A 114,244-nucleotide genomic window follows, 5' to 3' on the forward strand; every position below is an offset into this window, starting at 1 on the left:
GAAACCACGAGCGGAACCGCCCCAGGTGTCGGCACAGACCTTGGTCAGCGCTGCGGTCAGCGTGGTCTTGCCATGGTCGACGTGACCGATGGTGCCCACGTTCAGGTGCGGCTTGTTACGTTCAAACTTTTCTTTAGCCATCGACACTCTCTCCCTTCACGAATTGAGCAAAGCAATGCCGCCATTAAAACAAAGGCAGATATTTTCATATCTGCCTTTTAAGATGGAGCTCATGAGCGGATTTGAACCGCTGACCTCACCCTTACCAAGGGTGTGCTCTACCAACTGAGCTACATGAGCGAAACATTTGCCAGTCAAACTGGAGCGGGTAGCGGGAATCGAACCCGCATCATCAGCTTGGAAGGCTGAGGTTCTACCACTGAACTATACCCGCAGAGCCTAAGCGCTCTAGCAATCTGGTGGAGGGGGAAGGATTCGAACCTTCGAAGTCTGCGACGTCAGATTTACAGTCTGATCCCTTTGGCCACTCGGGAACCCCTCCAAAGTGAGGCGGCATTTTCTTCATCTGCCCCCCTCTTGTCAAGGATCTTTTTAAAATCTCCTTAACAATCAATGCTTTCGCCTCGCTCGCTAGCGTTATCAGCGAAAGCGGGCGCAGTTTATGCAATCGCAGTGGACCATGCAACCCCAAGACGCAAAAAAAGCTTAAAAAACAAAGGCCACCCTAGCGGCGGCCTTTGTTTGCAGACAATCGCCCCTGCTTACAGCTGGGGACCGGCGGCCAGAATGCCTTCGGATACGCCGGAGAACTTCTTGAAGTTCTCGACGAACTTGCCAGCCAGCTCGCGCGCCGCCGCATCATAGGCAGCGCCATCCTGCCAGGTGTCGCGGGGATTGAGCAGGACGCTGTCCACGCCGGGAACGGCGACCGGGACGTCGAGATTGATGACCGGCACGTGGCGGGTCTCGGTACCGATGAGGGCACCACTCTGGATCGCCGCGATGACCGCACGGGTAGTCGGGATGTTGAAGCGCTTGCCGACGCCGTAACCGCCACCGGTCCAGCCGGTGTTGACCAGGTACACCTTGGAGCCGAAGCCCTGGATGCGCTTGATCAGCAGATCGGCGTACTCGGCCGCCGGACGCGGGAAGAAGGGTGCGCCGAAGCAGGTGGAGAAAGTCGACTTGATACCGGGACCGGAACCCATCTCGGTCGAGCCGACCAGGGCGGTGTAGCCGGACAGGAAGTGGTAGGCCGCCTGCTCGTTATTGAGGATGGATACCGGGGGCAGGACGCCGGTGAGGTCGCAGGTCAGGAAGATGACCGCGTTGGGCTCGCCACCCAGATTGTGCTCGGCGCGCTTGTCGATCAGTTCGCGCGGATAGGCCGCCCGGCTGTTCTGGGTCAGGCTGTCGTTGGCATAGTCGGGGTGACGGGTCTGGGGATCCAGGACCACGTTCTCCAGGACGGCGCCGAACTGGATGGCCTTCCAGATGACCGGCTCGTTCTTCTCGGACAGGTCGATGCACTTGGCGTAGCAACCACCTTCCATGTTGAAGACGGTGCCCACGCCCCAGCCATGCTCGTCATCACCGATAAGGTAGCGGCTCTGGTCGGCGGAAAGGGTGGTCTTGCCGGTACCGGACAGACCGAAGAACAGGGTGACGTCACCCTCCTCGCCCACGTTGGCCGCGCAGTGCATCGGCAGCACGTCCTTTTCCGGCAGCAGGAAGTTCTGCACCGAGAACATGGCCTTCTTCATCTCGCCGGCGTAGCGCATACCGGCGATCAGCACCTTGCGGGCCGCGAAGTTGATGATGACGGTACCGTCGGAATTGGTGCCGTCACGCGCGGGCTCGCAGACAAACTCGGGCGCGTTGATGATCTCCCAGGCCGGCTTGGACTGGGGATTGTATTCGGCCGGATTGATGAACAGGCAGCGGCCGAACAGGTTGTGCCAGGCGGTCTCGGTACGCATGACGACGGGCAGGTAGTGCTCTACATCAGCGCCTACATGCACGTGGGAGACGAATTGATCACGCTCGTCCAGGTAAGCGCTGACGCGCTCCCACAGCGGCGCGAACTTCTCCTCCGGGAAGGCACGATTGATCGGCCCCCAGTGGATGGCATCGCGCGTGGAGGCTTCCTCGACGATAAAGCGATCTACCGGCGAACGCCCCGTGCGATGCCCCGTCTTGACGACCAGCGAGCCATTGGCGGCCAGCTCTCCTTCGCCACGTCGCAGGGACTCTTCCACTAACTGCGCGACGCTGATATCGGTATACACGTTGGCTTTCGTCATTTCGTTCCCCATGGCCCTGGGCCGTTCCTCATGCTTGTAGCTCTTACACGGCAGAACTACACGTTGCGGGATTATGCCAGAAAGCCTTCGGGCTTTTGCAACGGCTAGTGCCGGGTATTTCCCGGGGTTTGCGTGCCGCCGCCCGCAAAAATCTGCGCGATATCGGCAGCGTCGAACACCTGCTGTTCATTGCAAAACTGACAATCGACCCGAATTTGTCCGTCCTGTTCGTCGAGCAGGCTCTCGACGTCCGGCTGGCCCATGCTGACCAGGGCATTGGCCGCGCGGTCACGGGAGCAGCTGCAGCTGAAGGCCACTGGCTGCTCGTCGAACAGGCGTACCTTTTCCTCGTGGAACAGGCGGTGCAGGATCACTTCGTTGTCGAGACCCAGCAGCTCTTCGGCCGTGAGGGTATCGGCCAGGGTGACCACGTGCTCCCAGCTGTCCTGGCGGGCCTGGGCGTCCTTGATCCGCGACGGCGGCAATTGCTGGAGCAGCAGGCCGCGGGCGCGGCGGCCATCGGCGTTCAGCCAGAAACGGGTGGGCAACTGCTCGGAGGTGGCGAAATAGCCGGACAGGCACTCAGCCAGATTCGCACCCTCCAGCGAGACGATACCCTGGTAGCGCTGGCCATGGCGCGGGTCGATGGTGAGGGCCAGGACGCCATCGGGCATGAGCTCGCTCAAGGAGGCGGACGCCGTGATCTCGGCCTCTTCGTAGCGCGCGATACCGCGCACCTCGCGCTCACTGGAGCACTCGACCATGAGCAGCGGGATGGGACCGCTGGAGCGCGCCTGCAGCACCAGCAGCCCTTCGAACTTGAGGGTTCCACACAGCAGCGCGGCCGCCGCGAGCAGCTCGCCCAGCAGCTGGGCCACGGGCTCCGGATAGGCATGCTTGGCGAGGACCTCGACGTAGCTGCGATCCAGGGTGGCCAGTTCGCCGCGGACGTCGGTTTCGTCGAACAGGAAACGTTGGGTGAAATCGTGGGAAGTCATGAACTACCTATATAAGGAAGGAGGCCGCGAAGCGTGGCGTTCACGGCGCACGCCAGGACCGGCGAGCGGACCTGGCCATTGAGAGGCTCCGGCGAGCCGCGACGAACTCAGTCGTCGAACGGATGGACGTACTCGCGGAACTGATGGATCTGGCGCCGCTGCTTCTTGGTGGGACGGCCATCGGTCTGCACGCCGAGGTTGCCGGCCTTGCGGGCGGCCGCGGCCTGTTCGCGCGCCTTGAGGCTTTCCGGCGTCTCGGTATAGAGCTGCTGAGCTTCGGGCGCACCCCGGCGGTTCTGCGACAGGGCGACGATCACTATCGTCTTTTCGTCATAGCCCTGCCGGATGGTGAGGACGTCACCGATGCGCGGCTCCTTGCTCGGCTTGCAGCGTTCGCCACGGCACTGGATCTTGCCGCCTTCCAGAGCCGCCTTGGCCAACGCGCGGGTCTTGAAAAAACGCGCGGCCCATAGCCATTTATCGAGGCGCATCCGTTCTTCAGTGTGATCTACTGCATACATCGAATAAAAGGTCCCCTGTTAGGTCTTAGACTCTTCTCAAGAACTCTAAACCATCGGACCGACGCTGCAAGCGCGCCTCTGGAGAGCCATGACCACATTCTTCCCTTCCGACCTGACCGGCCAGACCCGCTGCACAGGGTGCCAGCAGTCGGAACCCCTGGGCTTCGACTTCGACTTCGCCTATCAGCCCATCGTGGACCTGGGCCAAGGCGCAGTCTTCGCCCGGGAGGCGCTGGTGCGCGGACCAGGCGGCGAAGGCGCGCTGTCCGTACTCAACCAGGTGACCGACAGCAACCGCTATCGCTTCGACCAGCTTTGCCGCACCAAGGCCATTGCCACCGCGGCGGCCCTGGGCATGCGGGAGAGCCTGTCGATCAACTTCCTGCCCAACGCCGTCTACCGCCCGGAGTTGTGCATTCGCAGTACGCTGGCCGCCGCACGCGAGCATGGCTTTCCGCTGGAACGGCTGATCTTCGAGACCGTGGAAACCGAACACGTCGCGAGTGACCATCTGACGAACATCCTGCGCGAGTATCAGCAATTCGGCTTCAAGACCGCCATCGACGACTTCGGCGCCGGTCATTCCGGCCTGACGCTGCTGGCCGAATTCCAGCCGGACCTGGTCAAGCTCGACATGGCGCTCATTCGCCACATCGACCGGGACCAGGTGCGGCGGACCATCGTGCGCAACCTGATCGTCATGTGCCGCGAACTGGGTACCCAGGTGATCGCCGAAGGGGTGGAGACCGTGGCCGAACGCGATTGCCTGCGTGACCTCGGCATCGAGCTGATGCAGGGGTATCTGTTCGCCAAACCAGCCTTCAAACAGCTCATTGACCCGCAACATTTAGGCGGAGGCCACTGATTTCAAGGAGCAGCGATGAGCAATTCCGCCGAACCGGTCATTATCGGCCTGAGTGAGTGGGTGGCCCTGCCCGACCTGGGCGTGGTGGGCTTGAGAGCCAAGATCGATACCGGTGCCAGCACTTCGGCGTTGCATGCGACGGAAGTCCAGCCGTTCATGCGCGGCAAGGAACGCTGGGTGAGGTTCACCGTGCACCTGGGGACACTGGTCCAGTCCCGTCATCGCCATTGCGAAGCACCCCTGGTGGCGAAAAAGACCATCCGCAGCTCCAATGGCATCGCCCAGACCCGTTATGTCATCCGCACCCTGCTCGCCCTGGGCGAGTGCCAGTGGCCGGTGGAATTCACCCTGGCCTGCCGCAAGAGCATGCGCTATCGCATGCTGCTCGGTTCCAAGGCATTGATCGATGGTGGCCTGCTGGTGAATCCGGCCGTCTCCTATGCGCAAGACAAACCCCAGTTGTCCCTTTCTCCGGCCTCCGGTGCCCCATGAAAATCGCCGTTCTCTCGCGTAACCCCAATCTGTATTCCACCCGGCGCCTGGTCGAAGCCGGCGTCAGCCGCGGCCATGAGGTGGTCGTGGTCGACACCCTGCGCGCGTACATGAACATCGCCAGCCACAAGCCGCAGATCCATTACCGCGGCAAACCGCTGGAGGGCTTCGATGCGGTCATTCCGCGCATCGGCGCCTCGGTGACCTTCTATGGCTGCGCGGTGCTGCGCCAATTCGAGATGCAGGGCGTCTTTCCGCTCAACGAGAGCGTGGCCATCAGCCGTTCGCGCGACAAGCTGCGCTCCCTGCAGCTGCTCTCGCGCAAGGGCATCGGCCTGCCGGTGACCGGCTTCGCCCATTCGCCGGACGACGTGCCGGACCTTATCCAGATGGTCAACGGCGCCCCCCTGGTGATCAAGGTGCTGGAGGGCACCCAGGGCATCGGCGTGGTGCTCTGCGAGACCGAGAAGGCGGCCGAATCGGTGATCGAGGCCTTCATGGGTCTCAAGCAGAACATCATGGTGCAGGAATACATCCGCGAGGCGGGCGGCGCGGACATCCGCTGCTTCGTGGTCGGCGACAAGGTGATCGCGGCGATGAAGCGGCAGGCGGCGCCGGGGGAGTTCCGTTCGAACCTGCATCGTGGTGGCACCGCCAGCCTGATCAAGATCACCCCCGAGGAGCGCATGACCGCCTTGCGCGCGGCCCGGGCCATGGGCTTGAGCGTCGCGGGGGTGGACATCCTCAGATCCAATCACGGTCCCCTGGTGATGGAGGTCAATTCCTCGCCCGGCCTGGAAGGCATCGAGCAGACCACCGGCAAGGACGTGGCCGGGATCATCATCGAGTACCTGGAAAAGAACGCCGAGCCGGGGCTGACCCGGACCAAGGGCAAGGGCTGAGGCTTCCGTTTTAGGAGTTGTTGGGCTTCGCTAGCGCCTAGCCCAACCTACACGAGCTTCAGCTGGCGCTACGGGGTAGCAGCAGGCCCAAGGGCAACAGTACTCGGGCTTCCACCCCGCCGCCGTCGCGATTGCGCAGCTCGGCGCTGCCGCCGTGCTGCGCGGCGATGCGCTTGACGATCGCCAGGCCCAGCCCCGAGCCGCTGACGGTACGGGCACGATTGCCACGAGTGAAGGGATTGAAGATGTCCTGCAGGTCCTTGGGATCGATGCCGGGACCGCGATCCATAACGCTCAGGGCGACATAGGGCGCGGTGGCGGAGCCTGCGACCTGCCCGACCACTTCGATACCACCACCGCCACCATGGCGCAGGGCGTTTTCCACCAGGTTGGTCAGCAGCCGCTTGAAGGAGATGCGCCGTACCGGCAGCGGCGGCAGGACATCCAGCATCAGCCGTACCCGCTCCGTCTCCTGGTTGTAGGGCGCCACCACCTGGCGGGCCAGTTCGTTGAGATTGGTGAGCTCCTGGGGTTCGTCGCGACCGTCGCGGACGAAGGCGAGGAACTGGTCGAGGATGGCGTTCATGTCCTCGATGTCGCGGATCATGTCCTCGGCTTCTTCGCGCTCGGCCGGCGGCATCAGTTCCACCGCCAGACGCAGGCGGGTCAGGGGCGTGCGCAAGTCATGGGAGACCCCAGCCAGCATCAGTTCGCGTTCGCGGCCCGCCTGCTCGACGTCCTCGGCCATCTGGTTGAAGGCATGGTAGACATCCTGGATCTCGCTCGGGGCATCGGTCTCCGGCAGCCGTACGCTGCGGCCCTTGCCCAGCTCGCGGGCGGCATTCACCAGGCGCCTGAGGGGCTGGTTGAGCTGCCGGACGAAGACCCAGGCGGCGCCGGTGGACAGTAGGCCGATGGCGAAAAACCAGCCCAGCACGCTCCAGATGTGCTGCCCGCGCAGGGGATGGGCCATGAGCGGGATCTTGATCCAGTCCGGCCCCAGGGAGGGCGCCAGGACCCACATGGCCGGACCATGCTGGACCCGCACCCGCACCTCGGTTTCCTCGCCCAGCTCCTGTTTCATCTGGCGCTCGAAGATCTCGCTGTAGGGCCAATGGTATTCCCCGGCCGGCACGGTCTCGGGTGATTCGTAGCGCAGGCCGGCAGCCTGGGCGATGCGCGGGCGCTCGGACTCCGGAGTGGCCCAGTAGGCCTTGAGCGTCAGGGCCGCGCCATGGCTGTACTGGCGATCGACCAGGACGTCCTCGTTGAGCAGCAGATAGACCAGGGTCAGCGCCTTGGAAAACAGCACCGCGAGCAGGACCATCCACAGCGAGCGGGCGAAGAAACTCTGGGGAAACCAGCTGGGCGCCTTCATCGATCAGGATTTCCGCGCGAAACGGCGCGAAAGCCATCACAACCTCTGGGGTTGCAGGGTCCAGATAGGCCACCCGACGCGGACACATTCGGATACATTTGCTCGTCCATTTCTTCCCTTCAACTTGGAGTTCTCTCGTGTCCGACATCTGCCAGACCGGCCTGGACATCGGCTTCGCCTCGCTCAGCTACGCGCAGATCGCCTTTCTAGGCGTGGTGCAGGGTATCACCGAGCTGCTTCCCATTTCGTCCACCGCGCACATGCGGGTGGTTCCCGCCCTGCTCGGCTGGCGCGATCCCGGCTCGGCCTTTTCCGCCGCCATGCAGATGGCGGCCCTGGCCGCGGTGATCAGCTACTTCTGGCGCGACGTCAGCGGCGTGACCCGCGGCAGCCTCGCCGCGGTGCGCCAGCGTGACTTCGACAGCCCGGACTTCCTGCTGGCGATGATGATCGTGCTGGCGACCATTCCCATCTGCATCGCCGGCCTCCTGCTGGCGCCCCTGCTCAATGCCTGCGACTCGCCGCTGCGGGGCCTCGGTGTCATCGGCTACGCCTGCCTGGCCATGGCCGCCCTGCTGGCGCTGGCGGAGCGGATCTGCCGGCACAACAGAGACATCTCGCAGATGCGTCTGCGCGATGCGCTGATCGTGGGGATCGCCCAGGTCGGGGCGTTGATTCCGGGCGTGTCCCGTTCCGGCTCGACCCTGACCGCCGCCATGTTCCTCAATCTGCGGCGCGAGGAAGCCGCGCGCTTCTCCTTCCTGCTCGGCCTGCCGGCCATCGCCCTGGCCGGACTCAAGGAGCTGGTGGTGCTCTGGCACGCGCACATCCCGGCCGAAGCCTGGTCGCTGCTGCTGGTGGGATTGCTGGTGGCGAGCCTGTCGGCATTCGCGGCGATCTGGGGCCTGATGCGCTTTCTGGAGCGTTTCTCGACCTGGCCCTTCATCATCTATCGCGCGCTACTGGGGATCTTCCTGCTGGTGGGCGTGCACCAGGGGCTATTCGCCTGAGAGCCTATTCAAAGTCAGCTGCGCGTCGGCCAAACAGGGTTGAAAAGACCCTGGGTCGCCAGCCCGGTCGGAATGCTCATTTACGCTTTGTAAACTCGTACGCGAGCCCGGTCCGCTTCCTCAGGTCTTTTCGCCTCGTTTGGCTCTAGCTCGCAAGACTTTGAACACGCTCTGCATACGCCTGGTACTGAGAACTTACTTGCCGGCGCCGTCCGGCACGAAGACGTAGCCCACGCCCCAGACGGTCTGGATGTAGCGCGGCTTGGACGGATCGGGCTCGATCATCCGGCGCAGGCGCGAGATCTGGACGTCGATGGAGCGCTCCAGGGCATCCCATTCGCGACCACGGGCCAGATTCATCAGCTTGTCGCGGGTCAGCGGCTCACGGGCGTGGTCGACCAGTGCCTTGAGCACGGCGAATTCGCCGGTGGTGAGCATGTGGGTCTCTTCGCCACGCTTGAGTTCGCGGGTGGCCAGGTGCAGGGCGTAGTCGCCAAAGGTCACCACCTCGTCGGTACCGGCAGGAGCGCCAGGTACCACCGGGGCCTGACGGCGCAGCACGGCCTTGATGCGGGCTACCAGCTCCAGCGGATTGAAGGGCTTGGCCAGGTAGTCGTCGGCGCCCTGGTCGAGCCCCTGGATGCGGCTGCCTTCGTCGCCCTTGGCGGTCAGCATGATGATGGGGATGCGATTGCCGCTCTCGCGCAGTCGGCCGCAGGCGGACAGACCGTCTTCGCCGGGCATCATCAGGTCCAGCACGACCAGGTTGAAGACCTCGCGGGCCAGCAGGCGGTCCATCTGCTCGGCACTTTCGACCGTGCGTACGCGATAGCCCTGTTCGGCCAGAAAACGCTCCAAGAGGCGGCGCAGCCGGGCGTCGTCGTCGACGACCAGGATCTTTTCACCTTCCGGGGCAACGGGGGTGCTCATAATATCTCCTTGTGATCTAGCACTGGATTATGCCGTAGGCCATCCGACCGCGGCATTGGGCCATTGTTAGCAGATTTTGCCCGCGCTGGGGCGGCGGCGCTGGCACGGGAGGCAGGGCTCCGGCGGGCTCGGGTATACTGCGGCCCGCTTTTTCTCGTGCAAGCCAGGTAGCCCGATGGATATCAATAGTCGCATCGCCGAAGAGCTCGGCGCCCGCCCGCAACAGGTCGCCGCCGCCGTGGCCCTGCTCGACGAAGGGTCGACCGTGCCCTTCATCGCCCGTTATCGCAAGGAAGTCACCGGCAGCCTGGACGACACCCAGCTGCGTCATCTCGAAGAGCGGCTGCGCTATCTGCGCGAGCTGGAAGAGCGCCGCGGCGCGGTGCTGGCCTCCATCGAGGAGCAGGGCAAGCTGACCCCCGAACTGGCCCGCGAGATCAATCTGGCCGACACCAAGACGCGCCTGGAAGACCTCTACCTGCCCTACAAGCAGAAGCGCCGCACCAAGGGCCAGATCGCCCTGGAAGCCGGCCTCGGCCCGCTGGCCGACGCCCTGCTGCAGGATCCGACCCTGACCCCGGAGACCGAGGCGGCCGCCTATGTCGATGCGGACAAGGGTGTGGCGGACACCAAGGCCGCCCTGGAAGGCGCCAAGTACATCCTCATGGAACGCTTCGCCGAGGACGCCGACCTGCTGGCTCGGCTGCGCGGCGTCCTGCAGCAGGACGCCATTCTCAGCGCGCGCCTGGTGCCGGGCAAGGAGACCGAAGGCGCCAAGTTCAGCGACTACTTCGAGCATGACGAGCCCTTCAAGGCGGTGCCGTCGCACCGTGCCCTGGCGATCTTCCGTGGCCGCAACGAAGGCATCCTCAGCGCCGCGCTCAAGCTCGGCGAAGAAGGCCCGGGCATCGCCCATCCCTGCGAGGGACTGATCGCTACGCATTTCGGCCTGAAGAACCAAGGTCGTGCCGCGGACAAGTGGCTTTCCGAGGTGGTGCGCTGGACCTGGAAGGTCAAGCTCTATACCTCCCTGGAAACCGACCTGCTCGGCGAGTTGCGCGAAAAGGCCGAGGAAGAGGCCATCGCGGTCTTCGCCCGGAACCTGCACGACCTGCTGCTGGCCGCGCCGGCCGGTCCGCGCACTACCCTGGCGCTGGACCCGGGTCTGCGTACCGGCTGCAAGGTCGCGGTGGTGGATGCCACCGGCAAGCTGCTGGCCACCGACACGGTCTATCCCCATGCGCCGCGCAATCAGTGGGACCAGACCCTGGCTACCCTCGGCGTGCTCTGCACCAAGCATGGCGTGGACCTGATCGCCATCGGCAACGGCACCGCCAGCCGCGAGAGCGACAAGCTGGCCGGCGAACTGATCAGCAAGTACCCGGGCCTGGGCCTGACCAAGGTGATGGTCAGCGAAGCCGGCGCCTCGGTGTACTCCGCGTCGGAGCTGGCCGCCCGGGAATTCCCCGATCTGGACGTCTCCCTGCGTGGCGCCGTGTCCATCGCCCGCCGCCTGCAGGATCCGCTGGCGGAGCTGGTGAAGATCGAGCCCAAGTCCATCGGCGTCGGCCAATACCAGCACGACGTCTCCCAGCTCAAGCTGGCGCGCAGCCTGGACGCCGTGGTGGAAGACTGCGTGAACGCCGTGGGCGTGGACGTGAATACCGCCTCCGCCGCCCTGCTGGCGCGGATCTCCGGTCTCAACGCCACCCTGGCGCAGAACATCGTGCAGTTCCGCGACGCCAACGGTGCCTTCGCCACCCGCGAGGCCCTGAAGAAGGTACCGCGCCTGGGCGAGAAGACCTTCGAGCAGGCCGCCGGCTTCCTGCGCGTGATGAGTGGCGCCAATCCGCTGGACGCCTCGGCGGTGCACCCGGAGACCTATCCCCTAGTGCAGCGCATCGCCGCCGATACCGGCCGCGACATCCGCTCGCTGATCGGCGATTCGGCCTTCCTCAAGCGTCTGGATCCGAAGAAATTCACCGACGAGAGCTTCGGCCTGCCGACGGTGACCGACATCCTCCAGGAACTGGACAAGCCCGGTCGCGACCCGCGTCCGGAATTCAAGACCGCGGTGTTCCAGGACGGCGTGGAGAAACTCTCCGACCTCAAGCCCGGCATGGTGCTGGAGGGCGTCATCACCAACGTCACCAACTTCGGCGCCTTCGTCGACATCGGCGTGCACCAGGACGGCCTGGTGCATATCAGCGCCCTGTCGGAGAAATTCGTCAAGGATCCCTACGAGGTGGTCAAGGCGGGTGACATCGTCAAGGTCAAGGTGATGGAGGTGGACGTGCCGCGCAATCGCGTGGGCCTGTCCATGCGCATGGGCGACACCCCCGGCGAGAAGGTCGACGGCAAGCCCGGCGCTCAGGCCCGCGGCAACGGCGGCAAGCCCCGCGCCGACAAGGGCGCCCCGCGCCAGAATCAACCGGCTCCGGCCAACCAGGCCATGGCGTCGCTGTTCGCCAATGCCAAGCAATTGAGGAAATAGGTATGAGCGGATCTCTCGCAGGCAAGGACAGCGCCTTCAGCACCCTGCTGGGCATGACCATCCACAAGGCCGAGGGTGGCGAGTCCGAGGTGCGCATGAGCGTGCAGGACAGGCTCATCAACCTGCACGGCAAGCTGCACGGCGGTGCCATCTTCTCGCTGATCGACACCGCCCTGAGCCAGGCCAGCCACAGTCTGTTCGACGGCCAGGCCGGCAGCGTGACCCTGGAGTGCAAGGTCAACTACGTGCGTGGCGTCAGGGACGGCGAACTGGTCTGCCGCGCCCGGGTGATCCACCCGGGCCGCAAGACCCATGTGCTGGAAGCCCAGGTGCATCAGGGCGACAAGCTGATCGCCCTGGCCCAGGCGACCTTCGCCTGCCTGTGACCGGCCCGGCCGGGTGGCGGCGAAGCGGCGCATATCGCCCTTTGCCGTCGCCTGAGCTACGCTGGGAGCCAACCGAGCGGGTTGCGGTCTGAGGCTTGAACCCGGACCGCGGCAGTGACTGCTGCCCCCGCGTCGGTCCTGGCCGGCAACCCTCATTTCAGTCGGTTTCTTCTACCCTGCCCGGGGCGAGTACCGCCAAAGGAAGTCAACTTGAGCGATATCCTGTCCCGCCGCCTGGCCCTGCTCGGCGCTGATCCCACCCTTCTGGCCGAATGCCTACACGGCATCGAGCGCGAGACCCTGCGGGTGGACGCCCGTGGCCAGCTGTCCCGTCGCCCCCATCCCCGGGCACTGGGCTCGGCCCTGACCCATCCGCAGATCACCACGGACTACTCCGAGGCCCTGCTCGAATTCATCACCCCCACCGGCACCCGCACGCCCGAGGTGCTGGACGCGCTGGACCGGGTACACCGCGCCGCGGTCGCAGAACTCGAGGGCGAGCGCCTCTGGAGCGGCTCCATGCCCTGCGCGCTGCCGGCGGAGGACGAGATCCCCATCGCCGACTACGGCAGCTCCAACATCGGCCGGCTCAAGCATGTCTATCGCCGCGGCCTGGCCCTGCGCTACAGCCGCACCATGCAGTGCATCGCCGGCATCCACTACAACTTCTCGCTACCGGAAGCGGCCTGGGAGCGCCTGCGCCAGCAGGAAGGTGACGCCCGCGATGCCCGCGACTACCAGTCGGCACGCTACATCGCCCTGATCCGCAACTTCCGCCGCTACAGCTGGCTGCTGATGTACCTGTTCGGCGCCTCGCCGGCGCTGGACGTGGGCTTCCTGCGCGGCCGGCCGCACCAGTTGCAGACCCTCGATGAGCGGACCCTCTATCTGCCCCATGCCACCAGCCTGCGCATGAGCGACCTGGGCTACCAGAGCAACGCCCAGGCCAGCCTGACGCCGGACTACAACGACCTGACCACCTACACCGAGAGCCTGAGACGTGCGGTGGGCACGCCCTACCCGCCCTATGCGGAGATCGGCACGCACCAGAACGGCGAGTGGGTGCAGCTCAACACCAACATCCTGCAGATCGAGAACGAGTACTACGCCACCATCCGCCCGAAGCGCGTCACGCGCAGCGGCGAGCGGCCGGTGCAGGCGCTGATGGCGCGCGGCGTGCAGTACATCGAGGTGCGCTGCCTGGACATCGATCCCTTCCTGCCGCTGGGCATCGATACCACCGCCGCCCTGTTCCTCGACGCCTTCCTGCTCTATTGCGCCCTGGAAGGCAGCCCGCCGCTCAACGGCGAGTGCAGCGAATGCACCGACAACTTCGCCAGCGTGGTGCGTGAAGGCCGCAAGCCCGGTCTGCGTCTGCAGCGGCACGGCGCCTCGGTGACCATGATCGACTGGGCGGCGGAGATGTTCGACCAGATCGAGCGTTGCGCCGAGACCCTGGACGCCAGCCTGGGCGGTGACGCCCATCGCCGGGCGGTGGCAGTGCAGCGGCAGAAGGTCGCCGATGTCCGCCTTACCCCCTCGGCGCGGGTGCTGCAGGAGTTGCGCGAACGCAACGAGAGCTTCGCCGAATTCGGCCTGCGCCAGAGCGAGGCCCATGCGGCCTATTTCGCCAGCCACCCGCTAAACGATGGCGAGCGTGAGGGTTATGCGCAGATGGCGCGTCAGTCGCTGGACGAGCAGGCGGAGATCGAGGCGGCGCCCCAGGGGGATTTCGATACCTTCGTAGCGGCCTATCAGGCGAGCATTCTGGCGACGATCGGGGTGTAGATACGTAGGTTGGGTTGAGACGGCTCCATCGTCGAAACCCAACGTTGTGGTGCCAAAGAGCTTGTTGGTGCCCTAGCTGTTCATTGAGCTTTGCTGGTGTTTCTTGTTTCGCCCACCCGGGCGACTCACTTTTTTCAGTCACGAAAAAAGTAAGCAAAAACGCTTGCCCCGACCATCCGGCCCTCCGCTACGCTACGGATGACTCGCGTTGCTCGCCCTTCGGGCCAGCCTGCGGCTGTTACTCCGCTACGCTACGTTTCGTTCACGCCAGCGCCGTTCCGGGGTCGGCCTACACGGGCCGTCCATGGCCCGTTAGGCCTCTCGCCGCAGCCCTGCGGCTCGACCCACTCCACGACACTGGCGTTCGCCCTCCTGCACGGAGCGTTTCGCCAGACTGAAAGTTCTGGTTGCAGAGCCGTGAACAGCCCGTAGCCCGTAGCCCGTAGCGTGGACAACGGCGCAGCCTTGTCCACGGAGCATGGACATGCGTACCAGTGGAAAACGCTGTGCGGTTTTCCACGCTACAAAGGTGTAAGCACCAGGCATCAGGCTGACGCCCCGTCCCCGTCAGTGAGGTCGAGTGCAGGTGTCGCGCAAGGGGATGCGAGGCAGGACGCCGAGCAAGGCGTGAGGGGCAGGAGGCCCCTTCGTGCCGTGCCCCTGGAGCGGCGCCGGAGCGAGGGGACCCGGAGCGCAGCGGAGGGCCGAACTGTCGGGGCGTGCTTTCTTTTGCTTACTTTTCTTTGCACGAGCAAAGAAAAGTGAGTCGCCGGCCAGGCGAAACAAGAGCCACCAGCAAACTTCAATAACTAGCTGATGCGCCCGTAGGCCAAACCCACAGTACCGTTGGGCTTCGACGATGCAGCCGTCTCAGCCCAACCTACGAGCGCGCCCTTACAGGCCCTTCTCGAAGATCTTCGAATTGCGCTGGAAGTTGTACAGCGACGCCCGCGCGGCAGGCAGGCGTTCCACGCCGCTCGGCTCGAAGCCGCGCTCGCGGAACCAGTGGGCGGTCTTGGTGGTGAGCACGAACAGGGTGCCGAGGCCGCGCTCGCGGGCGCGCTGTTCGATGCGCGCCAGCAGGGCGTCGCCACGGCCGCCGTGGCGGTAGTCGGGATTGACCGCCAGGCAGGCCAGCTCGCCCGCCGCCGAGTCGGCGATGGGATAGAGCGCCGCGCAGGCGATGATCAGGCCTTCGCGTTCGACGATGCTGAATTGTTCGATCTCGCGCTCCAGTACCTCGCGGGAACGGCGCACCAGGATGCCCTGCTCTTCCAGCGGGCGGATCAGCTCCATCAGGCCACCGACATCGGCGATGGTCGCCTCGCGCAGGGTCTCGAAGGGTTCCTGGGCCACCAGGGTGCCGCTGCCGGCGCGGGTGAAGAGTTCGGTGAGCAGGGCGCCGTCCTCGGCGTAGCCGACGATGTGGCAGCGGCGCACCCCGCCGCGGGTGGCCTGGGCGGCGGCGTCGAGCAGTTCGGCCTGGTAGGAGCTGCCCAGGCGCGCCAGATGGGTGGGGATCTGCTGCGGGCCGATCTCGCGGATCAGCGCGCCCTGTTCGTCCAGCAGACCCGGTTCGGCACCGTAGAGCACCAGCTTGTCGGCGCCCAGGTCGATGGCGGCGCGCATGGCGACGTCTTCGCAGGCCAGGTTGAAGGTCTCGCCGGTGGGGGAATAACCCAGTGGCGAGAGCAGCACGATGGTGCGCTCGTCGAGCAGGCGACCGATGCCGCGGCGGTCGATGCGGCGGACTTCGCCGGTGTGGTGGAAGTCGACGCCGTCCTGCACCCCCACCGGGCGCGCGGTGACCAGGTTGCCGCTGGCGACCCGCAGGCGCGAGCCCTGCATGGGCGAGGCGGCCATGTCCATGGACAGCCGCGCCTCGATGGCGCTGCGCAAACTGCCGACAGCGTCGATCACCGCCTCCAGAGTCGGGCCGTCGGTGATGCGCAGGTCGTTGTAGAAGCGCGGTTCGATGCCACGGGCGGCCAGGCGCGATTCGATCTGCGGGCGCGAACCGTGCACCAGCACCAGGCGCACGCCCAGGCTGTGCAGCAGCACCAGGTCGTGGACGATGTTGCCGAAGTTGGGATGGGCGACGCCGTCACCGGGCAGCATGACGACGAAGGTGGCGTCGCGATGGGCGTTGATATAGGGCGAGGCGTGGCGGAGCCAGTTGACGTAATCGTGCATCGAGACGAAGACCCTTGGAGGATAGGCGGGAGGGTGAACGAGGGCAGGCAGGGCGTTCAGCGTCGTCGCAGCACGGAGGTTCCTCGACAGGGAGCGGATGGGCAGGCAGCGTCAGTAGACCGCCTGGAGTTTACAAAAAGTCACGCCGGGCGCGCGGGTCTGTTCATCGGGCGACGGCGGCCTCGCCCAGGCAGTAGTGGCCGATCAGTTGCTGCAGCAGCCTGACGGTAGGCGCGATCCGCGCCAGCGCCAGGTGTTCCTCGGGCTGGTGCGCGCAGCCGATGTCGCCGGGGCCGAGGACCAGCACCTCCTGGGTGATCGCCTGCAGATAGGGCGCCTCGGTGGCGAAGGCCACGGCGTCGGCGCGGTGCCCGGTCAGGCGTTCGGCCAGGCGCACCAGCTCGGCCTCGGCCGGCTGCTCGAAGGGCGGCACGGCGGGAAACAGCGGCTGGTAGTCGATCCGCACCCCGAAGCGCTCGGCGACCGGCTGCAGCCGCCCGCGGATGGCCTGGCGCAAGGCCTCGGGCTGCATGCCCGGCAACGGGCGCAGGTCGAATTCCAGGGCGCACTGGCCGCAGATGCGGTTGGGGTTGTCGCCGCCATGGATGCAGCCCAGGTTGAGGGTCGGCTGGGGCACCAGGAACAGCGGATTGCGGTATTCGCGCTGCCACTGGGCGCGCAGGTCGAGCAGCTCGCCCATCACCGCCTGCATGGCGTCCAGGGCGCTGTGGCCCAGGCTCGGATCGGAGGAATGGCCGCTCTGGCCGAGGATGTCGATGCGCTCCATGAGGATGCCCTTGTGCAGGCGAATCGGCCGCAGCCCGGTCGGCTCGCCGATCACCGCGGCGCGGCCCAGGGGGCGGCCAGCCTCGGCCAGCACCCGGGCGCCGTCCATGGAGGATTCCTCGTCGCAGGTGGCGAGCACGATCAGCGGCTGGCGCAACTGGCGCGGATCCAGTTCGCGCATCGCCTCGAGGATCAGCGCGAAGAAGCCCTTCATGTCGCAGCTGCCCAGGCCGTACCAGCGATCGTCGGCTTCACGCAGACGCAGGGGGTCGGCCTGCCAGAGCGCGGCGTCGTAGGGCACGGTATCGGTATGGCCGGCCAGCACCAGGCCGCCCGGCCCGCTGCCCAGGGTGGCGATCAGGTTGAACTTGCCCGGCGTCACCTCCTGGGTCTCGCAGGCGAAGCCCAAGGCGCCGAACCAGTCGCTCAGGCGGGCGATGACGCCGGCATTGGACTGGTCCAGCGCCGCCTGGGTGCAGCTCACCGAGCTTTCGGCGATGAGGGTCGAGAACAGAGCTTTCAGCGCGGGCAGGGTCATGCGGGGTCTCCTGGTCACGGCTCCATCATGGCGCCATCCGCCGTGCGATGAAACCTTCATGGGCCTTGGCGACGCGGACCGGCTAAACTAGCGGCCACGTTCTCGCCGTCCGTCGTCATGACGCGCTCGGCACGGAGCCGGACCGTTCTCTTCCGGCGCCAGGATCCTCCGATGGCCAAAGAAACCGAAATCAAGCTGCGCGCCAGTGCGGCCACCCTCGACGCCCTGCGCGCTCATCCGCTGCTGAAGAAGCGCTGCAAGGAGGGCTGGCAACGCCACGAACTCTCCAACTGCTATTACGACACCGACACCCGCGACCTGGCCCATGCCAAGGTGGCCCTGCGCGTGCGGCGTGATGGCGAGCGCTATATCCAGACGCTCAAGAGCCGCGGCCAGAGCCTGGCCGGGCTGTCCGAGCGCAACGAATGGGAATGGCCACTGGCCGATGCCACCCTGGACACCGCGCTGTTCGACGACAGCTGCTGGCCGGCGGAGCTGGCCGACCTGGACCTGCGCCGCCTGCAGCCGGTGTTCGATACCGATTTCGTCCGCGACGCCGCGGAAATCGCCTGGGGCCGGGGCAAGGCCCGGACCATCATCGAAGTCGCCCTCGACCAGGGCGAGGTGCGTGCCGGCGACCAGCGCGAGGCCATCGCCGAGGTCGAGCTGGAATTGCGCCAGGGCGAACCGGCGACGCTGCTGGAGCTGGCCGAGCAACTGGCCGCCGAGCTGCCGCTGATGCCCTGCGACATCAGCAAGGCCGAGCGCGGCTATCGCCTGCACGATGCATCGAGCTACACCCTCTATCTGTCCGCCCCGGAACTGGACGCCGAGACGCCGCTGGACGAGGCCGTCGCCCGCCTCGGCTGGCACCTGCTGGCCGGCAGCCAACGCCTGGCCGAACAGTATCGCTGGAACGGCCACTGGCGCCTGCTGGTGGACTGGGTGCACCAGCTGATCGACCTGCGCGCCCTGCTCGGCAGCCTCGGCCAGGCCGCCCCGCGGGCCACCAGCCGCGACCTGCGCCAGGCCCTCGATGAGTTGCTCGCCGACTGGCGACCGCTGGCCGCCATCGGCCAGGACGACGAGGAAGCCCGCCGCCAAGCGCCGCAGCGCTTCGCCGCCGAACTGGAGCAGCCGCGCTGGGGCCTGTTCTCCCTGCGCGCCGCGCGCTGGCTGCATGAGCGCACCTGGATCCAGGGGCGTACCGGCCGCGGCGAGCGCCAGGGCGTGACGCCGCTGGGCCAATGGCTGCCGCGCCTCCTGGCCCAGGAGGCGGCCGAACTGCCGCTGCTGCGCGCCATCACCGAACCCGAGCTGATCCAGCAGCAGCTGCCGCGCCTGGAGCGGATGCAGGTCTGGCTGCACCTGGCGCGTGGCGCCCTGGAGCTGCCTGAGGCCGACCGCCTGTATGGCGAGCTGGGCAAGCTGGCGCCGCTGAGCGCCCGTGGCGATCTCGCCGGGGTAGCCGAACAGGCGCGCCTGGTCTACGGCCTGGCGCCGTGGAAAGCCCTGGCCTGAGCCGCCGGATGGCAGGAACGCCTGGCGCGTCCAGCCGTCCATCCTGATGGCACAAGGCCGCGAGCGATTCCTTAAAACAAAATCGCTATGCTGGAGGAGGCGACCATCCTGACGGGTACGGCAGGCGGGTCGTCCCCGGTCAGGCGCCGGGTGTCACCCCGGTGCGACCACCTTTCCAAGGAGTCCAGATGTCCGCCATAGCTTCCCCTTCCGCTGATCGTTGGCTCGACCTGGGCGACATCCTGCGCGAGCTGGTCAGCCAGCAGCGGATCGATCAGCAGACCGCCGAGCAGTGCCTGCTCTTGCGCCGCGGCTCGGCCAATCCGCAGCAGCATCCGCTGGAATTCCTCGCGGCGCAGAGCGTGGACGACCTCAGTCGCCCGGGGCGCAAGCTGGACCTGGACAGCCTCACCCGCTGGCTCGCCGAGTATTCGGGCCAGCCCTTCTACCGCATCGATCCGCTCAAGGTGGACGTGGCCTCGGTCACCCCGCTGATGTCCTACGCCTTCGCCCAGCGCAACAAGATCCTCGCCGTGGCGGTGAGCCCGGACGAGGTGACGGTGGCCAGCGCTCAGCCCTTCGTGCACAGCTGGGAGAGTAACCTCACCCATGTGCTGCAGCGGCCGATCAAGCGCGTGGTGGCCAGCCCCGCGGACATCACCCGCTACACCCAGGAATTCTTTCGCCTGGCCCGCTCGGTCACCGGCGCCTCGGCGGTGGAGCAGAAGACCAGCGGCGTCGGTAACTTCGAGCAACTGGTCAATCTCGGCGCCGCCGATGGCGAGCCGGATGCCAACGACGCCCACATCGTCAACATCGTCGACTGGCTGTTCCAGTACGCCTTCCAGCAGCGCGCCAGCGATATCCATGTCGAGCCGCGCCGCGAGCAGGGCGCGGTGCGCTTTCGCATCGACGGGGTGCTGCACACCGTCTACCAGTTCCCGGCCCAGGTCACCCTGGCGGTGGTCAGCCGGATCAAGAACCTCGGCCGCATGAACGTCGCCGAGAAGCGCAAGCCCCAGGACGGCCGGATCAAGACACGCATGGCCGGCGAGAAGGAAGTCGAACTGCGCCTGTCGACCATGCCCACCGCCTTTGGCGAAAAGCTGGTGATGCGGATCTTCGACCCGGACGTGCTGCTCAAGAGCTTCGACCAGCTCGGCTTTTCCGCCGACGACCTGCGCCGCTGGGCCGGCATGACCGGGCAACCCAACGGCATCATCCTGGTCACCGGTCCCACCGGTTCGGGCAAGACCACCACGCTGTACACCACCCTCAAGCAGCTGGCCACGCCCGAGGTGAACGTCTGCACCATCGAAGACCCCATCGAGATGGTGGAAGACGCCTTCAACCAGATGCAGGTGCAGCCCAACATCGAGGTGACCTTCGCCAGCGGCGTCAGGGCGCTGATGCGGCAGGACCCGGACATCATCATGATCGGCGAGATCCGCGACCTGGAGACCGCCGAGATGGCCATCCAGGCGGCCCTGACCGGGCACCTGGTGCTTTCCACCCTGCACACCAACGACGCCCCCAGCTCGGTGAGCCGGCTGATCGAACTGGGCGTGCCCTACTACCTGATCCGCGCCACGGTGCTGGGCGTCATGGCCCAGCGCCTGGTGCGCACCCTCTGCCCGGCCTGCAAGACGCCCATCGAACTGGACCCGGCCACCTGGCAGGAACTGACCAAGCCCTGGAACGCGCCGCTGCCCACTGGCGCCATGCAGCCGGTGGGTTGTCCGGAGTGTCGCGACACCGGCTATCGCGGTCGTGCCGGGGTATACGAAATCCTCACTCTCTCCGATAGTCTGCGCGAACTGGTGACGGTGGATACCGACATCACCGCGCTGCGGCGGCAGGCGTTCAAGGAAGGCATGCGCAGCCTGCGGCTGTCCGGTGCGCAAAAGATCGCCGCCGGCTTCACCACCGTGGAAGAAGTCCTGCGTGTCACGCCCCAGAGCGAACGTTAAGGCCCAGCAGCCCGCGAGCGGAACAAGGATAGCCAGCCGTGCAGACAACCTTCGTGAACCCTGCCGTGGGTGTCGAGGACGCCGAGCAGCGCCGCCGCCGGCAGGAGGCCCTGGCCGCCTATGGCCTGCTCGACAGCCAGCCGGAGCCGGCCCTCGACGATCTGGTGGAGCTGGCGGCCACCCTCTGCGAAACCCCTATCGCCGCGGTCAACCTGCTTGGTGAAGAGCAGCAGCTGTTCATTGCCGAACGCGGCCTGGGCGTAGCGGAAATCCCCCTGGCCCTGTCCTTTTGCCAGCACCTGCACGCGGCCCGGGAGGCGCGGCAGATCGAAGACCTGAGCCAGGACCCGCGCTTCACCGGCAATCCCCTGGTGACCGATCCGGCGGGCCTGAGATTCTACGCCGGGGCTCCATTGCGCACGACCGAAGGCGTCTTTCTCGGCACCCTCTGCGTGCTCGACTGGCAACCGCGCGAGCTGAGCGCCGCGCGCCTGAGCGGACTCGAGCGGCTCGCACGCCAGGTGCTACGCCTGTTCGAGACGCGGCTGGAGGCGGCGTCGCCGGCGCGGCACAGCACCCTCGACGAAACCCACTACCGCGCCCTGATGGACGTCAATCCGCAGATCATCTGGTTCGCGCGTCCCGATGGCAGCTTCGAATACGCCAATCGCTACTGGTACGAATACAGCGGCCTGAGTCCGGCCAACGTCGTCGCCGACCCCGATCTCTGGACCGATGCCATCCATCCCCAGCAGCGTCCGCAACTGTTGCGGCGCTGGCGCGAGGTGCGCGAGCAGAGAGTCGCCGGCCGCCTGGAATTGCAGCTGCGCGATGCCGAGGGCCACTATCGCTGGTTCGAAACCCGCACCATGCCCTTCACCAACGCCAGCGGCGAGATCGAGCACTGGGTCGGCGTGGCTCAGGACATCGACAGCCGCAAGCGGGCGGAAACGGCGCTGCGGGAGAGCGAGGCCTTCGCTCATCTGCTGCTCGAATCGACCCATGAAGGCTTCTGCGCCCTGGATCGCGAGGGTCGCGCCACCCTCTGCAACCGCGCCTTCCGGCAGATGCTCGGCCTGTCCGAGGAGCGCGACCTCCTCGGCGAGCGCCTGGACACCCGGCTCAGCTCCGCACGCAGCGAGGAGGGTGCGCGAGCCCTGCAGCGCGCCGCCAGCGAAGGCGCCACCCTGCACCTGTCCGCCGACGCCCTGCTGCGCGAGGACGGCAGTCTGCTGCCGGTGGAATGGCGCGCCCAGCCGCTCTGGCGCGATGGCGAGCTCCAGGGCGCCATCTGCACCTTCGTCGACCTCAGCGAGCGCATCCGCAGCCATGATCGCCAGCGCTTCCTGCTCGAACTGGGCGACCTGCTGCACGGCGTGACCCACACCGGCGAAGTCGCCTCGGTGCTGGGCGACAGCCTCGGCCACCTGCTGGCCGTGCAGCGCATCGGCTATGCCCGGGTCGGCCGCGACGGCAGCCTGACCATCGACAGCGACTGGCTCGAACAGGGCCGAACCCACCGTCTCAATCTGCCCAGCCTGGCGCACTGGCACACCTCGGCGGTGGAGGAACTGCGCCGCGGCATCATCGTCAGCGTGGAAGACAGCACCCAGGACAGCCGCCTGGGCGAGATGCGTGCCAAGCTGGTGGACCATGGCGTACGCGCCGGCCTGGTGGTACCCCTGCTCGCCGAGGAACAGCTGGTCGGCCTGCTGTTCCTCTATGCCGATACGCCGCGTCACTGGACCATTGGCGACGTGGCCTTGGTGCGCGAGGTGGCGGAGCGCATCCGCATCGTCATCGAGCGCACCGCCGCGGCCGACGCCCTGCGCCTGGCCGAGCAGCGCATCGCCCTGGCCATGGACGTCGCCGACCTCGGTGTCTGGGACTATGACATCGACCGCGACCTGATCAGCTGGGATACCCGCCTCGCCCATCTGGTCGGCGCCACGGAGCGCCGCTGCACCCTGCGCGGCGCGGCGCTGCTGCGCGCCCTGCACCCCGCCGATGCGCCGCGGGTGCGGGCCTATGTCAGCGCGGCCATCCAGGGCGGCGGCAATGCCTATGACCTGCGGCTGACCTTTCGCGTCCGTAGTCCGCGCCAGGGCGAACCGGTGTGGCTGAGCATCCGCGGCCGCGAACGCCTGGAGCCCGGTGGACGCCGTCGACTGGTGGGTATCGCGCGCGACATCACCCGCGAACGCCACGACGCCGATCGCATCAGCGAGACCAATCGCCAGCTGCGCCGGCAGATCGAGGAGCGCCGCGAAGCCGAGGCCCGCCAGCATGCCTTGATCGAGCTGGGCGATCGCCTGCGCGAAGGCGATCCGGAAAGCGTCGGGGTCGCCGCCGCCCTGGAACTGGTCGGCACGCGGCTGGGCCTGCGCCGGGTCGGCTATGCCCGCCTGGACGAGAGCAGCGGCACCTTCGTCCCGCACCAGATGTGGACGTCCAACGGCCACTTCGACCAGGCCCTGGCCTATCCGCTGCTCGCCCCCGACAGCCTGGGCAACCAGGAGGGCGAAGCGCCCCTGGTGATCGACGACGTCAGCCAGGATCCGCGCGCCCAGGCCAATGCCCAGCGCCTGCTCGATCTGGAGATCGCGGCGCTGATCGACATTCCGCTCTACGAGGATGGCCGTGCGCGCGCGCTCTTCGTCGCCCATGACCAGCGCGCCCGGTTATGGACGGAAGGTGAGGTGCAATTCCTGCGCGACGTCACCGACCGGCTCTGGTCGGCCATCTGCCGGCAACGCTCCCAGGAGGCCCAGCGCGAGAGCGAGGGCCGGTTCCGCCTCATGGCCGACAGCGCTCCGGTGCTGATCTGGGCCTGCGATGCCGACGGCCAGCTGCAATTCGTCAACCAGCGCTTCGCCAGCGAATTCGATCTGCACGACGCCGATCTGCATGACCAGGGCTGGAGCGCCCTGCTCCCGGACAGCGAATGCCCAGCCTTCGAGGGCGCCTTCAAGCAGGCCGTCGCCACCCGCAGCGCACTGCGCGCCGAGGTGCGGGTGCGCAATGCCCAGGGCGAATGGCGTTGGCTACGCCTGGAGGGCACCCCGCGCCTGGAGCTCGACGGCGAATTCCATGGCCTGGTGGGCTGTGGCGTGGACGTCACCGAGGCGCGCCAGACCACCGACCAGCTGGAACAGCGCATCGCCGAACGTACCCAGGAGCTGGGGCGCAGCCATGCGCGGCTGATCGCCGAGATCTACGAACGCGAGCGCACCGAGGAAGCCCTGCGCCAGTCGCAGAAGATGGAAGCCATCGGCCAGCTCACCGGCGGCATCGCCCATGACTTCAACAACATGCTCACCGGCATCGTCGGCGCCCTCGACCTGATCCGCCTGCGCATCGCCAACGGCCGCACCCAGGATCTGGATCGCTACATCAACGCCGCGGTCAATTCGGCCGACCGCGCCGCCGCCCTTACCCATCGGCTGCTGGCCTTCGCCCGCCGTCAGACCCTGGACCCGCAGCCGGTGGACGTGCACCAGCTGGTCGGCTCGCTGCAGGATCTGCTGGTGCGCACCGTGGGCGAAAACGTCGCCCTGCGCCTGGATCTGGCACCGGTGGCCTGGCTCGCCCACAGCGATACCCACCAGCTGGAAAACGCCCTGCTCAACCTGGTCATCAATGGCCGCGATGCCATGCCCGCCGGCGGCGAGCTGTGCATCGCCACCGCCAACCTCAGCCTGGACGCCGAGGCCGCCGCGCGCGAATCCCTGACCCCGGGCGACTATGTTCGGGTGAGCGTGGCCGACACCGGCACCGGCATGCCACCGGAGGTCAAGGCCAAGGCCTTCGAGCCCTTCTTCACCACCAAGCCGGCCGGCCAGGGCACGGGGCTCGGCCTGTCGATGATCTACGGCTTCGTCAAGCAGTCCGGGGGCACCGCGCGCATCGACACCGAACAGGGCCAGGGCACCACCATCAGTCTCTATCTGCCGCGCCACCCCGAGGTCGCGGCGGCCAGCACCGATCAGCCGACGGTCAAGGTCGCGCCCCGTGCCGAGGCCGGCCAGACCGTGCTGGTGGTGGAGGACGAATACGCCGTGCGCATGATCGTGCTGGAGGTGCTCGCGGAACTGGGCTACACCGCCCTGGAGGCGAGCGATGCCGATGGCGCCCTGCCGATCATCGAAAGCGATCAGCGGCTGGACCTGCTCATCAGCGATGTCGGCCTGCCCGGCATGAACGGCCGCCAGCTCGCCGAGATCGCCCGTGGCCGGCGGCCCGAGCTCAAGGTGCTGTTCATCACCGGCTATGCCAAGAACGCCAAGGTACGCGGTGAATTCCTCGGCGAGAACATGGACATGCTGATCAAGCCCTTCGACATCGATGCCCTGGCGGAACGCATCCACAGCATGATCCAGCGCTAGCGCTGTGGAAAAGGTGCCTGCACGGCGCTCTGGAACTCAAAGGACGTCTGAGCTCTCTATAGGAAACCTCAAGAAGGAGATTTCATCCATGCGCCTGAAGAAGCTTGCCCTGGTTTCCCTGATCGGCCTGCCACTGCTGGCCGCGACCACCGCCGCCCATGCGGATGCGCGGTTCTGGCGGCATGCCGCGACCCTGGGGGCGACCTCCGGCTCGTTCTATACCACCAGCCGGGACGACCACAAGATCGTCGCTGCCACCCAGGACGATGCCAGTTCCTACCTGGCCAGCAACGGCCAGATCCGTGGTCCCTACCTGGAAGCTGCGCTGCGCGACATGCGCGCCGCCGAGCCGGGCCTGCAGGCCAGCGACAGCGATCTCGCCATGCGTATCCTGACCCAATAAGGGCCAGGCAAAAAAGAACCCCGCCGGCCATGCCGAGCGGGGTTCTTTTTTATCCGGGCTCAGGACGGCGAGCGGCGCCTCAGCTTTCGCTGGCCGCGCGATAGCCGTCGGCGTCGAGCAGCCTGTCCAGCTCGGCCGCATCCTGCGGCTTGAGCTTGAAGAACCAGGCGCCGTAGGGTTCGCCATTGACCTGCTCGGGCGCGTCCGCCAGCGCCTCGTTGACGGCGATCACCTCGCCGCCCACCGGGGCATAGATGTCCGAGGCCGCCTTGACCGACTCCACCACTCCGGCCTGGTCACCGGCGGCGAAGGTCTTGCCGACTTCCGGCAGCTCGATGAAGACCACATCGCCCAGGGCCTCCTGGGCATGGTCGGAAATGCCGACGGTCACGCTACCATCGGCTTCCAGGCGCGCCCATTCGTGGCTGGCGGCATAACGCAGGTCGGCGGGAATCTGGCTCATGAGAGGTCCTCGGGGCTGGCACGGTTAAAAGGCAAGGGTAGCCTGCCGACCCCGGGGACCGCCATCGCCGGCCGGGCTTAATTGGGCCCGATACTCGCGCAGCTGCTGTTGTCGACGTACTTCTTCAGGGTCGCCCACTGGGGTCGATCCACGCCGTTAATGGGTTCCACCGCCAGGTTGTAGGTGCCCCAGCCCGGACCGGCGGCCCAGTAGGAGGCCGGGATGCAGTGCTGCTTGAGATAGGCCAGCATGTTGTCCATGGCCACCAGCCAGCGCGGATCGTCGTCCGGCACGCCGAATTCGCCGATGTAGCCCTGCTTGCCGTTCTTCTTCAGCCAGTCGACGAAGGGCTTGACGCGATTCACCCCGACCATGGGATCGAAGCCGCTCATGTCCTTGCTGGCGTACTGGCCGCCGCCATCGTTATCGAAATAGACGTGGGCGGAAAAGATCAGCTTGTTGGCCGGGTCCTTGAGCGCCAGCAACGGATCGTTCCACTGCGGCCAACGGGTGGCGCTGGACCAGCCATTGCCCTCGACGATGATCGGATGGACGCTGTCCACGGTACGGATGCCGTTGATGCCGTGCTGGGCGGCGGTCGGCCAGAAGGCCACGGCGTCGTGGGGCTCGTTCATGATGTCGTAGCCATAGAGCGCCGGATGCTTGCCGAAGCGGAAAGCCAGGCGATAGGTCACGTCCCAGTAGTTGAAATAGGTGACCTTGCCGGCGCCGATGACCTCGCCGCGATAGCGCGCATAGTTGTGCAGGTCAAGGATCACCTTGACGCCGTACTTCTGGGCGTAGTTGAGCGTCTGGGTGACCAGGGCGCCATAGTCCGGGTCCAGCATCGAATTCAGCGTCGGCTGAATGCGCTCCCAGATGATTGGAAAGCGCACCAGCTTGATGCCCTTGGCGCTCCAGTCCTTGAAGTGCTGTTCGCTGGGGAAGATGTAGTTGCGGTTGTTGAGACCAGGCAGCACCTGGCTGGCGAAGCCGGCACCGGAAAAGTTGAGACCGACCAGTTCGACCGCCTGGGCCGAACCGAAGAGGGCGCTGCTCAGGGCCAGGGTACCGGCCAGACGCAGGGAAAACTGGCGCAAGCGCCGGGTGAGGGATTGCATGACTGCACCTGTGGAAAAGAATACTCCCCGCCCCCGCAAGCTAACGGGTTCTGGCGTGGGCGAGCTCAGGCAGCCGCGTCCCGTTGCGGCGCCGCTGGGTGCGACTTCGTCGTCATTGTTGGGGCTGCTATCGGCATCACCGCCCCCGGCTTTAGCGAATTTTTCCCTGAAAAAACAGTCGGTTACCTTTTAATTCGCGCCAGATAGCCGCCACTTTTCCGCACCCGGCGGCACAGCCGAGCTAACGCCTTGAATCGGCAAGACATTCTGTATCCATAAAAGACCGAGCGAGACGTGGTGACACGCAAAAGGACCAGTCTTCTACAAAGAGTCATTTTCAAGACCGACCGGAACGGACCTGGAGGATGACCCCAGGACCGGGCTCGGAACGTTCATCGCAAGCCGGGCTCTATCCTGCGAGACCTTCGCGAGAGCCCCGCCATGCCCCTGCGCGCACCCTATCCCTTGCGTACCCTGGCCCTGGCCCTGGCCCTGGCCGCCGTGACCCTGCTCGGCTGCGGCGAGACCGCGCGACTGCAACGCGAAGCCGGGTATGGCCCGACCCCCACCTTGCCGGAGCCCCACAAGACCCTGTTGCCGACCATCAACGTGGCGCCGGCGATCGGCTGGTCCGAGGGCGGCAAGCCCACTGCCGCGCCCGGCACCCAGGTCCAGGCCTTCGCCCGCGGCCTGGACCATCCGCGCTGGCTCTATGTGCTGCCCAATGGCGATGTGCTGGTGGCGGAAAGCAATGCGCCCAGGCGCGATGATTTTCCCGGCCTCAAGAACTGGATCGCCGGCCTATTCATGAAGAAGGCTGGCGCCGGGGTGCCCAGCGCCGACCGCATCACCCTGCTGCGCGATGCCGACGGCGATGGCGTCGCCGAGACCCGCAGCGTCTTCGCCGAGCAGCTGCATTCGCCCTTCGGCATGGCGCTGGTGGGCGAGGACTTCTATGTCGCCAACGCCGATGCCCTGGTGCGCTTCACCTATCGTTCCGGTGCCACCCACCTGGAAGGCCCGGGCACCCGGGTCACCGACCTGCCGGCCGGCATCAATCACCACTGGACCAAGAACGTCATCGCCAGTCGCGACGGCAAGAAGCTCTATCTCACCGTGGGCTCCAACAGCAATGTCGGCGAAAACGGCCTGGATATCGAGGAAGGTCGCGCCGCCATCTGGGAGCTGGACCGCGCCAATGGCCAGAAGCGCCTGTTCGCCACCGGCCTGCGCAATCCCAACGGGCTGGATTGGGAGCCCACCACCGGCACGCTGTGGACGGTGGTCAACGAGCGCGACGAGATCGGCAGCGACCTGGTGCCTGACTACGCCACCTCGGTTCAGGACGGCGGCTTCTATGGCTGGCCCTACAGCTACTGGGGCAAGACCGTGGACAGCCGGGTGCAGCCGCCCCATCTGGATCTGGTGGCCAAGGCCCTGACGCCCGACTACGCCCTGGGCGCCCATACCGCCTCTCTGGGCCTCGCCTTCGCGAGCGCCGACAGCCAGTTGCCGACGGCTTTCCGCCAGGGGCTGTTCGTCGGCCAGCACGGCTCCTGGAATCGCGATCCCAAGAGCGGCTACAAGGTCATCTTCGTGCCCTTCCAGGACGGCAAGCCCAGCGGCCCGCCGCGGGATCTGCTGACCGGTTTCCTCAATGGCAAGGAGGAGGCCCAGGGGCGCCCGGTCGGGGTGGTCAACGATGGCCGCGGCGGCCTGCTGGTGGCCGACGATGTCGGCAATACCCTCTGGCGGGTCAGCGCCCAGCGCCCCTGAGATTTCGTTAATCCGGCCTTAAGCGCCCTGACCTAGGCTAGAAGCCGACCATCCTGGGGGATGGTCACCGCTCTTGCCGAGGCCGGCCCGGAGCGGTACAACCGCTCCACCGCCTGGGAAAATCCGATGAGAATACTGCTGGCCGAAGACGACATGCTGCTGGGCGACGGCATCCGCGCCGGCCTGGCCCTGGAAGGCGACACCGTCGACTGGGTGACCGATGGCCAGGCTGCCCAGGCTGCGCTGGAAACCGATCCCTTCGATCTGGTGGTGCTCGACATCGGCCTGCCCCGCCGCTCGGGACTCGAGGTCCTGGCCGCCCTGCGCAAGCGCGGCGATGCCACCCCGGTGCTGATCCTCACCGCCCGCGACAAGGTCACCGACCGGGTCACCGGCCTGGACACCGGTGCCGACGACTACCTGACCAAGCCCTTCGATCTGGACGAACTGCTCGCCCGGGTGCGTGCCCTCACCCGGCGCAGCGCCGGCCGGGCGCTGCCGCAACTGGAGCACAACGACCTGCGGGTCGATCCGGCCACCCACCGGGTGACCCTGGCCGGTCAGCCGGTCGAACTGGCACCGCGCGAATACGCCCTGCTGCGCCTGCTGCTGGAAAACATGGGCAAGGTGCTCTCGCGCAATCGCCTGGAACAGGCGCTCTATGGCTGGGACGGCGACGTCGAGAGCAACGCCATCGAGGTCCATATCCATCACCTCAGGCGTAAGCTCGGCAGCAGCCTGATCCGCACCGTGCGCGGCATCGGCTACGGCATCGACCAGCCCGAGCGGCCGGCCCCATGACCGACGGCCCGGCCGTCTCGCTGCGGCGGCGTCTGCTCACCCTCCTGCTGTGTGGCATCTTCGCCTGCTGGTTGATCGCCGCGCTGGTGACCTACCAGCTGGTGCTGCGCCAGGTGAATCGCCTGGCGGACGAGGACATGCTCGACTTCGGCTCGGCCGCCCTGCACCTGGCCACCCTGAGCGAGGGTGGCGACCACAGCCTGCCGCCCGCGGCGCGCGCCCTGGAGCGCAGCCGTACGGCCATCGCCGACCTGCCGCTGTTCAAGCGCCGCAACGCCCTGGGCTATCTGCTGCAGGCCGGTGACCAGCGCCTCGGCACCCCCGCACCGCCCGCCGGCCTGGCCGACCAGCCGCCCGGCTTCAGCAGTCTGCTGGCCGAGGGGCAGCACTGGCGCGTGCTGCGCCTGAGCAGCGGCGACGGGCGCATCTGGATCTACGAGAACCTGGCCGATCGCCGCGGTGCCACCAACCTGCTGCTGCTCGGCTCGCTGTTTCCCCTGGCGCTGGCCCTGCCGGTGCTGGCCGCACTCATCTGGTTCGGCGTCACCCATGGTCTGGAACCCCTGCGCCAGCTGGCCGCGCAGATCAAGCAGCGTTCCGCCCAACGCCTGGAGCCCCTGGCGCTGAATCGGGTTCCCCTGGAAGCCGCGGTCCTGGTCGAGGAGATCAACGCCCTGCTGCAGCGCCTGGACGGTGCCCTGGAAGCCGAGCGGCGCCTGACCAGTGACGCCGCCCACGAGATCCGCACGCCCCTCGCCAGCTTGCTGACCCACACCCAGGTCGCCCTGCGTTCCAGCGATCCCCAGGCCCACGCCCGCGGCCTGGTGCAGGTGCGCCGCAGCGCCGAACGCATCAGCCAGCTGATGGAGCAGATCCTGCTCCTGGCCCGCCTGGACAGTGGTGCCCTGCAGGAGCAGTTCGTCGCCGTCCACCTCGGCCGGCTGGCGGCGGATACCCTGTCGGAACTCGCGCCCCTGGCCATCGAGAAGAACATCGACCTGGTGCTGGAGGACCAGGAGGTCACGTTGTCCGGCATTCCCACCTGGCTGAGCGTGCTGCTCACCAACCTGGTGGGCAACGCCATCCGCTACACCCCCAGCGGTGGCCAGGTATTGGTGCGGGTCGTCGAGGACGTGCCCGGCCGGGTACGCATCAATGTCTGTGACAGCGGCCCCGGGGTCAGCCCGGAAGAGCGGGCGGTGATCTTTACCCGCTTCTACCGCAGCGAGAGCGCCGGCCAGAACGTCGGCAGCGGCCTGGGTCTGCCCATCGTCAAACGTATCGTCGAAATCCATGGCGGCAGCCTGCACCTGGGCGAAGGCCTGCAAGGACGCGGGCTGGGGGTGTACGTCGAGCTGCCCGGCCTGGCCTGATCCGGCCAGCTACGACCAAGGCCATCTTTTATCCGAGCCGGCCTAGGGCTTACAGTGCAGGGATTCGCCACGAGCGAATGCAGTCCTGCATTCTGGAGAGCCCGGCCCATGTCCATGATCCTGTACCACACTCCCGCCTCGCCCTTCGGTCGCAAAGTCGTGGTGATGCTCCACGAGACGGACCTGATCGAGCAGGTGGAGGTGGAAATCGTCCAGCAGACGCCGCTCAATCCCAATCGCGACGTCCTCGATACCAACCCCGCCGGCAAGATACCCGCCCTGCGCCTGGCCGATGGCACCTGCCTGCACGACAGTCGCGTCATCCTCGACTACCTGGACACCCTCCACGAGCGCACCCCGCTGATCCCGCGCCAGGGCCCGCAGCGCTGGCGACGCCTGACCCTGGCCTCGCTGTGCGACGCCATGATGGAGGCCGCGGTGCAGATCCGCTACGAGAGCTTCATGCGCCCGCCGGGTATGCAGTGGAAGCTCTGGCTGGACAACCAGCAGGAAAAGATCGCCCGGGCGCTGGACTACTTCGAGCGCGAGGCCATCGCCGAGCTGGAAGGCGAATTCGACGTGGCCTGCCTGGGCATGGCCTGCCTGCTGGGCTATCTAGACTTCCGCATCCCCACCTTCGCCTGGCGCAGCGACTGCCCGCGCATCGCCGCCTGGTACGCCCGTACCGGCGAGCGTCCCTCGCTGCAGACGACCCGTCCCTGAGCCGGCTAGGCCTGCTGCCAGAGCCGCTCCAGATTGCGAAAACCCCACTCCTCCGGTTCCTCCCGCCGCACGATGCGCTCATCGGCGGGCGGCCGGGCGAGGTCCAGCAGCCGCTGCGGCAGCGGCGTGCGCGAGCGGGCGGAAAAGAATACCCGCACCTGCGGGGTCAGCAGGCTGTCCGGGTGCTGCTCGATCACCACCGCCAGCTGCTCGTTGCTCAGCCGTACCAGGGAGCCGATCGGATAGATGCCCAGCGTCTTGACGAAGGCCTGGAACACCCGGGGATCGAAATGCCCCTTCCACTCCGCCATGCGCCGGATCGCTTCGGCGGGACTCCAGGCGGTCTTGTAGGGTCGGGTCGAGGAGATGGCGTCGTAGACGTCGCAGACCGCGGCGATGCGCGACAGCAGACTGATCTGGGTACCGGCCAGGCCATGGGGATAGCCGCTGCCATCGAATTTCTCGTGATGGTGCAGGCAGACATCGATGACCTCCGCGGTCGCGCCCCACTGCTGCAGCAAGGCGACGCCCTCCTCGGGGTGCCGCTGCATCACGGCGAATTCCCCCTCGGTCAGCTTGCCCGGCTTGTTGAGCACCTCGAGGGGCGTGCGCATCTTGCCCACGTCATGCAGCAGGCCGGCCTGGCCAGCCAGTTGCACCTGGTCCGCCGGCAGTTTCATCTGCCGTGCCACCGCCGTCATCAGGGCACAGACCGACACGGAATGGATGTAGGTATACTCGTCGGCCGTGCGCAGCCGCGTCAGACTGACCAGCGCCGTGGGATGCCGCAACACCGACGCCGAGATCTGCTCGACCACGGTCGCCACCTCGCTCAGCTCGATGGCCTGGCCCAGGCGCACGTCCTGGAACAGCCGCGCCACCTCCTGCTTGGCGTGGGCGCTCACCGCGGAAGCCTGGGCCATTTCCTGCGGACAGCTCAAGGCGGCGCCCGGCGCTGTGCCCGGAACCGGAACGGCGACTGGGGGCATATCGGGGGCAATGGCCTGCGCGGCGAGGGGCTCAGGGAGCAGCAGCGGATCCACCGCAGGCGAGCATTCGGCCTGCGGCGGACAATCCAGTCCCTTGGCGATATCGATCCACACGGCGATCACGGCGCTGTCCTGGATCTTCTGCAGGTCGCGCGGTTCCTGTAGCAGGAAGCGCGCCTTCCAGAACGGATGGTCGATCCAGCTGCCTTCGAATCTGTGGATGTACATGCCGAGGCAGACCTCGGCACTGGTAACCTTCTTGAGCATCGGCGTTCACTTCGCAGCTGATCGGCAGCAGCCATCCCGAGCGGATGATCGCAAAATGCTATGTCACGCCAAAGACCATCGCCCCAAGTTCTAGACGAGAGAATCCATGCACCTCCTGACCGGTATCACCGTCTCCGCGCTGCTCCTGCTGAACACCCTGGTCATGATCGGTCCGCTGCTGGCATTCGCCCTGATCAAGCTGCTGCCCAGCGTCGCGCTGCGCGACGTCTGCTCCCGGGTGGTCACCGCCATCGCCGAGACCTGGGCCGAGATCAACAAGGCCATCTTCGCCCGTCTCACCCCCACCGCCTGGGACATCCGCGGCACCGAGGCGCTCAACCGGGACAGCTCCTACCTGGTCATCTGCAACCACCAGTCCTGGGTCGATATCCCCGCGCTCATCGAGACCTTCAATGGCAAGGTGCCCTACTTCAAGTTCTTCCTGAAGAAGGAGCTCATCTGGGTGCCCTTCCTGGGGCTCGCCTGGTGGGCGCTGGACTACCCCTTCATGAAGAGATACACCCGCGCCCAGCTGGCCCGCCGCCCGGAACTCAAGGGTGCGGACCTGGCCATCACCCGCCGCGCCTGCGAGAAATTCCGCCGCCAGCCAGTGACCATCGTCAATTACCTGGAAGGCACGCGTTTCACCGCCGCCAAGCATGCCGAGCAGCACTCGCCCTATCGCCACCTGCTCAAGCCCAAGGCCGGTGGCATGGCCTTCGTCCTCGCCGCCATGGGCGAGCAGCTGGACACCCTGCTGGATGTCACCCTGGTCTATCCGGACGGTCGCGTGCCCGGCTTTTGGGACCTGCTCTGCGGACGCGTCAAACGCGTTATCATCGATATTCGCGCGCGACCTCTGGATCCGGCGCGCTGGGCGGGTGACTACAGCGAAGATGCGGAATTTCGCGCAGGCTTCCAGCAGTGGGTCAGCACGCTCTGGGCAGAGAAGGACCAGCGGATCGAGGCGCTGCTAGATTCCCGCTCGCGCTGATCGAGCGGGGCACCCTGCCGCGTGCAGACAGTCAGAGAGCGGGTAGTCGGCTGTCTCGACAAGGATCTCTCATGCCCACCCCGACGCTGGATACCACCACGACCCGCTGGCTTCCCTGGCTGATCGCCGTCGCCTTCTTCATGCAGTCGCTGGACGCGACCATCGTCAACACCGCCCTGCCGCGCATGGCCGCCGACCTCGGCGAGAATCCGCTGCGCATGCAGGGGGTGGTGATCGCCTACCTGCTCACCGTCGCACTGTTGATTCCGGCCTCGGGCTGGATCTCCGATCGCTTCGGCAGTCGCCGCGTCTTCTTCACCGCCATCGCCCTCTTCACCTTTGGCTCGCTGCTCTGCGCCCTGGCACCCAGCCTCAACCTGCTGATCGCCGCCCGGGTCATCCAGGGGCTCGGGGGTTCGCTGATGCTGCCGGTGGGGCGCCTGGTGATCCTGCGCGTCTATCCGCGCAGCGAACTGGTGCGCATCCTCAGCTTCATCACCATTCCCGGCCTGATCGGTCCCCTGGCGGGCCCGGCGCTGGGCGGCTGGCTGGTGGAAGCCGTGTCCTGGCACTGGATCTTCCTGATCAACCTGCCGGTGGGCATCATCGGCTGCCTGGCCACCCGCCGCCTACTGCCGGATCTGCGCAGCCCCCTCCCGCAACGCTTCGACGGCCTGGGCTTCCTGCTCTTCGGCACCGCCATGATCCTCATCAGCATCGCCCTGGAAGGCCTCGGCGAACTGCACCTGCCCCATGTGCGGGTGGTGCTGCTGCTGATGGGCGGCATGGCCTGCATGGTCGCCTACTGGCTGCGCGCCCTGCACCACGACCAGCCGCTGTTTTCCGCCGAGCTGTTTCGCATCCGCAGCTTCGCGGTGGGTATCTTCGGCAATCTCTTCGCCCGCCTCGGCAGCGGCGCCCTGCCCTTTCTCATCCCGCTGCTGTTCCAGGTGGGCCTCGGCTATTCGCCGACCCAGGCCGGCCTGCTGATGATGCCCCTGGCGCTGTCGGCGATGCTGGCCAAGCCCATCGCCGGTCCGCTGATCGGGCTGCTCGGCTATCGGCGCCTGCTGGTGGGCAACACCCTGCTGCTGGGTTGCCTGATCGCCAGTCTCGCCCTGATCGGCCCTGCCACGCCCTTCGTCTGGCTGCTCATCCACCTGGGCATCCTGGGTGCGGTGAATTCCATGCAGTTCACCGCCATGAACACCATCACCCTCATCGACCTGCACGACCAGCAGGCGGCCAGTGGCAACAGCCTGCTGTCGGTGGTGATGCAACTGGCCATGAGCTTCGGCGTCGCCTGCGCCGCCGCGTTGCTGGGCGGCTTCCAGGACGACTATGGAGACACCGAGGTGCTGTCCGCCTTTCGCGCGACCTTTCTCAGCGTCGGCGCCCTGTCGATGCTGGCGGCGGCGATCTTCCTGCAGGCCTCGCGCGAGACCGGCCGGCGGGTCAAGCCGCTGGCGGCCGAGCCGGAAAAGAGCGCGCAGAACGTGGAGTGAGGCGGCTGGCCACGCCGATCAAACCGACAGAAACGAAAAACCCCGGCCAGGCCGGGGTTTTTCGTGAGCTTCGGGCGACGTCAGGTGTCAGACGACCTGTACGCGCTCTGCCTGCATGCCCTTCTGGCCTTGCACGACTTCGAAGCTGACCTTCTGGCCTTCAGCCAGGGTCTTGAAACCAGTGCCTTCGATGGCGCGGAAGTGCACGAACACGTCCGGACCGCTCTCGGGAGTGATGAAGCCATAGCCTTTGGTTTCGTTGAACCACTTGACGGTACCGTTCTGACGATTCGACATGACGGGTGTTGCTCCTTGGAATCACGAGTTTGTTATTGACACTGGCTGGCGCGGTAATGCGTTGCATTGACCAGACGCCCGGTACTGAGTTGCAAGGAGTAACAAGAATCGAGCAGCAAGGGGTGGACGAAGAGCCTACCGCCTCAGGTCACGATCGACGGCGACCCAAGCAAACACAGTTCTCGAACTCTACGCCATATTTTTCTGGAAAGCGATTACCCTCCGGAGGGCGAAATCCTTTTTGACAAGGGCTGTTTTGTCATGCCGCGCAAGGTACTGTCGAGCCGGTTTTCGACCACCCGGACAGCCCTGCAAAACCGCGCCCAGACTGCTTCGCCGCCGTCTGCCGCCTCTGTCGAAGGGCCTGGAGCCCACTGCTCCGCCCTGAAATCCCCCTGCAAGGAATACCGATGAACGTCACCCCTGTGGAACTGCTGATCAGCGATTGCGATGGCGTGCTGGTCGACAGTGAGATCCTCGCCGAGCGGGTCGTCCTCGACGGCCTGGCCGCCCATGCGCCGCGCGCCGAACTCGAGGCCCTGCTGCACGGCACCTTCGGCCTGACCACCCGGGATATCTTCGCCCTGGTCGAACAGCGCTTCGGCATCACCCTGCCGCCGGCGCTGTTCAGCGACCTGCGCGCCCAGGCGGAAACGCTGATCGCTACCAGCGTCGAGCCCATTCCCGGGGTGAAGCGTGCCCTGGAGAGCATCGACCTGCCGCTGGCGGTCGCCTCCAACAGCCTCAGGCACAGCGTCGAATCCTCGGTCCGCCGGGCCGATCTGGTGGCGCGGGTAGCGGGCCACATCTTCAGCGCCGACATGGTCGCCCAGCCCAAGCCGGCACCCGATGTCTATCTGCTCGCGGCCAGGACCCTGGGCGTCGCGCCGGAGCGCTGCCTGGTGATCGAAGACAGCGCCACCGGCGCACGCGCGGCCCTGGCCGCCGGCATGCGCGTCATTGGCTTCACCGGTGCCAGCCATATTCCGCCGAGCCATGGCGAGACCCTGAGCGCCCTGGGCGTGACCGCGCTGATCGCCCATATGGACGAATTGCCCGCGACCGTTGCCCGCCTCCGCGTAGCCGCCAGCGGCGGGCAATAAAAAAGGGGCCCTCAGGGCCCCTTCGCTTTCCGTGTCAGCGGAATCAGGACAGGACCGCCCCCACCGCCTTGGGCAGCGCCACCGGTGCCAGGTCGGCAGCCGCGTTCCAGGCCGCCTCGCTCAGCTGGGTTTCCAGCAGCTGGCGATGGATGGCTTCGCGGTGCTGTTGCAGGACGATGTCGAGGGCGCGGCTGGGCGTCAGTTCGACGTCGTCGAAGGTGACGATCTGACCCGGCTCCATGGCTCGCTTCAGGACGCTGTGCTTGAGCAGGCCGATCGGCAGGTGATCCGGGCACTCGGCGATCTTCACCGCTTCGCCGCGCACGCTGTAGCCACCGATGCCGCGCTCGATGACGTCGCCTGCCGCCATGGGCTTCTTCATGATGGCGGCCACGCTCAGGGTCGGCGTGGTGGAGTTGTTGAGCAGGATCTTGCCGCCGGCGATGACGCGTCTCAGGGTCTTGCCGACCTCCAGGGAGCACAGGTGGAAGGGGCGCACCAGAACATAGTACGGACCCTTGCCCAGCTTGAAGTATTCGATGGCGCCGGCCTGGTCTTCGTCATGGCGACCGACGACGAAGACGCCACCCGCAGAGTAGCCGCTCGGGATCACGTAGTCGACGATGGGCTTGCCCAGTTGCTCGGCCATCTGCGCCAGGATGTTCGCGCTGTCCTGCAGGTTGGTCGAGTTGAGGCCTTCCAGACCCTGGCGGGTGATGGTGGCGCCATAGTTGTTGCCCACCACCACCTGCTCGATCTGCACCTTGGTGCCATCGGTGAAGGAGGTGGTCTGGTCGACGCTGGTGCCCTGGCGCGCGGACCAGTAGGCCATGTCTTCCGGCGTCGGGTTATGGTTCAGATAGCCCTTCATGTTGCCGTAGACCAGCGGCTTGAAGCCCATCTGCACGGCTTCTTCGTGCAGCGCCGCCAGCGAACCCGGCTGGTCGCCCTCGGCCTCGGTCAGGAAACCCTTGCCAGCCAGGTAGGAACCGGTCGTCACCTGCAGTTCGGCATTGATGGTGACCACCTTGATGCCAGCTTCGAAGGCGCGCTCGATGATCTCGGTACCGTGGTAGGGGTCGCCACTGCATTCCACCAGCAGATCGCAATGATCGATGAGATCCGCCACCGACTGGGTGAGCGCCTCGGTCAGCGGATAGTCGGTGACCGTGGCGATGGGCCGGCGGGTCAGGACGCGGGTCACGGTCATGTCGTCATAGTGACGGCTGATGAGCCGGGCCAGGCAGCGCGAGATCATGCCGGTACCGACGATGCCGATACGGGTGACGGGGGATTGGGAGGACATAGGATCGATTCCTTTCAAAGAGAATGTCGGTGGCGAGCAAAGCCACCATGCGAAGTGCCGACCCCAACTGCGTGTCCGATCTCTTGCAAATGGAAAAACCGCTTCCATCAGAAATTCTTTGACTGGGATCAATCTTTCCGTGCGACTCGAAGCCAAATCAAAAATTCACGACTTCGTAACAGATAGCGATCAATGGCTGCAGATCGCCACCTTTTTCCTTGCCGTCCAGCGACGGCGGTTCAACTCGTCGGTTCTGCGCGCCCCGTGCCGTCATTACCGCGCGCCCAATAGCCGCGGCGGAACAGGTCACGTTCGCCCAGCGCCAGCAACAGCACCAGGAAGCCCAGCATCGCCACGCTGACGCTGATGATCAGCTCCAGCAGGCCGACCGGCTTGGGCAACAGGAAACTCAGCAGGGCCACCGCACTGCCGGCACTGAACCAGCGCAGCAGCAGCGACAGGTGCAGCCCGGCCAGCGAGTGGCGATAGAGCGCCAGCGCCATGAACACGGCCTGCAGGAAGGCCCCGGTGGTAAAGGAATAGGCCAGCCCCTGGGCACCGAACGGCTGGTAAACGGCAGCGTCCAGCGCCACGGTGATGAAGGAGCTGGCCAGGGTGGTGTAGAGGAAGGTCCGGGCACGCTGCTGCGACAGCAGGGCACGCCCCCACAGCAGGGCCAGTCCCATCCAGGGCAGGCCCAGGGCATAGGCCACCACCAGGGTCGCGGTCGCCGCGCTCTGCTCGGCGCCAAAGGCTCCGCGCTCCAGCAGGACCTTGACCACCGGCTCCGAATAGCTGAACAGCACCACGGCGGCCGGCACCAGGAACAGCAGGGTCCCGAGCAGCGCCTTGCGCATCAGCGCGCTGTACTTGTCGGCATTGCCCTCGTTCCAGCTGCGGGTCAGCTCGGGAAAGATCATCGCCAGGATGGACAGCGCATAGAGCGTCAGCGGAATGGTCACGATGCGGTAGGAAAAGGACAGCATGGTGATATTGCCTTCGGCCAGCAGCGAGGCGAAGAAGCGCTCCGCCAGCATGCAGCCCTGCTGGGCACCGGCGGCGAGCAGCACCGGGGCGAAGGTCACGGCGAAGGGACTGCCCTCGGGCTTCTCGAAGGCTACCGAGCGCTGGCTGAGATAACCCAGCCGCCGGTGCTGGATGACGATCAGCAGCACCTGGGGCAGCAGCATGCCGGTGAACAGCGCGATGCCACTCGGCTGCAGGATGACGATGGCCAGGATGGCGCCCAGATTGAGCATCAGGGTGCGGGTCATCGGCAGGATGAAGATGCGATCCAGGTTGAGCAGCGCGCCTTGGCAATAGAGGATGGCCTGCACGCAGATCAGCAGGGTCCCGACGGCGAAGACCAGCTTGCCGGTCTCGACCTGCTCATCGCTCCAGCCGGGGGCCAGGGCATGCATCAACCAGGGACTGGCGAGGACACCGATCACCGACAGCAGCAGGCCGAACAGGCCGATGCGCCAGTACAGCCAGCGACCGACCTGCTCGTACTGGACGTTGCAGCGGTCACGGATACGTTGCAGATAGGGAATCATGGCATCGCGCAGGGCGAGGCCGAAGAAGCTCTCGAAGAACACTGGCAGGATGAGCGCGACAAAGATCAGGTCGGCTTCCCAACTCACACCGAATTGCCGGGCGATCAGCAGGTCCCGCAGGAACCCCAGCAGGAAGCTGGCGACGGTGATGGCCAGGATGATGAGGGTCGAACTCACGCCCGCACCTCGGTCGACCCAGAGAGGCCAAGCGCGGCAATAAGCGGACGGATAAAGATGGCAGGCATGGGCGGTCTCGTTCCGTGAGCCGGAGGTGATCCGGATAAAGGCGGGCTGTGATGCCCGTTTGGTCCAGACTCAGAGACCAGCTTCCGCGCTTAAGTTTCCCGAGGCAAATTCGGAGACACGCAGAAATGTCGAACGATTGGCAAATTGCCATGACTCGCCGGAGGCTGACCGCCGAGCGGTAGTCCTTGCAATCCCGTGGCAAGCCAACTACTGTATATATAACCAGATACAGAATACGAGGTGACGCATGGCCGTCGAAGTGTTGTATCGCAGCAGCCGAGATCCGGAGCGCCTGTTCATGGATAAAGCCGAAGCCGATCGTCACGATAAAATGTTGGAGCTGGCTGAGTCGCTCGCCAGCGTGCTGGACAAGGCCGTACCCGGTCTTGCCGAGAAGCAGTGCGAAGACCTGGGGCTGTTCATGGCCCGCAATCGCGAGGTCTTTGCCCGGGCGTTTCGCAACCAGCCGGATGCACTGGGCGAGTTGGACCTGCCCAGCTAGCAGGGGCGCTACCCCTCGGGTAGCCTGGGAAGAGATCTGAGCCGGAGAAAGCCTCTTGTCCCTTCCCATCATCTTCGATACCGATCCTGGCGTGGACGACGCCCAGGCCATCGCCCTGCTGTTTGCCGATCCCGAATTCGAGGTGATCGGCCTGACCACCACCTTTGGCAATGTGCCGGTCACCACGGCGACCCGTAACGCCCTGCTGCTCACCGAGCTGGCCGGCCGGGATACGCCCGTCGCTGCGGGTGTCGCCGAACCTTTGGTCAAGCGGGCCGGCAACCATGCCCTGCACGTGCACGGCCAGGATGGCCTGGGCAACCAGCAGCTGCCCGCGCCGAGCCAGACGCCCCATGTCCTGGATGCGGCGCGCTTCATCGTCGAGCAGACCCGCCTGCGACCGGGTGAGATCACCCTGGTGGCGGTCGGGCCGCTGGGCAACCTGGCCCTCGCCCTGGCGCTGGATCCCACGGTCGCCGAGCGCGTCCGCGAGGTGGTGGTGATGGGCGGCGCCATCGTCGAGCCGGGCAACGTCACGCCGGTGGCCGAAGCCAATATCTTTTCTGATCCCCATGCCGCGGCGCGGGTCTTCGCCGCCCCCTGGCCGCTGACTCTGGTCGGCCTGGACGCCACCCACCGCGCCGTGCTCGACCCGCCGCGCCTGCAGCGCATCGCGGCGCGCCAGGGCGCCCTCGGTGAGGTGCTTGCCCGCAGCTATGATTTCTATGCGGACTTCTACCGCAGCGTGAAGGACATCGACGGCTGCCATCCCCATGACAGCTGCGCCCTCGCCTACCTGCGCCGCCCCGAGCTGTTCCACACCGCGCGCGGTCACCTCAGCGTCGGTACCGAAGGTCTGGCGGAAGGCCAGACCTTCTTCGCGCCCGAGGGTCGCGCCTACCTGGACGGGCGCTGGTCCGGCAACCCGCTGGTAACGGTCTGCCTGGGCATGGACGGCGCCGCCATGGTCGCCTGGATGGAAGAGGTCCTGACCGCGACCGAGCGGTAAGGAGCGGCGCGCCGCCGTTCATGCGCCAAGCGATCGACAGGCGAAAAAAAGGCCCCTTGCGGGGCCTTTTCTACATCCCGGATCAGTTGACCTTGGGATCCAGTTCGCCGCGGGCATAACGCTCGAACATGACGTCCAGGGAGATCGGCTTGATCTTGGAGGCCTGGCCGGCGGTGCCGAAGGCTTCGTAACGGGCGATGCAGACATCGCGCATGGCGGTCACGGTCTTGGCCAGGTACTTGCGCGGATCGAACTCGCTACGGTTCTTGGCCATGAACTCGCGGATGGCACCGGTGGAGGCCAGGCGCAGGTCGGTGTCGATGTTGACCTTGCGGACGCCGTACTTGATGCCTTCGACGATCTCCTCGACCGGCACGCCGTAGGTTTCCTTGATGTCGCCACCGTACTCGTTGATGATCTTCAGCCACTCCTGGGGCACCGAGCTGGAGCCGTGCATCACCAGGTGGGTGTCCGGGATACGCGCATGGATTTCCTTGATGCGCTGGATCGACAGGGTGTCCCCGGTCGGCGGCTTGGTGAACTTGTAGGCGCCGTGGCTGGTGCCGATGGCGATGGCCAGGGCGTCGACCTTGGTGGCCTTGACGAACTGGGCGGCTTCTTCCGGATCGGTCAGCAGCTGGCTGTGATCCAGGGTGCCTTCGGCGCCCACGCCGTCTTCTTCACCGGCCATGCCGGTTTCCAGGCTGCCCAGGCAGCCCAGCTCGCCTTCCACGGACACGCCGCAGGCGTGGGCGAAGGCCACGGTCTGTTGGGTGACGCGCACGTTGTAGTCGTAGTCGGACGGCGTCTTGCCGTCGGCCATCAGCGAGCCGTCCATCATCACCGAGGAGAAGCCCAGCTGGATGGAACGCTGGCAGATGTCGGGGGTGGTGCCGTGGTCCTGGTGCATGACCACCGGGATGTGCGGGAATTCTTCCACCGCGGCCAGGATCAGGTGACGCAGGAAGGGAGCGCCGGCGTACTTGCGGGCACCGGCGGAGGCCTGGACGATGACCGGCGAATCGGTCTTGTCGGCGGCTTCCATGATGGCGCGCATCTGCTCGAGGTTGTTGACGTTGAAGGCCGGAACGCCATAGCCGAATTCGGCGGCGTGATCCAGCAGCTGACGCATGCTGACGAGTGCCATTGGTGATTATCTCCCTACAAAGGCGGTGGTGGCGCCAGCCTGCATGAGCGGCTGGCAGGGTTCAAGCGGCCGACCCCTGGCCGCCCTGGATTAATCGGTTCAGCTGACATTCGCCCGTTCAAGGCGTCCGGCAGCCGCGACCGATGAGGTCGTTGCTGGCGATCCAGTAGACGAGTCCCTGGTCGCCGCGGATATGCAAAGCCACCAGCCCGTCGGTATAGGACTGGCCGTCGGTGGCCGGTTCGCGGTTGAGATGACGGATCAGGCCATCGCCTTCCAGCTTGAGGTCGACGATGGACTGGCTGCGATCCACATAGCGCCAGTCGAAGGCCGCCGTGGAATCGCAGACCCAGTGGGTCCAGCCGCCGGTCTGCTGCGCGCCACGGCCGGCGCAACCGGCCAGCAGGGCGAGACTCAGCAGACCGAGGGCGAGCGTGCGCCCCTTCACTGGGCGCAACCGCTGGCAGGACGGCTGGCGTTGCCAGTGAGCGTATCGACGCGCTCGCCGTTCTGCGCCGTGGGCGTGGCGGCCGCCGCGGGTGGCGGCGCGAACACCGCGCAGGCCTTGTCGGCATTGCCACCGGCGCAACCGGCCAGCATCAGGACAGCGGAACAGACGAGCAGCGGCGTACGCATGGCGATTACTCCTGGGCGCGTTGCTGGAGGACTTCGACGGCCGGCAGGACCTTGCCCTCGACGAATTCGAGGAAGGCGCCGCCGCCGGTGGAGATATAGGAGACCTTCTCGCCGATGCCGTACTTGTCGATGGCGGCCAGGGTGTCGCCACCGCCGGCGATGGAGAAGGCATCGCTGTCGGCGATGGCCTGGGCCAGGGTGCGGGTGCCTTCGCCGAACTGGTCGAATTCGAAGACACCGACCGGACCGTTCCAGAGGATGGTCTTGGCCGACTTCAGCAGGTCGGCGAATTGCTGGGCGCTCACCGGGCCGATGTCGAGGATCATGTCGTCGTCGGCCACGTCGTTGATCGACTTGGTGACGGCTTCGGCGGTCTCGGCGAATTCCTTGGCGACCACCACGTCGACCGGCAGCGGCACGCTGACCTTAGCGGCGATGGCCTTGGCGGTGTCCACCAGATCGGCTTCGTACAACGACTTGCCGACCTTGTAGCCAGCTGCGGCCAGGAAGGTGTTGGCGATGCCGCCGCCGACGATCAGCTGGTCACAGATCTGCGCCAGGGAATTGAGCACGTCCAGCTTGGTGGACACCTTGGAGCCGGCGACGATGGCCGCCATCGGCCGGGCCGGATTGCCCAGCGCCTTGCCCAGGGCGTCCAGCTCGCCGGCCAGCAGCGGACCGGCCGCAGCGACCTTGGCGAACTTGGCCACGCCGTGGGTCGAACCCTCGGCGCGGTGGGCGGTGCCGAAGGCGTCCATGACAAAGACGTCGCACAGGGCGGCATAGCGCTTCGCCAGGTCATCGGCGTTCTTTTTCTCGCCCACGTTGAAGCGCACGTTCTCCAGCAGTACCAGCTGACCCGGGTCGACCTGGACGCCGCCCAGGTAGTCCTTCACCAGCGGCACCTCGCGGCCCAGGGCCTTGCCCAGATAGGCAGCGACCGGTGCCAGGCTGTTTTCCTCGCTGAATTCGCCCTCGGTGGGACGGCCCAGGTGCGAGCAGACGATGACGGCGGCACCCTTTTCCAGGGCCAGCTTGAGGGTCGGCAGGGCGGCGACCAGGCGGGCATCGCTCTTGATCTGGCCTTCCTTCACCGGAACGTTGAGGTCTTCGCGGATCAGGACGCGCTTACCCTTCAGATCGAGGTCGCTCATTTTCAACACGGACATACAGGCAATCCCTTAGTTGTGCTTGTTTCAGGTGGGCTTGGCGATGCGCAGCCAATGGCCGGCGACGTCGAGCATGCGGTTGGCGAAGCCCCATTCGTTGTCGAACCACACCAGCAGATTGACCAGTCGGGGACCGGAGACGCGGGTCTGGCTACCATCGACGATGGCGGAATGGGGATCGTGGTTGAAATCGCAGGAGGCGTGGGGCAACTCGGTGTAGTCGATCAGCCCGGCCAGGGGACCGCTCCGGGCGGCATCACGCAAGAGGGTGTTGAGGGCGGGGGCCGTGGTGTCGCGGCCGACGATGCAGGTGATGTCCAGGCAGGAGACATTGACCGTGGGTACGCGCACGGCACGGGCCTGGATGCGCCCGCCGAGCTCGGGCAGCAGCCGTTCGATGCCTCGCGCCAGGCCGGTCGCCACCGGGATGATCGACTGGAACGCCGAGCGCGTCCGCCGCAGATCTTCGGCATGGTAGGCGTCGATCACGGGCTGGTCGTTCATGGCCGAGTGGATCGTGGTGATGGAGACGTACTCCAGACCCAGGGTCTCGTGCAAAAGTTTCAGCACCGGGACGCTGCAGTTGGTGGTACAGGAGGCATTCGAGACCAGCGTCTCGTCACCGCGCAGCGCCTGCTGGTTGACCCCGTATACCACGGTGGCGTCCACGTCGGTCTCGCTGACCATGGGCTGGGAGAACAGCACCCGCGGCGCGCCTGCGGCCAGGAAGCGCCCGGCCTCGGCGCGGGTGCTGAAGGCACCGGAGCATTCCAGCACCAGATCGACGTCCAGTGCCGCCCAGTCGACCCGCTCCGGTTCGGCCTCCCGGCGGATCGCCAGGGCCTGGTCGCCGATGCGCAGGCGTTCACCCTCCAGCGCGACCCGCCCGGGAAAGCGGCCATGGGTGGAGTCGAAGCGGGTGAGATATTCCAGGCTGGGCCGGTCGGCCAGATCGTTGAGAGCGACGATGGCGAGCTCGGTGGCCGCGCCGCGCTCGTGCAGCGCACGCAACACGCAACGACCGATGCGACCGTAGCCGTTGAGAGCGAGGCGATAGCGAGCGGAACTCATGCGTGAACGGACCCGGGCGCAAGCGAAAGGCCGATTATGCGGCGGTTCGACGACGAATGGGAGTCGCCAGGGTAGTCAGGTCGACTTTCGCACTACAAAAAGGCGTTCTCCTTGGCAGACAGGAAAGAAATCCGCCGCCTAGCCTGGGCCTCCTGCCGCATCCGCGCGGGATCGTTGTCAGCCGAGCAACGGTGAAGGTAGTTCCATGAACGTCAGGACTACCCAAGGAGCCCTTCAGGGGCAAGCAGCAATCGTTACCCAGGGGTGATAGATCAACAGCATGACCCAGATCAAAAACCCCACTTGTTGTGTTATAGAAATTACAAAACACCATATGTAGTATCTGGACCGAACTTGAGGCCCAAGCCGAACTCGAAGGAAGAGACCCGCGCCGCCCTGGCAAACGCCGGCTGGCGTCAGGCTTTTTCCTTTGAATTCGCCCCACTGAGGACAGGAGTCAGCCATGACCATCACCATCTACAGCAAGCCCGCCTGCGTGCAGTGCAACGCCACCTATCGTGCCCTGGATCGCCAGGGCATCACCTACCAGGTGGTGGATATCGAGCAGGACGCCCAGGCGCGCCAGACCGTGGAATCCCTGGGCTATCGCCAGGTGCCGGTGGTGGTGGCCGGTGACGACCACTGGGCCGGCTTCCGCCCGGACAAGCTCGGCCAGTTGGTGGCCTGAGGCGCTCAGACCATGGGCGAGCTGCTGTATTTCTCCAGCACCTCGGAGAACACCCACAGATTCGTCGAGAAGCTCGGCCTGCCGGCGCGGCGCATCCCCCAGGACCCCGCCGCCGAACCGCTCCAGGCCCGCGAGCCCTACATCCTGGTGCTGCCCACCTATGGCGGCGGTGGCAGCAAGGGCGCGGTGCCCAAGCCGGTCATCCACTTTCTCAACGATCCGCACAACCGCGCCCTGATCCGCGGCGTCATCGCCGCGGGCAACACCAACTTCGGCGAGGGTTACTGCCTGGGCGGACGCATCGTCGCCCAGAAATGCGCGGTGCCCCTGCTCTACCAATTCGAATTGCTCGGCACGACGGAGGATGTCGACCGGGTGCGCACGGGAGTGAACGACTTTTGGCAACGTCAGGCCTGACCCCGACCGGCAGCGACGCGGACTACCACGCGCTCAACGCCATGCTCAATCTCTACGGTCCCAACGGCGAGCTGCAACTGGACAAGGACCGCCAGGCGGCGCGCCAGTACTTCCTGCAGCACGTCAACCAGAACACCGTGTTCTTCCATAACCTGGACGAGAAACTCGGCTACCTGGTGAAGAAGGGCTACTACGAGGCGGCGGTGCTGGAGCAATACGCGCCGGCCTTCGTGAAGGCGCTGTTCGAGCGCGCCTATGCCTACAAATTCCGCTTCCAGAGCTTTCTCGGCGCCTTCAAGTACTACACCAGCTACACCCTCAAGACCTTCGACGGCCAGCGCTACCTGGAACGCTACGAGGACCGGGTGTGCATGGTCGCCCTGAGTCTGGCGCGCGGTGACGAACAGCTGGCCGAGTCCCTGGTGGACGAGATGATCAGTGGCCGTTTCCAGCCGGCCACCCCGACCTTCCTGAACGCCGGCAAGCGCCAGCGCGGCGAGCTGGTGTCCTGCTTCCTCCTGCGCATCGAAGACAACATGGAATCCATCGGCCGCGCCGTGAATTCGGCGCTGCAGCTGTCCAAGCGCGGCGGTGGCGTGGCCTTCCTGCTGAGCAACGTGCGCGAGGTCGGCGCCCCGATCAAGCGCATCGAGAACCAGTCCTCGGGCATCATTCCGATCATGAAGCTGCTGGAAGACGCCTTCTCCTATGCCAACCAGTTGGGTTCGCGCCAGGGCGCCGGCGCCGTCTACCTCAACGCCCACCACCCGGACATCCTGAGATTCCTCGACACCAAGCGCGAGAACGCCGACGAGAAGATCCGCATCAAGACCCTGTCCCTCGGCGTGGTCATCCCGGACATCACCTTCGAGCTGGCCAAGCGCAATGCCGACATGTACCTGTTCTCGCCCTACGACGTGGAACGAGTCTACGGCGTGCCCTTCGCCGACATCAGCGTCAGCGAGAAGTACGCGGAGATGGTCGCCGATGCGCGCATCCGCAAGCGCAAGATCAACGCCCGGGAGTTCTTCCAGACCCTGGCGGAGATCCAGTTCGAGTCCGGCTATCCCTACCTGATGTTCGAAGACACGGTGAACCGCGCCAATCCCATCGCCGGACGCATCAACATGAGCAACCTCTGCTCGGAGATCCTGCAGGTCAACACCCCCAGCCGCTTCGACGAAGACCTGGGCTATGAGCACATCGGCCAGGACATCTCCTGCAACCTGGGCTCGCTGAACATCGCCCGCACCATGGATTCACCGGACCTGGGCCGCAGCGTGGAAACCGCCATCCGCGGCCTCACCGCGGTCTCGGAGATGAGCGACATCCGCTGCGTGCCCTCGGTGGCCGCCGGCAATGCCGCCTCCCACGCCATCGGCCTGGGGCAGATGAACCTGCACGGCTACCTGGCCCGCGAGCACATCCACTATGGTTCGGCGGAAGGCCTGGATTTCACCAACCTGTATTTCTACACTGTCACCTATCACGCGGTGCGCGCCTCCAATCGCCTGGCCATCGAACGCGGCCAGAGCTTCCACGGCTTCGCCGATTCCAAGTACGCCAGCGGCGAATACTTCGACCAGTACACCGAGGGCGACTTCACCCCCCGTACCCCGCGGGTGGCCGAGCTGTTCGAGGTGGCCGGCATCCGCCTGCCGACCCGCGCGGACTGGCAGGAACTCAAGGCCTCGGTGATGCAGCACGGCCTGTTCAACCGCAACCTCCAGGCCATCCCGCCCACTGGTTCGATCTCCTACATCAACCACTCCACCTCGAGCATCCACCCCATCGTCGCCAAGGTGGAGATCCGCAAGGAAGGCAAGCTGGGCCGCGTCTACTACCCGGCGCCCTACCTCGCCGACGACAACCAGGAGTATTACCAGGACGCCTACGAGATCGGCCCGGAAAAGATCATCGACACCTATGCCGAGGCCACTCGCCATGTCGACCAGGGACTGTCGCTGACGCTGTTCTTCCGCGACACCGCCACCACCCGCGACATCAATCGGGCGCAGATCCATGCCTGGAAGAAGGGCATCAAGACGCTCTATTACATCCGCCTGCGCCAGGCCGCCCTGGAAGGCACCGAGGTGCAGGGCTGCGTGTCCTGCAGCCTGTGAGGAAAAGGTCATGAATGCATCCGTCAAAGCCCCGCGCCTGAACCGCATCAACGCCATCAACTGGAACCGCATCCAGGACGACAAGGACCTGGAGGTGTGGAACCGCCTGACCGGCAACTTCTGGCTGCCGGAAAAGATCCCGCTGTCCAACGACATCCCCTCCTGGGCGACCCTGACGCCCAAGGAGCAGCAGCTGACCATCCGCGTCTTCACCGGCCTGACCCTGCTGGACACCATCCAGAACGCCGTGGGCGCCCCGACCCTGCTGGCCGATGCCGTCACTCCCCACGAGGAAGCGGTGATCGCCAACATCGGCTTCATGGAAGCCGTGCATGCGCGCTCCTACAGCTCGATCTTCTCCACCCTCTGCTCGACGCCGGACGTGGACGAAGCCTATCGCTGGAGCGAGGAGAATCCCTATCTGCAAACCAAGGCCGATCTGATCCTCGCGCGCTACCACGCCGAGGATCCGCTGCTGCGCAAGGTGGCCAGCGTCTTTCTGGAGTCCTTCCTCTTCTATTCGGGCTTCTATCTGCCGATGTACTGGTCCAGCCGCGCCAAGCTGACCAACACCGCCGACCTGATCCGCCTGATCATTCGCGACGAGGCGGTGCACGGCTACTACATCGGCTACAAGTTCCAGCAGGCCCTGGCCAAGGAAGCGCCGGAGCGTCGCCAGCAGGTCAAGGACTTCGCCTACGAGCTCCTGCAGGACCTCTATGACAACGAGGTGGCCTACACCGAGGACCTCTACGACAGCGTCGGCTGGAGCGAGGACGTGAAGAAATTCCTCCACTACAACGCCAACAAGGCGCTGATGAACCTCGGTTTCGAGGCGCTGTTCCCCAGCAGCATGACCGACGTCAGCCCGGCGATCCTGGCTGCCCTGTCGCCCGGCGCCGACGAGAACCACGACTTCTTCTCCGGCTCGGGCTCGTCCTATGTCATCGGCAAGGCGGTCAGTACCGAGGACGAGGATTGGAATTTCTGAGCCCCGATCGCAGCTGCGGTAGGTTGGGTTGAGCACAGCGAAGCCCAACAGATCTTGCCTCGGCGTCCGCGCTGTTGGGCTTCGACGATGGAACCGTCTCAGCCCAACCTACGGTTCATCGTAGCCATGGCCGCGACGGCCTCCACCTCAGCGGTCCCGTCCGAAAACGGCCAGTCACCCCTACCCGGCGGTGCTAACCTGCCGCCATGAACGCCTTCCCCGATATTCCTGTCTTCGAACGCGCCCGCCTGGCGCGGGACCCGCGTTTCGACGGCCTGTTCTACACCGCGGTGCTCACCACCGGCATCTATTGCCGGCCGGTGTGCCCGGCGCAACCGCCACGCCCGGAAAACGTCAGCTACTACCCAAGCGCCGCGGCCGCCGAGGCCGCCGGCTATCGCCCTTGCCTGAGATGCCGCCCGGAGCTCTCCCCCGCAGGCGGCCATTGGCAACGCGGCGATGCGACCCTGGCGCGGGCCCTGCGACTGATGGACGAAGGCCTGGAGGAAGGTGGCCTGCCCACCCTCGCCGCCCGTCTCGACCTCAGCGAACGCCAGTTGCGCCGGCTGTTCGTCGAGCGCCTGGGCGCGGCGCCCCTGGCGGTGCTCACCACCCGCCGGCTGCTGTTCGCCAAGCAGTTGCTCAGCGAGACCCGGCTGCCCATCACCGAGGTGGCCCTGGCCGCCGGCTTCGGCAGTCTGAGACGCTTCAACACCGCCTTTCGCGACGCCTACGACCTGGCCCCCAGTCAGGTGCGCAAGGGGCAGGCCGCAGCCTCGCCGGTGCTGGTCCTGCGCCTGGGCTATAGACCGCCCTACGACTTCACCGCCCAGCTGGATTTCCTCCGCGGCCACGCCCTGCCCGGCGTCGAGGTGCTGGACGACACCAGCTACGCCCGGGTGATCGGCACCCCCGAACAACCCGGCTGGCTGCGCGTCTCGGCCTGGGACGCCGATACGCCGGCTCTGCGCCTGGAATTGCACGGCGCCGCGCCTGGAGAGCTGCAAGCGGCAGTGGCGCGTATTCGTCGCATGTTCGATCTGGACGCCCATCCCCAGGCCATCGCCCAGGGCCTGGCGGTCGACCCGACCCTGGCCGATCTGGTGGCACGCCGGCCCGGCCTGCGCCTGCCCAGTGGCTGGGACGGTTTCGAGATCGCCGTCCGCGCCGTCATCGGCCAGCAGGTCAGCGTGGTGGCGGCTACCACCATGACCGCCCGGGTGGTGCAGCGCTTCGGTCGCCCGTGGGGCGAGCCCGGTCACGAGGCCAGTCGACCGCCAGTAGGCCTGCACCACTTCTTTCCCACGGTGGACGCCCTGGCCGATGCCGCCCTGGAAGACCTCACCGGCCTCGGCCTGATCCGCGCCCGCGCCGGTACCCTGGGCACGGTGGCCCGGGCCTTGCGCGCCGGCCAGGTGGACTTCGACACCGGGCGCACCCTGGACGATTTCGCCCGGCGCTGGATCGCGCTCAAGGGCATCGGCCCCTGGACCGCCCAGTACATCGCCCTGCGCGCCCTCGCCCATCCCGATGCCTGCCCGGTGGAAGACCTGGTGCTGCAGAAGCGCCTGGCGCCGCCTGGCGAGCGCCTCACCGCCAAGGCCCTGTACGCCCGCGCCGAAGCCTGGCGACCCTGGCGCGCCTACGGGGTGATGCAGGTCTGGCGCGAAGCCACCTGGAAGGCGCCCGCCGACGCCCCCGCCGAACCCGTTCCCACCCACTTCGCCCAGGAGTCGCCCCGATGATCGCCTACTGCCTGCTGGACAGCCCCATAGGTACGCTCACCCTGGCCGCCGACGACAGTGGCCTGCGCGTGGTGGAATTTCCCGAGAATCGCTACCTGGCCAAGCGCGACGCCAGCTGGAGCGCCGCCGACCATCCGATCCTGGCCCAGGCCCGCGCACAACTCGGCGAGTACTTCGCCGGACAGCGCCAGACGTTCGAACTGCCGCTGGCACCGCGCGGCACCGCCTTCCAACTGGCGGTCTGGCAGGCCCTGGCGAAGATTCCTCACGGCCAGACCTGGAGCTATGGTCAGCTGGCCAGCCACCTCGGTCGGCCCCAGGCGATGCGCGCGGTGGGCGCCGCCAACGGGCGCAATCCGTTGCCCATCGTGCTGCCCTGCCACCGGGTGATAGGGGCGTCCGGCGCCCTGACCGGTTTTGGTGGCGGCCTGCCGACCAAGCAATTCCTGCTGGAGCTGGAAGGCGCGCTGCCGCCGCCGCGGGATCTCTTCGCCGCGTCCTAGCCCGGCACCGCACCCAAACTCACCTGTCAAAAGGCTCTATAATGCGCCTCCCAGCACTTGAGCCGGAGCAGTCCGGTAGCGCAAATTGGACTTTCGATTCGCAAGGACGCGATGCGATGTCCAGTTCAGCCAATGCCCCGATCTTCACCCTGACGCTGGACGGCGTCGCCGACGATTTCCCGATGCTCGCCTTCGACGGCCGCTGGAATCACTGTTGCAGCGACCCGCCTTTCTCGCCTGGGTCCGGGTGACCAGGGCATCCACGGCCAGCGCGCCGCCGTGGCCCAGGCGATTCCGTCCGGCGCCTGACCCGCTATCGCGCCGAGCTGGTGCCACGCCTGGCCCACCTGGCTCATTGCGTCGATTCCCGCATCTTCCAGGGGCGCAGCGTGCCCGAGATCCTGGCGCAGCTCCTCGAGGAGCACGGCATCCTCGACGGCGACTATCGCTTCGCCCTGGGGCCCACGCGCTATCCGCCACGCGACTACTGCGTGCAGTACGGTGAAAGCGATCTGGCCTTTCTCACCCGCCTCTGCGAGGAAGAGGGCCTGCACTTTCATCACCAGCATCGTCGCGACGGTCATGGGCTGGTGTTTGGTGATGACGCCACCGGCTTTGCGCAACTGGATGCCACCCGCTATCGGCCCGGCAGCGGCCTGGTGGCGGACGAACCCGTGATCAGCCACCTGGCGGTCGGTCTGCAAGTCCGCAGCAGCGCAGCCACCCTGCGCGATCACGACCCGCTACAACCACGGCTGCGCCTGCAGAGCGCCACCGATACCCTGGCCCGGCCCGCGCAGGAAGACTATGGCTTTCCCAGTCGTTTCACCGATCGCGTGAGCGGCCAGCGCCTGAGCAGCCGGCACCTGGAATGCCTGGGAGGCGACGCCCACCCAGCCCAGGACGCGAGCGACCAGCCCAGCCTGGTGAGCGGGCATTTCCTGCGGCTGGAACAGCATCCGCGCGCCGACTGGACGCAGCTCTGGCTGCTGACCGAAGTCCGCCACTAGGGGCGCCAGCCCCAAGTACTGGAAGAAAGTCGGCGCTAACGACTTCCGCCAGGGCTATCGCAATACCTTTGTCGCCCGGCCCTGGACGCTGCCCTTCCGCCTGCTCCTGCCCCTGCGCCAGCCCAGACACAGGCTGCCGGATGCCAGACCGCGGTGGTCCCCGGACCGGTCGGCGAAGAGATCCACGGCGATGCCCTGGCAGGGCCGAGCCTGCGGGTGAATCCCTGAGGGCCTGTGCTGCCGGTCAGGCACAAAAAAGCCCCGCCTAGGCGGGGCTTTCGTATGACCGCTGCGACCTCAGTCTTCCAGCAACTCACCGGCCACCGCCAGGACGTTGTCCAGGGTGAAGCCGAAGTGCTCGAACAGCGCCGCCGCCGGGGCGGATTCACCGTAAGTGTGCATGCCGATGATGCGACCGTCGAGACCGACGTACTTGTACCAGAAGTCGGCGATGCCGGCTTCGATGGCGATGCGGGCGCCGACTTCCACCGGCAGGACCTGCTGGCGATACTCGGGGCTCTGGCGGTCGAAGACGCTGGTGCTGGGCATGGAGACCACGCGCACGTTGCGACCTTCAGCGGTCAGGCGCTCGTAGGCCTGCACCGCCAGGCCGACTTCGGAGCCGGTGGCGATGAGGATCAGCTCGGGCTCGCCCACGCAGTCCTTGAGCACATAGCCACCGCGGGCGGCGTTGCCCAGGGTAGCTTCGTCGCGCACGCTGTGGGCCAGGTTCTGGCGCGAGAAGATCAGCGCGCTGGGACCGTCGCGACGCTCCAGGGCCGCGGTCCAGGCGATGGCGGATTCCACCGCATCGGCCGGACGCCAGGTGTCCAGGTTGGGGGTGTAGCGCAGCGAGGCCAGCTGCTCCACCGGCTGGTGGGTGGGGCCGTCCTCACCGAGTCCGATGGAGTCGTGGGTGAAGACATAGAGCACCCGCTGCTTCATCAGCGCCGACATGCGCACCGCGTTGCGGGCGTATTCCATGAACATCAGGAAGGTGGCGCCGTAGGGCACCAGGCCGCCGTGCAGGGCGACGCCGTTCATGATGGCGCTCATGCCGAATTCACGCACGCCATAGTGGACATAGTTGCCGCTGGCATCTTCGGCGGTGACGCCCTTGGCGCCCTTCCACAGGGTCAGGTTGGAACCAGCCAGGTCGGCGGAACCGCCGAGCAGCTCGGGCAGCAGCGGACCGAAGAATTGCAGGGCGTTCTGGCTGGCCTTGCGGCTGGCGATGGTCTCGCCCTTGGTGGCCACGTCCTGGATGAAGGCGGCGGCGCGCTCGGCGAAATCGGCGGGCAGGTCGCCGGCCATGCGGCGCTTGAACTCGGCGGCCAGCTGCGGATGGGCCTGGGCATAGGCGGCGAACCGCTCGTTCCACTCGGCCTCGGCCGCGGCGCCGCGCTCACGGGCGCTCCAGTCGGCATAGAGGTCGGCGGGAATCTCGAAGGGCGCGTGGGACCAGCCGAGCAGCTCGCGGGCGGCCTGGATCTCGTCGTTGCCCAGGGGGGCGCCGTGGCACTCTTCCTTGCCCTGCTTGTGCGGCGCGCCGTAGCCGATCACGGTCTTGCAGCAGATCAGGGTGGGCTGGTCGCTCTTGCGCGCGGTATCCAGGGCGGTCTTGATCTCGTCGGCGTCGTGGCCGTCGACGTTGCGGATCACCTGCCAGCCGTAGCTCTCGAAGCGCTTGGGGGTGTCGTCGGTGAACCAGCCTTCGACCTCGCCATCGATGGAGATGCCGTTGTCGTCATAGAAGGCGATCAGCTTGGACAGGCCCAGGGTGCCGGCCAGGGAGCAGACCTCGTGGGAAATGCCTTCCATCATGCAGCCATCGCCCAGGAAGGCGTAGGTGTGGTGATCGACGATCCGGTGGCCATCGCGGTTGAACTGGGCGGCCATGACCTTTTCCGCCAGGGCGAAGCCCACGGCGTTGGCGATGCCCTGGCCCAGGGGACCGGTGGTGGTCTCGATGCCCGGGGCGTAACCGTATTCAGGGTGGCCCGGGGTCTTGCTGTGCAGCTGACGGAAATTCTTCAGATCGTCGATGGACAGGTCGTAGCCGGACAGGTGCAGCAGCGAATAGATGAGCATGGAGCCGTGGCCGTTGGACAGCACGAAGCGGTCGCGGTCGGCCCACAGGGGATTGCCAGGGTTGTGCTTGAGCTGATCGTGCCAGAGCACCTCGGCGATGTCGGCCATGCCCATGGGGGCGCCGGGGTGGCCACTGTTGGCCTTTTGCACGGCATCCATGCTGAGGGCGCGGATGGCGTTGGCTCGATCACGACGGCTGGGCATTGCGGTGTCTCCTGGCAGAGGCAGAGCGAAGGGGCCGTTATTCTGGCCCAGCCAGGGCACTTCCAGCAATCGGCGCGGTCGCCTCAGCCCGCCGGGCAGACCGTATCGCCGTCGACCACGAAGGCCCGCGCCACCGGTTCGATGCGCCTGGCCAGGGTCGCCAGGGCCTGGCGGTGCGCCGCCACGACCTCGGCATAGGAGGCGCCGGCGGGCTGGCTGATCCGGCTGCCACAGGTGAGCACCCGCTCGCCGCCCGGTTCCGCCAGGCGCAGGGTCCAGAGCGCGTCCTGCTGGACGCCGCGACCGGGCTGCGAATCGAAGCGCTGCAGATCCACCTTGATGCGCAGCACGGGGGCGCCGCTGCCGCGCGGGGCATCGCCCAGGTCCAGGGTGCCGAGGTCCCGGGACAGGTCGGCGGACAGGGCACTGCGCACCTCGTCGGCAAGGGGCGCGATCCAGCGTTCGTTTTCCAGCAGGGCGATGCCGTCGCCCTGGCGCACCACCAGTTGCGGCTGATCCACCTGCGGCGGCACCGAGACGCCTTGCAGGGCGAAGCGAAAGCCCGCCGTGCGCGCCTTGGCCGCGGGCTCCGCGGCGCTGGTCAGGGTGTGGTAGTTGAGCGGCGCCTTGGACGAACAGGCGGCCAGCAGCAGGGGCAAAGCCAGGCAGGTCAGGCGCTTCATTGCAGTTTTCCTTTGGCGGGATCACGGGAGCCCGGTTCGAACTTGGGCGGCGGATCGGTCACCAGACCGCGGATCAGGGATTCCGGATGGCGGCCGAGGTAGTCGCCGAACACGCGCAGGGAGCGCGCCATGCGCTGCATCTCCTCCAGGGTCTGGGTCAGATTCTGCTGCACCGGCGAATCCGCGCCCAGGCTCTGGCTGGCACTGCCGGTGAGCTGCTGCACGCCCATCAGGGTGGTGGTCAGCTGCGGCAGGACGCCGGCGTTGAGCTGCTTGAGGGTGCCGCTGAGCTGCGCCAGGCTGGTGTCGAGATTCTTGCCGATGGAATCGAAGGGGATCTTGTCGATCTTGTTGACGATGCCGGCCATCTGCTCCTGCAGGCGATCGAAGCTACCGGTGACGGTGGGGATCGACAGCGGCTTGGCCTGGGGATCGAAGGCCACCTTGGGCGCATTGGGCACGAAGTCGACGGAAATGTAGAGCTGCCCCGTCAGCAGGTTGCCGGTGCGGGCCTGGGCACGCAGGCCACGGGCCACCCAGCCGGCGAACAGCTTGCCGTCGCGGTCCTTGGTCTCGATGCGTTTGCCGACGTCACCCAGCCGCTGGGGATAGATGACCGCGCCGACGATCAGCGAGAAGCGATCCTGGGCATCGTCGTAATCGGGGGTCAGGGAGACTACCCGGCCGACGTTCATGCCGAGGAATTCCACCGGCGCGCCGGTGGCGAGGCCACGCAGCGACTGCTGGAATCTCATCCGCACGTAGATGGGCTCGCCATCCGGCGGGGCCAGGGCGCTGGTCTGGTCGTCGAACAGGGTGAAACTCTGGTCTTCCTGAGCCTCCTGCGGATCCTTGGGCCATTCCGGGGTGACGAAGGCGATGCCGCCCGCCACCACCGTGGCCAACGACTGGGTATTGAGCTTGAGTCCGGAGGCGCTGAGCGAGACATCGACGCCGCTGGCGTTCCAGAAGCGGCTGTTGGCGGTGACGAAGCGGTCGTAGGGCGAATCGACGAAGATCTGCGCGCTGACACCCTTGCCGTCCTGGTTGAGGTGGAAGGACACCACCCGGCCGACTTGGATGCGCCGGTAGTAGACCGGCGAACCGACGTCCAGGGAGCCGATGTCGTCGGCAGTGACGATGAATCTCTTGCCCGAGGCGCCGTGGATCAGCGCCGGGGGCTGCTCCAGGCCGCGGAAGTCGCGATGGGACTCGGTGGAGTCGCCGATGTCGGCCCCGATGAAGGCACCCGACACCAGGGTGTCGACCCCAGACACGCCATTGACGCCGAAGCGCGGGCGCACCACCCAGAAGCGCGCGTCCTTGGTGGCGAAGCCCTCGGCGGACTTTTCCAGCTCGATGGTGGTGATCACCCGGTTGCGATCCGGCGCCAGCTGGATGTCGCTGACGGTGCCGATCACCACGTTCTTGTACTTGACCTGGGTCTTGCCGGCTTCCAGGCCCTCGGCGGTGAGGAAGGTCACCGTGATGGTCGGCCCGCGCGAGGCCCAGCTGTGGATCACCATGGACAGCCCGATCAGGGCCGCCACGATGGGCACCAGCCAGATCAGCGATACGCTCCAGCGACTGCGGCGTACCTCGGGGGTAGGCGCCAGGGCGTCGGGTTCATGCCTGTCCGTCATCGTTCACCTCTGCATCCCAGATCAAGCGGGGATCGAAACTCATCGCGGCGAGCATCGTCAGCACCACCACGAAACCAAAGAACACGATACCCAGGCGCGGCGCCGCCGAACTCAGGGCACCGAAGTGCACCAGCGCCGAGACCAGGGCCACCACGATCACGTCGAGCATCGACCAGTAGCCGATCAGCTCGACGAAGCGATAGAGCCGGGCGCGCTGGGCGGTGGCCCAGTCGCTGCGGCGCTGGCAACTCACCAGCAGGGTGCCGAGCACCAGAAACTTGATGGAGGGCACCGCCACGCTGGCGATGAAGATCACCAGGGCGACGCCCCAGGAGCCGCCTTCCCAGAACTCGATCACCCCTTCGAGAATGGTGCTCTCCACGCCGCGACCCAGGGTACCGGTGAACATCACCGGCAGGGTATTGGCCGGGATATAGAGGATCAGCGCGGCGAGCAGGTAGGCCCAGGTCTTGGCATAGACATTGGGCTTGCGCCGGTGCAGCGCCGAGCCGCAGCGCGGGCAGCCGGCCTTGTGCCGGCGCGGCGCGGTGCAGACCTTGCCGCAGACGTGGCACAGGCACAGGCCGAGTTCGTCGGCGCGCGGCGGCAGCTGGGGCGCGGTCAAGACTCGCGCTCCCCGACGGCGTCCCATAGCGGGTGCAGGTCGCGCTTGGCGATGATCAGCAGGACCACCATCAGCCCGACCATGCCGAACAGCCCCAGGCCCACCACCACGTGCAGCAGCCCGGCTAGCTTGATCACCGCCACCAAGGCGCCGAGCACGAAGACCTCGATCATGCTCCAGGGCCGCAGGTAATGCAGGGTGACCATGGCCGTGGCGAAGCCGGGGGCACGGCGGCCGAGCTGGGCGAAGCCGAGCACCCAGAGCAGCAGGACGATCTGCAGCAGCGGCACCACGAACAGGGTCATGGCCACCACCAGCGCCATGGGTCCGGCGAAGCCGCGACTCATGGCGACCACCGATTCCAGCAGGGTCGCCTCGCTATGCAGGCCGCGAAAGCTGAGTTGCAGGATCGGCCCGACGTTGGCGATCACGAACAGCACCGCCGCGGCGATCGCCAGGGCCAGCAAGCCCTGGATGTCCAGGCGGCTGGCGCGATAGAGCAAGGCGCCACAGCGCAGGCAATGCGCCCGCTCGCCCGCCGCGAGGGGTTCGAGGCGATGCACCGAATCGCAGTGCTCGCAGATCACCAGGCGCGTGCCGGCAGCAGGCGCGGAAGGGGATGGTGGTTGGACGGACATGGGTTACCCGGTGAAGCTCCTGGAAGGGGGCTGCAGCTTGGACGCGCGAGTCTCGCGGTCGTTACCGCAACGCCGCGAAGACCGCTGCGCAAAAGGCCCCGGCATCTTACCTTCCTCGACGAAGGTATGCGCGGCCAGCCGCCGTGGAAAAGCATCAAAACTTTTTGATGCTTTTCTTGCGAGGCCCGGGGCGGGTCTCTAGACTAGCGCCCCATGAATCCACTACGCGTGCCGGCGCTCGGCCAGGAACCAGGAGACACCCTCGCCGCCCTGTGCAAGGCCGGCGGCGATCCCCTGCGCCTGAACGTCCTGCGCGCCCTGCACAGCGCCTCCTTCGGCGTGCTGGAACTGGCGCAGATCTTCGCCACCGGCCAGTCCGGCATCAGCCACCACCTCAAGGTACTGGCCCAGGCCCAGCTGGTGGCCACCCGCCGCGAGGGCAATGCCATCTTCTATCGCCGCGCCCTGCCGCGTCCCGGCAGCCTGGGCGGCGCCCTGCACGCCGCCCTGCTCGAAGAGGTGGACGCCCTGGCCCTGCCCAGCGCCGTGCAGACGCGGATCGGCGAGGTGCATGCCCAGCGCGCGGCGGTGAGTCGCGACTTCTTCGCCCGGGTGGCGGAAAAATTCCAGGCCCAGCAGGACCTGATCGCCAGCCTGCCGCAGTACCGCGACGGCCTGCTCAGCCTGCTGGACGCCCTGGCCCTGGATCCGCGCGGCTGCGCCCTGGAGGTGGGCCCGGGCGACGGCGCCTTCCTGCCGGACCTGGCGCGGCGCTTCGTCCGGGTGGTGGCGGTGGACAACAGCCCGGCCATGCTCGAACTGGCGCGCCAGCGCTGCCAGCGCGACGGTCTCGCGAATGTCGAACTGCAACTGGCCGACGCCCTCGCCGAGCCGCTGCCAGCGGCCGACTGCGTGGTCCTCAACATGGTCCTGCACCATCTGGCCGCACCGGCGGAAGCCGTGCAGCAGCTGGCGCGGCGCGTGGCGCCGGGCGGCAGCCTGGTGATCACCGACCTCTGCCCCCACGACCAGACCTGGGCGCGCGCCGCCTGTGGCGATCTCTGGCTGGGCTTCGACCAGGACGAACTGGCGCGCTGGGCCCAGGCGGCCGGCCTGCAGGCGGGCGAGAGCCTCTACCTGGGCCTGCGCAACGGCTTTCAGATCCAGGTGCGCCAGTTCGCGCGCCCGGATCAGGGAAACACCCCGTCATGAGGCCAACTGGCCAGTGGCGGGCGGACCCGACGCCCAAGGGCGTCATGTCCAGCAAGGAAACTGCTGTCTCGACCGGCCTGCGGGCCCCTACCCCTTGGTAATTTAGGAACCATTCGATGAGCGAATATTCCCTGTTCACCTCCGAGTCCGTGTCCGAAGGCCATCCGGACAAGATCGCCGACCAGATCTCCGATGCCGTGCTCGACGCCATCATCACCCAGGACAAGCACGCCCGCGTGGCCTGCGAGACCCTGGTCAAGACCGGTGTGGCCATCGTCGCCGGTGAGGTGACCACCTCCGCCTGGGTCGACCTGGAGCAACTGGTGCGCGACGTCATCGTCGACATCGGCTACGACAGCTCGGACGTCGGCTTCGACGGCGCCACCTGCGGCATCGTCAACATCATCGGCAAGCAGTCGGTGGACATCGCCCAGGGCGTCGATCGCAGCAAGCCGGAAGACCAGGGCGCCGGTGACCAGGGCCTGATGTTCGGCTATGCCTGCAACGAGACCGATGTGCTGATGCCCGCGCCCATCACCTTCTCCCATCGCCTGGTGGAACGTCAGGCCGAGGCGCGCAAGTCGGGCCTGCTGCCCTGGCTGCGCCCGGATGCCAAGTCCCAGGTGACCTGCCGCTACGAAGGCGGCAAGGTGGTCGGCATCGACGCCATCGTGCTGTCCACCCAGCACAATCCCGAGGTCAAGTACGCCGACCTGCGCGAAGCCGTGATGGAGCTGATCGTCAAGCACGTCATCCCCGCCGAGCTGCTGCACAAGGACACCCAGTTCCACATCAACCCGACCGGCCAGTTCATCATCGGCGGCCCGGTGGGTGACTGCGGCCTGACCGGCCGCAAGATCATCGTCGACAGCTACGGCGGCATGGCCCGTCACGGCGGTGGCGCCTTCTCCGGCAAGGACCCGTCCAAGGTCGACCGCAGCGCCGCCTACGCCGGTCGCTACGTGGCCAAGAACATCGTCGCCGCCGGCCTGGCCGATTGTTGCGAGATCCAGGTGTCCTACGCCATCGGCGTGGCCCAGCCCACCTCCATCTCGATCAACACCTTCGGCACCGCCAGGATCAGCGACGAGAAGATCGTGCAGCTGGTGCGCGAGCATTTCGACCTGCGCCCCTACGCCATCACTACCATGCTCGACCTGCTGCACCCGATGTACCAGGCCACCGCGGCCTACGGTCACTTCGGTCGCCACCCGCAGGAAGTCACCGTGGGCGATGACACCTTCACCACCTTCACCTGGGAACGCACCGACCGCGCCGCCGCCCTGCGCGCCGCCGCCGGCCTGTAACACGCCTCCCGGCAAACAGCCCCGCCACCCCTGGTGCCGGGGCTTTTTTCCGGGTCTGCAACCGGGATCCCAGCGCTTTCTTGCGCCAGTCCACAGCCTGGCACGCGCGATGCAACCTCTGGGCATCCGGTGGTCAGAATGCCTCGTCTTCCCAGGAGTCTGCTTATCCATGTGGCTGTTCATCACCAACTTCGGCGATTCTTCGGTGATGCTTCCCTGCGCCGTGCTGATCGCGCTCTGGCTGCTGGCTGGTCTGTCCGCGCGGGCGGCGCTGCTCTGGTTGCTGCTGTTCGGTGCCGCCGGGCTCAGCGTCGCCCTGTCGAAGATCGCCTTCTTCGGCTGGGGCCTGGGCATTCCCCGCCTGGACTTCACCGGATTCAGCGGCCATTCCATGCTGGTGGGCAGCGTGCTGCCGGTCCTCGGCTGGCTGCTGGCCAGCCGGGCGCGGTCGTCGCTGCAGCTGACCGCAGCCGCCCTCGGCGCGCTGTGCGCCCTGCTCATCGCCATCTCGCGGGTGGTGCTGGGCTATCACTCGATCTCGGAAGTGGTGACCGGCCTGCCCATCGGCTACGCCGCCAGCGGCAGCCTGCTGTGGCTGCTGCGTGGCCAGGAGGTCAACCTCAAACCGCGCCAGGCCGCCCTGGGCGCCAGCCTGCTGCTGTTGCCCCTGTTGTTGCTGCATGGCACCAACGCCCCGACGCAACGGGTGCTGGAACGTCTGGCGGTGAAATTCGCCGACGAGCAGAATCCCTGGACCCGCGCCCATCAGCGTGCCGGGGTGGCACCGCTGCAGAATTGAGGGACTCAGCCTCGGCGCGTGCAATAGACGGCACCGCGGCTGGCGAATACCCAGAGGGCTCCTAGACTGGCAGAAGCCCCGACGTTCCCGGGGTGAACGCCGGGGCCTTTCGCCCCTCCTATCTAAGTCAGCCCTTGCCGAGTCGTCCGCATGCGCTACTGCCTCCCCCTTGTCTGCAGCCTGGTGCTCACCGGGCTGCCCGTGTCACCCGTGGCGGCTGCCGAGTCCCTGCGACTCTATACCTGGGAAGGCTACTTCAGTGACACCCTGCTGCAGCGCTGGGCCAAGGCCCACCCCTCCGTGCAGGAAATCCATTTCGACAGCAGTGACGTGCGCGACGCGACCCTGGCGCGCGGCGATGTCGATCTCGACCTGGTGGTGATCAACGAGGTCAGTGCCACCCGCCTTGGCCAGGACGGCCTGCTGACACGCATCGACCCCCAGCGCCTGCCCCATCTGAGCGAGCTCGACCCGCACTGGCGCCAGAGTTGCGGCGACTATGCCGTGCCCTACGTCTGGGGCACCCTGGGCCTGCTCTATCGCAGCGACCGCCTGGCCCAGGCGCCCTCGTCCTGGCAGCCGCTGCTGCAGCCGGAGCCAGCCTTGCACGGTCATATCGCCATGCTCGAAGACCATGACGATCTGCTGGTCGCCCCCCTGATCACCCTGGGCGCGGCCATCAACAGCGACGATCCCGAGGTGCTCCGGCGCAGCTTCGCCCTGCTCAGGGCCCAGGCCCCGGCGGTGCTGACCTATCAGTACGTGGTCAGCGCGCTGCGCAATCCGGCCTACAGCGATCGCATCGAGCTGGCCCTGGGCTACAGTGGCGACCAGCACCTGCTCAATGCCGCGACGCCCGGGCAGCCCTGGCGCTTCGTCACGCCCCGCGAAGGCAGCCTGCTGTGGGTGGACTGCGTGGCCCTGCTCAGCAGCTCCCGGCACCAGGCGGCCGCCTGGCGTTTCATCGATTTCCTCAACGAGCCGCGCAATGCCGTGCTGGCGACCGAGGAACTGCACCTGGCGACCCCCAATGCTGGCGCCCTGCGCCTGCTGCCGGCAGACCTGCGCGAGGATCCCAGCCTGTTCCCCCCCGACGACGTGCTCGCCCGCAGCCAGGTCTTTCGTGAAGGCCCGCCCGACACCTTCCAAACCCGGCAACGCATCGGCAGCGCTCTGGTAGGTCGCCATGACGCTCAATAGGCGCGCCCTGCTGCTGATCCTGCCGGTCGCCCTGCTCTGCAGCCTGACCCTGGTGGGGCTGGGCTACACGGTGCAGCGCGAGGCGGTGATCGGCCTCGAACGCTCACGGCTCAACCATGACCTGGCGGCGCTGGAAACCACCTATCGTGAATACGATCACTTCAGCCGCAACCTGCTCTATGCCCTGTCCAACAGCGCCGCCCTGGGCAACTTCCTGCGGCAGACCGAGGTGCCCTATCGTAACGAAGCCCTGGGTACCCAGCTGCAACTGGCGGTGCGCCAGCTTGCTGGCGACGATGCGCCCAGCCACATCTCCCTGGCGATCGCCCGCCCTGATCTCAGCCTGGCGTACTACTACGAGCGCAGCGGCGATCCCTTCGCCCAGCTGAGCGGCGTTCAGCATCAGTTGCTCGCACGCCTGGCCAAGGAGCTGAACGGTCCGCTGGAGCGGCGCGACTATCTGCTCGACGAACAGGGGCGCTCACTGCTGGTGGCGACCACCTCGCTGCTGCCGAGCACCGCCGGACCGCCCCTGCCGGGCCAGCGCGGCCTGGCGATGACGCTGCAACTGGCGGTCAGTGCGGACCGGATGGAAGCCCTGCGCCTCAGCCTGGAGCAGAGCTATGGCGCGCCCCTGGAATTCACCCGGACACCGCCCACCCGCACCAGCGATTTCAGTGCCATCGAGCGACTGTCGCCTGATCTCTATGTCCGCCTGACTCCGGACCCGGAGCGCCTGGACAAGGAGTTGCGCCGCCTGGCGATCGCCTACTTCAGCGGCGGCCTGCTGGTGACCCTGGCCTGCATCCTGGTGCTGATCGTGCTGATCCGCCGCTACATCACCCGGCCCATCGCCCGCCTGGACAGCCAGCTCACGGAGGTGCTGGAAGGCCAGCGCCAGGCGCTCGAAACCGGCGACGAACCCGGCGAGATCGGCCATCTGGGCGCCAACATGAAGCGCCTGCACGACAACAACCTGGCCATCCTGGCGCAATTGCGCACGGCCTTGCGCACCGACGTCCTCACGCAGATCGGCAACCGCCGCTATTTCCAGCTCATGGGCGAATCCTGGCTGGCGGGCAAGCCGGACGGTCGCCGTATCGCCCTGCTCTATTTCGGCCTCGACCACTTCAAGTCGGTGAACGACAGATTCAGCCACGAGGTGGGCGATGAACTGCTGCAGGCCGTGGCCCGGCAGACGCAGCACCTGCTCGAAGCCCATCGGGTGGACAACGAGCTGGTATTCACGCGCCTGGCAGGCGATGAATTCGCCATCCTGCTGCGCGGCCCGGCGGCGGCGACCGATGCCCTCGCCCTGGGTCACCAGCTGCAGCAGAACTACGCCAACGGTACCCTGGTTGGCGAACGCCGCTATGCCGTGACCCTGAGCATCGGCCTGGCGGCCCCCGAAGCGCCGCTGGATCTAGCCGATCTGCTGGCCCAGGCCGACCTGGCCCTGGAGCGGGCCAAGAACGAAGGCGGCAATCGCCTGGTGCATTTCACCCCGGAACTGGCCGCGCGACAGCGCCGCCAGGATTTGCTGGACGAGCACCTGCGGCGGATGGATCCGGACGAGGAATTCCACCTCGTCTACATGCCGGCGGTCGACAACAACGGCCAGGTGCGCTCCGCCGAAACCCTGCTGCGCTGGAATTCGCCGCGCCTCGGCCCGGTATCACCGGCGGAATTCATCCCCATCGCCGAACGCCAGGGGCACTTCCGCTGGATCGATCGCTGGGTGGTGGACCAGGCCTGCCGCGAATATCCGGCGCTGCAGGAGGTGTTGGGCGGCGAGCTGGTGCTGTCCGTCAACCTGTCGTCCGCGCAACTGGACCAGGCCGACATCGTCCCCTATCTGCGCGAGCGGGTACGCCACCACGGCGTCGATCCGGGGCACCTGGAACTGGAGTTCACCGAGACCTTCGCCGCCGAGCTGAACGAGCGGACCCTAGGGCTGCTGCACGAGCTGCGCGCCGAGGGCTTTCGCGTGGCCATCGATGACTTCGGCGTCGGCTACACCTCCATCCAGCAGGTCACCGACTATCCCGCCGACACCATCAAGTTCGACCGGCTCATCGTCGAGCGCCTCAGCCAGCCCGGCAACCAAGCCAGCCTGGATGCGCTCATCGCCTTCTGCCATGCCCGAAACGCCCAGGTGATCGCCGAGGGCGTGGACACCGAACTCAAGCAGTTCTGCCTGCAACAGGCCGGTTGCGATCTCCTGCAGGGCTTCCTGGTCTGCCCACCACGGCGCCTGGATGAATTGCGCGACTGGCAGCGCCAGCGCCTGGGCGATTCCAGCCGGGTCTAGCGGCGATGCCCACTGACAGCCCTTCGGTGGGCATCGCTCGGATCGCTGCGCTTAGAAGTCCAGCGACAGGCCCAGGCCTACACCCTGCTGATGGGTATCGCCCGCACCGGCATAGCTGTAGCCGCCGCGCAGGGTCAGTTCCGGCGTCAACCGCTGGACCACGCCCAGACTCAGCCGGGTGCGGTCGCTGTCGGGCTGGTAGCCGTCCAGGGTGTAGTCCAGACCCGGTACGCTGTTCAGGCGCATGGTCACGTCACGGGTGCCGTCGGCGAATTCCCGTTCGCGGCCCAGGTCGGCGAACAGCGCCGTGGCCGGTGCGAGTTGCCAACGCCCCTGCAGGCCCAGCCCCAGCCGCCGCGAGGTACTCGACTGGTCGTCGAATTCCAGCGCCGTGGCGTCGTTGCCGCGCTCCCGGTAGCCGTCCACCTGGACGCGGGCATAGTCGGCGCTGAGATAGGGGCTCAGGTGCCAGGGACTGCCGGCCGCCGCCAGGTCGTACCCCAGCCGCGCCGACAGGGCGCGCAGGTCGCCGTCGGTATCGCCCTGTTCGCTGCGGGTGGTCGGGCCGAGGGCGAAGTGCCGGCTCAGATCGTCGTAGTCCAGCCGCCCACCGGTGGCGGTGAGATCGCCCCAGAGGCGCTCGCCCTGGTACTGGGCGAAGGCGCTGAGCAGATAGCTGTTGAGGCGATAGTCGGAATCGGCCGCGCCAGGCTCCAGGTGCTGGCGCGCGACGCCGGCGGCCACGCCGAGGCGCCACACCTCGCTAAGTCGATAGCTGCCACCCAGGTCCAGGCTGTAGCCGTTGCCATCGCCGCCGGCGGTGCTGCGCTGGTCGTCGACGTCCAGGCGCCGCGCGCTGGTATCCACATAGCCCTGCCAGCGCCCCACCGGCTGCCAGGCATGCCAGTCGCCCAGCCAGCGCTGGTGCAGGCCATCCTGGTGCGCCCTGAGGGTGGACTGGGCCATCTCCGGCAACAGGGTGACCTCCCAGGGCGCCGCCAGCAGCGAATAGGCGTAGTCGGCGATCAGCCGCTGACCGGTGATGGTCGGGTGGACACGATCGTTGAACAGCAGCTGGCTGGGATCGGCCGCCGCCGCACCCAGGCCATAGGTGGTGTTGCGGGTGCAGCTGTCACCGCTGAAGCAGGTCCCGGTGAGATTCTGCCCGCTGGCCAGGCCATAGCGGTCCGGTTCGGCCACCACCTCGGCCAGCAGCTGGGGCACGTTGAGGCCGATGATCTCGGCGTCGATGCCGGCCAGACGCGCGACCAACGCCTGGTTGTAGACCCGGCTCAGGGCCGAGCTGGCCGCCTGTTGCGGCGAACCGGCCAGGGCCGGGGTCTGGCCGATGTCGGGCAGCAGCCAGACCACCATATAGCGCGCACCGGCCTGCTGCAGTGCAGCGACACCGTCGCCCAGGCGATTGGCCGCGGCCGCCGCGCTGGCCGGCGAGGTGACCAGCCCCTGGAGGAAGTCGTTGCCCCCGCCGCTGATGTAGAACAGGGTGCTGGGATCCAGGCTCAGTCCCTGACTGGCGAGCCCGGGCAGATAGCCGTCACGGCTGCGCAAGGTCAGGCCAGCCACCGCCACCACCGAGCCGTTGCGGGCGGTGATGGCATCGCGGATCTGCGCCGTGGTGTAGCCGCCCGTGGCCCAGTTGTCGCCATCGCTCAGCCCCAGCAGCCGATTGATCACCGAGGTCGAGGCGTCCAGGGTACGGACATCGAAGCCCAGTCGCTGGCCGAGCAGGATCGAGGACACCGGTCCGGTCACCGCGCCGCTGGCCGGGCTGTAGCCAGGGCCGACGCGGTTGGTGAATCTGAGACCGGCACCCGTGACCCGGGTGTCGGGAAATTGCCCGGCATCGAGCAGGCTGTCGCCGAACACGGTGAAGCCACCGTAGGGATTGGGAGCCGCCTGGGCGGTTGCCGCGAGCGCCGTGGCCAGGGCGATGGCCAGCGGCAGGCGTTGCCTGAGGAAAGATGTCATGCCTGCATCCTTGATTGTTGTTATCGGAGCACGCGTCAGGGCGTGTCGCCTCACGCTAGACGGTTTTTGTGTCCCTGTATCCGGAGGTGGACAAAAAAGTACGAGACGTTCGTGGCAGAGCTGGAAGGCGGGAGCCAGAGGGGCTGCTCGGGCAATGGCGCAACGGGAAGCCGCTGCGGTTGCGCTCGCACCTCGAGCCCTGCCAAGGGCCGGAACACCTCTGGATGATTGGGGGGTGTTGGGCTTCGCTGCGCTCAGCCCAACCTACCCGGGGCCGCTTTCCCTCTCTCCCCATGGGAGAGGGTTGAGGCGAGCGAGCCGCCGGATCCCACTACCGCGACTTACCTCACTGCCCCAGCTTGCCCGCCTCGCAACCGGTGCTGGCGCATTCGCGCAGGCGCTCCTTGAGGGTCTCCAGGCGGCTGTCGGTCAGGCTGACGGCGCAGTCCAGGTTGACGAAGTAGCCATCGGCTTCCTCGCGGGCGCACTGGCTGTCGCGCTGCTTGATCCAGGCCAGCTGGCTCTGCTTGAGCACGGCCTGCTGATCGGCCGGCAGCTGCTTGCGCAGTTCGCCATAGGTCTGGTTCAGCGACTTGTCGCTCTGGGCGAACAGGTTGCTGGCGCAGTAGACGGTATCGAAGGCATTGCGCGGCGTGCCGCAACCGGCGGCCTGGGCCATGGCGAAAGCGCAGAGACCGGTCAGGGTCAGGGCGGCGACGAGGGTAGTCTTGAGCATGGCAGCATCCTGCAAAAGGGGCCGTCCCGAGTGGCGCGGCCGTAGGGCAAAGCTAGCAGAGCCGTTGGTTCCGCGCGCGGCATCCGCCGAAAAACAGGCAACAAAAAAGCGCCCGAAGGCGCTTTCCTGCATGACCCGAGCGGGATCAGACCTTGGAACGCTCGAAGCGCTTGCGGTCGTTCTCGTTCAGGAATTTCTTGCGCAGACGGATGGACTTGGGCGTCACTTCCACCAGCTCGTCGTCGGCGATGAATTCCAGCGCCTGCTCGAGGGTGAACTTGATCGGCGGCACCAGGGCGATGACTTCGTCCTTGCCCGAAGCGCGCATGTTGTCCAGCTTCTTGCCCTTGGTGGGGTTGAGCACCAGGTCGTTGTCACGGCTGTTGATGCCGCACAGCTGGCCTTCGTAGATCTCGTCGCCCGGAGCCAGGAACAGCTTGCCACGGCTCTGCAGGGTTTCCAGCGAGTAGGTCAGCGCGGTACCGGTGGCCATGGAGACCAGCACGCCGTTCTGACGGTTGCTCACTTCACCGGCCTTGATCGGGCCGTAGTGGCTGAAGGTCGAGGTCAGGATGCCGCTGCCCGAGGTCAGGGTCAGGAAGTTGTTACGGAAGCCGATCAGGCCACGCGCCGGGATGGTGTATTCCAGGCGGATACGACCCTTGCCGTCGGGGATCATGTTGGTCAGATCGCCCTTGCGCAGACCCATCTGCTCCATCACCGAGCCCTGGTGCTGCTCTTCGATGTCGATGGTGACGTTCTCGTAGGGCTCCTGCTTCTCGCCGTCCTTCTCGATGATCACCACTTCCGGACGGCCCACGGCCATCTCGAAGCCTTCGCGGCGCATGTTCTCGATCAGTACCGACAGGTGCAGCTCGCCACGACCGGAGACCTTGAACTTCTCGGCGGACTCGCCCGGCTCGACGCGCAGGGCCACGTTGTGCAGCAGTTCCTTCTCCAGACGGTCCTTGATGTTGCGGCTGGTGACGAACTTGCCTTCACGACCGGCGAACGGCGAGTCGTTGACCTGGAAGGTCATGCTCACGGTCGGCTGGTCGACGGTCAGCGGCGGACGGGCTTCGACGTTCTGCGGATCGCACAGGGTGTCGGAGATGAACAGCTCGTCCATGCCCGAGACGCAGACGATGTCGCCGGCTTCGGCTTCGGCCACTTCCACGCGCTGCAGGCCGGAGTGGCCCATGATCTTGAGGATACGACCGTTGCGCTTGCTGCCGTCGTCGCTGATGGCCACCACCGGGGTATTGGCCTTGATGCGGCCACGGGCGATACGACCGATGCCGATCACGCCGAGGAAGCTGTTGTAGTCCAGCTGGGAGATCTGCATCTGGAAGGGACCGTCCAGGTCGACCTGGGGGGCCGGGACGTGGTCGACGATGGCCTGGAACAGGGCATCCATGTTGTCGTCCATCTTCTCGTGGTCGAGCCCTGCGATGCCGTTCAGGGCACTGGCGTAGACGATCGGGAAGTCCAGCTGCTCATCGGTGGCGCCGAGGTTGTCGAACAGGTCGAAGATCTGGTCGATGACCCAGTCCGGGCGCGCGCCGGGACGGTCGATCTTGTTGACCACCACGATCGGACGCAGGCCGGCCTTGAAGGCCTTCTGGGTCACGAAGCGGGTCTGCGGCATGGGGCCGTCCTGGGCGTCGACCACCAGCAGCACGGAGTCGACCATGGACATCACGCGCTCCACCTCGCCACCGAAGTCGGCGTGGCCGGGGGTGTCGACGATGTTGATGTTGTAGTCCTTCCACTTCAGCGCGGTGTTCTTGGCCAGGATGGTGATGCCACGTTCCTTTTCCTGGTCGTTGCTGTCCATCACCCGCTCGTTTTCCGCTTCTTTGCGGTCCAGGGTGCCGGACAGGCGCAGCAGCTTGTCGACGAGGGTGGTTTTGCCATGGTCGACGTGCGCGATGATGGCGATGTTGCGTAGATTCTCGATCACAGTGGTGTTCTCGGTATAGAAATGAAGGAGCTTCAGCCAGCAGGCTGACAGCCGGAGATTGCAAAGGCGCGAAACGCGGCCGACCGGTACGTGGCCGGTGGGCTAGAAGGGGTCGGGAGGGCGGTGGCGGATACTGCCACCCAGCAGGCCCGGCTGCTTAGGCCGGACGATAAACGCGCACATTGGCGTGCCCTTCGGTGAGCAGGTGATGGGCGTGCAGCCGGCTCATCACCCCGCGGTCGCAATAAAGGAGGTACTGGCGATTCTCGTCCAGTTCCTTGAAACGGCTGTTCAGCGCGAAGAACGGCATGGTCTGCACCTCGATGCCGGGTAGCTCCAGCGGCAGGTCTTCCTGGGCGTCGGGATGGCGAATGTCCACCACGATCTGCCCGGGCAGCGGCTGGTCCACCTCTTCCACCTGCACGTCCTTGCCCAGCTCCTCAATCACCTTGTCGACGGTGATGAAACGCGCGCGTTCCAGGGCGGCGTCGAGCACCGCCAGGTCGAACTTGCCTTCCTCGTGCTCCACCCGCAGGGCCTTGGCCTTGGTGGTGGGATTCACCGAGATGATGCCGCAGTACTCGGGCATGTGCTTGGCGAAGTCGGCGGTGCCGATGCGCTGGGCAGTGTCGATGATGTCCTGCTTGTGGCTGGCCAGCAGCGGGCGCAGCACCAGGGTATCGGTGGCCTTGTCGATCACCGCCAGGTTGGTCAGGGTCTGGCTGGAGACCTGGGAGACGGCTTCGCCGGTCACCAGCGCCTCGATCTGCAGCTGCTCGGCGATACGACTGGCCGCGCGCAGCATCATGCGCTTGAGGATCACGCCCATGTGGCTGTCGTCGCACTGGGTGAGGATCTGCCCCACCACTTCTTCGAAGGGCACGCTGATGAACAGCACGCGCTGGGAGCGCCCGTACTTCTCCCAAAGATAGTGGGCCACTTCCATCACGCCCAGCTCGTGGGCGCGCCCGCCGAGGTTGAAGAAGCAGAAATGGCTGACCATCCCGCGTCTCATCATCTGGTAGGCGGCCACGGTGGAGTCGAAGCCACCGGACATCAGCACCAGCACCTGCTCCAGGGCGCCCAGCGGATAGCCGCCCAGCCCTTCGTGGTGCTCGTCGATGATGAACAGCCGCTGGTCGCGGATCTCCAGGCGAACGGTCACCTCGGGATTCTTCAGGGCGATGCCGGCGCCGCCGCAGCGCTCGCGCAGGCCACCGCCGACATGGCGCTCCACATCCATCGAGGAGAAGCCGTGGCGACCGGCACGCTTGCAGCGCACCGAGAACACCTTGCCGCGTACCCGCTCGCCGAAATGGCGCACGCAGAGTTCAAGGATGGTCTCGAAGTCGCCCAGCGGATACTCGTGCACCTCGAGGAACTGGCCGATGCCAGGGGTGCAGGCCAGGCGCTGCTTCATTTCCGCCAGCAGCCGCGGCTCGTCGAGCGCGGTCTCCAGGGTGATGTTGTCCCAGACCCCTTCCACGCGGACATCCGGATCCAGATCGCGCAGCACGACACGAATGTTCTTCACCAGCTGGCGAATGAAATTCTTGCGCACCGGGCGACTCTTGATGGTGATTTCCGGAAAGACCTTGACGATGAGCTTCATGAGCGGGAGACGGGGGCGGGTAACGCGAAAGAAAAGGGCGAATATCATACCTGAAAACCATCACGCACTCGAATCCAGCCGACAAAATCACCTGCGGCGCCATTTGAGTGCAGGAATGATTTTATGAGCACCAATTTGGTGCGTAGATGCGTCGCTGATTGGCTTGAAAACGGCATGGCTGGCGTCAGGAAGGGCTTCCAGCCCATTTGAGGGCACTGGCATACAACTTGCTCTCTTGTGAGGCAGCCGCCCCTGGGCCAGCATAGGGCGCTTTTCGTGGAACGCCGGTCGCTGACCAGGCAGTACGGGAGCGCCCCTCAAGGGCACAGCTGATACCGGGAGTACCGCCAACCGCTCCCGGCCGAAATTCCTCTGGAGGAAACCATGTCGAAGGCTGTTCAACTGATCAAAGAAAACGACGTGAAGTGGGTAGACCTGCGCTTCACCGACACCAAAGGCAAGCAGCAACACGTCACCATGCCGGCGCGTGACGCGCTGGACGAAGACTTCTTCGCCCACGGCAAGATGTTCGACGGCTCCTCCATCGCCGGCTGGAAAGGCATCGAAGCCTCCGACATGATCCTGCTGCCCGACGACAGCACCGCCGTTCTGGATCCGTTCACCGAAGAGCCGACCCTGATCCTGGTCTGCGACATCATCGAACCCTCCACCATGCAGCCCTACGAGCGCGACCCCCGCGGTATCGCCCGTGCTGCCGAGGAATACCTGAAGTCCACCGGCATCGGCGACACCGTGTTCGTCGGCCCGGAGCCAGAGTTCTTCATCTTCGACGAAGTGAAGTTCAAGTCGGACATTTCCGGCTCCATGTTCAAGATCTTCTCCGAGCAGGCGTCCTGGAACACCGATGCCGACTTCGAGTCCGGCAACAAGGGCCACCGTCCGGGCGTCAAGGGCGGCTACTTCCCGGTACCGCCGGTCGATCACGACCACGAAATCCGTACCGCCATGTGCAACGCCCTGGAAGAGATGGGCCTGGTCGTGGAAGTCCACCACCACGAAGTGGCGACCGCTGGCCAGAACGAGATCGGTGTGCAGTTCAACACCCTGGTCAAGAAGGCCGACGAGACCCAGACCCTGAAGTACGTCGTGCACAACGTGGCCGATGCCTACGGCAAGACCGCCACCTTCATGCCCAAGCCCCTGTACGGCGACAACGGCTCCGGCATGCACGTGCACATGTCCATCTCCAAGGATGGCAAGAACACCTTCGCCGGCGAAGGCTATGCCGGCCTGTCCGATACCGCCCTGTACTTCATCGGCGGCATCATCAAGCACGGCAAGGCGCTGAACGGCTTCACCAACCCGTCCACCAACAGCTACAAGCGTCTGGTGCCCGGCTTCGAAGCCCCGGTCATGCTGGCCTACTCGGCCCGTAACCGCTCCGCCTCCATCCGTATCCCCTATGTGTCGAGCCCGAAAGCCCGCCGCATCGAAGCCCGCTTCCCGGATCCGGCTGCCAACCCCTACCTGTGCTTCGCCGCCCTGCTGATGGCCGGCCTGGACGGGATCCAGAACAAGATCCACCCCGGCGATGCCGCCGACAAGAACCTGTACGATCTGCCGCCGGAAGAAGGCAAGAAGATCCCGCAGGTCTGCGGCAGCCTGAAGGAAGCCCTGGAAGCCCTGGACGCCGGTCGTGCGTTCCTGACCAAGGGCGGCGTCTTCACCGACGAGTTCATCGATGCCTACATCGAGCTGAAGTCCGAGGAAGAGATCAAGGTGCGTACCTTCGTGCACCCGCTGGAATACGACCTGTACTACAGCGTCTGATCCCTCTGCGGTAACGCCAAGAGGCCTCCTTCGGGAGGCCTTTTCTTTTGCCCAGGGAAAACCGCCGCGACCGACGCCGGCACGGAGCGGCCGAGCTGCCTACCTGCCCACACGACGCGCCTGCTACCCTTGATCTTCATCGCCCGGCCGAGATTCCGCCATGCCTCGCCTGCTTGCCTGCTGTCTGCTCTGCCTCACCTGCTCCGCCCAGGCCGCGATCTACCAGTCGGTGGATGCCGAAGGCAACACGGTATTCAGCGACCAGCCCTCGGCCAATGCCAAGGCGGTGCAGGTGGCGCCCACCAACACCGTGGACAATCCACGGCCGGCGCCGCCCATCCCCAGCGCTCCGGCGGCGGCGACCCCGGCCGGTCCGGCCTTCAGCCGCCTGGAGCTCAATGTGCCCGACGATGAGGCCATCCGCGCCAACAACGGCACCTTCTCGGTGGGGGTAGCCGTGGAACCGGCCCTGGGCCCGGGGCAGTCGCTGCAATTGCTGGTGGACGACGCACCCTATGGCAGCCCCGGCCAGAGCACCCGCTTCGGCGTGGCCAACCTGGAGCGCGGCGAGCACCGCTTCGCCGCCCAGGTGCTGTCCGGCACCGGTGAGGTGATCCAGACCAGTGCCGAGAAGACCGTGACCGTGCAGCGCATCAGCGTCAACAGCCCGGCCCGCTGATGCGTCCGCTCCTGATCCTGCTGCTCTGCCTGCTGCCGCCTGCCCAGGCGGCGGTCTACAGCTATGTCGACAAGGAAGGCAATCGCGTCTACACCGACCAGCCACCCAAGGGCGTCAAGGCCACCCAGGTGCCGATCACGGTGCCCAACAACCTCAACCAGCAGGGCCAGCCGATCCGCAAGCTGAGTCCGGCACCCGCCGCCCCGGTGGCCAGGACGCCCAAGGCGGCGCCCTTCCGCTACCAGATGCTGCGCATCCTGGTGCCTGAGCCCGATGCCACGGTGATCGATCAGGAAGGCCAGCTCATCGTCAGCCTGGTCAGCGAGCCGGCGTTGCAGTCGGGGCACAGCTACCGGCTGCTGCTGGACGACAGGGAAGCCGGTGCCGGGCGCAGCCCGGTGTTTCCCCTGGGCAACCTGGATCGCGGCACCCACAGCCTGGTGGCGGAGATCCTCGCCGCCGATGGCAACGTGCTGGAGCGGACGCCCGCCCAACCCTTCCATCTGCGCCGCCCTTCCCTGGAGCAGAAACGCCGCGCCCATCCCTGCACGGACAAGGACTGGGGCAAGCGACCTGAATGCCCAATGGACATGAAACCGCCCGAACCCAGGAAATCCTGGCTACCCTTCCTCTAGCGCACCTATTTGGTGCGCTTTTTCATTGTGCACCATCTTGATACAAATCCGGTTCTGCTCCACCCGTCGCGCGGCGGCTGTTAGTGCACGTTACAGCCATCTGCCCTAACTCGGGGCGTCTTGGTTTGCTTCTTGCATTTTCCTATCGTCCCTATAGCGCTGTGGCCCCTCATGCCTACCGACGTCATCCACCGACTCCTGCTCGACAACCTCACCACCGCGGTCATCCTGCTCGATGCGGAGTTGCGTCTGGAGTACATGAACCCGGCGGCCGAGATGCTGCTGGCCATCAGTGGCCAGCGCAGCCATGGCCAGTTCATCAGCGAGCTGTTCACCGAATCGCCCGAGGCCCTGCAGGCACTGCGTCAGGCGGTGGATCATGCCCATCCCTTCACCAAGCGCGAGGCGCTGCTGATCTCCACCTCGGGCAACAGCCTCACGGTGGACTATGCGGTAACCCCGATCCTGGATCGCCACAACACCCTGCTGCTGCTGGAAGTCCATCCGCGCGACCGACTGCTGCGCATCACCAAGGAAGAGGCGCAGATCTCCAAGCAGGAGACCACCAAGCTGCTGGTGCGCGGCCTGGCCCACGAGATCAAGAATCCCCTTGGTGGCATCCGCGGCGCGGCCCAGCTGCTGGCGCGCGAGTTGCCGGAAGAGGCGCTCAAGGACTACACCAACGTCATCATCGAGGAAGCGGATCGCCTGCGGAATCTGGTCGACCGCATGCTCGGCTCCAACAAGCTGCCCAAGCTGGCCGTCACCAACGTGCACGAGGTGCTCGAACGGGTCTGCAGCCTGGTGGAAGCGGAAAGCCAGGGGCTGATCAACCTGGTGCGTGACTACGACCCGAGCATTCCCGATCTGATGATCGACCGCGAGCAGATGATCCAGGCGGTGCTCAACATCGTGCGCAACGCCATGCAGGCCATCTCCCAGCAGAACGAACTGCGCCTGGGCCGGGTGACCCTGAGAACCCGCACCCTGCGCCAGTTCACCATCGGCCACCACCGCCATCGCCTGGTGTGCAAGGTGGAGATCACCGACAACGGTCCGGGCATCCCCCAGGACCTGCAGGAAACCATCTTCTATCCCATGGTCAGCGGTCGCCCCGACGGCACCGGCCTCGGGCTCGCCATCACCCAGAACATCATCACCCAGCACCAGGGGCTGATCGAGTGTGAAAGCCATCCTGGCCACACCGCCTTCAGCATCTTCCTGCCGCTGGAATAACGAGGAGTACGCATGAGCCGTCAGGAGACCGTCTGGATCGTCGACGACGACCGTTCCATCCGCTGGGTCCTGGAAAAAGCCCTGCAACAGGAGGGCATGACCACCGTCGCCTTCGACAGTGCCGACAGCGTCATGACCCGCCTCGGCCGCCAGCAGCCGGACGTGGTGATATCGGACATCCGCATGCCGGGGACCAGTGGCCTGGACCTGCTGTCGCGCATCCGCGAGATGCACCCGCGCCTGCCGGTCATCATCATGACCGCCCACTCCGACCTGGACAGCGCCGTGGCCTCCTACCAGGGCGGCGCCTTCGAATACCTGCCCAAACCCTTCGACGTCGACGAAGCCGTGGCCCTGGTCAAGCGCGCCGGACAGCACGCCCAGGAGCAGCAGGGCTTCGCCGAGCCGGCGCACCTGACCCGTACCCCGGAGATCATCGGCGAGGCGCCGGCGATGCAGGAGGTGTTCCGCGCCATCGGCCGCCTCTCGCACTCCAACATCACGGTACTGATCAATGGCGAGTCCGGTACCGGCAAGGAGCTGGTCGCCCACGCCCTGCACCGCCACAGTCCGCGCGCCGCGGCGCCCTTCATCGCCCTGAACATGGCCGCCATCCCCAAGGACCTGATGGAGTCCGAGCTGTTCGGCCATGAGAAAGGCGCCTTCACCGGCGCCGCCGCCCAGCGCAGGGGCCGCTTCGAGCAGGCCGATGGCGGCACCCTGTTCCTCGACGAGATCGGCGACATGCCGGCCGACACCCAGACCCGCCTGCTGCGGGTACTGGCCGATGGCGAGTTCTATCGCGTCGGCGGCCATACCCCGGTCAAGGTGGACGTGCGCATCATCGCCGCCACCCACCAGAATCTCGAAGGCCTGGTGCGGGAGGGCAAGTTCCGCGAAGACCTCTTCCACCGCCTCAATGTCATCCGCATCCACATCCCGCGCCTGGCCGATCGCCGCGAGGACATCCCCGCCCTCGCCCGCCACTTCCTCGCCCGCGCTGCCCAGGAACTGGCGGTGGAGCCCAAGACCCTACGTGGCGAGACCGAGGAATACATGAAGGGCCTGCCCTGGCAGGGCAACGTGCGCCAGCTGGAGAACACCTGTCGCTGGATCACGGTGATGGCCTCTAGCCGCGAGGTGCTGATCGACGACCTGCCGCCGGAGCTGCTCAACCAGCCCCAGGACGCCGCCCCCGCCGCCAACTGGGAGCAGGCGCTACGCCAATGGGCCGACCAGGCGCTCACCCGTGGTCAATCCAGCCTGCTGGACAACGCCGTGCCGGCCTTCGAACGCATCATGATCGAGACCGCCCTCAAGCACACCGCCGGCCGCCGCCGCGACGCCGCCGTCCTGCTGGGTTGGGGGCGTAATACCCTGACCCGCAAGATCAAGGAATTGGGCATGAAGGTCGATGGGCCGGATGAAGAGGGGGAGGACTGAGAGTTCTCCATGGTGCGGTAGGTCGGGCTGAGCGATAGCGAAGCCCAACGCTTTGGACTAATGGTGCCCTAGCCGGTTACCGAGTTTTGCTGGAACTCCTTGTTTCGCTCTCCCGAGCGACTCACTTTTGCCAGTCGCGGCAAAAGTAAGCAAAAACGCTTGCCCCGGCCTTCCGCTTCGCTCCAGGTCCGCTCACACCAGCGCCGTTCCAGGGTCGGTCCAGATGGGCCATCCCTGGCCCACTGGACCTCTCGCCGCATCCATGCGGCTCGACCCACTCCACGACACTGGCGTTCGCCCTCCTGAACGGGGCGATTCGCCAGCCTGAAAGGGTTGGTTGAAGAGCCCGCGGGGTGGACAATGGCGCAGCCTTGTCCACGCAGGAAGCGTTACTCCCTCAGTGAAGAACGCTGTGCGGTTTTCCACGCTACAAGGGTGTAAGCACCAGACATCAGGCTTGCGCCCGTCCCCGTCAGTGAGGCCGAGTGCAGGTGTCGCGGAAGGGGGTGCGAGGCAGGACGCCGAGCAAGGCGCGAGGGGCAGGATGCCCCTTCGTGCCGTACCCCTGGAGCGGCGCCGGAGCGAGGGGACCCGGAGCGCAGCGGAGGGCCGAAACGTGGGGACAGCGTTTTTGGTTACTTTTGCCGCGATTGGCAAAAGTGACTCGCCCGGGCGGGCGAAATAAAACCCTCAGCAAACCGCGATGATCAGCTTAGGCCGTGATAAGCCCAACCCCAAAACGTTGGGCTTCGCTAACGCTCAACCCCGCCTACAAAATCCTCAACACCACCTAACCCAAAACTTGGCACACCTCCTGCAATATCCTAGGTAACTACCCTTTTGGGGACCTCGGTACAGGCAGGCTGGGGAATCCCCTCTTTTCTTCTTGAGGCCATCACCGAACGTGATGGCCTCTTTTTTTGCCCGCGAAAAGCCGGAAACCCAGCGGCAGCGCGCCTTTGGCGAGTTTCCGAGATAACCCAGGTCGATCAGCGAAGGTTCGTCACCCGTGATACCCAGCAGCAAAGAGCGTTCAGCTCTGGTGCAGCGCCGCAGTCTTTTGCCTGATAACGGGGCATTTCAGGGTGTCAGCGGGACCTCGATGTGCAGCACCCAGTCCTCGCCTTCTTCCACGATCCGATCGCTGGCCTGCAAGGCGCCGCCGACGCCTACCAGCAAAACCTTCAGGTCCTGTCCGTCCTGGCGCACGGTCCAGGAAAAGTTGCCGCCCGGCCGCGCCACCCGCCCCTGGCGTTCGCCACCATCCCAGCGGGCCCGAGGCAGGCGCAGGCTGAGGGCGCCCTCGGGGCGATAGCGTTCGTAGAACAGCGAGCGGTCGGCGGTGATCAGCAATTCGAAGCGGCCGGCTTCCTGGCGACTGTCCACGCCCAGGATGACCGGGCGGCGGGCCTCGGCCGACCAGGGATCGGGGTGGGTGCGCTGGTACACCAGCTGGCCGATGATCATGCCGAACAACCCGGCGCCCAGGGCCGCCGAGGCCAGCCAGAGGGTCAGGCGCTGGCGCTGGCCCCGCCATTCGGCCTTGAGCAGGTCGGGATCTTCCACCCGCGCCAGTTCGTCCCGGCGGGCACGCTGTTCGCGCAGCAGCCAGTCGACCAGCCGGCGCCAGCCCCTCATCGCCCTACCCCGCTCGCGACGGCGCGACGGCGGCGCAGTACCATAGGCGCTTTGCCAGGCGCCCTGCCCTTCATGTTCGACATCATCCTCTACCAACCGGAAATTCCGCCCAATACCGGCAACGTCATTCGCCTATGCGCCATCACCGGCTGCCGCCTGCACCTGATCGAGCCGCTGGGCTTCGCGCTGGACGACAAGAAATTGCGCCGCGCCGGCTTGGACTACCACGAGTGGTCCAGCGTGCGGACCCATGCCAGCCTCGCGGCCTGTATAGCAGATTTGCAGCCGCCCCGACTGCTGGCCTTCACCACCAAGGCCAGCCATCCCTTCACCGAGATCGCCTATGCCCCGGGCGACGCCCTGCTGTTCGGCCCGGAAAGTCGCGGCCTGCCGGCCGAGGTGCTGGAGTCCCTGCCGCCCGAACAGCGCCTGCGCCTGCCCATGCTGCCCAATCGCCGCAGCCTCAACCTGTCCAACACCGTGGCCGTGGCGGTCTACGAAGGCTGGCGCCAACTGGGCTTCGCCGCGCCGTCGGGCTGACCGCCAGAACCTTCCCGCCAGACGCGTCGTCCCATGACCTACAGGCACATCGCCAGACCGTCACATGAGGCGCACCATGAGCAAGATCGGCAAACCCAAGGTTGAACGCTACGATGCGCCCTCCGGTGGCTGGGGCTCGGCGCGCTCGGTGACCGAGATTGTCCTGCGCGAACGAGTGCCGCTCAAATCCGGTGCCCTGCTGGCCCGGCAGAACAAGCATGGCGGCTTCGCCTGCGTGAGTTGTGCCTGGGCCAAGCCCGGCAAGCCTCACCCACTGGAATTCTGCGAGAACGGCGCCAAGGCCACCGCCTGGGAGGTCACCAGCAAGAGGTGCGGACCGGAATTCTTTGCCGGCCATTCCCTCACCGAACTGCGCGGTTGGCGCGACTACGATCTGGAAGAGGTCGGACGCCTGACCCACCCCCTGCGCTACGACGCCGCCAGCGACCGCTATCGCCCGGTGAGCTGGGCCGAAGCCTTCGCCGACATCGGCGCCGAACTCAAGGCATTGGATCCGGACTCGGTGATCTTCTACGCCTCGGGTCGCGCGGCGCTGGAGACCTCTTACCTCTATCAGCTCTATGCCCGCCTGTACGGCACCAACAATCTGCCGGACAGTTCCAACATGTGCCACGAGAGCACCTCGGTGGCCCTGCCCAAGAGCATCGGCGTGACCGTGGGCACCGTGACCCTCAACGACTTCGATCAGACCGACTGCCTGCTGTTCTTTGGTCAGAATCCGGGCAGCAACAGCCCGCGGATGTTGCATGACCTCCAGGAAGCCCGCAAACGTGGCGCGCCCATCATCACCTTCAACCCCCTGCGCGAACGTGGTCTGGAAACCTTCGTCAATCCGCAATCGCCGGTGGAAATGCTGACCGACCACCCCACCCAGATCAGCACCCAGTACCATCAGCTCAAGCCGGGTGGCGACCTCGCGGCCCTCACCGGCATGTGCAAGGCGTTGCTGACCGCCGATGATCAGGCCCGCGAACAAGGTCAGCCCGCCGTGCTCGACCATGCCTTCATCGCCGAGCACTGCCATGGCTTCGCCGACTTCTGCGAATGGCTGCAACGCCAGGAGTGGGCGCAGCTGGAGCGCCAGTCGGGCCTTACCCGCAGCGCTCTGGAAGCCGCCGCCGCCGTCTATGCCCGCTGCCAGAAGGTCATCGGCGTCTATGGCATGGGGCTGACCCAGCATCGCTACGGGGTGGAAACCATCCAGATGCTGGCCAACCTGCTGCTGCTGCGCGGCAACCTCGGCAAGCCTGGCGCCGGTATCTGTCCGGTCCGGGGCCATTCCAATGTCCAGGGCCAGCGCACCGTGGGTATCACCGAAAAACCGGAACTGGCGCCGCTGAAGCAGCTGGGCGAGCGCTTCGGCTTCACCCCGCCGCAAGACAAGGGCCGCAATACCGTAGAGGCCTGCGAAGGCATCCTCGACGGCTCGGTGAAGGCCTTCATCGGCCTGGGCGGCAACTTCCTGCGCGCCATTCCGGAGACCAGCCTGATGGAGCCCGCCTGGCGCACCCTGCGCCTGTCGGTACAGATCGCCACCAAGCTCAACCGCAATCATCTGGTGCCGGCGGACAAGGCCTATCTGCTGCCCTGCCTGGGCCGTACCGAGATCGATCGTCAGCGCGGCGTGGAGCAGGCCCACAGCACCGAGGACAGCACTGGCTGCATCCACGGCTGGCGCGGCGCGGCCGAGCCGCCCGAGGGCGAGTTGCTGTCCGAGCCAGCCATCATCGCCGGGCTGGCCAAGGCTACCCTGCCGGACAACCCCAAGGTCACCTGGGATGCCTGGGTCGCTGACTATGGCCTGATCCGCGAAGAGATCGCCCGCTCCTTCCCGGAGATCTTCCATGACTTCAATGCCAGGATGTGGGAGGTGGGTGGCTTCCATCGCCCGCTGCCGGCGGCCAAACGCGAATGGAAGACCGAAACCGGCAAGGCCAACCTCATCGTGCCACGCAGCCTGGAAGAAGATCCGGACATGCCCGCGAGCGGGCGTGACGTCCTGACCCTGATGACGCTGCGCAGCAACGATCAGTTCAACACCACCATCTACGGCTATCACGATCGTTTCCGCGGCGTGAAGGGCACCCGTGCGGTGCTCTTCATGAATCGCAACGACATCGAACGCCTGGGCCTTGCCGAAGGCGACAAGGTGCAGGTGTCGACGGTCGCTGGCGACGGCGTGCGCCGTGAGGTAGGGCCGCTGCGAGTCACGCCCTACAACATCCCGGAAGGGGCCTGTGGCGGCTACTACCCCGAATGCAACGCACTGATTCCGCTCTGGCACCATGCCGAAGGCAGCAAGGTGCCGGCGGCCAAGGCCATCCCGGTACGCCTGAACAAGCTGATCGCCGCCAACGACGGCGGCTTTCCGGTGGAGCCGGAGGGGTATGGGGCGCAATACTGACGGCTAGCAGCCGGCGCGTGGCCGGGGATTGTTCTTAGCTACGTCAGGACAGCTCGGAAAACAAAAAGCCCAGCACTGACATGCAGGGCTTTTTGTTGCGCTCACCCTAACTCAAGGTACGAGTTCGAGCAGCCCGGTAAGTTGGGCTAAGACAGCTCACTGTCGAGGCCCAACGGATACACGAATGTCGGACTTCGCTGCATTCAGCCCAGCTCGACGATCCCTCAGCCAATGGTCATCAGACTTGCGTTGCCACCGGCCGCTGCCGTATTCACGCTCAAGGCGCGCTCGATGAGCAGGCGCTCCAGCGGAATGGCGGTCTCGCCACGGGCCAGGCCCTGGACGCCGACGATGGGTCCATTGCGCTTGGCCACCTGCTGGCAGACCTGGCGCAGTTGATCCGAATCACCGTGGTGCAGGACCGCTTCGAAGGCGACTTCGTCCTTGCGCCAGTCGGCCGCTACCTGCACCCGCGAGCGCACGGCGTGCGGCAGGCGCGTCAGGGTCGCCTTGTGGGCTTCCTCGACCAGGGCCGTGCTGCCCACCGCCATGACCGCCGCCAGTTGCAGCAACAGATCGCTGTCGTCGGCCGCCAGGCACAGCACTCGGCTGCGCGGCAGCAGGCTGTAGCTGTTGCGCTCGCCGGTCGGGCCCGGCAGCAGGCGGGTCAGGCCGCTCAGGGATTCCTCGGCGAATCTCAGGCAGGCCTGTTCCAGCTCGCCCAGGCCTTGCTGCTTGGCCCAGTCGTGCAGGGCACCCAGCGGATTGCCGGCCTGCTGGCGCAGCGCATCGCGCACCTGCCATTCGGTCTCACCGGTGCTGCCCTTGGCCAGGGCCACGGCGGGATCGCCATCCGGTCGGGTGCTGAGCAGGCGATAGAGGTACAGCGGGCCACCGGCCTTGGGACCGGTGCCGGAAAGGCCTTCGCCGCCGAAGGGCTGTACCCCGACCACCGCGCCGACCATGTTGCGGTTGACGTAGAGGTTGCCGGCATGGGCGCGCTCCACCACCTTGGCGATGGTCTCGTCGATGCGGGTGTGGACGCCAAAGGTCAGGCCGTAACCGGTGGCATTGATCTGGTCGATGACCTGGTCCAGGTCCTTGCGACCATAGCGCACCACGTGGAGCACCGGCCCGAAGACCTCGCGACCCAGCTCGGCCAGGCTCTCCAGCTCGATCAGGGTGGGCATGACGAAGGTGCCGCGGTGGATGGCATCGCCTTCCACCCGCCCGCCCTGGTGTACCCGACGGCCTTTGCCGCGCAGGGCCTGGATGTGCTTGTCGATGGTGGCCTTGGCCTCGCCGTCGATCACCGGGCCGATGTCGATGGCCAGGTTCTCCGGGTTGCCCAGACGACATTCCGCCATGGCGCCCTTGAGCATTTCCAGTACGCGATCGGCCACGTCCTCCTGCACGCAGAGCACGCGCAGGGCTGAGCAACGCTGACCGGCGCTGTCGAAGGCGGAGGCGACCACGTCGGCCACCACCTGCTCGGCCAGGGCCGAGGAGTCGACGATCATGGCGTTCTGGCCACCGGTCTCGGCGATCAGCGGGATCGGTCGGCCCTGGGCGTCCAGCCGTCCGGCGATGTTGCGCGCCAGGATCTGGGCCACCTCGGTGGAGCCGGTGAACATCACGCCCTTGACCCGCACATCGTTGACCAGGGCGGCGCCGATGGTGGCGCCCTCGCCCGGCAGCAGTTGCAGCACGCCCTCGGGGATGCCGGCTTCCAGCAGGAGGCGCACGGCCTGGGCGGCGATCAGCGGCGTCTGCTCGGCCGGCTTGGCCAGTACGGTGTTGCCGGCGGCCAGGGCCGCGGCGATCTGGCCGCTGAAGATGGCCAGGGGGAAGTTCCAGGGGCTGATGCAGACCACCGGGCCCAGCGGGCGGTGGCTGTCGTTGGCGAAGTCACGGCGTACCAGGGCGGCGTAGTAGCGCAGGAAGTCCACCGCCTCGCGCACCTCGGCGATGGCGTTGGCGTAAGTCTTGCCGGCCTCACGCACCAGCAGGCCCATCAGCGGCTGAAGTTGCGCCTCCATCAGTTCGGCGGCGCGATCCAGGGCCGCGGCGCGCTGCTCCGGCGGCGTGGATTGCCAGATGGGCGCGGCGGCCAGGGCCTCTTCCAGTGCGATGTCGACATCGGCGCGGGTGGCGTTGCTGACCTGGCCGACGCGATCGCGGCGATCGGCCGGATTGAGTACCGGCTGCGCAATCGACGGCTCGCTGGCACGACCCAGCAGCGGCCGGGCTTCCCAGGCGGTGTTGCCACTGGCCAGCAGCGCCGCCGACAGCGAACCCAGACGGTGTTCGCTGGACAGGTCCAGGCCGCTGGAATTGCAGCGCTCGGCGCCGTAGAGGGCGCTGGGATGGAGAATACGCGGATGCGGCAGGCCGATGGCGCCTTCGTTGGCGGATTGCTGCTCGATCTGCACCACCGGATCGGCCACCAACTCGTCCAGGGAGATGGAGTGGTCGGCGATGCGGTTGACGAAGGAAGTGTTGGCGCCGTTTTCCAGCAGGCGGCGGACCAGGTAGGCCAGCAGCGTCTCATGGGTGCCCACCGGGGCATAGATACGGCACGGACGCGCCAGCTTGCCGTCCTTGACGCTGCCCACCACCTGCTCGTACAGCGGCTCGCCCATGCCATGCAGGCACTGGAACTCGTACTGGCCGGGGTAGTAGTTCTGCCCGCCGAGCTGGTAGATGGCCGCCAGGGTGTGGGCATTGTGGGTGGCGAATTGCGGGTAGATGGATTCCGGCGCGGCCAGCAACTTGCGGGCACAGGCCAGGTAGGCCACGTCGGTGTAGACCTTGCGGGTATAGACCGGATAGCCCTCCAGGCCTTCCACCTGGGCGCGCTTGATCTCGCTGTCCCAGTAGGCGCCCTTGACCAGCCGGATCATCAGGCGGCGACGGCTGCGCTTGGCCAGGTCGATCAGGTAGTCGATCACCAGCGGGCAACGCTTCTGGTAGGCCTGGATGACGAAGCCGATGCCGTTCCAGCCGGCCAGTTGCGGCTCGAAGGACAGGCGCTCCAGCAGATCCAGGGAGATCTCCAGGCGATCGGCTTCCTCGGCGTCGATGTTCAGGCCGATGTCGTAGCGCTTGGCCAGCAGGGTCAGCTCCAGCAGGCGCGGGTAGAGCTCGCTCATCACCCGGTCGTACTGGGCGCGGCTGTAGCGCGGATGCAGCGCCGACAGCTTGATGGAGATGCCGGGACCTTCGTAGATGCCGCGACCATGGGAGGCCTTGCCAATGGAGTGGATGGCCTGCTCGTAGGAGGCCAGATAGCGGCGGGCGTCGGCCTCGGTCAGGGCGGCTTCACCGAGCATGTCGTAGCTGTAGCGAAAGCCCTTCGCCTCGAACTTGCTGGCGTTGGCCAGGGCCTCGGCGATGGTCTCGCCGGTGACGAACTGCTCGCCCATCAGGCGCATGGCCATGTCCACGCCCTTGCGGATCACCGGCTCGCCGCTCTTGCCGATGAGGCGATTGAGCGAGCTGGTGAGGCCAGCTTCGTTATGGGTCGAGACCAGGCGGCCGGTCAGCAGCAGGCCCCAGGTGGCGGCGTTGACGAACAGCGAGGGGCTGTTGCCCAGGTGCGGCTGCCAGTTGCCGGTGCTGATCTTGTCGCGGATCAGGGCATCGCGGGTGCCCTTGTCGGGGATGCGCAGCAGGGCTTCGGCCAGGCACATGAGGGCCACGCCCTCCTGGGACGACAGCGAGAATTCGCGGAGCAGGCTCTGCACCATTCCGGAGCGCCCGGTTGCACCCTTGGCGTTGCGCAGCTTCTCGGCGATGCGATGGGCCAATTCATGGGTAGCCTTGGCCTGGGCCGTGGGCAGGCGCGCCTGTTCCAGCAGCAGTGGCAGCAGCTCTTCTTCCGGCCGGCGATAGGCGGCGGTGATGGCCGAGCGCAGCACGGACTGCGGCAGGATGCTCTCGGCGAATTCCAGGAAGGGCTGGTAGACCGGATCGGCCAGGGCCTCGACGGCTTCGTTGTCGCCCTCGGCCAGACGCTGGGCGATGCCCTGCAGATCCGCCAGGGTCGCACCGCTTTCCAAGGTTTCCAGATAGGTATAGATGGCCTGCTTGATCAGCCAATGGGGCGTTCGATCGATACGGCGCGCGGCTTCCTTGAGGCGATCGCGGGTGGCTTCGTCGAGCTTTACGCCCAGGGTGGTGGTGGTGGCCATGCGCAGATCCTCAAGCAGAAGGCGTCGAAATTCGGCGCAGCTTAGCGCCACCCGAAATAAAAGTGCAACCAGGTGCAACCCTCAAGGTTCTACCGTCGATCCGGTTGCACCTAAAGCCGGTAACAGAACGCAAAGCTATGCAGAGATCAGGCCAAGGGTTGCTACCGGGTTGAACCCTTACCACAGGGGAGCCCGCCAGACGAAAAAGGACGAAGACAGATCGTTAGCCTGGCAAGTGTTACCTGGCTTCACACCGAGGCGGTGGCGCTAGACCAGCGACGGAAAGTGCGGCAGCACGAATTCGCCCAGTTCCTGGACCACTTCGCTGACCGGGCGCCGCGAGGGGCGCAGGTTGAGGGCTAGGTGGTTGACCCCTGCTTCCTGCAGCTGCCCGAGGTAGTCCACCAGCGCTCGCCGCCCGCAGGACAGTCCGGCATGGATGAGCCGTGGCGGCTGAAACGGATCGCTGGCCAGTTCAAAGAACAGCCCCTGAGCGAAGGGCTTGAACAACTCGCGCCCGCCAATCTCGTCCAGCGCCGCGCGCCAGACCTTGGTCAGGGCCGGGACGTGTTCGGCGGGCACGAAGTAGTAGAACCAGCCATCGGCCTTGGCGGCGATCCAGTCCACCGTCTGCCGACTGCGCCCGGTGACCAGCGCCGGGATGCGGCCATGCACTGGTTTGGGCACCAGGTCGGCCACGCCCTGCAGATCACCAAAGCGGCGAAACTTGCCTAAGGGGAAATTTGTCTCGCCCGCCAGGCGGAACATCTCGAAGGCATCGCGAAAGCGCTCGCCGCGCCGTTCGAACTCACTCTCCAGGCCGAACGCCGGGTATTCCACCGGCCGATCACCGGAGGCCACCCCCAGCACCAGACGACCGTCGCTGAGCTGGTCGACCGAAGCCGCCATCTTGGCCAGGTGCACGGGATGGCGCAGGGTGATGACGGCGCTGCCGGTGGCCAGAGTCAGGTGCTGAGTGATGCCGGCCAGATAGCCAAGGTAGGTGAAGGGCTCGAACACCTGGCCGGCGTCGTTGAAGCCGGGGTCGTAGAAGGGCACGTCACGTGCCCAGAGCGCGGCGAAGCCCAACTGATCCGCCATCCGTGCCAGCCGGGCGTGGTCGCGCAGGGTCGGCATGGGATCGTCGGGATAGCCTTCCAGTGGCAACAGAAAACCCAGGGTCAGCCGACCCGGTGCGAACAGGCGCGAAAAGCCCGGATGCTGGAGAAAGGCACGGCGGCGATCCGAGAGGGACATTGGATTCCTTGTCGGAGAAGAGGACGAGACACCCTCTATCGAGTCCAGCGGCTTCACAGGGTTCGATCAGAGCCACCACGAAGCACGAGCCGATCGCCGGCTCGCCCCCTGGCGCCCCGTACTGAACCAATATAGTTCATCATTTATATAGAAGTACTATTAATTGAACAAGGCAAACTAGGAAATTTGAAAAACCTTACCAACGCTGAGTTTAGCCTCGATAGAAAAGATCAAAGCAACCGTCGACCAAACTAAAAACCAAATTAATAATACTAGAAAATAAAATTTGTTGACACGACTCACAATTTCTCTACTTATTGAAGATCTAAATAACTTACTTCTTTATCGACTGCGCTAGTGCGGCCAAGGCTTTGTCATGCAATTGAAAAACATCAGTGTCCGTTCGAAGCTGTTCCTGGGCTTCACCTTGCTCATCATTCCTACCCTGCTGATCGCCTATAGCGGCTGGGGTGGCATCGAATCCTTGAACAGGCGCAGCGGCCGAATAGAGTCCATGAATCTATTGGGTTTCTATAGCCGGGACATGCGCATCGAAAGCCAGGCGTTCGCCCTCGACGACACCCCTGAGCAGGCCGCTCAGTGGGTCAAGTCTACGGACCGTCTCGCAGCTGAGCTGCAAAGCGTCGCTGCGAGCGCGAAAGCCCCACGCATCCAGAACGTCCTCCAGCGGGCTCAGGAGCAACTCAAGCATTACCGTGCACTGCAGCAGGACAGCGTGGACCTCTCAGCAGAACAGACCAAGAGTCGCGAGACAGGAACCCAGATCGGCGAGCAACTCACTGACCGCCTCAAGAGCCTGGTCGGCGCCCAACGGGAGGCGGCCCTCCCGGAAGCCCAGCAGCAACTCAGTGAACTCTTCGCGGCCAGTCAGCGGATGCGCCTGGAATTGCGCGCCTACCGGGCCAGCCCCACCGCCAATCAACAGCAGCGTGCCAGGCAGAGCTTCGACCAGGTCCATGCTGAGCTCAAAAATGTGGCTGCTTTCCTGCCCGCAGAACAACTCCAGGCGCTGCAAGGCCAGATCGAGGCCTTTGCCCAGTACTTCGAGCACCGGGTCGAGCTCCAGACCAAGGCCGTCCAGATCCGCAAGAGCCTCGACCAAGCCATCCAGAAGTTGCTCGATATCACCGACGAGCTCAAGGCCTTGCAGGGTGAGCTACGTCAGGCCGACATGCAGAATGCACAGTACTCGCTGCTGGGCTGGTTGCTCGCCGTCATCGCGCTCAGCCTGGCCACGGCCTGGCTCATCACCCGCTCCATCGTCACCCCCTTGCGCGAGACGATACGCCTGGTCGAACAGGTCGCCAGCGGCGATCTGAGCGTGCAGGTCGCGGTCACGCGCCAGGACGAACTCGGCCTACTGCAGAGCACCATGCAACGGATGACGGGAAACCTCCGCGCGCTCATCAGCGAACTCCGCGACGGCGTTGTGCAGATGGCCAGCGCGGCCGAAGAACTCTCCGCCATCACCGAGCAGACCCGGGCCGGTGCGTCGGCGCAGAAGGTCGAGACCGAACAGATCGCCACCGCCATGCATCAGATGACCGCCACCATCGCCGAGGTGGCGCGCAATGCTGGCCAAGCCTCGGTGGCCGCGCGCGAAGCGGCGCTCAAGACCCGCCAGGGCGACCAGGCGGTCGGCCAGGTGGTCACCCAGATCGAAGACCTCGCCCGGGAAGTGGATACCACCCAGGCCACCATGGCGTCGCTCAAGCAGGACGCCGACCGCATCGGCGGGGTTCTGGACGTGATCAAGGCGGTCGCCGAGCAGACCAACCTGCTGGCGCTCAACGCCGCCATCGAGGCCGCCCGCGCGGGCGAAGCGGGTCGCGGCTTCGCCGTGGTGGCCGACGAGGTGCGCGGCCTGGCCCAACGAACCCGCTCCTCCACCGACGAAATCGCTACCCTGATCGGCAGCCTGCACGGCAGCACCGACCAAATGAGCGCCGCGCTCGACCGCAATATCCAGCTGACCACCAGCAGCGTCGAGCTGACCCGCCAGGCCGGGGCCATGCTCGGCAGCGTCAGCACTGCGGTAGGCGAGATCGAGTCCATGAACGAGCAGATCGCCGCCGCGGTCGAGCAGCAGAGTTCGGCCGGGGAGGACATCAGCCGTAGCGTGGTCAAGGTGCACGAGGTAACCGACCAGACCGCCGCCGCCAGCGAGGAAACCGCCCGCTCCAGCGGCGAACTCGCACGCCTTAGCCTGCAGCTGCAAGAGTTGTCGGCACGTTTCAAGGTCGGATAGGCCAGGCGCCTCGCCGCGATCCGGGCTCTTGCACCTGCAGTCGCGGCCAGCGCTCGCACCAGCCCTTGGTGGCCAGACGTTGGCGAAAGGCCTCGGGTCGAGGACGCAGGGATTGGGGGTGAGGCGCAGGGCGAAGGGCCCCTCCTGAGCGAAGGGACTGGCCCCCTCGATAGCGCCCGCCACGGTCAGACGCGCGCCAGTGCGGACGCCACTTCGACCCAGAAGCGCAGGGCATCCAGGCTGTCGGCATAGGGAGCGTCATCGTTGCGAAGATGCATGACCGACTGATGGCGTACCGACCAGGGCAATCCCGGCGCCGCTTCGACTTCCCTGTCTCGCTCGCGGCGGCAGCCGGCCGCATCGAATAGATGACGTCCAGATCCGCCAGTGGCGTCGACTCGGCATGGCCATGCCGCCGATCCCAGGCCAGACTGCGCACGAAGCCGGCCACCAGCCAGGCGCCCGGCAGGTGCAGGTCAGCGGCCACACGCAGCAGCAAGCGTTCGGCATCTGCCTTCAGCCAGTGTTCCATCTGAGGAAACGGAGAGGTCATGGCCCGACTCATCAGTCTAGAACTCGGACCTTGACCGCCTGTACCAGCTTTCGCAACGTCCATCGCCAATAATCGCAATAAGGGTTAGTCGTCTTAAGTTTTACAGGCATATGTCGAAAATGTGACGGCTTCGCTTGTTCGCACTCGCGAAGCCAACGGGACGCGGTGATCGGTCAGGATATGACCACTGGCAAGCCTTCATTCAAAACAGGCACCACACCTCGACGCTTGCTACTGCCCATGGTTTTCGAGGTGTTGATGTTTCGTAATCTGTCGCTCACGCTCAAGCTCTCGCTGCTGCCCGCCGCCGCTCTGCTGGGCCTGCTGCTTTACGTGGCCTACACCTCATCGCAACTGGCCGGCAACGATCAACGCCTCGACCAGTTGGAGAACCACAGCTATCCGCTGCTGGAAAAGACCGACGTCGTACTCTTCCAGTTTTCCCGTCTGCCCGGGCTGTTCAACAGCGCCGTGACCGCCAGCGAACTGGAAACCCTGGGCGAGGCCCGCACGGTGGTCGACGCCATCGACAGCCGCCTGCAGGAAATGAGCGAGCTCACCCGTCGGACCTCGGCGCGCAACGAAGAAATCTCCGCGTGGCGCCAGGGCATTCACCGCTACGTGGACAACGCCCTGGGCGCCTCCGAGCAGTTGATCAAGGGCAGTGGCTCCTTCGACTCCCTGCGCCCCAACCTGGACCGCATGGCTTCGGATCTTGCCGCCGCCCAGCAACTGGGCACCACCCTGCGCAGCCATGCCTACACCGACTTCCAGCAGACCCTGGCCCAGGCCCGGGACCAGAACGGCAAGACCACCCGGGTCGGCATCTGGCTGAGTCTGCTGCTGGTGGTGTTCCTGGCTGGCGCCGCCGTGCTGACCATCCGCAGCGTGCTCGGCAGCATCCGCGAGGTGATCGCCTCGCTGCGCGCCATCGCCGAAGGCGATGGCGATCTCACCCGCCGCCTGCAGGTGGGCTCACGGGACGAGATCGGCCAGATGACCGCGTTGTTCAATGTCTTTCTCGATCAGCTGCAGAGCACCATCAAGGCCATCGTCGACGCCGCCCATCCGCTGGGCCAGGTTTCCGGCGAACTCTATCGCCTCACCCAGACGGTGGAGAACAACGCCCGCTCCCAGCAGGGCCACACCGAATCCATCGGCCGCGACATCCAGACCATGAACACCAACCTGCACGAGGTGGCCGACCGCTCGCGCGAGGCCGCCGACCAGGCCTCCGCCGCAGCCGAGCAATCCGCCGCCGCCCGCACCAGCATCGGCCAGCTGTCGCGCAACATGGGCGAACTGGACGACAGCGTGCGCCAGTCGGCCGAATCCATGCAGGAGCTGGAACGGGAGACTCGCCAGGTCGGCCTGGTGCTGGACGTGATCAAGTCCATCGCCGAGCAGACCAATCTGCTGGCGCTCAACGCCGCCATCGAGGCCGCACGCGCCGGTGAACAGGGCCGCGGCTTCGCCGTGGTGGCCGACGAGGTCCGCAATCTGGCCCAGAAGACCGCACGCTCCACTGCCGAGATCCAGCAGATCATCGAGCGCCTGCAGAGCAACGCCCAGCGTGTGTTGCAGGCCATGCAGGGCAGTCACACCCAGGCCCAGGTGAGCGCCAGCAGCTCCCAGGCCGCCACCGCCATGCTCGAAGGCATCGCCCAGGCCGTGGCGCGCATCAACGACTACAACGCTCAGATCGCCCTGCTCACCGGCGAGCAGCTGAGCCTTTCCGACTCGATCAGCAGCGACACCCGACGCCTGCAGAGCGATACCCAGTCCAGTGCGGACAGCACCACCGCCACCGCCCGCATGGGCGAGCAACTGGTGGTGGTCGACACTGATCTGCGGCAGGCGACCTCGCGCTTCCGCATCTAGCTATCCCTATACCAAGAACCACCTAGGAGCACTTCCATGGCTTTTGCACGTCTGCTCGCCTTCGGCGCGGCCTTCACCTGCGCGGGATCCGCGCTCGCCCTCGACCAGGGTGACTACCGCTTCAACGGCTTCGGCACCGCCGGCATCACCCATTTGGGCGGCGAAGACGATGGCCGCAGCTTCGGCATCAACGGCCAGACCAACGATCACTGGCGCGGCGATCAGTTGAGCAAGCTGGGCGGTCAGCTCCAGTACGGCCTGACCGACAAGCTGGACGCCACCGTGCAGGTCACTGCGAAGGCCGAGCAGGACCAGTGGAAGGCCAACCTGGAATGGGCCTATCTGGCCTTCCACGCCACCGACAACCTGACCTTCCGCGCCGGTCGCCTGCGCACGCCGGTGTTCATGTATTCCGAGACCCTGGACGTGGGCATCACCTACCCCTGGCTGCGCCTACCCGATGAGGTCTACAGCCAGGTGCAGGTCTCCAACTACGAAGGCGCCGACGCCCTCTGGAGTCTGCCGGTCGCCTTCGGCACCCTGAATTTCCAGGTGAGCGGTGGCCAGGCGGTCAATCGCAACTACTTCATCAACGACGACCTTTACGACATCGATTACAAGCGCATCGCCGCGGCCAACGTCAGCCTGGCGACCAACGACTACGGCACCGTGCGCCTGGCCTACACCGAGTCCAGCATCGATCTGCACTACCCGTTGCTGACCCTCGACGAGCAGAAGGGCAAATTCACCTCGCTCGGCTACCAGTACGACAACGGCACCTGGCTGACCAGCAACGAATGGACCCGCCGCGTCATCGAGGGTGACAACCAGGGCAGCAGCAACGCCTTCTACCTCATGGCCGGCCGCCGCTTCGGCGACTTCCTGGCCCATGTCACCTATGCCCAGCAGGATGAAGAACGCGCCGGTCGCCAGAGCTCTTGGACCTATGGCCTGAACTACAACATCACCCCGAGCCTGGTGCTCAAGAGCGAGTACAAGCGCGTAGACACCCGGGGCGGCTACAGCGGCGCCTTCGTCACCACCGACAGCGAGACCATCGCCAATGCCGTCTATGACCGCAGCGGCGGTCGCTTCGGCGCGCCGACGCGAAACTTCGACGGCGACATCATCAGCATCGGCCTCGACTTCATCTTCTAAGGAATCCGCCCATGAGTTCTCTCCGCCTGCTCACCGGCGCCGCCCTGCTGTTCAGCGTCAGCCTGGTCCACGCCGAAGTCGCCGTGATCGTCAATCCGGCCACCGCCAAGACGCCCAGCCAGGATGTAGTAGCCAACATCTTCCTGGGCAAGGACAAGTCGCTCAAGGGCGTCGACCAGAAGGACTGGTCGGCCACCAAGGAGACCTTCTATGCCAAGGTCGCCAACAAGAACGAAGCCCAGCTGAAGTCCTACTGGTCCGGTCTGGTGTTCACCGGCAAGGGCCAGCCACTGCCCAGCGTGGCCGGCGACGACGCCGTGGTCGCCCAGGTGGCCGGCGAAGCCGACGCCATCGGCTATGTGGACAAGGCCGCGGTCACCGACAAGGTGAAGGTACTCTTCACCCTGCAGTGATCACCGCGCCATGAAAAAAGCCGTCTCGCGACGGCTTTTTTCATTTCCGGGAAGGCCTCAGGCAACCGAGGCGATGCGGTTGCCGGCGCTGGCCTTCTCGACCTTGATGGCGACGAACTTGGAGGTGGGCGTGAAGCTGCCCTCGCCGTAGCTCTCCAGGGGCACCAGCGGATTGGTCTCCGGGTAGTAGCCGGCGGCCTGGCCGACCGGGATGTCGAACGGCAACGCGGTGAAGCCGCGGACCCGGCGCTCGATGCCGTCGTCCCACAGGGCGACCAGATCCACCTTCTCGCCGGCGGCCACGCCCAGGCGATCCAGATCGGCCTGGTTGACGAAGACCACGTCGCGCTGGCCCTTCACGCCGCGATAGCGGTCGTCGAGGCTGTAGATGGTGGTGTTGTACTGGTCGTGGGATCTCATCGTCTGCAGGATCAGGTCCGGCTTGATGCCCTGGCGACGGACCGCGTCCGGCAGCAGGTCGTGCAGCAGGGCATTGGCGGCGAAGTTGGCCTTGCCAGTGGGGGTGTTCCACTCCCGGCGCCCGGCCTTGTTACCCAGGTAGAAGCCACCAGGGGCGGCCAGCCGGGCATTGAAGTCCTGGAAGCCGGGGATGACGTCGGCGATCAGGTCGCGGATGCGGTCGTAGTCCTCGATCAGCCAGTCCCAGTCCACCGGGTGGTTGCCCAGGGTCGCCTTGGCCAGACCGGCGACGATGGCCGGCTCGGACTTCATCTGCGGCGACAGCGGCCGCAGGATGCCGGCCGAGGCGTGCACCATGCTGAAGCTGTCTTCCACGGTGATGGCCTGCTTGCCGCCCTTCTGCACGTCCGTCTCGGTACGCCCCAGGCACGGCAGGATCAGCGCCTGCTGACCGGTCACCAGGTGGCTGCGGTTGAGCTTGGTGGCGATGTGCACGGTCAGCCGGCACTTGCGCAGCGCCTTGTGGGTGCGCGGGGTATCCGGGGTGGCCTGGGCGAAGTTGCCGCCCAGGGCGATGAAGACCTTGGCCAAGCCCTGCTCCATGGCGGCGATGGCCTCCACGGTGTTGTGCCCGCGCTGGCGCGGCGGCTCGAAGGCGAAGCGCTTGGCCAAGGCATCGCTGAGCCAGGCCGGGGCCTTCTCGTCGATGCCCATGGTGCGATCACCCTGGACGTTGCTGTGGCCGCGCACCGGGCAGAGACCGGCGCCGGGTCGGCCGATGTGGCCGCAGAGCAGCTGCAGGTTGGCGATCTCCTGCACCGTGGCCACCGAGTGGCGGTGCTGGGTGATGCCCATGGCCCAGCAGATGATGACCTTCTCGGCGCGGGCATACATGCGCGCGGCCTGCTCGATCTCGTGCAGCGACAGCCCCGACTGGCGCTCGATCAGCTCCCAGGAGGTGGCGTCGACCTGGGCCAGGTAGTCGTCCATGCCGAGGGTGTGGGCGGCGATGAAGTCATGGTCGAAGATGCGCTTGGCGCCCTTGGCGGCGGCCTCGCGCTCCCACTGCAGCAGGTACTTGGCGATGCCGCGCAGTGCCGCCATGTCGCCACCCAGGGCCGGGCGGAAGTAGGCGGTGTTGGTCGGCCGCGAGTCGTTGGTGAGCATCTCCAGCGGACTCTGCGGATGCTGGAAGCGCTCCAGGCCACGCTCCTTGAGCGGGTTGAAGCAGACCACCTGGGCACCGCGCTTCACCGCGTTGCGCAGGGTCTCGATCATGCGCGGATGGTTGGTGCCGGGATTCTGGCCGATGACGAAGATGGCATCCGCCTCGTCCAGGTCGTGATAGGTCACGGTGCCCTTGCCGACGCCGATGCTGCGGCCCAGGCCGACGCCGCTGGCCTCGTGGCACATGTTCGAGCAGTCGGGAAAATTGTTGGTGCCGTAGGCGCGCACGAACAGCTGATAGAGGAAGGCCGCCTCGTTGCTGGCGCGCCCCGAGGTGTAGAACTCGGCTTCGTCGGGGCTGGCCAGGGCCTTGAGCTCCTTGGCGATCAGCGCGAAGGCGGCGTCCCAGGCGATGGGCACATAGCGGTCGGTGGCCGCGTCATAGCGCAGCGGCTCGGTCAGCCGGCCCTGGTATTCGAGCCAGTAGTCGCTCTGCTCCAGCAGCGAGGTCACGCTGTGGCGGGCGAAGAAGGCGGCATCGACGCGGCGCTTGGTGGCCTCCCAGTTGACCGCCTTGGCGCCGTTCTCGCAGAACTTCACCAGGCCGTTTTCCGGGGCCTCGCCCCAGGCGCAGCCCGGGCAATCGAAGCCGTGGTCCTGGTTGGTCTTGAGCAGCGTACGCAGGTTCTTGAAGGCGTTGCCGCTGTCGAGCCAGAAGTGCACCACGCTCTTCAGGGCGCCCCAGCCGGCGGCGGGGCCTTGATAGGGTTTGAAGGACTGCTGAGGTTTGTTCATGGCGATTCCCGTGGGATCAAGGGGCCAGCGGCGCCGGGGCATAGACCCGCGGCGGCGACCGGTGTGGCAGGTGGATCAGATTGAGACGGTGGCGGCGCGCCCACTCCACGGCCAGCCCGGTGGGGGCCGACAGGGTGATGAGGGTGGCGAGTCCGGCCCGCACCGCCTTGTGGATGAGCTCGAGACTGCAGCGACTGGTGACCACCACGCAGCCCTCACGCACCGGCTGGCGTTGGCGCAGCAGGGCGCCGATCAGCTTGTCCAGGGCGTTGTGGCGGCCAATGTCCTCGCGGCACAGGGTCAGTTCGCCCTGGCCGTCGATGAACAGCGCGGCATGCACCGCCCCGCTGCGCTGGCCCAGGTCCTGGGCGGCATCGATGCGCTGGCGCAGGTCATGCAGGTGGGCGGCCGGAGGCAGCCGCACCTTGCGCAGGCGATCCAGTTGCGGCAGCGCCTGCTCCAGGGCCTCGACCCCGCACAGGCCGCAGCCGCTGGTGCCGGCCAGCTGGCGACGCTGCTGCTTGAGCGCCCAGAAGGTGCGGCTGCTGATCTCGACGTCGACGTTGAGGGCTTCACCGACGCGACGCACCTGGATGCCATAGATGTCGTCGATGGCATCGACGATGCCGGCGCTGAGGCTGAAACCGACCACGTAGTCTTCCACGTCGGCCGGGGTCGCCATCATCACCGCATGGCTGATGCCATTGTAGGCGATGGCCAGCGCCACCTCCTCGGCCAGCGGCTGTTCGCCCCGCACGGCAGGCTGCTCCAGCTCGGCGAAGGCATAGCCGGCGGGGGGCGCGGCAACGAGGTCTGGCGATTCCTGGGACATGGGCGAAAACGACCTGCGGCGGTTTGACACAGATCAAAGATTAACCAGCACATCCCGGGGCGTCTAATCGCTATGACCGATGCCTTGATAAACGCTATCTATCACTCCCGGCGTAAAGCGCCTTGACCGCCTGGAAACAGGCATCGGCGACCGCCAGTCGGGGTTCGGTCCGACGAATGAGCAGGCCCAGGGGCGTCAGGGTACGGGCGGTGTCGATGGGGATCAGCCGTGCGTGGGGGGTGAGGCGGTCGAAACCGCCGGCCAGGGGCACCACGGCGCAGCAGAGGCCGGCATTGACCGCCTGCAGCAGCAGATAGACGGCGTCGGTCTCCAGCACCGGCTGCGGCGTCAGCCCCAGACTGCGAAAACCGTGGTCCACCGACTGGCGAAAATGCATGGCGCCGGTCAGCAGGCCGAGCGGCAATCCGGCCACCGCCTGCCAGCCCAGCGCGGCCTGGTCGAAGCTGAAATGCCGCTCGTCATAGAGCAGGCCCATGCGCGTCTCGGTCAGGGTGAGGCTGTCGAAGCGCGCCGGATCCAGATGCTCCAGGTAGGAGATGCCCAGCTCCAGGCGATTGCTGGCCACGGCTTCGAGGATGCGCTCGGTGCTCAGCACCTGCAGCTGGAAATGCAGCTTGGGGTGCAAAAGGCGCAGGTGCTGCAGCAGCGGCATGGGATCGAAGCTGGCCAGCGGTACCAGGCCGACCCTCAGGGTGCCCACCAGTTGCCCCTGGAAGGCCTGGGCCTCGGCATAGAGACCGTCATGGGCGGCCATCAGGGTGCGCGCCCAGGCGAGGATGCGCTGACCCGCCTCGGTGAAACCCTCGAAGCGCTGCCCGCGACGCACCAGCTCCACCCCCAGCTCGTCTTCCAGGCCACGCAGGCGCATGGACAGGGTCGGCTGGGTGACGTGGCAGCGCGCCGCCGCCTGGCCGAAGTGGCGCGTTTCGTCCAGGGCGATGAGAAAACGCAGTTGCTTGATATCCACCGATTACCTCCGGGCGCTCTGCCCCCTCTCCCCCTGGGAGCGAGCCGCGGTGGGGACAGTCGTCACTGCGGCAGCAGCTCGCGATAATCCCGCACCGCCTCGAATTCCTCGCTGTCCTTGGGTCCGCGGCGACTGTCTGGCTCGTGGATCGCCAGCAGGTGGGCGACCCCGTAATCGCGGGCGCTGCGCAGGACCGGCAGGTTGTCGTCGATGAACAGGGTGCGCGCCGGATCGAAGGCGAAATCGGCCTGCAGGGCATGCCAGAACTGCTGTTCTTCCTTGGGGAAGCCATAGTCGTGGGAGCTGATCAGCCGGTCGAAATAGGGCGCCAGCTCGATACGCTCCAGCTTCAGCGACAGGGAATCGCGGTGGGCGTTGGTGATCAGCGCCACCCGCTTGCCGGCGCGCTGCAGGGCGGCGAGAAAGGTGTCGGCGTCGGGTCTCAGGGCGATCAGGTGGGCGATCTCCTCCTTGAGTTCGCGCATGGAAAAGCCCAGCTCGGCGCTCCAGAAATCCAGGCAGTACCAGGTCAGCTTGCCCTGGTGGCTGAAAAACAGCGGCTCCAGTTCGGCCTTGGCCAGCGCCAGGGACTGGCCGTGGCGGTCGGCATAGCGCTGCGGCAGGTACTCCAGCCAGAAATGGTTGTCGAAATGCAGGTCGAGCAAGGTGCCGTCCATGTCCAACAACACGGTGTCGATACGGCTCCAGTCGAGAGGGGTCATGGTGACTCCGGATCATGTAACAGGCGGGTTATCATACCCGTCCGCCCAGCCCAGGAGCCGCCCATGCGCCAGAAACCCACTGTTCTCGCCCGACAGATCGTGGCCAAGAGCCGTCTGTTCACCGTCGAGGAGATGCAGTTGCGCTTCGCCAACGGCGAGGAGCGCACCTACGAGCGCCTGGCCAACAAGGGTACCGGCCACGGCGCGGTGATGGTGGTGGCCCTGCAGGACGCCACCCGCGCCCTGCTCATCGAGGAATACTGCGGCGGCGTGGAAGACTACGAACTGTCGCTGCCCAAGGGCCTGGTGGAGCCGGGCGAGGAGATCCTCGACGCCGCCAATCGCGAACTCAAGGAAGAGGCGGGTTTCGGCGCGCACCAGCTGGAATACCTCACCGCGCTGTCGCTGAGCCCGGGCTACATGAGCCAGCGTATCCACGTCGTGCTGGCCCGCGACCTCTACCCCGAGCGCCTGCCCGGTGACGAACCCGAGCCCCTCGAGGTCAGCAGCGTCGACCTGCGCGAGCTGTCGCAGCTGGTGCAGAATCCGCGCTTTTCCGAAGGCCGTGCCCTAGCCGCCCTCTATCTGGTGCGCGACCTGCTCACCCAACGCGGAGAATTGCCGGCATGATGGCGCCCGTTTCCATTACCGCTCCGCTGGTGCTCAACGTCGTCGACCTGGTGCGCCAGGCCGGCGCGGCCATCCTGCCCCATTGGCGTCAGGGCGTGGCAGTGCGGCAGAAGAGCGACGACTCGCCGGTGACCGCCGCCGACCTCGCCGCCCACCGGGTGCTGGCCGAAGGCCTGGCGCGCCTGACCCCAGACGTACCGGTGCTGTCGGAAGAGGCCTGCGACATTCCCTTCGCGGCACGCAGCGCCTGGGACGTCTGGTGGGTGGTCGACCCCCTGGACGGCACCAAGGAATTCATCGATGGCAGCGAGGAATTCACCGTCAACGTGGCCCTGGTCGAGCGTGGCCAGGTGATCTTCGGCGTGGTCGGCATCCCCACCCGTGACGTCTGCTTCAGCGGCGGCCGCGAACTGGGTGCGTTCCGCATCCAGGGCGAAGACGGCATCGAGATCGGCGTGCGCATCCAACCGGAAGACGCCTTCACCGTGGTCGCCAGCCGCCGCCACGGCAGTCCGGCGCAGGAACGCCTGCTGGACGGACTGAGCACCTTGGTAGGCGAACCCAAGCGGGTCAGCGTCGGCAGCTCGCTCAAGTTCTGCCTCCTGGCCGAAGGCCTGGCCGACTTCTATCCCCGGCTCGCCCCCACTTCCCAGTGGGACACCGCCGCCGCCCAGGGCGTGCTGGAAGGCGCCGGCGGCGAGGTCCTGACCCTGGACGGCCAGCCCCTTACGTACGAGATGCGCGAGTCCTTTCTCAACCCGCACTTCCTCGCCCTGCCGCGCGAGGCCGAATGGCGGCAGCAGGTGCTGGCGCTGGCCGGGTCGTTGGGCGACGCCTGAGGCCGTCAGGCCACTACTTTGGCCAGTTCCGGCACATCGCCGGACAGGCCCAGGGCACGACGGACGAACAGTGCCTTGGCCTCGAAATGGCGATCGACCTGCTTCAGTGCGGCGTTGCGCAGCCAGCGCAGCGGCAGACGATCATCCTGGAACAGCCGCTGGAAGCCTTCCATCGCCGCCATCATCGCCAGGTTGTGCGGCATGCGCCGGCGCTCGTAGCGCTCCAGCACCCGTTGTTCGGCGATGGATTCACCGCGTGCCTGGGCATGGCGCAACTCTTCGGCCAGTACCGCGGCGTCGAGAAAGCCCAGGTTGACGCCCTGTCCAGCCAGCGGGTGGATGACGTGGGCGGCATCGCCGATCAAGGCCAGGCCGGGTTCCACATAGCGCTTGGCATGACGCTGGCGCAGCGGGATGCACAGCCGCGTGTCGCTGCATTCCACCTTGCCCAGCCGATGCTCGAAGGCCTCGCCCAGGGCTTGGCAGAAGGCCGCGTCGTCCAGTGCCATCAGCCGCTCGCCCTGCTTGGGCGTGCAGGACCAGACGATGGAGCACCAGCGGGTATCGCCACCGCGGTCCAGCGGCAGGAAGGCCAGCGGACCGTCATCGGTGAACCTCTGCCAGGCGGTGCGCTGGTGCGATTCGGCACAGCGCACACTGGTGACGATGGCATGGTGCAGGTAGTCCCACTCGCGGGTTTCCAGACCGGCCAGACGGCGCACGGCGGAGGTGGCGCCATCGGCGGCCACCACCAGGGGTGCCCGGATCTGGCGGTCGCCGGCCAGTTGCACCAGCCATTGGTCGCCGGAGCGGCGCAGCAACTCCAGGCGCGCCTCGGGCAGGAGCAGGACGTTGGCCTCGGCCAGGCGTTCGAGCAGGGCGTCCTGCACCACGCGATTCTCGACGATGTGGCCGAGCACCTCGGCGTGCACGCTGGCGGCATCGAAATGCACGGCGCCGGTGCCGGAGCCGTCCCAGACGTGCATCGCCTGGTAGGGACTGACACGCCGCGCGAGGATGCCGTCCCAGGCACCGAGGCGCTGCAGGATGCGTTGACTGGCCAGCGACAGGGCGCTGACCCGGGGTTCGAAGGGCAGGTCGGCCTCGGTGGCGCCAGGCTCGAGAGTGCCGCGGTCGAGCAGCACCACCGACAGGCCGTTGTCGGCCAGGGCCAGGGCCAGGGCGCTGCCGACCATGCCGGCACCGACGATCACCAGATCCGCATGGGTCAGCATGCTCGTTTCTCCTCGCAGGTCAGGGACGGGTACCCAGGCCCATGGCCTGGCGGGCGAAGGCGCTCTTGGCCGGCGGGCACAGCTCCAGGCCGACCAGGCCCAGGTTGCGTCCGGCACTGAGCCAGAGCCGGCTGTTGGAGAACAGCCGGGTGATGCGATCGGAAAAGCCGATGGTCAGCTGCTGGTCCAGACGCTGGCGCTGCAGGTAGTCCTGCAGGGTGGCGAAATCGCCGGGCGCCGCGGCGCTTTCCAGCAGGCATTCGGCCAGGCTGTCGACATCGCGCAAGGACAGGTTGAAGCCCTGGCCGGCGATGGGGTGCAGGCTGTGGGCGGCATTGCCCAGGACCACCAGGTGCGGGCGGACCTGCTCGTTGGCTTCCAGCAGGGTCAGCGGATAGGCATGGCGGGTGCCGACCTGGGTGAAGCTGCCCAGGCGATAGCCCACCGCCTGCTGCAATTCGGCGAGAAAGACGGCATCGGGCGCCTGTTGCAGCCGCAGGGCCTCGCCGTCCGGCTGGGTCCAGACCAGGGCACTGCGCTGACCCGGCAGGGGCAGCAGCGCCAGGGGGCCGTGGGGGGTGAAACGCTCGAAAGCGCGACCGCCATGGCCGAGATTGGTCGAGACGTTGGCGATCAGCGCGGTCTGCTCATAGACCGTCCGCCGCACCTCGATGCCGAGGGCTTCGCGCAGCGCCGAGCGGCCGCCGTCGGCGAGCACCGCCAGGCCGCATTCGAGGATGTCGCCATCATCCAGCTCCAGGCGATAGCCGTCGGCAACGGCGGTGAGCCTGCGTACCTCGGCCGGGCAGCGCCATTCCACCACCTCGCGATCCAGGGCCTGCCAGAGCACCTGGCCGATCCAGGCGTTCTCCACCACATAGCCCAGCGCCGGCAGGTGCTCGTCGCGGGCGAGCAGCTGGGTCACGCCGAAGCGGCCCTGATCGGAGACCTGGATCTCGCGGATCGCCTCGGCATGCTCGGCCAGGGCGTCCCAGACGCCGAGGCGCTGGTAGATCAGCCGCGAGCCATAGGACAGTGCCGAGGAGCGGGCATCGTAGCTGGGCTGATAGGTGTCGCCGGGAGCGAAGGGCTCCACCAGCAGGATGCGCCAGCCGCGCGCCTTGGCCCCGGCCTGCAGGGCCAGGGCCAGACTGGCGCCCACCAGGCCGCCACCGATGATGGCGATATCAGGACGTTGCATGAGCGTTCTCCCGGCGGTCGCGCGCGGCCGCCATCAAGCCTTCGATCTCCGCGGCCGCCTTGGGCAGGCCGGCGGTCAGCACCTCGCGACCACAGCGCGTCACCAGCACCTCGTCCTCGATGCGGAGGCCCAGGCCGCGCCATTTGCGCGGCACCTCGGCCTCCGGAGGGATGTAGAGTCCGGGCTCAACGGTCAGTACCATGCCGGGCTCCAGCATCCGCCACTGATCGCCGATGCGGTATTCGCCGACGTCATGGACATCCAGCCCCAGCCAGTGACCGGCGCGGTGCATGTAGAACTGGCGACAGGCGCCCGCCTCGATCAGCGCGTCCAGTTCGCCCTGGAGCAGGCCCAGGGCGAGCAGCCCCTCGGTGATCACCCTGACCGTGGCTTCGTGGGGTTCGTTCCAGTGCCGTCCGGGCGCCACGCAGGCGATGGCGGCCTGGTTGGCGGCCAGCACGATGTCGTACAGCTGCCGCTGCTCCGGCGAGAAGCGGCCATTGACCGGAAAGGTGCGGGTCACGTCGCTGGCATAGCATTCCAGCTCGCATCCGGCATCGATCAGTACCAGGTCGCCGTCGCGCAGGGGCGCATCGTTGGCCTGGTAGTGCATGACGCAGGCATTGGCTCCGGCGGCGACGATGGAGCCATAGGCCGCCAGCCGGGCACCACCCTGGCGGAAGCAGTAGTCCAGCTCCGCCTCCAGGTGATACTCACGCAGCCCCGGCCGGCAGGCCTGGATGGCGCGCAGGTGGGCGGCGCAGGTCAATTCGGCGGCGGCCTTGAGCAGGCGCACCTCGGCGGCCGACTTGTACAGCCGGCTGTCGTGCAACAGGGTATCCAGCGCCAGGAGTTCCCGCGGCGGCGAGGCGCCCTGGTCGGCCTTGGCGCGGATCAGTTCGATCCAGTTGAGCAGTTGCCGCTCGAATTCCGGATGGGCGCCCATGGCGTAGTAGACCCGCTCGCGCCCTTCCAGCAGCCCGGGCAGGATGTCGTCCAGATCGCCGATGGGAAAGGCATCGTCCGCGCCATAGTCGGCCAGTGCGCCTTCCTGACCGGCGCGCCGACCCTCCCAGCGCTCCAGCTCCGCGTCCCGCTCGCGGCAGAACAGCAGGTATTCACCGTGGGCCCGGCCGGGAATCAGCACGGCCAGGGCCTCGGGTTCGGGAAAACCGGTGAGGTACTGGAAATCGCTGTCCTGGCGATAGGGCTGCTCGATGTCGCGATTGCGCAGGCACACCGGCGCGGCGGGCAGCAGGGCGATGCCGCCGTGGCCGATCTCGGCCATCAGGGCGCGGCGGCGACGGGCGAATTCGGCCTTGTGGATCCGCGGCATGGCCGCTCAGTGCACCACGGGCGCAGGTTCGGGAGTGGGACCACGGCCGTATTCGCCATAGAGCAGCAGCGGGGCGACGCGCAGGTATTCGGTGACTTCCATGAAGTCGTTCTCGCCCTCTTCGCCCTCTTCGGCGGGCTCCTGGATCTGGGCGATGGCCGCCAGGTCTTCGAGCACCTCGCGCGCCTCGCCGGAGACCTCGCCGGTGCGCCCGGACAGCCCGAAACCGGCCAGGAAGCCCTGGCACCACTGGCCCAGCGCGGCGGTGCGCTCGGCGAGGGTCACCTCGTCCGGCGGCAGCATCAGCACCAGGGCCACCTGCTGGCCGGCGAATTCCTGCTGCACCATGCCCAGCAGCCCCGACAGCGCCGCCTGCAGACGCTCGCCCGGCGCGCCACCGAGCAGCTCGCTGGCCGCGGCCAGCCAGTCGTTCTCGTCGAAGCCCGCGCCCCCGCAGACCCGCCCGAGCAGGTGACCGTGGAGTTCGGCGGGCGAGACCGGCAGAGCGGCCTCGGCGAGCAGGGTGGCGAAGGCGGCGTAGGCGGATGCTGAGCTGGACATGGCGTCGAGGGGAGGCGCTGGCTAGAATGAAGCCTTATCCTACGCGCTGACCCCGCCGGCGGCCAATCTCGTTGCACCCTTCTGGAGCTGTAGCCCTCATGCGCGAGTCTCGCGACACGCCCCTCGACGCCGATCTGGAAGCCCTCGGTGACCGTGTGGAGCGCCTGCTCCTGCGTCTTGAGGAATTGCAGCGGCAGAATCGACAACTGCGCCAGGGCGAGCGCAACTGGCGCCAGGAGCGCGCCGAGTTGATCGAGAAGAACGAATTGGCCAGATCGAAGGTCGAAGCGATGATTTTACGCCTGAAAGCCTTGGAGCAGGACTCATGAGCATCGAGACCGTGACCGTCCAGATACTGGAAAAGGAATATCGCATCAGCTGCCCGGCTGACGAGCGCGCCAACCTGGAGAGCACCGCTCGCTACCTGGACGGCAAGATGCGCGAGATCCGCGGCAGCGGCAAGGTCATCGGCGCCGACCGCGTGGCCGTGATGGCCGCCCTCAACATCACCCACGAACTGCTGCACCGTCAGGACGACGTCAGCCTGGAAGTCAGCAGCACCCGCGAGCGGGTCCGCGACCTGCTGGATCGCGTCGACCGGGCGCTGATCACCGAACACGACACCACCGCCTGACCGACGAGCTTAGATAGGTGGGGGTTTGCATCCCGGCTCAGGGGCGTATACTGGAGGTCACTCTCTGGTGTGTGCGCCAGTCGGTCATGTCCCCGAGCCGATAAGCAACACCCCGGGGGTTGCTCGTAAGGCTGGTGTGCATGTCCGCTACGGCGGAAAGCCTAAAGGTCTACGACTTCTCCCACCTTGAACCAAGGGTTCAAGGGCTACACCGGCAGCGGCATTCCGGAGAGCTCATTTCCTTCATGACCACCCCGCCTTCCCCCGATCTCAGCAGGCCCGCGCTACGCAAGCTCCTCCGCCAGCGACGTCGCGCCCTCACCGCCGTCCAGCAACGCCAGGCCGCCCGCCAGCTCTATCGGCAACTCGCCCAGCACCCGCTGTTCCGCCGTGCCCGGCATATCGCCTTCTATCTGCCCAGCGATGGCGAAATCGATCCGCGTCCACTGCTCGAAGAAGCCCAGCGCCGTGGCAAGGCGACCTACCTGCCGGTGCTCTCGCGCTGGCCGCGGACGGCGATGATCTTTCAGCGGGTCGGGCACGGCGAATCCTGGGTGCGCAACCGCTTCGGCATCGCCGAGCCACGCCCGGATCGCCGCCTGGGTCGGCCGACCTGGGCCCTGGATCTGATCCTGATGCCGCTGGTAGGCTTCGATCCCCAGGGCGGACGCCTGGGCATGGGCAAGGGCTTCTACGACCGCAACCTGGCTTACCTGGCGCGCCGACGGCAATGGCACAGTCCGCAGTTGATCGGCTGCGCCCATGAATGTCAGAAGGTGAAACGGCTGGCACTGGCGGCCTGGGACGTGCCCATGGCGGCCGTGGTGAGCGATGGCGACTGGTACGCTCAGCGGATGGGAGAGACTTCCCGCGTCGGCTGAGCGTCGCTGGCATAGCGGGCGTACTGCTGCTGGCTCTGGCGCTGTTCCCAGAAACTCTGGGTGTACCCAGTGGTGACCACGCCCAGGGTGAAGATCAGGACCAGCACCCACAACAAATCAGGTTTGCGTTTCATCGAGCTGGGCCACCCCCTTGCTGGCACCTTTGGGCAGGACAGGACGTCGCCCTGTTATGCTCAGCGCGTACGATCAGACTACATCCGGAATGCGCGGCATTCTGCGACAAGCGGTCGCCCCTTGCAATCGACCAGACCCTTTCCTGGAAGCTCCCGAGCCTCCATTCGTCAGGAGACGAACCGTGGCCTGCTGGCTGTTGAAATCCGAGCCCGATGAGTTCTCGCTAACCGCCCTGGAACGCCTGGGCCAGGCGCGCTGGGATGGAGTGCGCAATTACCAGGCGCGTAACTTCCTGCGCGCCATGGCACCCGACGAGCTGTTCTTCTTTCATCATTCGAGTTGCGCCGAACCGGGCATCGCCGGCATCGGCCGCATCGTCGGCGAAGCCTTCGCGGACCCCACCGCCCTGGATCCCGAAAGCCCCTACCATGCGCCCAAGGCCAGCGCCGAAGACAATCCCTGGACAGCGCGCCAGGTAGCCTTCGTCGAGGCCTTTCCGCGGGTCCTGACCCTGCCGCGCCTGCGCCAGTTGCCGGCACTCGCCGACTTCGCCCTGCTGCGCAAGGGCAATCGCCTGTCGGTGATGCCGGTCAGCGCAGAGGAGTGGGCGGCGATCGTCGCCGCGGCCCGCGGCTGACCGTCTACGTCAGGGCTGGATGATCAGGTTGTTGAACAGCAGGTCTTCCACCAGAGGCTTGCCTTCCTCCTGGGTGAGGACGCTCTGCACCTGCTTGAGGGCTTCCTGGCGCAGTTTCTCGCGGGCTTCCACGCCGGCCAGGGTCTCGTCCGTCTGCTGGGCGAAGAGCATCACCAGCTGATTGCGGATCAGCGGCTCGTGGAACTCCACCTTATCCTTGGCCTCCTTGCCGGTCATCATCAGGGCGATGTCGGCCTTGTAGTACTTGAGCTTGGGACCGCTGCCATAGTTGCCGACCAGGGCCGGAGTCAGGTTGTAGAACTCGGTCTTGGGTGCCTCCCCTTCCTTCTTCTCTTCGTTCGCCCAGGCAGTGAAGGCCAGGCAGAAGGACAACAAAACGGCAGCGACGGCTTTCACGGCGAATCCTCTAGAGGGTGGATGGCTGCAGCATAGCCAGCGGGATTCAAGGGGTCACCTCGAACCTGAGGGTTCCGATCACCTGGCCGACGTCCGTCACCACTTGCACCTGCCAACGGCCGGTCACGTCGCCGGGGAAGTTCTGCTTGTGGGTCCAGGCGCGATAACCGGCCTCGCGACCGCCGCTGATATCCAGGGGAATCCGATCCACCTCCTGACCGGCATGGCGCCAGACATGGTAGATGCGCTCGTTCAGGCCGCGCGGCGCATTGATGGCGGTGAAGGCATAGAGCCCCTGGGCACGCAGCTGGGTGCTGCTCAGGCTCTTCACCGCATCGCCCGGCTGGCGCTTGAGGCTGTCGAAGTTGGTGCTCATGCCCATGTCGGTCAGCCACAGGGTGGCCGGCGGCACCCAGGCACGACCCAGCCAGCCGAAGACGCCGATGGCCAGGCACAGGCCCAGCAGTCCCAGCCAGCGCCAGCCCAGGCGTACCCGGAAGGCCACCGCCAGACTGGGAAAGGACAGCAGCACGGCGACGCTCAGGGCCAGTTCGTAGCTCTGGGTGGTGGTCAGGTGCAGGATGATCGGCAGCGCCGTGAGCAGCACCGCGAACAGCGTCAGGGTGTGGTAGCTGAGAAAGACCCAGCGCCGCGGCGCCAGGGCCTTGTAGTAGAGCGGATCGATGATGGAGACCAGCGCGGCCGCGCCGATCAACCCGGTGAATAGCGCCTGGCCACTGTTCCAGGCCGTGGTGATGGCAAAGAACGGCAGGCAGAAGAACAGGCTTTCCTGGTGGATCAGCTGGGTGGCGTAGCGCAGCAGCGGTGGCGGCAACTCCCAGCCGAAGCGCCGGCTGACCCAGCCCCGCAGCACGTTTTCCAGCATCAGCCAGACCCAGCTCGCCAGCATGACCACGGCCATCACCGGGGCGAAGCCCTTCTGCCGGTCCACCAGCAGGAAACTGCAGATCCCCGAGATGAAGCCGGCCAGGGCGATCAGCCGCGGATAGCGTTCGAACAGGGCGGTGGCCAGGGTCAGGGCGCGGGAGGACAGGACTTTCCAGGCAGGCATGACGACTCGTGAAAACGGCAGCAAAGACGCGCCACCCTAGGCGCGCAACCCGTACAGATCAAGGGGGAATCCGGGCGCTCGCTGCCACAGGGCGGAAAAGCCTGTGCAGGCTGTAATATCATTGTAATATTCGAAAACGAACCTGGAATGTTCGCTTTCGATTAATACCTATAACAATACCGAGGCTCCCATGCTTGGAATCTTTGCCCCTGCGGCCCATCGCACGCCGCTGCCCGCCGATCGCATCGACCCCGTCTACCGCCGCCTCCGCTGGCAGATCTTCGCCGGGATCTTCATCGGTTACGCCGGCTACTACCTGCTGCGCAAGAACTTCTCGCTGGCCATGCCCTACCTGGTTGAGCAAGGCTACAGCCGGGGCGAACTGGGGGTGGCGCTGTCCGCGGTAGCCATCGCCTACGGCCTGTCCAAGTTCCTCATGGGGCTGGTCTCGGACCGCTCCAATCCGCGCTACTTCCTGCCTTTCGGGCTGGTGATGTCGGCGTTGGTGATGCTGCTGTTCGGATTCGCGCCCTGGGCCACCTCCAGTGTCAGCATCATGTTCGTCCTGCTGTTCCTCAACGGCTGGTTCCAGGGCATGGGCTGGCCGCCCAGCGGTCGCACCATGGTGCACTGGTGGTCGCAGAAGGAGCGTGGCGGGGTGGTCTCGGTGTGGAACGTCGCCCACAACGTCGGCGGCGGCTTGATCGGCCCGCTGTTCCTGCTCGGCCTGGCCTGGTTCAACGACTGGCACGCCGCCTTCTATGTCCCGGCCGTGGTTGCCCTGGCGGTGGCGGCCTTCGCCTTCATCGCCATGCGCGACACCCCGCAGTCCTGCGGCCTGCCATCGGTGGAACACTGGAAACAGGACTTCCCCGAGGGCTACAGCGAAGGTCACGAACGCGAATTCTCCACCAAGGAGATCTTCGTCGAGTACGTACTGAAGAATCGCCTGCTCTGGTACATCGCCTTTGCCAACGTCTTCGTCTATCTGCTGCGCTATGGCGTGCTGGACTGGGCCCCCACCTACCTCAAGGAAGCCAAGCACTTCTCGGTGGACAAGACCTCCTGGGCCTACTTCTTCTACGAATGGGCGGGCATCCCCGGCACCCTGCTCTGCGGCTGGCTCTCGGACAAGCTGTTCCGCGGCAACCGCGGCGCCACCGGCGTGGTGTTCATGCTCGGCGTGCTGGTCGCCACCCTGGTCTACTGGCTCAACCCGGAAGGCAATCCCGGCATCGACCTGGCGGCCCTGGTATCCATCGGTTTCCTGATCTACGGCCCGGTGATGCTGATCGGCCTGCAGGCGCTGGAGCTGGTACCCAAGAAGGCCGCTGGCACCGCCGCGGGCTTCACCGGACTGTTCGGCTACCTGGGTGGCTCGGTCGCGGCCAACGCCCTGGTCGGCTACACCGTGGACCACTTCGGCTGGGATGGCGGCTTCATGCTGTTGATCGGCTCCTGCGTCCTGGCCATCGTCTTCCTGGCGATGACCCTGAGACACACCGGCATGGTGGCCAAGTCGGCGCGCTGAGCTTGGACACGATCCCCGTGGCGTGGATGACGGCGTAGCCTCATCCACCGAGGCTCAAGGTGGAAAACGCTACGCGGTTTTTCCACCCTACGGCCGTATTCATCGCGGCCGCGCCATGGCCGCGACAGGCTCACCCCCGCGGCGCGTAGGCGAAGACGTCGGCGCGCATCTGGTGCGCGTCCATGCCGGCGTCCACCAGGGCGTCCAGGGTGGCATAGACCATCGCCGGCGAGCCGCTGGCGTAGACGTGCAGGCCGTCCAGGTCGGCGAAATCCGCACGCACCACCTCGTGCAGCAGACCGCAGCGCCCTTCCCAGCCACAGGCATCGCTCACCACCCGGTTCAGAACGAGATTGGGCAGCTCCGCCCAGGCGTCCCAGGCCTCGATGGCATAGAAGTCGTCCGGCGTCCGCACCCCCCAGTAGAGGTGCACCGGCTGGACGAAACCCCGGGTGCGGGCGTCCTCGATCAGGCTGTGCATCTGCGCCATGCCGGTCCCGGCGGCGATCAGTACCAGGGGGCCGTCGGGCAATTCGGCCAGGTGGGCGTCGCCATAGGGCAGCTCGACCTGGGCCATGCCCTTGGTTTCGAGTTGCGCCAGCAGCGCCTGGCTGCTGGCCTCGCGGGCCAACACGTGCAATTCCAGCTCACGCCCCTGGTGCGGCGCTGAGGCCAGGGAAAAGGCCGATTGCTTGCCGTCGTCGCGCTGGATCAGCAGGTACTGGCCGGCGTGATAGCGCGGCGGCCGCCCGGCTGGAGCACGCAGGCGCACCCGACGGACATCGCCCCCCACATCGTCCAGGGCCACCACCTGGCAGGCCAGCTGGCGCACCGGCAATTCGCCAGGCGCCAGGACGCCGTCCCACTGCAGCAGGCAGTCGCTCAGGGGTACGGCCACGCAGACATAGATTTCGCCATGATCGGCGGTCTTTCCATGCTGGGTGACCTGCCCCTCCACCAGCAGCGCGGCGCAGAGCTGGCAATTGCCGTTGCGGCAGCTGTGCGGCCCGCTGTAGCCGAGGCGCTGCGCGGCGGCCAGGATGGCTTCGCCGGGCTGGGTTTCCAGTACCGCACCCGAGGGCTGCAGGGTGACCTTCATCGTCGTCTCCGTTAATCGATCCCGAGACTGGACCACATCTCGTCCACCCGTTTGACCACCGCTTCGTCCTTGACGATCACCCGTCCCCATTCGCGGGTGGTCTCGCCCGGCCACTTGTGGGTGGCATCCAGGCCCATCTTCGAGCCCAGGCCGGAGATCGGCGAGGCGAAGTCCAGGTAGTCGATGGGAGTGTTGTCGATCATCACGGTGTCGCGCTTGGGATCCATGCGCGTGGTGACCGCCCAGATGACGTCGTTCCAGTCGCGGGCATTGATGTCGTCGTCGGTGACGATCACGAACTTGGTGTACATGAACTGCCGCAGGAACGACCAGACGCCCAGCATCACCCGCTTGGCATGGCCGGGGTACTGCTTCTTGATGGTCACCACCGCCATGCGGTAGGAGCAGCCTTCCGGCGGCAGGTAGAAGTCGACGATCTCCGGAAACTGCTTTTGCAGGATGGGCACGAAGACTTCGTTGAGCGCCACGCCGAGGATGGCCGGCTCGTCCGGCGGCCGCCCGGTGTAGGTGCTGTGATAGATGGGGTCGCGGCGGCGGGTGATGCGTTCCACGGTGAACACCGGGAAGGTATCGACCTCGTTGTAGTAGCCGGTGTGGTCGCCATAGGGCCCTTCCGGCGCGGTTTCGCCCGGATGGATGACCCCTTCCAGCACGATCTCGGCACTGGCCGGCACCTGCAGGTCGTTGCCCACGCACTTGATCAGTTCGCTGCGACTGCCGCGCAGGAGGCCGGCGAAGGCGTATTCGGACAGGGTATCGGGTACCGGGGTGACCGCACCGAGGATGGTGGCCGGATCGGCGCCCAGGGCCACGGCCACCGGGTAGGGCTGGCCGGGATGCTTCTGGCACCACTCGCGGAAATCCAGGGCACCGCCCCTGTGACTCAGCCAGCGCATGATCAACTTGTTGCGACCGATGACCTGCTGACGATAGATGCCGAGGTTCTGGCGTTCCTTGTTGGGGCCGCGGGTAACCGTCAGGCCCCAGGTGATCAGCGGCGCCACGTCGCCCGGCCAGCAGTGCTGGATCGGCAACTGGCCCAGATCGACCGCCTCGCCCTCTTCGATCACCTCCTGGCAGGGCGCATCCTTGAGCACCTTGGGCGCCATGCTGATGACCTTCTTGTAGATCGGCAGCTTGGACCAGGCGTCCTTCAGGCCCTTGGGCGGCTCGGGTTCCTTCAGAAAGGCCAGCAGCTTGCCGATCTCGCGCAGGGCGCCGACGTCCTCGGCGCCCATGCCCAGGGCCACGCGCTGGGGCGTACCGAAGAGGTTACCCAGCACGGGCATGGAGAAGCCCACGGGATTCTCGAACAGCAGCGCCGGGCCTTGCTTGCGCAGGGTCCGGTCGCAGATTTCGGTTATCTCGAGGATCGGCGAGACCGGGGCGGTCACGCGCTTCAGTTCACCACGCTGCTCCAGGCTGCGGATGAAGTCACGCAGATCTCGATATTGCATGCGGCCTCTTGGCGCTGGGGAAAGTCTGGCAGTCTACCGCCTGAGTCGCGCATCGAGAAAGCACTGGCCCAGAAACGCCAAAGGCCGGGATTTCCCGGCCTTTGCATGCGACTGCGCCTTACTTGCTGCGCTTCATCGAATCGAAGAACTCGTTGTTGGTCTTGGTCTGACGCAACTTGTCGAGGAGGAATTCGATGCCGGCGATCTCGTCCATCGGATGCAGGATCTTGCGCAGGATCCACATGCGCGACAGCTCTTCCTCGTCGGTGAGCAACTCTTCGCGGCGGGTGCCGGACTTGTTGATGTTGATGGCCGGGAAGACGCGCTTCTCGGCGATCCGACGCTCCAGGGGCAGCTCCATGTTGCCGGTGCCCTTGAATTCCTCGTAGATCACCTCGTCCATCTTCGAGCCGGTTTCCACCAGCGCGGTAGCGATGATGGTCAGGCTGCCGCCTTCCTCGATGTTACGCGCGGCGCCGAAGAAGCGCTTGGGCTTCTCCAGGGCGTGGGCGTCGACACCACCGGTGAGCACCTTGCCGGAGCTGGGGATCACGGTGTTGAAGGCCCGTGCCAGACGGGTGATGGAATCCAGCAGGATGACCACGTCCTTCTTGTGCTCGACCAGGCGCTTGGCCTTCTCGATCACCATGTCGGCGACCTGCACGTGGCGGGTCGGCGGCTCGTCGAAGGTGGAGGCCACCACTTCACCGCGCACGGTGCGCTGCATCTCGGTCACTTCCTCGGGACGCTCGTCGATGAGCAGCACGATGAGGTAGCACTCGGGATTGTTGCGGGTGATGTTGGCCGCGATGTTCTGCAGCATGATGGTCTTGCCGGCCTTGGGCGGCGCGACGATCAGCCCGCGCTGACCCTTGCCGATGGGGGCGCAGAGGTCGATGACCCGACCGGTGAGGTCTTCGGTGGAGCCGTTGCCGGCCTCCATGGTCAGGCGCTTGGTGGGGAACAGGGGCGTGAGGTTCTCGAACAGCACCTTGTTCTTGGCGTTTTCCGGACGGTCGAAGTTGATGGTGTCAACCTTGAGCAGCGCGAAGTAGCGCTCGCCCTCTTTCGGCGGACGAATCTTGCCGATGATGGTGTCGCCGGTACGCAGGTTGAAGCGGCGGATCTGGCTGGGGGAGACATAGATGTCGTCGG

The 114,244-nt window shown here is 66.3% G+C and carries 96 protein-coding genes, 3 tRNA genes, 1 other RNA gene and 3 pseudogenes (1 of these 103 cut by a window edge); 53 read left to right on the forward strand and 50 right to left on the reverse strand.

The genetic code is table 11. The annotated features are described in order from the left end of the window. The 7 genes from RCF34_RS11375 to RCF34_RS11405 form a co-directional block, all read right to left on the reverse strand. The coding region (locus RCF34_RS11375; protein WP_308708964.1) for a GTP-binding protein at positions 1–141 on the reverse strand (141 nt) is incomplete at its 3' end. Positions 142–224: 83 nt separating this feature from the next. After that, positions 225–300: transfer RNA gene (locus RCF34_RS11380), tRNA-Thr, on the reverse strand. 20 nt (positions 301–320) lie between these two features. Further along, positions 321–394 (reverse strand) — tRNA-Gly (locus RCF34_RS11385). Between the two features lie 23 nt (positions 395–417). Next, a tRNA-Tyr gene (locus RCF34_RS11390) sits at positions 418–502 on the reverse strand. A 220-nt stretch (positions 503–722) separates the two neighbouring features. Then, on the reverse strand, positions 723–2,264 hold the full coding sequence (locus RCF34_RS11395) for a phosphoenolpyruvate carboxykinase (protein WP_133860551.1): 1,542 nt from the start codon (positions 2,262–2,264) through the stop codon (positions 723–725). A 104-nt stretch (positions 2,265–2,368) separates the two neighbouring features. Continuing rightward, positions 2,369–3,262 carry an Hsp33 family molecular chaperone HslO gene (gene hslO, locus RCF34_RS11400; RefSeq protein WP_308708273.1) on the reverse strand — a complete coding sequence of 298 codons (894 nt, stop codon included), beginning with the start codon at positions 3,260–3,262 and terminating at the stop codon, positions 2,369–2,371. A 107-nt stretch (positions 3,263–3,369) separates the two neighbouring features. Beyond that, positions 3,370–3,753 carry a S4 domain-containing protein gene (locus tag RCF34_RS11405; RefSeq protein WP_308708274.1) on the reverse strand — a complete coding sequence of 128 codons (384 nt, stop codon included), beginning with the start codon at positions 3,751–3,753 and terminating at the stop codon, positions 3,370–3,372. 118 nt (positions 3,754–3,871) lie between these two features. Here RCF34_RS11405 and RCF34_RS11410 point away from each other — a divergent pair, with 118 nt between their 5' ends. Genes RCF34_RS11410 through rimK form a run of 3 tightly spaced genes read left to right on the forward strand, consistent with a single transcriptional unit; the run spans position 3,872 to position 6,042 of the window. Next, a complete protein-coding gene (locus RCF34_RS11410; protein ID WP_308708275.1) occupies positions 3,872–4,648 on the forward strand; it encodes an EAL domain-containing protein in 777 nt (258 codons plus the stop codon). Positions 4,649–4,663: 15 nt separating this feature from the next. Next, complete coding sequence (locus tag RCF34_RS11415; protein WP_145151788.1) at positions 4,664–5,140, forward strand: ATP-dependent zinc protease; 477 nt, start codon at positions 4,664–4,666, stop codon at positions 5,138–5,140. After that, positions 5,137–6,042 carry a 30S ribosomal protein S6--L-glutamate ligase gene (gene rimK / locus RCF34_RS11420; RefSeq protein WP_027598254.1) on the forward strand — a complete coding sequence of 302 codons (906 nt, stop codon included), beginning with the start codon at positions 5,137–5,139 and terminating at the stop codon, positions 6,040–6,042. The genes RCF34_RS11415 and rimK overlap by 4 nt, the downstream gene beginning before the upstream one ends. A 58-nt stretch (positions 6,043–6,100) precedes the next feature. Here rimK and RCF34_RS11425 read toward each other — a convergent pair whose 3' ends face one another. Further along, positions 6,101–7,420 carry an ATP-binding protein gene (locus RCF34_RS11425; RefSeq protein WP_308708277.1) on the reverse strand — a complete coding sequence of 440 codons (1,320 nt, stop codon included), beginning with the start codon at positions 7,418–7,420 and terminating at the stop codon, positions 6,101–6,103. A 137-nt stretch (positions 7,421–7,557) separates the two neighbouring features. On the opposite strand from RCF34_RS11425, the gene RCF34_RS11430 reads away from it, so the two are divergent. Continuing rightward, entirely contained in the window at positions 7,558–8,430 is an 873-nt protein-coding gene (locus tag RCF34_RS11430; protein WP_308708278.1) for an undecaprenyl-diphosphate phosphatase, read from the forward strand. Between the two features lie 195 nt (positions 8,431–8,625). On the opposite strand, the gene ompR is transcribed toward RCF34_RS11430, so the two are convergent. Further along, positions 8,626–9,360 carry a two-component system response regulator OmpR gene (ompR, locus tag RCF34_RS11435; RefSeq protein WP_027598251.1) on the reverse strand — a complete coding sequence of 245 codons (735 nt, stop codon included), beginning with the start codon at positions 9,358–9,360 and terminating at the stop codon, positions 8,626–8,628. A 175-nt stretch (positions 9,361–9,535) separates the two neighbouring features. Between ompR and RCF34_RS11440 the strand changes: the two genes are divergently transcribed. The 3 genes from RCF34_RS11440 (at position 9,536) to gshA (ending at position 14,028) form a co-directional block, all read left to right on the forward strand. Next, positions 9,536–11,854 carry a Tex family protein gene (locus RCF34_RS11440; RefSeq protein ID WP_308708279.1) on the forward strand — a complete coding sequence of 773 codons (2,319 nt, stop codon included), beginning with the start codon at positions 9,536–9,538 and terminating at the stop codon, positions 11,852–11,854. A 2-nt stretch (positions 11,855–11,856) separates the two neighbouring features. Next, entirely contained in the window at positions 11,857–12,240 is a 384-nt protein-coding gene (locus RCF34_RS11445; RefSeq protein WP_308708280.1) for a PaaI family thioesterase, read from the forward strand. A gap of 210 nt (positions 12,241–12,450) precedes the next feature. Then, positions 12,451–14,028, forward strand: a complete 1,578-nt coding sequence (gene gshA / locus RCF34_RS11450; RefSeq protein ID WP_308708281.1) for a glutamate--cysteine ligase — start codon at positions 12,451–12,453, stop codon at positions 14,026–14,028. 894 nt (positions 14,029–14,922) lie between these two features. Here gshA and argA read toward each other — a convergent pair. Further along, positions 14,923–16,221 (reverse strand): amino-acid N-acetyltransferase, encoded by a 1,299-nt coding sequence (gene argA / locus RCF34_RS11455; protein WP_308708282.1) that lies wholly within the window; start codon positions 16,219–16,221, stop codon positions 14,923–14,925. Positions 16,222–16,384: 163 nt separating this feature from the next. Next, a complete protein-coding gene (argE, locus tag RCF34_RS11460) occupies positions 16,385–17,545 on the reverse strand; it encodes an acetylornithine deacetylase (RefSeq protein WP_308708283.1) in 1,161 nt (386 codons plus the stop codon). A gap of 171 nt (positions 17,546–17,716) precedes the next feature. Between argE and RCF34_RS11465 the strand changes: the two genes are divergently transcribed. The 4 genes from RCF34_RS11465 (at position 17,717) to RCF34_RS11480 (ending at position 25,824) form a co-directional block, all read left to right on the forward strand. Continuing rightward, positions 17,717–19,066 carry an inorganic triphosphatase gene (locus RCF34_RS11465; RefSeq protein ID WP_308708284.1) on the forward strand — a complete coding sequence of 450 codons (1,350 nt, stop codon included), beginning with the start codon at positions 17,717–17,719 and terminating at the stop codon, positions 19,064–19,066. A 188-nt stretch (positions 19,067–19,254) separates the two neighbouring features. Beyond that, on the forward strand, positions 19,255–21,036 hold the full coding sequence (locus tag RCF34_RS11470; RefSeq protein WP_308708285.1) for a GspE/PulE family protein: 1,782 nt from the start codon (positions 19,255–19,257) through the stop codon (positions 21,034–21,036). A 38-nt stretch (positions 21,037–21,074) separates the two neighbouring features. Continuing rightward, positions 21,075–25,421 (forward strand): PAS domain S-box protein, encoded by a 4,347-nt coding sequence (locus RCF34_RS11475; protein ID WP_308708287.1) that lies wholly within the window; start codon positions 21,075–21,077, stop codon positions 25,419–25,421. A gap of 88 nt (positions 25,422–25,509) precedes the next feature. Then, on the forward strand, positions 25,510–25,824 hold the full coding sequence (locus RCF34_RS11480) for a DUF2388 domain-containing protein (RefSeq protein WP_308708288.1): 315 nt from the start codon (positions 25,510–25,512) through the stop codon (positions 25,822–25,824). A 79-nt stretch (positions 25,825–25,903) separates the two neighbouring features. Here the strand turns inward: RCF34_RS11480 and gcvH are convergent, their stop codons facing one another. Next, positions 25,904–26,287 (reverse strand): glycine cleavage system protein GcvH, encoded by a 384-nt coding sequence (gcvH, locus tag RCF34_RS11485; protein ID WP_308708289.1) that lies wholly within the window; start codon positions 26,285–26,287, stop codon positions 25,904–25,906. A 77-nt stretch (positions 26,288–26,364) separates the two neighbouring features. Further along, positions 26,365–27,408: a glycoside hydrolase family 5 protein gene (locus RCF34_RS11490; RefSeq protein WP_308708290.1), complete on the reverse strand. Its 1,044-nt coding sequence runs from the start codon at positions 27,406–27,408 to the stop codon at positions 26,365–26,367. Between the two features lie 441 nt (positions 27,409–27,849). Here RCF34_RS11490 and RCF34_RS11495 point away from each other — a divergent pair, with 441 nt between their 5' ends. The 4 genes from RCF34_RS11495 to RCF34_RS11510 all read left to right on the forward strand — a co-directional run bounded on the left by RCF34_RS11495 (position 27,850) and on the right by RCF34_RS11510 (position 32,081). Next, a complete protein-coding gene (locus tag RCF34_RS11495) occupies positions 27,850–29,184 on the forward strand; it encodes a sorbosone dehydrogenase family protein (protein ID WP_308708291.1) in 1,335 nt (444 codons plus the stop codon). Between the two features lie 126 nt (positions 29,185–29,310). Continuing rightward, positions 29,311–29,985 (forward strand): response regulator, encoded by a 675-nt coding sequence (locus RCF34_RS11500; protein ID WP_064308173.1) that lies wholly within the window; start codon positions 29,311–29,313, stop codon positions 29,983–29,985. Continuing rightward, positions 29,982–31,358, forward strand: a complete 1,377-nt coding sequence (locus tag RCF34_RS11505; protein WP_308708292.1) for an ATP-binding protein — start codon at positions 29,982–29,984, stop codon at positions 31,356–31,358. The genes RCF34_RS11500 and RCF34_RS11505 overlap by 4 nt, the downstream gene beginning before the upstream one ends. A 108-nt stretch (positions 31,359–31,466) precedes the next feature. Then, positions 31,467–32,081: a glutathione S-transferase family protein gene (locus RCF34_RS11510; RefSeq protein ID WP_308708293.1), complete on the forward strand. Its 615-nt coding sequence runs from the start codon at positions 31,467–31,469 to the stop codon at positions 32,079–32,081. Positions 32,082–32,086: 5 nt separating this feature from the next. Here the strand turns inward: RCF34_RS11510 and RCF34_RS11515 are convergent, their stop codons facing one another. Next, positions 32,087–33,337 carry an HD-GYP domain-containing protein gene (locus RCF34_RS11515; protein WP_308708294.1) on the reverse strand — a complete coding sequence of 417 codons (1,251 nt, stop codon included), beginning with the start codon at positions 33,335–33,337 and terminating at the stop codon, positions 32,087–32,089. Between the two features lie 106 nt (positions 33,338–33,443). Here RCF34_RS11515 and RCF34_RS11520 point away from each other — a divergent pair, with 106 nt between their 5' ends. Beyond that, complete coding sequence (locus tag RCF34_RS11520) at positions 33,444–34,331, forward strand: acyltransferase (RefSeq protein ID WP_308708295.1); 888 nt, start codon at positions 33,444–33,446, stop codon at positions 34,329–34,331. Between the two features lie 71 nt (positions 34,332–34,402). Next, a complete protein-coding gene (gene mdtD, locus RCF34_RS11525) occupies positions 34,403–35,836 on the forward strand; it encodes a multidrug transporter subunit MdtD (protein WP_308708296.1) in 1,434 nt (477 codons plus the stop codon). Between the two features lie 87 nt (positions 35,837–35,923). Here mdtD and RCF34_RS11530 read toward each other — a convergent pair whose 3' ends face one another. Further along, on the reverse strand, positions 35,924–36,133 hold the full coding sequence (locus RCF34_RS11530; RefSeq protein WP_133860530.1) for a cold-shock protein: 210 nt from the start codon (positions 36,131–36,133) through the stop codon (positions 35,924–35,926). A gap of 410 nt (positions 36,134–36,543) precedes the next feature. Here RCF34_RS11530 and RCF34_RS11535 point away from each other — a divergent pair, with 410 nt between their 5' ends. After that, positions 36,544–37,236, forward strand: coding sequence for an HAD-IA family hydrolase (locus RCF34_RS11535; RefSeq protein WP_308708297.1), 693 nt, complete (start codon positions 36,544–36,546; stop codon positions 37,234–37,236). Positions 37,237–37,279: 43 nt separating this feature from the next. On the opposite strand, the gene RCF34_RS11540 is transcribed toward RCF34_RS11535, so the two are convergent. Together RCF34_RS11540 and RCF34_RS11545 are read right to left on the reverse strand one after the other, a co-directional pair. After that, positions 37,280–38,494 carry an NAD(P)-dependent oxidoreductase gene (locus RCF34_RS11540; protein ID WP_308708965.1) on the reverse strand — a complete coding sequence of 405 codons (1,215 nt, stop codon included), beginning with the start codon at positions 38,492–38,494 and terminating at the stop codon, positions 37,280–37,282. Positions 38,495–38,781: 287 nt separating this feature from the next. Continuing rightward, a complete protein-coding gene (locus RCF34_RS11545; RefSeq protein WP_308708298.1) occupies positions 38,782–40,275 on the reverse strand; it encodes a lipid II flippase MurJ in 1,494 nt (497 codons plus the stop codon). Between the two features lie 316 nt (positions 40,276–40,591). Here RCF34_RS11545 and RCF34_RS11550 point away from each other — a divergent pair, with 316 nt between their 5' ends. Further along, the gene (locus RCF34_RS11550) at positions 40,592–40,846 is read left to right on the forward strand and encodes a YebG family protein (protein WP_007161283.1); all 255 of its coding nucleotides are present in this window, start codon (positions 40,592–40,594) and stop codon (positions 40,844–40,846) included. Positions 40,847–40,901: 55 nt separating this feature from the next. Then, on the forward strand, positions 40,902–41,855 hold the full coding sequence (locus tag RCF34_RS11555; protein ID WP_308708299.1) for a nucleoside hydrolase: 954 nt from the start codon (positions 40,902–40,904) through the stop codon (positions 41,853–41,855). Between the two features lie 82 nt (positions 41,856–41,937). Here the strand turns inward: RCF34_RS11555 and fba are convergent, their stop codons facing one another. The 5 genes from fba to epd form a co-directional block, all read right to left on the reverse strand. Next, entirely contained in the window at positions 41,938–43,002 is a 1,065-nt protein-coding gene (fba, locus tag RCF34_RS11560; RefSeq protein ID WP_308708300.1) for a class II fructose-bisphosphate aldolase, read from the reverse strand. A gap of 118 nt (positions 43,003–43,120) precedes the next feature. Then, positions 43,121–43,450, reverse strand: a complete 330-nt coding sequence (locus RCF34_RS11565) for an MliC family protein (RefSeq protein ID WP_308708301.1) — start codon at positions 43,448–43,450, stop codon at positions 43,121–43,123. Beyond that, positions 43,447–43,638, reverse strand: coding sequence for a hypothetical protein (locus RCF34_RS11570; protein ID WP_158890124.1), 192 nt, complete (start codon positions 43,636–43,638; stop codon positions 43,447–43,449). The genes RCF34_RS11565 and RCF34_RS11570 overlap by 4 nt, the downstream gene beginning before the upstream one ends. 5 nt (positions 43,639–43,643) lie before the next feature. Continuing rightward, positions 43,644–44,807: a phosphoglycerate kinase gene (locus RCF34_RS11575; protein ID WP_308708302.1), complete on the reverse strand. Its 1,164-nt coding sequence runs from the start codon at positions 44,805–44,807 to the stop codon at positions 43,644–43,646. Between the two features lie 27 nt (positions 44,808–44,834). Beyond that, the gene (gene epd, locus RCF34_RS11580) at positions 44,835–45,878 is read right to left on the reverse strand and encodes an erythrose-4-phosphate dehydrogenase (RefSeq protein ID WP_308708303.1); all 1,044 of its coding nucleotides are present in this window, start codon (positions 45,876–45,878) and stop codon (positions 44,835–44,837) included. Between the two features lie 463 nt (positions 45,879–46,341). On the opposite strand from epd, the gene nrdH reads away from it, so the two are divergent. The 8 genes and pseudogenes from nrdH to tssI form a co-directional block, all read left to right on the forward strand. Further along, on the forward strand, positions 46,342–46,566 hold the full coding sequence (nrdH, locus tag RCF34_RS11585) for a glutaredoxin-like protein NrdH (protein WP_059230613.1): 225 nt from the start codon (positions 46,342–46,344) through the stop codon (positions 46,564–46,566). A 12-nt stretch (positions 46,567–46,578) separates the two neighbouring features. Continuing rightward, positions 46,579–46,983, forward strand: coding sequence for a class Ib ribonucleoside-diphosphate reductase assembly flavoprotein NrdI (nrdI, locus tag RCF34_RS11590; RefSeq protein WP_308708304.1), 405 nt, complete (start codon positions 46,579–46,581; stop codon positions 46,981–46,983). Continuing rightward, entirely contained in the window at positions 46,965–49,106 is a 2,142-nt protein-coding gene (gene nrdE / locus RCF34_RS11595) for a class 1b ribonucleoside-diphosphate reductase subunit alpha (RefSeq protein WP_308708305.1), read from the forward strand. Before nrdI ends, nrdE begins: the two co-directional genes overlap by 19 nt. Before the next feature lie 10 nt (positions 49,107–49,116). Next, positions 49,117–50,097 carry a class 1b ribonucleoside-diphosphate reductase subunit beta gene (nrdF, locus tag RCF34_RS11600; RefSeq protein ID WP_308708306.1) on the forward strand — a complete coding sequence of 327 codons (981 nt, stop codon included), beginning with the start codon at positions 49,117–49,119 and terminating at the stop codon, positions 50,095–50,097. A 206-nt stretch (positions 50,098–50,303) separates the two neighbouring features. Then, complete coding sequence (locus RCF34_RS11605; RefSeq protein ID WP_308708307.1) at positions 50,304–51,842, forward strand: AlkA N-terminal domain-containing protein; 1,539 nt, start codon at positions 50,304–50,306, stop codon at positions 51,840–51,842. Beyond that, positions 51,839–52,345: a methylated-DNA--[protein]-cysteine S-methyltransferase gene (locus RCF34_RS11610; RefSeq protein ID WP_308708308.1), complete on the forward strand. Its 507-nt coding sequence runs from the start codon at positions 51,839–51,841 to the stop codon at positions 52,343–52,345. Before RCF34_RS11605 ends, RCF34_RS11610 begins: the two co-directional genes overlap by 4 nt. A 116-nt stretch (positions 52,346–52,461) precedes the next feature. After that, positions 52,462–52,596 carry a hypothetical protein gene (locus tag RCF34_RS11615; RefSeq protein WP_308708309.1) on the forward strand — a complete coding sequence of 45 codons (135 nt, stop codon included), beginning with the start codon at positions 52,462–52,464 and terminating at the stop codon, positions 52,594–52,596. Positions 52,597–52,647: 51 nt separating this feature from the next. Further along, positions 52,648–53,355: pseudogene (tssI, locus tag RCF34_RS11620) on the forward strand (type VI secretion system tip protein TssI/VgrG); the annotation flags it as partial. A 297-nt stretch (positions 53,356–53,652) separates the two neighbouring features. Here tssI and tkt read toward each other — a convergent pair. The 5 genes from tkt to RCF34_RS11645 form a co-directional block, all read right to left on the reverse strand. Then, on the reverse strand, positions 53,653–55,650 hold the full coding sequence (tkt, locus tag RCF34_RS11625; RefSeq protein ID WP_308708310.1) for a transketolase: 1,998 nt from the start codon (positions 55,648–55,650) through the stop codon (positions 53,653–53,655). A gap of 83 nt (positions 55,651–55,733) precedes the next feature. Then, on the reverse strand, positions 55,734–56,333 hold the full coding sequence (locus RCF34_RS11630) for a PqiC family protein (RefSeq protein WP_308708311.1): 600 nt from the start codon (positions 56,331–56,333) through the stop codon (positions 55,734–55,736). Further along, positions 56,330–57,976 (reverse strand): MlaD family protein, encoded by a 1,647-nt coding sequence (locus RCF34_RS11635; RefSeq protein WP_308708312.1) that lies wholly within the window; start codon positions 57,974–57,976, stop codon positions 56,330–56,332. Before RCF34_RS11635 ends, RCF34_RS11630 begins: the two co-directional genes overlap by 4 nt. After that, positions 57,960–58,601 carry a paraquat-inducible protein A gene (locus RCF34_RS11640; RefSeq protein ID WP_308708313.1) on the reverse strand — a complete coding sequence of 214 codons (642 nt, stop codon included), beginning with the start codon at positions 58,599–58,601 and terminating at the stop codon, positions 57,960–57,962. Before RCF34_RS11640 ends, RCF34_RS11635 begins: the two co-directional genes overlap by 17 nt. Beyond that, a complete protein-coding gene (locus RCF34_RS11645; protein ID WP_308708314.1) occupies positions 58,598–59,239 on the reverse strand; it encodes a paraquat-inducible protein A in 642 nt (213 codons plus the stop codon). Before RCF34_RS11645 ends, RCF34_RS11640 begins: the two co-directional genes overlap by 4 nt. A 213-nt stretch (positions 59,240–59,452) precedes the next feature. Between RCF34_RS11645 and RCF34_RS11650 the strand changes: the two genes are divergently transcribed. The 5 genes from RCF34_RS11650 to RCF34_RS11670 all read left to right on the forward strand — a co-directional run bounded on the left by RCF34_RS11650 (position 59,453) and on the right by RCF34_RS11670 (position 66,068). Continuing rightward, entirely contained in the window at positions 59,453–60,451 is a 999-nt protein-coding gene (locus RCF34_RS11650) for a metalloregulator ArsR/SmtB family transcription factor (protein ID WP_308708315.1), read from the forward strand. A 116-nt stretch (positions 60,452–60,567) separates the two neighbouring features. Continuing rightward, the gene (gene metK, locus RCF34_RS11655) at positions 60,568–61,758 is read left to right on the forward strand and encodes a methionine adenosyltransferase (protein ID WP_308708316.1); all 1,191 of its coding nucleotides are present in this window, start codon (positions 60,568–60,570) and stop codon (positions 61,756–61,758) included. A 169-nt stretch (positions 61,759–61,927) separates the two neighbouring features. Continuing rightward, positions 61,928–62,557 carry a phosphatase PAP2 family protein gene (locus tag RCF34_RS11660; protein WP_308708317.1) on the forward strand — a complete coding sequence of 210 codons (630 nt, stop codon included), beginning with the start codon at positions 61,928–61,930 and terminating at the stop codon, positions 62,555–62,557. A 150-nt stretch (positions 62,558–62,707) separates the two neighbouring features. After that, the gene (locus RCF34_RS11665; RefSeq protein ID WP_308708318.1) at positions 62,708–63,757 is read left to right on the forward strand and encodes a spermidine/putrescine ABC transporter substrate-binding protein; all 1,050 of its coding nucleotides are present in this window, start codon (positions 62,708–62,710) and stop codon (positions 63,755–63,757) included. Beyond that, a complete protein-coding gene (locus tag RCF34_RS11670; protein WP_308708319.1) occupies positions 63,744–66,068 on the forward strand; it encodes an EAL domain-containing protein in 2,325 nt (774 codons plus the stop codon). Before RCF34_RS11665 ends, RCF34_RS11670 begins: the two co-directional genes overlap by 14 nt. Positions 66,069–66,119: 51 nt before the next feature. On the opposite strand, the gene RCF34_RS11675 is transcribed toward RCF34_RS11670, so the two are convergent. The 4 genes from RCF34_RS11675 to thiI form a co-directional block, all read right to left on the reverse strand. Beyond that, positions 66,120–68,057 (reverse strand): autotransporter domain-containing protein, encoded by a 1,938-nt coding sequence (locus tag RCF34_RS11675; RefSeq protein WP_308708320.1) that lies wholly within the window; start codon positions 68,055–68,057, stop codon positions 66,120–66,122. 346 nt (positions 68,058–68,403) lie between these two features. Then, entirely contained in the window at positions 68,404–68,793 is a 390-nt protein-coding gene (locus RCF34_RS11680) for a lysozyme inhibitor LprI family protein (RefSeq protein ID WP_308708321.1), read from the reverse strand. 145 nt (positions 68,794–68,938) lie between these two features. Continuing rightward, positions 68,939–70,756 carry a translational GTPase TypA gene (gene typA / locus RCF34_RS11685; protein WP_197851132.1) on the reverse strand — a complete coding sequence of 606 codons (1,818 nt, stop codon included), beginning with the start codon at positions 70,754–70,756 and terminating at the stop codon, positions 68,939–68,941. 157 nt (positions 70,757–70,913) lie between these two features. Beyond that, complete coding sequence (gene thiI / locus RCF34_RS11690; protein WP_308708322.1) at positions 70,914–72,368, reverse strand: tRNA uracil 4-sulfurtransferase ThiI; 1,455 nt, start codon at positions 72,366–72,368, stop codon at positions 70,914–70,916. A gap of 384 nt (positions 72,369–72,752) precedes the next feature. On the opposite strand from thiI, the gene glnA reads away from it, so the two are divergent. The 5 genes from glnA (at position 72,753) to ntrC (ending at position 78,152) form a co-directional block, all read left to right on the forward strand. Continuing rightward, positions 72,753–74,159 (forward strand): glutamate--ammonia ligase, encoded by a 1,407-nt coding sequence (glnA, locus tag RCF34_RS11695; RefSeq protein ID WP_017639449.1) that lies wholly within the window; start codon positions 72,753–72,755, stop codon positions 74,157–74,159. Between the two features lie 160 nt (positions 74,160–74,319). Then, entirely contained in the window at positions 74,320–74,838 is a 519-nt protein-coding gene (locus RCF34_RS11700) for a DUF4124 domain-containing protein (RefSeq protein ID WP_308708323.1), read from the forward strand. Further along, positions 74,838–75,473: a DUF4124 domain-containing protein gene (locus RCF34_RS11705; protein WP_308708324.1), complete on the forward strand. Its 636-nt coding sequence runs from the start codon at positions 74,838–74,840 to the stop codon at positions 75,471–75,473. Before RCF34_RS11700 ends, RCF34_RS11705 begins: the two co-directional genes overlap by 1 nt. A gap of 171 nt (positions 75,474–75,644) precedes the next feature. Continuing rightward, a complete protein-coding gene (gene glnL, locus RCF34_RS11710; RefSeq protein WP_308708325.1) occupies positions 75,645–76,709 on the forward strand; it encodes a nitrogen regulation protein NR(II) in 1,065 nt (354 codons plus the stop codon). A gap of 12 nt (positions 76,710–76,721) precedes the next feature. After that, a complete protein-coding gene (gene ntrC / locus RCF34_RS11715; protein ID WP_007161316.1) occupies positions 76,722–78,152 on the forward strand; it encodes a nitrogen regulation protein NR(I) in 1,431 nt (476 codons plus the stop codon). A gap of 1,080 nt (positions 78,153–79,232) precedes the next feature. Here ntrC and RCF34_RS11720 read toward each other — a convergent pair. Continuing rightward, positions 79,233–79,790 (reverse strand): hypothetical protein, encoded by a 558-nt coding sequence (locus RCF34_RS11720; protein ID WP_308708326.1) that lies wholly within the window; start codon positions 79,788–79,790, stop codon positions 79,233–79,235. Positions 79,791–79,862: 72 nt separating this feature from the next. Between RCF34_RS11720 and RCF34_RS11725 the strand changes: the two genes are divergently transcribed. Both RCF34_RS11725 and RCF34_RS11730 read left to right on the forward strand, forming a co-directional pair. After that, positions 79,863–80,330 (forward strand): tRNA (cytidine(34)-2'-O)-methyltransferase, encoded by a 468-nt coding sequence (locus RCF34_RS11725; protein ID WP_308708327.1) that lies wholly within the window; start codon positions 79,863–79,865, stop codon positions 80,328–80,330. A gap of 76 nt (positions 80,331–80,406) precedes the next feature. After that, complete coding sequence (locus tag RCF34_RS11730) at positions 80,407–82,755, forward strand: FdhF/YdeP family oxidoreductase (RefSeq protein WP_308708328.1); 2,349 nt, start codon at positions 80,407–80,409, stop codon at positions 82,753–82,755. Positions 82,756–82,979: 224 nt separating this feature from the next. Here RCF34_RS11730 and putA read toward each other — a convergent pair whose 3' ends face one another. Continuing rightward, complete coding sequence (putA, locus tag RCF34_RS11735) at positions 82,980–86,948, reverse strand: trifunctional transcriptional regulator/proline dehydrogenase/L-glutamate gamma-semialdehyde dehydrogenase (protein WP_308708329.1); 3,969 nt, start codon at positions 86,946–86,948, stop codon at positions 82,980–82,982. A gap of 267 nt (positions 86,949–87,215) precedes the next feature. Beyond that, positions 87,216–88,205 carry an LLM class oxidoreductase gene (locus tag RCF34_RS11740; RefSeq protein ID WP_308708330.1) on the reverse strand — a complete coding sequence of 330 codons (990 nt, stop codon included), beginning with the start codon at positions 88,203–88,205 and terminating at the stop codon, positions 87,216–87,218. Between the two features lie 376 nt (positions 88,206–88,581). Between RCF34_RS11740 and RCF34_RS23020 the strand changes: the two are divergent. Both RCF34_RS23020 and RCF34_RS23025 read left to right on the forward strand, forming a co-directional pair. Beyond that, positions 88,582–89,616: pseudogene (locus RCF34_RS23020) on the forward strand (methyl-accepting chemotaxis protein); the annotation flags it as partial. A gap of 141 nt (positions 89,617–89,757) precedes the next feature. Continuing rightward, positions 89,758–90,474: a methyl-accepting chemotaxis protein gene (locus RCF34_RS23025; protein WP_374941188.1), complete on the forward strand. Its 717-nt coding sequence runs from the start codon at positions 89,758–89,760 to the stop codon at positions 90,472–90,474. A gap of 185 nt (positions 90,475–90,659) precedes the next feature. Here the strand turns inward: RCF34_RS23025 and RCF34_RS11750 are convergent, their stop codons facing one another. Both RCF34_RS11750 and RCF34_RS11755 read right to left on the reverse strand, forming a co-directional pair. Beyond that, positions 90,660–90,752 carry a hypothetical protein gene (locus tag RCF34_RS11750; protein WP_308708332.1) on the reverse strand — a complete coding sequence of 31 codons (93 nt, stop codon included), beginning with the start codon at positions 90,750–90,752 and terminating at the stop codon, positions 90,660–90,662. Positions 90,753–90,838: 86 nt separating this feature from the next. After that, positions 90,839–91,090: pseudogene (locus RCF34_RS11755) on the reverse strand (nucleotidyltransferase family protein); the annotation flags it as partial. 195 nt (positions 91,091–91,285) lie between these two features. On the opposite strand from RCF34_RS11755, the gene RCF34_RS11760 reads away from it, so the two are divergent. Genes RCF34_RS11760 through RCF34_RS11770 form a run of 3 tightly spaced genes read left to right on the forward strand, consistent with a single transcriptional unit; the run spans position 91,286 to position 94,479 of the window. Next, positions 91,286–92,908 (forward strand): methyl-accepting chemotaxis protein, encoded by a 1,623-nt coding sequence (locus RCF34_RS11760; RefSeq protein ID WP_308708333.1) that lies wholly within the window; start codon positions 91,286–91,288, stop codon positions 92,906–92,908. A 36-nt stretch (positions 92,909–92,944) separates the two neighbouring features. Continuing rightward, on the forward strand, positions 92,945–94,066 hold the full coding sequence (locus RCF34_RS11765; RefSeq protein WP_308708334.1) for a hypothetical protein: 1,122 nt from the start codon (positions 92,945–92,947) through the stop codon (positions 94,064–94,066). Between the two features lie 11 nt (positions 94,067–94,077). Then, complete coding sequence (locus RCF34_RS11770) at positions 94,078–94,479, forward strand: phosphate ABC transporter substrate-binding protein (protein ID WP_308708335.1); 402 nt, start codon at positions 94,078–94,080, stop codon at positions 94,477–94,479. Positions 94,480–94,536: 57 nt separating this feature from the next. Here the strand turns inward: RCF34_RS11770 and RCF34_RS11775 are convergent, their stop codons facing one another. The 4 genes from RCF34_RS11775 to yrfG all read right to left on the reverse strand — a co-directional run bounded on the left by RCF34_RS11775 (position 94,537) and on the right by yrfG (position 99,403). Then, complete coding sequence (locus RCF34_RS11775) at positions 94,537–96,861, reverse strand: FdhF/YdeP family oxidoreductase (RefSeq protein WP_308708336.1); 2,325 nt, start codon at positions 96,859–96,861, stop codon at positions 94,537–94,539. Positions 96,862–96,877: 16 nt separating this feature from the next. Then, positions 96,878–97,693 (reverse strand): formate dehydrogenase accessory sulfurtransferase FdhD, encoded by an 816-nt coding sequence (gene fdhD / locus RCF34_RS11780; RefSeq protein WP_308708337.1) that lies wholly within the window; start codon positions 97,691–97,693, stop codon positions 96,878–96,880. Between the two features lie 94 nt (positions 97,694–97,787). Next, on the reverse strand, positions 97,788–98,681 hold the full coding sequence (locus RCF34_RS11785; RefSeq protein WP_308708338.1) for a LysR family transcriptional regulator: 894 nt from the start codon (positions 98,679–98,681) through the stop codon (positions 97,788–97,790). Positions 98,682–98,743: 62 nt separating this feature from the next. Further along, positions 98,744–99,403: a GMP/IMP nucleotidase gene (gene yrfG / locus RCF34_RS11790; protein ID WP_308708339.1), complete on the reverse strand. Its 660-nt coding sequence runs from the start codon at positions 99,401–99,403 to the stop codon at positions 98,744–98,746. Between the two features lie 63 nt (positions 99,404–99,466). Here yrfG and nudE point away from each other — a divergent pair, with 63 nt between their 5' ends. Together nudE and cysQ are read left to right on the forward strand one after the other, a co-directional pair. Further along, complete coding sequence (nudE, locus tag RCF34_RS11795; protein ID WP_059316538.1) at positions 99,467–100,033, forward strand: ADP compounds hydrolase NudE; 567 nt, start codon at positions 99,467–99,469, stop codon at positions 100,031–100,033. After that, positions 100,030–100,872, forward strand: a complete 843-nt coding sequence (gene cysQ / locus RCF34_RS11800; protein ID WP_308708340.1) for a 3'(2'),5'-bisphosphate nucleotidase CysQ — start codon at positions 100,030–100,032, stop codon at positions 100,870–100,872. The genes nudE and cysQ overlap by 4 nt, the downstream gene beginning before the upstream one ends. Before the next feature lie 5 nt (positions 100,873–100,877). On the opposite strand, the gene RCF34_RS11805 is transcribed toward cysQ, so the two are convergent. From RCF34_RS11805 to RCF34_RS11820, 4 genes are read right to left on the reverse strand one after another with little or no spacing between them, the layout of a single operon-like run. Continuing rightward, positions 100,878–102,107, reverse strand: coding sequence for a 2-octaprenyl-3-methyl-6-methoxy-1,4-benzoquinol hydroxylase (locus tag RCF34_RS11805; RefSeq protein ID WP_308708341.1), 1,230 nt, complete (start codon positions 102,105–102,107; stop codon positions 100,878–100,880). Positions 102,108–102,126: 19 nt separating this feature from the next. Then, a complete protein-coding gene (gene ubiH, locus RCF34_RS11810; RefSeq protein ID WP_308708342.1) occupies positions 102,127–103,308 on the reverse strand; it encodes a 2-octaprenyl-6-methoxyphenyl hydroxylase in 1,182 nt (393 codons plus the stop codon). Beyond that, entirely contained in the window at positions 103,295–104,644 is a 1,350-nt protein-coding gene (gene pepP, locus RCF34_RS11815; RefSeq protein WP_308708343.1) for a Xaa-Pro aminopeptidase, read from the reverse strand. Before pepP ends, ubiH begins: the two co-directional genes overlap by 14 nt. Positions 104,645–104,650: 6 nt before the next feature. Further along, positions 104,651–105,205, reverse strand: a complete 555-nt coding sequence (locus tag RCF34_RS11820) for a UPF0149 family protein (RefSeq protein WP_308708344.1) — start codon at positions 105,203–105,205, stop codon at positions 104,651–104,653. A gap of 98 nt (positions 105,206–105,303) precedes the next feature. Here RCF34_RS11820 and RCF34_RS11825 point away from each other — a divergent pair, with 98 nt between their 5' ends. The 4 genes from RCF34_RS11825 (at position 105,304) to RCF34_RS11840 (ending at position 106,720) form a co-directional block, all read left to right on the forward strand. Continuing rightward, positions 105,304–105,534, forward strand: a complete 231-nt coding sequence (locus tag RCF34_RS11825) for a TIGR02449 family protein (protein WP_007161334.1) — start codon at positions 105,304–105,306, stop codon at positions 105,532–105,534. Beyond that, on the forward strand, positions 105,531–105,839 hold the full coding sequence (locus RCF34_RS11830) for a cell division protein ZapA (protein WP_007161335.1): 309 nt from the start codon (positions 105,531–105,533) through the stop codon (positions 105,837–105,839). The genes RCF34_RS11825 and RCF34_RS11830 overlap by 4 nt, the downstream gene beginning before the upstream one ends. 58 nt (positions 105,840–105,897) lie before the next feature. Next, positions 105,898–106,075, forward strand: a non-coding RNA gene (ssrS, locus tag RCF34_RS11835) — 6S RNA. A 9-nt stretch (positions 106,076–106,084) separates the two neighbouring features. After that, a complete protein-coding gene (locus tag RCF34_RS11840) occupies positions 106,085–106,720 on the forward strand; it encodes a 5-formyltetrahydrofolate cyclo-ligase (RefSeq protein ID WP_308708345.1) in 636 nt (211 codons plus the stop codon). Here the strand turns inward: RCF34_RS11840 and RCF34_RS11845 are convergent. Further along, positions 106,687–106,854 (reverse strand): hypothetical protein, encoded by a 168-nt coding sequence (locus tag RCF34_RS11845; RefSeq protein WP_308708346.1) that lies wholly within the window; start codon positions 106,852–106,854, stop codon positions 106,687–106,689. The genes RCF34_RS11840 and RCF34_RS11845 overlap by 34 nt on opposite strands. Before the next feature lie 182 nt (positions 106,855–107,036). Between RCF34_RS11845 and RCF34_RS11850 the strand changes: the two genes are divergently transcribed. Beyond that, complete coding sequence (locus RCF34_RS11850) at positions 107,037–107,492, forward strand: EVE domain-containing protein (RefSeq protein WP_308708347.1); 456 nt, start codon at positions 107,037–107,039, stop codon at positions 107,490–107,492. A gap of 9 nt (positions 107,493–107,501) precedes the next feature. Here the strand turns inward: RCF34_RS11850 and RCF34_RS11855 are convergent, their stop codons facing one another. Together RCF34_RS11855 and RCF34_RS11860 are read right to left on the reverse strand one after the other, a co-directional pair. Then, on the reverse strand, positions 107,502–107,909 hold the full coding sequence (locus tag RCF34_RS11855) for a flagellar basal body-associated protein FliL (protein WP_308708348.1): 408 nt from the start codon (positions 107,907–107,909) through the stop codon (positions 107,502–107,504). 46 nt (positions 107,910–107,955) lie between these two features. Further along, positions 107,956–108,981, reverse strand: a complete 1,026-nt coding sequence (locus tag RCF34_RS11860) for a DUF5924 family protein (RefSeq protein ID WP_308708349.1) — start codon at positions 108,979–108,981, stop codon at positions 107,956–107,958. 190 nt (positions 108,982–109,171) lie between these two features. Here RCF34_RS11860 and glpT point away from each other — a divergent pair, with 190 nt between their 5' ends. Next, positions 109,172–110,512: a glycerol-3-phosphate transporter gene (gene glpT, locus RCF34_RS11865; RefSeq protein ID WP_183631747.1), complete on the forward strand. Its 1,341-nt coding sequence runs from the start codon at positions 109,172–109,174 to the stop codon at positions 110,510–110,512. Positions 110,513–110,642: 130 nt separating this feature from the next. Here the strand turns inward: glpT and RCF34_RS11870 are convergent, their stop codons facing one another. The 3 genes from RCF34_RS11870 to rho form a co-directional block, all read right to left on the reverse strand. After that, the gene (locus tag RCF34_RS11870; RefSeq protein WP_308708350.1) at positions 110,643–111,611 is read right to left on the reverse strand and encodes a CDP-6-deoxy-delta-3,4-glucoseen reductase; all 969 of its coding nucleotides are present in this window, start codon (positions 111,609–111,611) and stop codon (positions 110,643–110,645) included. An 11-nt stretch (positions 111,612–111,622) separates the two neighbouring features. Continuing rightward, complete coding sequence (ubiD, locus tag RCF34_RS11875; protein ID WP_308708351.1) at positions 111,623–113,089, reverse strand: 4-hydroxy-3-polyprenylbenzoate decarboxylase; 1,467 nt, start codon at positions 113,087–113,089, stop codon at positions 111,623–111,625. Positions 113,090–113,207: 118 nt separating this feature from the next. Continuing rightward, positions 113,208–114,244, reverse strand: partial view of a transcription termination factor Rho gene (gene rho, locus RCF34_RS11880; protein ID WP_059316550.1) — the 3' portion only. It continues 226 nt past the right edge of the window; the window shows 1,037 of its 1,263 coding nt (coding positions 227–1,263); the start codon falls outside the window, past its right edge; the stop codon is at positions 113,208–113,210.

This window comes from Pseudomonas sp. 102515, assembly GCF_031085165.1.
In the GTDB taxonomy this organism is placed as follows: domain Bacteria; phylum Pseudomonadota; class Gammaproteobacteria; order Pseudomonadales; family Pseudomonadaceae; genus Chryseomonas.

What these genes read in the sequence shown, in the direction of transcription:
- RCF34_RS11395 (WP_133860551.1), bottom strand. Translation starts at nt 2,264, where the DNA reads ATGACGAAAGCCAACGTGTATACCGATATCAGCGTCGCGCAGTTAGTG.
- hslO (WP_308708273.1), bottom strand. Translation starts at nt 3,262, where the DNA reads ATGACTTCCCACGATTTCACCCAACGTTTCCTGTTCGACGAAACCGAC.
- RCF34_RS11405 (WP_308708274.1), bottom strand. Translation starts at nt 3,753, where the DNA reads ATGCGCCTCGATAAATGGCTATGGGCCGCGCGTTTTTTCAAGACCCGC.
- RCF34_RS11410 (WP_308708275.1), top strand. Translation starts at nt 3,872, where the DNA reads ATGACCACATTCTTCCCTTCCGACCTGACCGGCCAGACCCGCTGCACA.
- RCF34_RS11415 (WP_145151788.1), top strand. Translation starts at nt 4,664, where the DNA reads ATGAGCAATTCCGCCGAACCGGTCATTATCGGCCTGAGTGAGTGGGTG.
- rimK (WP_027598254.1), top strand. Translation starts at nt 5,137, where the DNA reads ATGAAAATCGCCGTTCTCTCGCGTAACCCCAATCTGTATTCCACCCGG.
- RCF34_RS11425 (WP_308708277.1), bottom strand. Translation starts at nt 7,420, where the DNA reads ATGAAGGCGCCCAGCTGGTTTCCCCAGAGTTTCTTCGCCCGCTCGCTG.
- ompR (WP_027598251.1), bottom strand. Translation starts at nt 9,360, where the DNA reads ATGAGCACCCCCGTTGCCCCGGAAGGTGAAAAGATCCTGGTCGTCGAC.
- RCF34_RS11440 (WP_308708279.1), top strand. Translation starts at nt 9,536, where the DNA reads ATGGATATCAATAGTCGCATCGCCGAAGAGCTCGGCGCCCGCCCGCAA.
- RCF34_RS11445 (WP_308708280.1), top strand. Translation starts at nt 11,857, where the DNA reads ATGAGCGGATCTCTCGCAGGCAAGGACAGCGCCTTCAGCACCCTGCTG.
- argA (WP_308708282.1), bottom strand. Translation starts at nt 16,221, where the DNA reads ATGCACGATTACGTCAACTGGCTCCGCCACGCCTCGCCCTATATCAAC.
- argE (WP_308708283.1), bottom strand. Translation starts at nt 17,545, where the DNA reads ATGACCCTGCCCGCGCTGAAAGCTCTGTTCTCGACCCTCATCGCCGAA.
- RCF34_RS11465 (WP_308708284.1), top strand. Translation starts at nt 17,717, where the DNA reads ATGGCCAAAGAAACCGAAATCAAGCTGCGCGCCAGTGCGGCCACCCTC.
- RCF34_RS11470 (WP_308708285.1), top strand. Translation starts at nt 19,255, where the DNA reads ATGTCCGCCATAGCTTCCCCTTCCGCTGATCGTTGGCTCGACCTGGGC.
- RCF34_RS11480 (WP_308708288.1), top strand. Translation starts at nt 25,510, where the DNA reads ATGCGCCTGAAGAAGCTTGCCCTGGTTTCCCTGATCGGCCTGCCACTG.
- gcvH (WP_308708289.1), bottom strand. Translation starts at nt 26,287, where the DNA reads ATGAGCCAGATTCCCGCCGACCTGCGTTATGCCGCCAGCCACGAATGG.
- RCF34_RS11490 (WP_308708290.1), bottom strand. Translation starts at nt 27,408, where the DNA reads ATGCAATCCCTCACCCGGCGCTTGCGCCAGTTTTCCCTGCGTCTGGCC.
- RCF34_RS11495 (WP_308708291.1), top strand. Translation starts at nt 27,850, where the DNA reads ATGCCCCTGCGCGCACCCTATCCCTTGCGTACCCTGGCCCTGGCCCTG.
- RCF34_RS11500 (WP_064308173.1), top strand. Translation starts at nt 29,311, where the DNA reads ATGAGAATACTGCTGGCCGAAGACGACATGCTGCTGGGCGACGGCATC.
- RCF34_RS11505 (WP_308708292.1), top strand. Translation starts at nt 29,982, where the DNA reads ATGACCGACGGCCCGGCCGTCTCGCTGCGGCGGCGTCTGCTCACCCTC.
- RCF34_RS11510 (WP_308708293.1), top strand. Translation starts at nt 31,467, where the DNA reads ATGTCCATGATCCTGTACCACACTCCCGCCTCGCCCTTCGGTCGCAAA.
- RCF34_RS11515 (WP_308708294.1), bottom strand. Translation starts at nt 33,337, where the DNA reads ATGCTCAAGAAGGTTACCAGTGCCGAGGTCTGCCTCGGCATGTACATC.
- RCF34_RS11520 (WP_308708295.1), top strand. Translation starts at nt 33,444, where the DNA reads ATGCACCTCCTGACCGGTATCACCGTCTCCGCGCTGCTCCTGCTGAAC.
- mdtD (WP_308708296.1), top strand. Translation starts at nt 34,403, where the DNA reads ATGCCCACCCCGACGCTGGATACCACCACGACCCGCTGGCTTCCCTGG.
- RCF34_RS11530 (WP_133860530.1), bottom strand. Translation starts at nt 36,133, where the DNA reads ATGTCGAATCGTCAGAACGGTACCGTCAAGTGGTTCAACGAAACCAAA.
- RCF34_RS11535 (WP_308708297.1), top strand. Translation starts at nt 36,544, where the DNA reads ATGAACGTCACCCCTGTGGAACTGCTGATCAGCGATTGCGATGGCGTG.
- RCF34_RS11540 (WP_308708965.1), bottom strand. Translation starts at nt 38,494, where the DNA reads ATGATCTCGCGCTGCCTGGCCCGGCTCATCAGCCGTCACTATGACGAC.
- RCF34_RS11550 (WP_007161283.1), top strand. Translation starts at nt 40,592, where the DNA reads ATGGCCGTCGAAGTGTTGTATCGCAGCAGCCGAGATCCGGAGCGCCTG.
- fba (WP_308708300.1), bottom strand. Translation starts at nt 43,002, where the DNA reads ATGGCACTCGTCAGCATGCGTCAGCTGCTGGATCACGCCGCCGAATTC.
- RCF34_RS11570 (WP_158890124.1), bottom strand. Translation starts at nt 43,638, where the DNA reads ATGCGTACGCCGCTGCTCGTCTGTTCCGCTGTCCTGATGCTGGCCGGT.
- RCF34_RS11575 (WP_308708302.1), bottom strand. Translation starts at nt 44,807, where the DNA reads ATGTCCGTGTTGAAAATGAGCGACCTCGATCTGAAGGGTAAGCGCGTC.
- epd (WP_308708303.1), bottom strand. Translation starts at nt 45,878, where the DNA reads ATGAGTTCCGCTCGCTATCGCCTCGCTCTCAACGGCTACGGTCGCATC.
- nrdH (WP_059230613.1), top strand. Translation starts at nt 46,342, where the DNA reads ATGACCATCACCATCTACAGCAAGCCCGCCTGCGTGCAGTGCAACGCC.
- nrdI (WP_308708304.1), top strand. Translation starts at nt 46,579, where the DNA reads ATGGGCGAGCTGCTGTATTTCTCCAGCACCTCGGAGAACACCCACAGA.
- nrdF (WP_308708306.1), top strand. Translation starts at nt 49,117, where the DNA reads ATGAATGCATCCGTCAAAGCCCCGCGCCTGAACCGCATCAACGCCATC.
- RCF34_RS11605 (WP_308708307.1), top strand. Translation starts at nt 50,304, where the DNA reads ATGAACGCCTTCCCCGATATTCCTGTCTTCGAACGCGCCCGCCTGGCG.
- RCF34_RS11610 (WP_308708308.1), top strand. Translation starts at nt 51,839, where the DNA reads ATGATCGCCTACTGCCTGCTGGACAGCCCCATAGGTACGCTCACCCTG.
- RCF34_RS11615 (WP_308708309.1), top strand. Translation starts at nt 52,462, where the DNA reads ATGTCCAGTTCAGCCAATGCCCCGATCTTCACCCTGACGCTGGACGGC.
- tkt (WP_308708310.1), bottom strand. Translation starts at nt 55,650, where the DNA reads ATGCCCAGCCGTCGTGATCGAGCCAACGCCATCCGCGCCCTCAGCATG.
- RCF34_RS11630 (WP_308708311.1), bottom strand. Translation starts at nt 56,333, where the DNA reads ATGAAGCGCCTGACCTGCCTGGCTTTGCCCCTGCTGCTGGCCGCCTGT.
- RCF34_RS11635 (WP_308708312.1), bottom strand. Translation starts at nt 57,976, where the DNA reads ATGACGGACAGGCATGAACCCGACGCCCTGGCGCCTACCCCCGAGGTA.
- RCF34_RS11645 (WP_308708314.1), bottom strand. Translation starts at nt 59,239, where the DNA reads ATGTCCGTCCAACCACCATCCCCTTCCGCGCCTGCTGCCGGCACGCGC.
- RCF34_RS11650 (WP_308708315.1), top strand. Translation starts at nt 59,453, where the DNA reads ATGAATCCACTACGCGTGCCGGCGCTCGGCCAGGAACCAGGAGACACC.
- metK (WP_308708316.1), top strand. Translation starts at nt 60,568, where the DNA reads ATGAGCGAATATTCCCTGTTCACCTCCGAGTCCGTGTCCGAAGGCCAT.
- RCF34_RS11660 (WP_308708317.1), top strand. Translation starts at nt 61,928, where the DNA reads ATGTGGCTGTTCATCACCAACTTCGGCGATTCTTCGGTGATGCTTCCC.
- RCF34_RS11665 (WP_308708318.1), top strand. Translation starts at nt 62,708, where the DNA reads ATGCGCTACTGCCTCCCCCTTGTCTGCAGCCTGGTGCTCACCGGGCTG.
- RCF34_RS11670 (WP_308708319.1), top strand. Translation starts at nt 63,744, where the DNA reads ATGACGCTCAATAGGCGCGCCCTGCTGCTGATCCTGCCGGTCGCCCTG.
- RCF34_RS11675 (WP_308708320.1), bottom strand. Translation starts at nt 68,057, where the DNA reads ATGACATCTTTCCTCAGGCAACGCCTGCCGCTGGCCATCGCCCTGGCC.
- RCF34_RS11680 (WP_308708321.1), bottom strand. Translation starts at nt 68,793, where the DNA reads ATGCTCAAGACTACCCTCGTCGCCGCCCTGACCCTGACCGGTCTCTGC.
- thiI (WP_308708322.1), bottom strand. Translation starts at nt 72,368, where the DNA reads ATGAAGCTCATCGTCAAGGTCTTTCCGGAAATCACCATCAAGAGTCGC.
- glnA (WP_017639449.1), top strand. Translation starts at nt 72,753, where the DNA reads ATGTCGAAGGCTGTTCAACTGATCAAAGAAAACGACGTGAAGTGGGTA.
- RCF34_RS11700 (WP_308708323.1), top strand. Translation starts at nt 74,320, where the DNA reads ATGCCTCGCCTGCTTGCCTGCTGTCTGCTCTGCCTCACCTGCTCCGCC.
- RCF34_RS11705 (WP_308708324.1), top strand. Translation starts at nt 74,838, where the DNA reads ATGCGTCCGCTCCTGATCCTGCTGCTCTGCCTGCTGCCGCCTGCCCAG.
- glnL (WP_308708325.1), top strand. Translation starts at nt 75,645, where the DNA reads ATGCCTACCGACGTCATCCACCGACTCCTGCTCGACAACCTCACCACC.
- ntrC (WP_007161316.1), top strand. Translation starts at nt 76,722, where the DNA reads ATGAGCCGTCAGGAGACCGTCTGGATCGTCGACGACGACCGTTCCATC.
- RCF34_RS11720 (WP_308708326.1), bottom strand. Translation starts at nt 79,790, where the DNA reads ATGAGGGGCTGGCGCCGGCTGGTCGACTGGCTGCTGCGCGAACAGCGT.
- RCF34_RS11725 (WP_308708327.1), top strand. Translation starts at nt 79,863, where the DNA reads ATGTTCGACATCATCCTCTACCAACCGGAAATTCCGCCCAATACCGGC.
- RCF34_RS11730 (WP_308708328.1), top strand. Translation starts at nt 80,407, where the DNA reads ATGAGCAAGATCGGCAAACCCAAGGTTGAACGCTACGATGCGCCCTCC.
- putA (WP_308708329.1), bottom strand. Translation starts at nt 86,948, where the DNA reads ATGGCCACCACCACCACCCTGGGCGTAAAGCTCGACGAAGCCACCCGC.
- RCF34_RS11740 (WP_308708330.1), bottom strand. Translation starts at nt 88,205, where the DNA reads ATGTCCCTCTCGGATCGCCGCCGTGCCTTTCTCCAGCATCCGGGCTTT.
- RCF34_RS23025 (WP_374941188.1), top strand. Translation starts at nt 89,758, where the DNA reads ATGCATCAGATGACCGCCACCATCGCCGAGGTGGCGCGCAATGCTGGC.
- RCF34_RS11750 (WP_308708332.1), bottom strand. Translation starts at nt 90,752, where the DNA reads ATGCATCTTCGCAACGATGACGCTCCCTATGCCGACAGCCTGGATGCC.
- RCF34_RS11760 (WP_308708333.1), top strand. Translation starts at nt 91,286, where the DNA reads ATGTTTCGTAATCTGTCGCTCACGCTCAAGCTCTCGCTGCTGCCCGCC.
- RCF34_RS11765 (WP_308708334.1), top strand. Translation starts at nt 92,945, where the DNA reads ATGGCTTTTGCACGTCTGCTCGCCTTCGGCGCGGCCTTCACCTGCGCG.
- RCF34_RS11770 (WP_308708335.1), top strand. Translation starts at nt 94,078, where the DNA reads ATGAGTTCTCTCCGCCTGCTCACCGGCGCCGCCCTGCTGTTCAGCGTC.
- RCF34_RS11775 (WP_308708336.1), bottom strand. Translation starts at nt 96,861, where the DNA reads ATGAACAAACCTCAGCAGTCCTTCAAACCCTATCAAGGCCCCGCCGCC.
- fdhD (WP_308708337.1), bottom strand. Translation starts at nt 97,693, where the DNA reads ATGTCCCAGGAATCGCCAGACCTCGTTGCCGCGCCCCCCGCCGGCTAT.
- yrfG (WP_308708339.1), bottom strand. Translation starts at nt 99,403, where the DNA reads ATGACCCCTCTCGACTGGAGCCGTATCGACACCGTGTTGTTGGACATG.
- nudE (WP_059316538.1), top strand. Translation starts at nt 99,467, where the DNA reads ATGCGCCAGAAACCCACTGTTCTCGCCCGACAGATCGTGGCCAAGAGC.
- cysQ (WP_308708340.1), top strand. Translation starts at nt 100,030, where the DNA reads ATGATGGCGCCCGTTTCCATTACCGCTCCGCTGGTGCTCAACGTCGTC.
- RCF34_RS11805 (WP_308708341.1), bottom strand. Translation starts at nt 102,107, where the DNA reads ATGCTGACCCATGCGGATCTGGTGATCGTCGGTGCCGGCATGGTCGGC.
- ubiH (WP_308708342.1), bottom strand. Translation starts at nt 103,308, where the DNA reads ATGCAACGTCCTGATATCGCCATCATCGGTGGCGGCCTGGTGGGCGCC.
- pepP (WP_308708343.1), bottom strand. Translation starts at nt 104,644, where the DNA reads ATGCCGCGGATCCACAAGGCCGAATTCGCCCGTCGCCGCCGCGCCCTG.
- RCF34_RS11820 (WP_308708344.1), bottom strand. Translation starts at nt 105,205, where the DNA reads ATGTCCAGCTCAGCATCCGCCTACGCCGCCTTCGCCACCCTGCTCGCC.
- RCF34_RS11825 (WP_007161334.1), top strand. Translation starts at nt 105,304, where the DNA reads ATGCGCGAGTCTCGCGACACGCCCCTCGACGCCGATCTGGAAGCCCTC.
- RCF34_RS11830 (WP_007161335.1), top strand. Translation starts at nt 105,531, where the DNA reads ATGAGCATCGAGACCGTGACCGTCCAGATACTGGAAAAGGAATATCGC.
- RCF34_RS11840 (WP_308708345.1), top strand. Translation starts at nt 106,085, where the DNA reads ATGACCACCCCGCCTTCCCCCGATCTCAGCAGGCCCGCGCTACGCAAG.
- RCF34_RS11845 (WP_308708346.1), bottom strand. Translation starts at nt 106,854, where the DNA reads ATGAAACGCAAACCTGATTTGTTGTGGGTGCTGGTCCTGATCTTCACC.
- RCF34_RS11860 (WP_308708349.1), bottom strand. Translation starts at nt 108,981, where the DNA reads ATGCCTGCCTGGAAAGTCCTGTCCTCCCGCGCCCTGACCCTGGCCACC.
- glpT (WP_183631747.1), top strand. Translation starts at nt 109,172, where the DNA reads ATGCTTGGAATCTTTGCCCCTGCGGCCCATCGCACGCCGCTGCCCGCC.
- RCF34_RS11870 (WP_308708350.1), bottom strand. Translation starts at nt 111,611, where the DNA reads ATGAAGGTCACCCTGCAGCCCTCGGGTGCGGTACTGGAAACCCAGCCC.
- ubiD (WP_308708351.1), bottom strand. Translation starts at nt 113,089, where the DNA reads ATGCAATATCGAGATCTGCGTGACTTCATCCGCAGCCTGGAGCAGCGT.